Below are 92,236 nucleotides of genomic sequence, written 5' to 3'. Positions count from 1 at the left end.
GGGGGTTCTGGGGGCGGAGCCCCCAGGTACAGGATGGGACGGGTAGGGGCGGCGGGGGCGAAAGAACCCGAGGCCCCCTCCCCTCCTCCGACTCCTCCGTCTCCTCCGACGAGCTGACGAAAACCCGGCGCACAGCCCATAAACCGCCACTACCCTGCCCCCATGCACACCGTGGCCGTCCTGGCACTGGACCAGGTCATCCCCTTCGACCTCTCCGCCCCGATCGACACCTTCACCTGGGCCCGCCTACCGGACGGCCGCACCCCCTACCGCATCAGGGTCTGCTCCCCGACCCCCGAGGTCACCGCAGGCCACTTCGCCCTGCGCGCCCCACACGGCCTGGACGCCCTCGCCGACGCCGACACGATCATCCTCCCGGGCACGGCCGACCCCACGGTCCCGCTCCCCCCGGGCGTCGCCCAGGCCGTGTGCGAGGCGGCAGCCACCGGCACACGCATCGCCTCGATCTGCGTCGGCGCGTTCATCTTCGCCGCCACCGGCCTGCTGGACGGTCAGCGCGCCACCACGCACTGGATCGCCGCCGCCGACCTGTCGGCCATGTACCCGAAGGTGACCGTCGACCCGAACGTCCTCTACGTCGACAACGGCCAGTTCCTCACCTCGGCCGGCGCCTCCGCGGCGATGGACATGTGCCTGCACATGATCCGCAACGACTACGGTTCGGCGGTCGCCGCCCACGCGGCCCGCATGTCGGTCATGCCGCTGGAACGGGAGGGCGGCCAGGCCCAGTTCATCCTCCACCCCCAGCCCCCCGCCCCGGCCGGCGCGACGCTGGAGCCCCTGCTGCACTGGATGGAGGAGAACGCCGAGCGGGACCTCACGCTCGACGACATCGCGGCCCACGCGGGCACGAGTGCCCGTACTCTCAACCGCCGTTTCCGCGAACAGACGGGCACGACCCCGCTGCAGTGGCTGCACAGGGCCCGCGTCCGCCGCGCCCAGCACCTCCTAGAGAACACCGACCGCGCCGTCGAGCACATCGCGCACCAGGCGGGCTTCGGCTCCTCGACAGCGTTCCGCGACCGTTTCAAGCGCGTGGTGGGGATCAGCCCGCAGGCGTACCGGCGGGCGTTCCGGACCCGGGGGGCGGCGGACAGGGGCGGGGCCACGCGGACGAGCCGGAAGACAGTCGATCAGTGACGACAGCCGGTCAGCGACGACAGCCGGTCAGTGACGACAGCCGGTCAGCGACGACAGCCGGTCAGTGACCACAGCCGATCAGTGACCACAGCCGATCAGGAACCCTCACCCCGCCGGTCGGCCACCGCCCAGGACGCCAGCGCCACCGCACCCGCGACCCCGAACACGGCGGGCCAGGCGCCCACCTTCTTGGCCAGCGGATGCGACCCGGCGAACGCGGCGACGTACGCGGCGGTCAGCGCCCCGGCGGCCCTGCCCCCGGCCTCCCGCCGCCACTGCTGCGCCGCCGCGGCCCCGGCGACGGCCAGTACGGCCCCGCCGAGCTGCCGCTTCCTGGTCCAGCGGGCCACGCCGTAGCCCCCGATGAGCCCGCCCGCGGCCACCGCCGCCGTGGGAACCCTCGCCATCGTTGCCTCCCGTACCTGATCCATGACCGAAGTGAACCGAGTGTCCCGAGGTTAACCGCCCGCCCCACAGACTTCCGGGGCGAAACCGGTACACGCACCGAAGACCTGGGAACTCGGAACCGGAACCGGAACCGGAATCTCATGCACCGGTACTGGACCGGAGGAGCCCCGACGATGACTGCCATCACGAGACCTCAGAGCACCACGCCCACCACCACGCCCACCACGACGCCCACCACGACGCCCCGTGACCCGTTGGACACCCCAAGCACACGCCCGACCTGGGACGAACTGGTCGAGGCCGTACGGAACACGGGTCAGTACACGACCACGGCGGAGGCGGCCCGTGTCACCCGCATCGTCCTCCCCGCCCTGGGCGTCCACGTCACCGGCGAGACACGTGCCGAACTCGCGCGGAGCCTGCCGGAGGAAGCGGCACGCCTCGTCACGTCCCGAACCCCGGTGACCCGCCCCGTGGCAGCCACCGAGTTCGTGGACGACGTCGCGACCCGTATCAAGTCCGCCACCCCCGCCAGGGCCCGCTGGGACGTCAGCTCGGTCCTCGCCACCCTTCCGCACATGGTGGACACCCCGCTGATCGACCGCATGCTGGCCCAACTCCCGCAGGGCTACGCCCTCTTGTTCGGGCTCCCGGAACTGACACACGCCACCTGACACCCCACACCCCCACACCCCCGCCCACCAAGCCGACAGGCGCCGGGCCGGGGCGGAAACCCTGTGCCCGGCGTCAGCGACGGCCGTACGGTGACCACTCGTGACGACCCCCACCCCAGTCCCCACGACGGGCCACCTCACCACCCCGGACGGCACCCGCCTCGCGTACCGCGACCAAGCAGGCCAAGGAGGCCAAGCAGGCCAAGGAGACCAGGGCAGCCGAAGCAGTGGCCCAAGCAGGGGCGCGCCGCTCCTCCTCCTGCATGGCCTCGCGGGACACATGGGCGAGTGGGAAGCCCTCCTGCCCCCGCTCCTCTCGGACGGACACAGGATCGTGGCGTACGACGCCCGAGGCCACGGCTCCAGCACCCGCAAGCCCAAGGACATGAGCCGAGCCGCCGCCGTACAGGACGCCCTGACGGTGATACGCGCCCTGGATCTGGCCCCGGTGACCCTCATCGGTCAGTCCCTGGGCGGCCACACTGCCCTGCTCACCGCCGCGTCCCACCCGGCCCTGATCCACTCCCTCGTCCTGATCGAAGCGGGCCCGGGCGGCCCCAACCCCACGCTCCCCACCGAGATCGCCGCATGGCTGGACAAGGGAGAGCACCCCGCCTTCGACGGCGTCGACCATGTCGACCGTGTCGACCGCGCCACGATGCTCGCCGCGATCGTGGAACTGGCCACCACCGCGTACTGGCCCGCCTGGGAGCGCGTCACCTGCTCCACTCTCCTCGTGCGCGGCGCGCAGGGCACCATGCCGGACCAGGAGGTCGGCGAGATGCTCGCCCGGAGCGTCCGGAGCCCGTCCGCAGGCCCGTCCGCGGGCCCGTCCACGGAACTCACGACCATCGAAGGGGCCGGTCACGACGTACACCTCGACCAGCCGGAACGCCTGTACGCCGCCCTGCGTGCCTTCCTCATGCCGTGACTTCATGCTTTGACAGAACTTTGGCAGCTACATGCCTATGTGTGGGCTGTGCACCCATAAGGTCCGGTCGGTCAGACCCGTTGATTGCCTGAGTTCCCCGAAGGATGCAGATGCGTCTCCTGTCCTCCGCTGCCGCGGTCCTCGCCGCGGCGGCGCTCCCGCTGGCCCTGACGGCCTGTTCCTCCGGCTCGTCGGAATCGTCGGGTTCGTCCGGCTCCTCAGGTTCCTCGGGTTCGGCGACGCACTCGGCGGCCACGACCACCAAGGACCCCGACGCCGGTCTGAAGACGGGCACGCAGCTCAAGAAGGCCCTGGCGCCGGCGTCCTTCTTCACCTCCGGCTTCGCTGTCGACCCGAGCGGTGTCCGGGACTCCGGCACCGCGTACACCTCGCCGTCCTCCGCCGAAGCCTCCAAGCCGGACTGCGCGAAGCTCAACGGCACCGGTTGGATCGACGTCACCGGAGTCACGGGGGTCTCGTTCGCGCAGAACGACTACGTGAACAAGGAGACGTCCGCGGACATTGCCCAGGAGATCGACGCCTTCCGCGGGACGACCGCGGCGGGCGTGGTGAAGAGCCTGGAGAAGGTCGTCGCCCAGTGCCCCGCGATCACGGACTCGCAGACCCACAGCAAGGTGAAGATCTCCGGGGCCGCCACACCCGGACTCGGTGACTCCGCCTACACGATCACTCTCACGGACAGCGCCTGGGAGAACGGCACGACGCTGATCGCCGCCCGCGTGGGGACCGACGTCGTGAGCGTCATGTCCACCGACGGCCACGACAACGGCGCCGGCACGGCGAAGAAGCTGACGAACCGGATCGTCACGACCCTGCGAAGCACGGGATGACATGGAGCGACCTGGGGCGGTGAGCCGCGACTACACCGTCACCGGCAGTCCGTGAAGGAGGTCCACCAGGGGAGCGGGATCCGAAGGACCCAGATGTCCGGCCCCGGGAAAGTCATGGACGGTGAAGCGGTTGTCCGGCGTGAGTGCGTCGGCCTCCGCGATCATCCGGTCCTGGAGCTCCGGGGACACGGTCCTGTCCTTGCCCATCCGCAGATACGTACGCGGAATCCGCCCCCACGTACCCGCCCGCCCCACGGCCCGCCCCGCGTACGCCGCCAGCGACTCGTCGGTCTGCATGCCCTCCAGCACCCGCAGGAACGCCGCGTCCGTGTAGTTCGCGCAGATCATCTCCTTGAACAGGGCGAGGTCACGGCGGTTGGACGTACGCCAGTTGAGGCGCAGCACACCCAGTTTCTCCGGGTCCCCGATGACCTGCTCCACCGGATTGATGGCGCGCTGCCCCTCGGGTGAGGCCGCGCAGTCGTTCAGGGACGGCATGGTCCGGCTGGGGCAGAAGGCGGCCATGTAGCAGATGTGCGCGAGCAGTTCGGGAACGGCGTCGGCGACCCTGCTGACCGAGACCCCGCCCATGCTGTGCCCGACCAGCACCACGGGCCCGCCCAGCCGCGCGGCGCGTCGCACGGTGTTCGTGACGCGCCGCGCGAAGTCGTCCAGCGTGAGGGCGGCGAGCGGCGAGGGCTCCGTCGCCAGAGCCCGAAGATCCTGCGCCTGGTACGCCTCCGGCACGAACCTCTCGGTACCGTGCAGCGGTTGGTCCACCGCGACGACCCGGTGCCCGCGCAGCGCCAGCTCCCTGCCGATCGCGGCCCAGAACGTGCCGGCGCTGTGGGTGCCGTGCACGAGGACGTACGTACGCACGCCCCTGCGCCCCCGTCCCTGACCCTGTGCTTGTGCTTGTCCTTGTCCCCGGGCCCCGCCGTGGTCAGTGGCCCGCCCCACCCCCGTACCGAGGCCGACGGCGACCGCCGCCCCGCCGGCCACCGCCGTGAGCCGCCGTAACGCGTGCCGCCGCGAGGGCGCCGCCGCGCTCGATGTGCCCGTGTCCGTGCTCGTGTCCCTGCCCGTGCCCGTGTTCTTCGCGTCATCAGCCATGCCCACGAGGCTATGAACGCCCTGCACACCCCACCATGGCCTTGAACACCGGACCGCCGGTGCACGTGGCAACACCCGGGTGGGGAGGGCCCGCGGTGAGGTCAGGACTGCGGCGACCCCGTCGGACCGGGCCCGAGGGCGGCGGCCACGGCGGTCAGCCGGCCCATCGTGTGGGCGACGCGCAGGCCGTCCATGTAGTCGCGAGCGTGCACGATCAGACCGTCCCGGACCCGGAGCACCAGGAGCCCGGGGAAGCTGAACGCCTGCCCGGCCTGCCCCGCCTGCCCCGCCTCCCCGACCTGCCCGGCCTGCCTGGTCGTGGTCACCGTCCCGGAGACGACCTGCTCGACGGTGATCACCTCGGGGTCGGTGCTCCGATGGACGACGACGTCGTGAATCTCCTGCGGCCGCGCCGGGCTCGCACCCCATGCCGCCCGATAGCCCGCACGGATCTCCTCCCGCCCCCGAAGGCGCTCCGGCATGCCAGGGAAGAGGAACGGAAACTCATGGACGGCGTCGGCCGCGTACAGATCGGCCAGATCGTCCGCGGACTTGTCGAGCATGGCGCGGTGATAGCGGGCCAGTACGTCGCGTACGTCATCCACGCCATGTGCGTCGCGTACGTCGCGTACGTCGCGTACGTCGTGTACATCGCGTATGTCGTGAGGGTCGCGGTCGGCCGAAGTGGTGTCCGGCATGGTGGGCTCCAATTCCTGCTGATGACGCCCGACTTGGAGATCTTCTCGCCCTCGAACCTACGGTCGGAAGTGGGTACGGAGCGAGCCGGTTTCGCCACATGGTGACGTGTAGTGTTCCGTGGCGTGCTGGCTGAGCGACGACACCAACTCATCCTGCGGGCCCTGCGTTCCGGCGGCACCGCCTCCGTGACCGACCTCTCCGAGCAACTCGATGTCAGCGCGGCCACCATCCGCCGTGACCTCCTCAAGCTGGAGGAGGACGGACTGCTCACCCGTGTCCACGGCGGAGCGGTCGCGGAGGTGGACCAGCGGCCGTTCGCCGAGGCCGCCGAGGCGAGCGTGGCCGAGAAGGACGCGATAGCCGCCCGGGCCGCCGCGATGATCGAGGACGGCCAGTCGGTCATCCTCGACAGCGGCACCACCGTCCACCGGCTGGCACGCCACCTGCACGGGCGGCGGCTCACCGTGATCACCAACAGCCTCGCGGTGTACGACGAACTCACCGAGGACGACACCATCGACCTGATGCTGCTCGGCGGCATGGTGATCCGCGAGTCACGCATGCTGGACGGCTTCATGGCCGAGGACAACCTCCGCCAGGTGCACGCCGATTGGCTCTTCATGGGAGCCTGTGGCGTCCGCCCGGGTGGCCAGGTCATGGACACCTCTGTCGCCGAGGTGCCCGCCCGCCGCGCCATGATCGCCGCCGGCGACCAGGTGGTGCTCCTGGCCGACAGGAGCAAGTTCCCCGGCGCGGGCATGGTGAAGATCTGCGGGCCTGAGGACCTGGACGTGCTCGTCACCGACGCTTCGGTGGACGAGGCGACCCGCACGGCTCTCGGCGAGGCGGGCGTGAGGGTGGTGGTGGCGGAGGCTCCCGCCATGAGGGAGCGGTGACCGGGCCCTGCACGTCAGATGGTCTGGTGTGCGCGGGCGTCGGGAAGCTCGGCCACCTCCGGGGCGGTAGGGGCGCACACGGAACGGCGCCGTGATCAGTGAGATCACGGCGCCGATCTGTTCCAGCCGTCATGGTCCTCAGGGCTGCTCGGGCCCCCGTGCACCGCTGAGGAAGATCGCCTGGGCGGTCTCGGCGGCTTCCTCGGGGGTCATCGCGTCGTCGACCGTCAACCAGAGCGCACGTTCCACGATCGCGGAGAACATCGCGAACACCGCGTCACCGCGCAGGTCGTCGCGCAGCACCTGGTCGTGGATGCCGCGGTCGATGACCTTGCGCACGGGCGTGACCGTGCGTTCCATGTCGGCAGGCTCGCAGTACTCGTCGGCCTGCCTGATCACCGCCGCATACTTGGCGCCTTCCCGCAGGAAGATGGCGATGATCCGGGCGATCGCCCGGTCGGCCGGAAGATCGTCGAGGTGCGCGGCGTCGAACGCCTCCACGAGCTCGGTGATCCCGGTCTGCGCCACGGCTCGCAGCAGCGACTCCCGTGACGGGAAGTGCCGGTACAGCGTCGCGCGTCCCACCCCGGCCTCGTCGGCGATCTCCGCCATCCCCGCGTCCGTTCGCCGGCCCAGTACCCGGGCGGCGGCGTCGAGGATCGCCGCCCGGGTCCGCTGCATCCCCACATCTGATTTGACCACCCCGTTATGTTAACGCCTCATGACGAGACATTCATGTCTCGTCATGAGGTACGCTCTCCTCATGGCTACCCGAGAGCTCGGGCGCACCGGCGTCCGCATCTCACTAGGTCTTGGCTCCGCGCAGTTCACCGACGTGCCTGGAGCACCGCGACCATCGATCTGGGAGAACTCAACATGGGCGAACGCAATGAGATGCCGCGCACCGCACTGGTGACGGGCGGCAGCAGCGGAATCGGTCTGGCCGTGGCGGAAGCCCTCGGCAAGAAGGGTTACAGAGTCTGGATCGCGGGCCGCAGCGCCGAAAAGGGCGCGGCTGCCGTCGCACGGCTTCGTCCTCATTGCTCTGCGGGGGTGGAATTCCTGCCGTTGGACGTCACGCTGTTCGCGGAGATCGAACAGTTTGTGCGCGTCCTCAAGCCGCAGCTGGGCGGACGGCTGGATGCGCTCGTTCACTCTGTCGGAGTGGTCAACGTCAAGCGGGTGGTGAGCGCCGACGGCCTGGAAGAGGGCTGGGCGACGCAGTTCCTGGTCCGCTACCTCCTCACCGAGGCTTTCACGCCCGAGCTCTCGAACGCTGATGACGGCCGGGTGGTCTTTGTCAGCGCGCAGGCGCCGAAGAATCCGCGCCTTTTCGAGGACGACCCATCTCTTGAAAAGAATTTCACGGTCATGCGCGCGATCGGACAGAATCAGTCGGCTTGCGTGCTGTATGAACAGATGTACGCCGCGGAACACCCGAACGGCCCCGCCATCAACGGCGCGACAGCGGGTTTGGTGAGGAATACCGGCATCAACCGCTCGCTGCCGGGTTTTGTCAGGGTGATCTCCAGGGGGCTGTTTTCCGTCCTCGGGATTACCGTCGAGCAGTCGGCTACGAATGTGGTGGCGCTTGCCGGCGACCCAGCGCTCAAGGGAATCTCCGGGTACTACTTTTCAAAGCCCCAGAACCTCGAAAAGCGCCAGAAGCTGGACTTCGACGAGGAGCACGTGGCGTCTTTGCGTCGCGTGCTTGCCACGTATGCGGCGGTCAGAAGCGCCTTGCTCACGGCTTGACCCCTCGCTCGCCGACCCGCTCCTTGCGAAGTCGCCCGCCGACCGGTGATCCGAGTGGCACTAGTGTGGTGCTCCTGAACGGCCGTGTGAAACAGGTGACTTGGGAAGGTTGACCGGCGATGCCGCTGAGCACCGGGGAATCGGAGTCCATGGGCTCCATAGGCGGCTACGTGCTCGTCGACCGGCTCGGCAGCGGTGGCATGGGTGTGGTCCACCTGGGACGCTCGTCCTCCGGGCGACAGGTCGCGGTCAAGGTCATCCACGCCCAGTACGCGCAGGACGAGGAGTTCCGGGCCCGTTTCCGGCAGGAGGTGACGGCGGCCCGCCGGGTGAGCGGGGCGTTCACCGCGCCGGTCGTGGACGCCGACCCGGACGCCGAACAGCCGTGGATGGCCACGCTGTACGTGCCCGGCCGCACGCTCTCGGAGACGGTGGCCAAGGAAGGGCCGTTGGGCGGGCGGGAGTTGCGCACGCTGGCGCTGGGGCTCGTCGAGGCGTTGCGGGACATCCACCAGGCGGGCCTGGTGCACCGGGACCTGAAGCCGAGCAACGTGCTGATGGCCGAGGACGGGCCGCGCGTCATCGACTTCGGCATCTCCCGCGCCGCCGACAACCAGGCCCTCACCGTGACCGGACGGCTGATCGGCACCCCGCCCTTCATGTCCCCGGAGCAGTTCGCCACACCCAAGGACGTCACCGCCGCCTCGGACGTGTTCTCGCTCGGCTCGCTGCTGGTGTTCGCGGCCACCGGCAACGGTCCCTTCGACGCCGACAGCCCGTACATGACGGGCTACCAGGTCATGCACGAGGCACCCGCCCTGGAACGGGTGCCTGAGCCCCTGCGGAGCATCACCGAACGCTGCCTGGACAAGGACCCCTACGCCCGCCCCGAACTCACCGAGCTGCAGTGGCTGTTCGAAGGCCTGCCGGCCACACCCGCCGCTTACTCCGCCGTCCCCGCCACACCACCCACACCCGCCACACCACTCACACCCGCCACACCCGCCACACCCGCCACACCCGCCACACCCGCCACGCCATCCCGGACCCGAGTCGCCGCCGCCCCGTCCCCGACCCGAGGCGGCGGGCCCGGTGACACGACGGCCCCGGCCGGCTCGGGCGGCGGCCGAGGTCCAGGCCGCCGCATACGGAACGTGCTCATCGGCGTCGGCGCGACCCTCGCTGTCACCGCGGCCGGTTCGTACGTCGCCTACCAGCTGTCGAACGGGCTGAACGACAGGAACACCTCCGCCACCGGCAGCCCCGCCACCGGCACCCCCGCCACCGGCACCCCGGCGCTCCCCGCCGGCTGGCAGCCCTGGCAGACGAACCTCACCCGCCCCGTGAAGGACTCCTCGGCCATCAACGTGGACACCGTGGAGTCCGGCTGCGTGGCCGACACCTCCGACACCTCCGCCGACACCTCCGACACCTCCGACACCTCCGCCGGCTCCTCCGCAGCCGCCGGTTCCTCCCTGTACTGCGCCGGAACCGGCTTCACGGTCGCCCGGATCGCAGCCGCGTCGGGCCGTGTCGAGTGGCAGTTCGGCAGCACCTCGCAGGCCGCCGAACGGCCCCTCGGCGTACGGGACGGGCTCGTGTTCGTGCACGTGCAGCCGAACGAGGACTCGGTGTACTCGACCCAGCAGCTGGTCGCCGTCGACACCGAGACCGGGAAACGGGCCTGGACCAGCACGATCGACGCGGGCAGCCCCGCGGCCCTGTTCAACGGCGGCCTCCTGGCGATGTCGAACGGAGGCACGGAGTTCGTCGCCTTCGACACGAAGACGGGCAAGGAGCTGTGGCGGACCCCGGCGAAGTCGTCGGCCGGCACCTCCTGCGCCCCGTCTGCCCTGGGCGGTGCCCCCTACGGCATCTGCGTCAACGCCGACGACCCCTTCAAGAACCCGGCGGGCCTCCTGCGCCTGGACCCGGCCGACGGCACGGCGCGCGAACTCGGCAGGCTGCCCCTGACGGCGGAACCACTCGGCGCGGTCGGCGGACAGCCGCTGTTCGCGGTACGGCAGAGCCAGGACTCCGAGTCGAGCGACGGGCGCGACGAGCCGTACAGGACCCTGCTGCGGGTGAACCCGGACACCGGCACCGTCACCGACGTCCCCCTGAAGGGCACCCCGCGCGGCATGCCCACCGCCGTCGGCGGCGTCGTGTACTTCGTCCGCCCCGACGGGACCGTCACCGCGACGAGCGCCTCCAACGGCACCAGGATCTGGACGCGGAACACACAGATCGAGAACCTGTCGGCGCCGGTCCTGTCGAAGAAGTACGACGACCTCTACTTCGTCAACCGTTACGGCCGTCTCCTCGCCCTCGACCGCGTCTCCGGTGACAAACAGTGGAGCAGCGGCAAGCTGGACGACCCTGGGGCCTCAGCGGAGAACAGGCTCCCCAGCGTGACGCTGGCGAAGGACGCGATCGTGGCGGTGGCGGGCGACATGGCCTTCTCCGTGAGCCCGGACCACCCCGAGGCACGCCCGTCGCCGGCCGCCACCGACTCATAAGGGACGACGCGACGACGCGACGACGCGACGACGCGACGAGGCGACGACGCGACGACGCGACGAGGCGGCGAGTGGTGGGGTCGTGTGTGAGGATCCCGACGGAGCCAGACGGATCCGACGGAGCCCAGACGGATCCCGACGGAGCCCCGACGGACCCGAGGGAGACCCGACGGACCCGACGGAGACCCGATGGAACGACGCCAGCTGGAGTATTTCCTCGCCGTGGTCGAGCACGGCGGATTCACGGCCGCGGCCACCGCGCTCCATGTCGCGCAGCCCTCGCTGTCGCATGCGATCCGGTCCCTGGAACGCGAATTCGGCGGAAAGCTCTTTCACCGTCTCCCGCAGGGTGTCGCCCTCACCGCGGCCGGTGAGGCGCTGGTCCGGCCGGCCCAGCAGGTCCTGCGCGACCTGTCCACGGCCGGCTCCCTGGTCCGGGAGGTCCTCGGGCTCAGCGGCGGCCGGCTCGACATCGTTTCGCAGACGACCCTTTCGGTCGACCCCCTGGCCGACATGCTGGGGCGCTTCCATCGGGCACATCCGAAGGTCTCCGTGCGCGTGGTCGACCCGGAGCACGGGCCCGCCGTGGCGCACATGGTCGCGGCCGGGCGGTGCGAACTCGGTCTGGTGGACGCCTCGGTGAGCACGGCGGACCTCCGCGGGATCGACCTGCCGGAGCAGGAGATGCACGTCGTTCTGCCCGCGGACCACCCGCATCCGGCGGGCGACACCATCACCTCGCGTGAACTGGCCGCGCTGGACCTGATCGTGACACCGCCGGGCACCGAGACCCGGGCGGCGGTGGACGACCTGTGCACCGCGCTGGGCGTCGCACCGCGGATCGCGGTGGAGACCGCGCACCGCGCGATGATCGTGCCGCTGGTCCTCTCCGGCGTCGGTGCCTCCCTGCTGCCCGCTTCCATGGCCCGGGACGCCGCGCTGCGCGGGGCCCGGATGCTGTCCCATCGGCCGCGGCTGCTGCGCCACGGCCGGCTGGTGTGGCGGTCGGGTCCGCTGTCGCCCGCCGCCCAGGCGTTCGTGGACCTGGCGTCCTCACCTGCCCAGCACTGACATCCCCCAGCAGGTATAGAAGATTTCTATTGCCCTCATTCAAAAACGGTTCGCGCAAATTCGAGACGTCTTGTTGACCGACTCGGCAACGACTGACACGTTGACTGCGTCGCAGGCCAGGGGCGCTCCCAGGGCCGCTGACGTCCAGCTGCATTAAACCCACAATTCGGCCGCGACAAGAGGGCGTGACATTTCCCGCCGGGCACCGAATCGGAGAAATACATGACTGAGTTCGACGCCGGACGGCACATACTTCCGCGGCCCGACACCCGTCGGCCCCTGACGACCGCGATGGACGTCCACGACCAGGAGACCGCCTTCACGCCCATCGGCCCGGTCCCTCCCCCCGAGGGCGCGCCGAACGTGGTGATCGTGCTGGTCGACGACCTCGGATTCGGCACCTCCAGCGCCTTCGGCGGACCGTGCGAGATGCCGGCCGCGGACCGGCTCGCCGACAACGGGCTGCGCTACACCCGCTTCCACGTGACCGCCCTGTGCTCGCCGACCCGGCAGGCCCTGCTGACCGGGCGCAACCATCACTCGGTCGGCATGGGCGGCACCACCGAGATGACCACCGCGGCCCCCGGGTACAACGGGTTCCGGCCGCGCAGCGCGGCGACCCTGGCCCAGATCCTCCAGGGCAACGGCTACAGCACGGCCGCCTTCGGTAAATGGCACCAGACCCCGCCGCGGGAGATCAGCGCGGTCGGGCCGTTCGACCGCTGGCCCACCGGCGAGGGATTCGACACCTTCTACGGGTTCATGGGCGCCGAGATGAACCACTGGTACCCGCTGCTGTACCAGGGCACCACCCCCATCGAGCCGGACCGCCGGCCCGAGGACGGCTACCACCTGTCCGAGGACCTCGTCGACCACGCCATCGACTGGGTGCGCGTCCAGCGCACGCTGACCCCCGACCGGCCGTTCCTCACCTACCTCGCGCTGGGTGCCGCGCACGCGCCGCTGCACGTCGGTCCAGAATGGCAGGAGAAGTACCGCGGCCGGTTCGACCACGGGTGGGACCGGCAGCGCGAGGTGACCCTCGGGCGGCAGAAGGAACTCGGCGTCGTACCCCCGGAGACGGAACTCGCGCCCTGGGCCGAAGGCGTTCCCCACTGGGACGAACTCACCGACAGCCGGCGCCGGCTGGCGGCCAGGTTCATGGAGACGTTCGCAGGGTTCACCGAACACGCCGATGCACAGGTCGGCAGGTTCGTCGACGCACTGGAGGAACTCGGCGAGCTGGACAACACCCTCTTCCTCTACATCCTGGGCGACAACGGAGCCTCGGGCGAGGGCGGCATCGAAGGGACGATCGTCGAGCACCGGCTGGGCCACGGCGTCGTGGACGACCCGGACGACATGATCGACCACATCGACGAGATCGGCGGCCCGCTCAGCTACCCGATCGCCCCGGCCGGGTGGGCACTGGCGCTGAACACCCCCTACCAGTGGACCAAGCAGGTCGCCTCGCACTTCGGCGGCACCCGGGACGGCATGATCCTGCACTGGCCGCGCGGGATCGCCGAACGCGGCGGACTCCGTCACCAGTTCTCGCACGTGATCGACGTCCTGCCGACGATCCTGGACTGCGTGGGAGTCCCGGCCCCGTTCAGCGTGGACGGGGTGCCGCAGCAGTCCATCGAGGGCACGAGCATGCAGCCGACGCTCGCGGACCCCCACGCGCCCGAGCACCGCCGCACCCAGTACTTCGAGATGTGCGGCAACCGGGGCATCTACCACGACGGCTGGATGGCGGTCACCCGGCACGGCGTCCCCTGGGAGATGGTGCCGGAGGGGGACCGGAGGTTCGCCGACGACGTCTGGGAGCTCTACGACCTGAGCCGCGACTGGAGCCAGGCACACGACCTCGCCGCCGAACACCCCCAGAAATTGCGCCAGTTGCAGGACCTGTTCCTGATCGAGGCGGCGAAGTACCAGGTCTTCCCCCTGGACGACCGGGTCACCGAGCGGGAGAACCCGGCCATGGCCGGCCGCATCGACCTGCTCGGTGACCGCACCTCCGTCACCTACCGCGCGGGCATGCGGCGGTTCACCGAGGAGACCACACCCAACGTCAAGAACCGCTCGCACAGCATCACGGCCGACATCGACCTGCCGGAGACGGGGTCGGAGACGGAGACGGGGACGGGGACGGGGACGGGGACGGAGACGAGGACGGGGACGGAGACGGAGGGGGAGAGGGAGTCGACGGCCGAGGGCGTGATCATCTCGCAGGGCGGCCGATTCGGCGGCTGGACCCTGTACTTCACCGAGGGCAGGCCGGCTTATGCCTACAACTACTTCGGCATGAGCCTGTACACCCTGCGCGGCGGCGAGCCCCTGCCGCCTGGACGGCACGAGATCCGGCTCGAGTTCGCCTACGACGGCGGAGGACTCGGCAAGGGCGGGACCGCCGTGCTCCTTGTGGACGGGGAAAAGCACGCGACCGGACGGATCGAGCGGACCATCCCGTACTACTTCTCCTTCGACGAGACACTCGACGTCGGGGTGGACCTGAGTACACCGGTGACCGACGACTATCCGGTCCTGGACAACGAGTTCACCGGAACGATCCACACGGTGCGCGTCGATCTGGACACCGGAACCACCGAGCCGCCCGAGTTCGACGGCGGACTGCACCGGCGGGTCATGGGGGCACAGTGAACTGCTGCGCACCGACCGGCGGCCGAGGCGCGGACGCGGACGCGCGCCGATCGGAGCCCCCGCCGACCGCCCTCCACCGGGCGACCGAGGGGACATCCGAAGGCATGGTGGCCGTCCCCGCCGGCGAGTTCCTCATGGGCAGCGCGGACGCGCTCGCCTACCCCGCCGACGGGGAAGGCCCGGTGCGCACGGTGTCTCTCGACGCCTTCTGGATCGACGCGTGCACGGTGTCCAACGCACAGTTCGCCCGCTTCGCCGCCGACACCGGACACCGCACCTCGGCCGAGCGAATCGGCTGGTCGTTCGTCTTCGCCGGACTGCTCCCGGACGACTTTCCGCCGACCAGGGCCGTGGCGGCCGCGCCCTGGTGGCGACAGGTCGAGGGCGCCGACTGGCGCCGTCCCGACGGACCGCACTCCACCTGGCAGGACCGCCCTGACCACCCCGTCCTCCACGTCGACTGGGACGACGCCCGCGCCTACTGCGCCTGGGCCGGCAAACGCCTGCCCACCGAGGCGGAATGGGAACGCGCCGCCCGAGGAGGGCTGCACGCGAAGGTGTTCCCCTGGGGCGACGAGTTCGAGCCGGGCGGCCGTCCCCGGATGAACGTGTGGCAGGGCGACTTCCCGAACCGGCACCCGACGGCCGACGGCTGGTACGGCACCTGTCCGGTCGACGCCTACGAGCCCAACGCCTTCGGCCTGTACAACGCCACCGGCAACGTCTGGGAATGGTGCGAGGACCCGTTCCTCCCCTCCCTCGACGGAGGGCAGCGCATCGCCAAGGGCGGCTCGTACCTCTGCCACGCGTCCTACTGCCGCCGCTACCGGGTCGCCGCGCGGCAGGGCCTCCTCCCCGACTCGGCAACCGGCAACGTGGGGTTCCGGTGCGCCCTGGACATGACCTGACCCGTATAAGGAGCAAGACCATGGCAAGACGAGCAAGGCAGTGGCGTTCCGGCGCGGCGGGGATGGCCGTACTCGGTCTCACCCTGACCGCCTGCGGCGGGGCGAAGGTCGGTGACGACCCCGCCGCGGCGGACGGCGGCCCGGGCAAGTGCGGCACCTTCAACCTCGCGGTCAACCCGTGGGTGGGCTACGAGGCCGACGCGGCGGTCGTCGCCCACGTCGCGGAGAAGGAACTCGGCTGCAAGGTCGTGAAGAAGGACCTCAAGGCGGAGATCGGCTGGCAGGGGTTCGAGACGGGCGAGGTCGACGCCATCCTGGAGAACTGGGGCCACGACGACCTGAAGAAGAAGTACATCACCGAGCAGAAGACCGCCGTCAACCTCGGCCCGACCGGCAACAAGGGAATCATCGGCTGGTACGTCCCCCCGTGGATCGCGAAGAAGTACCCGGACATCACCGACTGGAAGAACCTCAACAAGTACGCCTCGAAGTTCAGGACCTCCGAGTCGGGCAGCAAGGGCCAGCTCCTGGACGGCGACCCGTCGTACCAGACCAACGACGAGTCCCTGGTGAAGAACCTGAAGCTGGACTTCAAGGTGGTGTACGCGGGCAGCGAGACCGCGCTGATCCAGGCATTCCGGGACGCCGAGAAGAACAAGAAGTGGGTGATCGGCTACTTCTACGAGCCGCAGTGGTTCTTCTCGGAGGTGCCGCTGGTCCACGTCAAGCTGCCTCAGCACACGGAGGGCTGCGACAAGGACCCGGCGAAGGTCGCCTGCGACTATCCCGTGTTCGACCTCGACAAGATCGTCAGCACCCGGTTCGCGAAGTCCGGCAGCCCGGCCTACGACCTGGTGAAGAACTTCGAGTGGACCAACGCCGACCAGAACACCGTCGCCAAGTACATCGCGCTCGACAAGATGTCCCCGGAGGCAGCGGCGAAGAAGTGGGTCGCGGCGAACCCCGACAAGGTCAAGGCGTGGCTGGGCTGAGGTCTTTCGCCATGAGCTCCGGCCGCGTGCCCCGAGCGGCCGTGTCGAACTCCGGTGCGGTACGGCGCCCCGTAGGGGGCGCGGGGCTGTGTCAATGTGCGGCTCCGCCGCGTGGGCGCGACCAGCCACAACGAACCCGCGTCCGCCCACCGCGAAGCGCTCAGCCCTAACCCTGCCCCCGGCCCCGGCCCCGGCCCCGGCCCCGGCCCCGGCCCCGGCCCCGGCCCCGGCCCTGTCGCCGGCCCTGGCTCGGCCCTGGCCCTGTCGCCGGCCCTGGCTCGGCCCTGGCCCTGGCCCGGCCCTGGCTCGGCCCTGGCCCTGGCCCGGCCCTGGCCCTGGCCCGGCCCTGGCCCTTGCCCCGTCGCCGGCCCTATCCCTGGCCCTGGCCGGCCAGCGCCGTCAGCGTCCGCTCCCCGCCCGGGTCGGCCGCCGTGGCCGGGACCAGGGCGATCTCGTCCAGCCCGGCCGCGGCGTACGCGTCGATACGCGCGCGCACCGTGGCGACGTCACCCACCAGCCCGACCGTGCTCGCGGCCTCGGGCGGGAGCACGGCGAGCAGGGCGTCCGGGTCGGCTCCGGAAGCCGCCAGTTCCACGGCCTCGCCGTAACCGGCGTCGGCGAAAACGTCGCTGTACCCCGGCACGGTCAGATAGCCGACGATGCTCCGCAGGATCTGGGTGAGGGACTCCGGCTCCGGATCCACGGCCACGGGCAGCCAGGCGGCCAGCGGCGGCGTCGTCCGCCCCGCCCGTTCGGCGGCCGCGTCCAACTTGCCCCGCAGTTCCCGCACTTGAGCGGGCGAGACGACGTCGAGCAGCATGCGGTCGGAGTGCTCGGCGGCCGTGGCGATGGCCCGGTCACCGAACGCCGCCACGGTCACCGCCCCGCCCGGCGGCCGATGCCGCCGCCGGAAGGAACTCCCGGGCACGATCGCCTCACCGGGCTCACCGTGCATGAGCCGGCGCACCGCCTCGGCGCTCTCCGCGAGCGCGGCCGCGGGGCGGGTACGCGGCCGGCCGTGGACGCCCTCGACCACCCTCTTGCTGGAGGTCCCCAGAGCCACCCCCACCGGTCGGCCGGTGACGGCGGCGACCGACGCGGCCCCTCGGGCGATCGTCAACGGATCCCGCACGGACACCGGCACTGGCCCGGCCGTCAGCGCCACGCGCTCGGTGGCACCGCCGATCGCCGTGGCGAGCACGAACGCGTCCCACGTCGGCCCCTCACCCACCCACACCTCGGGATACCCGAGCCGGTCGGCGACCACGGCGACCCGCAACGGCTCATCGACCGGGCTGTCGTCCTCACGTGCTGCGGCAACCACACTGAAGTCCATGGAGGGCACGGTAGTTGACCTCTCGGGACCGGTGCGGTGCTTGCGGATTCAAAAGGTTTTGTAGGATCAACTCGACCAATGCAAGCCCTATTTGGGGGAAACAGCTCATGAGCAAGAAATTTTCCGTCCTGGCCGTCACCGCGGCCATGGTCGGAGGCTTCTTCGTCACGTCGATGCCCGCGCACGCAGCCACGACGGCGGGGCAGGGCGACGTGGCCGTCACCGCCGCCGTCAAGTGCAACGAGCGGCAGATGCGCCAGCAGATCGCGGACCTCAAGGCGAAGGCCGGGAAGCTGAAGCATCTGGGGGAGACCGCGGCGGCAAGGAAGGCGCTCAGCGACGCGGCCGCTCTCCAGAAGAGGCTCGACGCCTGCATCAAGGCCGACGACGACGCGAGCAAGCCGTTCCCCGGGTAACGTCCCGGCCGGTTTGCACGCGTGGCGCCGCCCGTCCCGTTCAGCGGGATCGGCGGCGCCACACGCGTGTCGGGAGCGTTCGCCGCGCCCAAGCCGCGGAAACCACATCACCCTTGACCTCAAGCTTGCTTGAGGTCACAGAGTGATCCGCATGAACACCGAAACCACGGACACCACGGCCGACGCCACCACGGACATCTCCACAGACACCACGGCGGACGCGACCGAGGACATCAAGGCCCTCGAAGAGATCGTGGCCACCGTCGAACGCACCCAACGCGCCAAGGACGCCGAGGGATTCCTCGCGCTCTTCCACCCCGACGCCCTCTGGACCACCGCCCACGGCAAGGTCCTCCTCGGCTTCGACGCGATCGCCGAGTTCACCCGCGCCGTACTGCCCACCGCGACGTGGAGCGGCGAGGTCACCTACGAGGCGGCGCACATCCGGTTCCTGAGACCCGACGTCGCGGCCGTCAAGGTCCGGCAGGTCTACCACTCGGCCGAGGGCGACTCGGAGGGCAGCCCGCTCCACGTCATGACCAAGCGGGACGACGGAACCTGGCTGCTGCACGCCGGCCAGAACACCGAGGTCCGAGCCGGCTGAGTCGGCTGAGTCGGCCCGATACGAACTCGTCACTGCAGCAAAGGAGTTGTTAGCCTGCCGTGGGCCGGTCCTACGCATTCGGGCCGACCCGCGGTGGGACGACGAAGTGAAGACGGGTAGACCCAACAGGGGAGACCGGACATGAGCGTCACCGAGCCACGCACCGACCAGCCACGCACCGACCAGCCAAGCACGGACCAGCCAAGCACCGACCAGCCGAGCATCGCCCGCATGTACGACTACTACCTGGGTGGTCGCGACAACTACGCGGTCGACCGCGCGGCAGCGGGCAAGGCGATCGCCGCCTTCCCGGCCCTCATGGTCATCGCCCGCACCAACCGCGTGTGGATGCACCGCGCCACCCGCTTCCTCGCCGAGCGAGGCGTGCGGCAGTTCCTGGACATCGGCACCGGCATCCCCACCAGCCCCAACCTCCACGAGATCGCCCAGAGCGTCGCCCCGGACTCCCGCGTGGTGTACGTCGACAGGGACCCGATCGTCCTCGCCCAGTCCCAACGCCTCCTGAACGGCAGTCCCGAGGGCCGCACCGCGTTCGTCCAGGCCGACGTGAGCGATCCCGCCTCCGTCCTGGCGGCACCCCAACTCGCCGACACCCTCGACCTCGGACGCCCGGTCGGTCTCAGCCTCAACGCCCTGCTGCACTTCTTCCCCGACGGCCGGCACCCCGACCCGTACGGCGTCGTCAAGCAGCTCCTCGGCGCCCTCGCCCCCGGCTCGTACCTCGCGCTGTCCCACGTCACGACGGACTTCGACCCCGAGGGCATCAGCAGTGCGCTCCAGGTCTACCGCTCGTCCGGCATCCCGGTGCAGGCGCGCGGCAGGGCCGAGCTGCAACGGTTCTTCGCGGGCCTGGACGTCGTCCCGCCCGGCGTCGAGGTTCCGCACCGCTGGGACGCCGACGGCATGGCCGAGGAGAGCCGGATCACCGCCGACGTGACCGACGCGGAGGTCTCGCTGTACGTCGGTGTCGCCCGCAAGCCGTGAGGCGCCCGCACCGGGCGCCACGCATCTGGCCAGAAGTTGATGTTCAGGAGCGTTAAGGGCGTAGGTGGCGGAAGAGGCAGGAAAGTCCGTTTGTGACCGGCGAGAAACGTTTCGCAAGCATCGGTGAAACGGCCTCAGCCGGCCCTTCCTCCCCGCGAGCATTCCTCTGACACCCGATCGACCATCGGGTGCCTCAAGGGGAAGGAATCACTGTGCGCAGAAGTCTCTCGCTGCTTGTCGTGCCCCTGGCGCTCATGGGCTTGTCCTCCGTCCCGGCGACGGCCGCCGAGCAGAACACCCCACCGGGATCGCGGGACGCGACCTCACAGCAGGCCCAGGCGGAGCCCCGGGCTCTGTCGGAGAAGACGACCGGCACGACGGCACAGGCGCGTGAGCACTGGACACCGGAGCGCATGCGCGAGGCCCTGACCAACCCGATGGACCCACCCGCCGCATCACCCGACGTCGGCCGTGCGCAGGAGCCGGGAAGCCCCGACGACGGCGCCGGAGCCGGTGACAGCGGCGGCAGGGACGAGAACGCACGGCTCTCGGCCGACGCCGTTCCACCCAAGAACCGGCGTGCCGAAGGCCCCGAAGAGGGCGTGTCGACGCTGGACCAGCCGCGTTCCGACTTCGTCGAGTACCCGCGCTCGTGGCCGAACGTGGCCACGGGGAAGCTGTTCTTCGAAACACCCCAGGGGTCGAAAGTCTGCAGCGCCTCCGTCATCACGTCGAACACCAAGAACGCCGTATGGACGGCGGCTCACTGCCTGCACGGAGGCAAGGGCGGCGCCTTCTACACGGACTTCATGTTCATCCCGGCGTACGCGAAGGGCGAGGCCCCCTGGGGCGCCTGGTTCGCCGACCGGGTGATCGTGCCCGACACGTGGTCCGAGGACGGGGACCTCCGCACCGACGACATGGGGGCTCTCGTGATGAAGAAGCACCCGACCTACGGCACCCTCCAGGACTCGGTCGGCGCGTACGGCTATGACTTTGGGGACACCGACCACAGCGACGTGTACGTCCTTGGGTACCCGGTCGACGGATACCGCCGCCCGGCCGGCGACTTCGCCGACGGCAAGCGCATGATGCTCTGCCAGGGCGACACCGTCGACGCCAGCGACTGGAACCCCCTCGACGACCGGCTCGCCATCGACTGCGACATGGGCCACGGCGCCAGCGGCGGCCCGTTCCTCACCGGCGTCGACGACGACAACGTCCAGATCGTCGGCACCCACAGCCACCGCGCCGATGGCCTGGAGATCTACTCGTCGGAACACGGGGATCAGGCGGAGGCGGTGATCGACCTGGTCAACAACTGACGCCCGGCCGGGCCGGTTGCGACGGACGATCAACCGTCCGTCGCAACCATGGTCCTCGGACCACGCGCAGCTCATACCGCCCTGGAGGTGGCAGCAGCCCTCCTTCTTGCACGACCACGGGCCGGACACCGCCCGGCGGACGCCGCCGCTCACGCGTACTCCTCCGTGAAGTGGCCACAACGGATGCCTGTGACCGGCTGCGTCACGACGCCGCCGCGTAACAGCGGACGGACACCAGCTGAGACGGGCTCCATCGTTGCTCGACCGTGGCCATCAGTTCCCAGCCCAGCCGCTCGTACAGGGCTGCCGCGGCAGTGTCGGACGCCACGACGTCCAGCACCGGATGCAGACCACGGCGTCGTGCTTCCTCCACGGCTCGGCCGACCAGCAGCGCGCCGATCCCGTGCCCCCTGGCCCGCGGCGCCACGAACAGCCGGCTGACCACCGCGGTCAAGTCCTCACTCGTCCCGCTCCGCAGGCTCCACAGGCCGGGAGCGAGATCCCCTTCACCGCTCCTGGACAAGGCGACATGGCCGACGAGACGACCATCGAGTTCGGCGACCCAGGCCCTCAACACAGAAGCCTGCGACAACCACTCGGCAGGCCGTTCAGGCCAGTTCACCGGATAACCGTCACACCGATGGACCTCCGCGAGAACCCTCACACACCCCTCGACGTCCCCGGTGGCCCGTGACCGGACCAAGGGACCTGACCTTGTCACATCAACTCCCGCGCTCTGGATCCCAACGTCGGCATGCCCCCTCCGGCGATCAGCTGACGCGGGCGGCGATCGTGCGCGCACAGAGCAGGGACTCGGTACGCGTCGTGTCCACCTCCAGGTCGTACGAGACCCCCTCATGCACCACGTCCGCCTGCAACGCGGCCATTCCCCGGACCCGGTCTCCCCGCGCGATCTCACGCCCCGCGGCGACCGCGCTCTCACACCTGACGCCGACCCACAACACGGCCGGCCCGCCCAGAGCCTTCTGCCACCGCTTCTGGGACTCCGCTCCACCGAGGAAGACGTCGTCGATGATGACCCTGGCCCCGGCACGCACCATCGCCACGACGCCCTCCATCCAGGCCGCCTCCAACGCCCGGAAGTCCGCCCCGACGCTCACCCCGCCGTCCGCGGCGAACACGATTCCCCCGTCCGAGTCCCGCATCTTCGCGGGCAGAGCGTCGACGAACGAGTCGCACCCGAACGCCAGCCACGGATCGGGCAGTACGGCCTGCAGGCACCGTACGATCCCCGACTTCCCCGAGCTGGAACCACCGTTGAGAATGATCACCTGAGTCGCCACCGCGCCACGCTCCGGCACTGTGCCCTAGTGCCCTGGCGGCGGGGGCTCGGCACGGAGCCGGAAGACCGTGGAGGAGGCGTCATCCTTGGCGGCGTCGCCGTTCTCGTCCGTGACCGACACCGTCGTCAGCCCGGCCGCCGCGGCGAGCTTCTCGAACCCGGAGCGCGTGTACCAGTGCAGCAGCCAGGGGCGTTCCAGCACGGAGCTGTCATCGTTCCCGTGGCGTTCGTAGCGCAGCAAGGCGGTCTGGGTACGCAGGTTTTCATCGCGTTCCTCGGACACCACGGAGAACCGCAACTCGGCACCGTCGTCGGCCGTGGCCGTGCGTACGCGCCCGATCTGATCGGTGGGGCTGGGGGACGGAACATGCAGCGGGATCAAGGCGGAACCGCCGTCGACAAGGTGGCGGCGGATGCCGCGGAGAGCGTCCTCGGCAGTGCTGTCGTCCGGTAGCAGGTTGAAGGTCGGACCGGCCAGGAAGACCGCACGGTACCGACGCGGCAGACTGAGCGCCTCCATCCGCTGATGGTGGACGGTGACCGCGACACCCGCCTGTTCGGCCCGACGCCGGCAGCGCTCCAGCATGTCCGCGGAGGAGTCGACACCCTCCACGTCCAGCCCGAGCCGACGCAGCGCGAGCAGCGGATCACCGTCTCCACAGCCCAGCTCCAGCGCCGGTGCGCCCGCCTCCCGCACGAAGGCCGCGTACGGGTCGGGGTCCGGAGAGAAGGACTTCAGGGGCGCGTAGGCATCGGCAACGATCCCGGTATAGAAATCAGCTGGCTCCATCTGCGTCCATCCGTCCCTTCCCCGCGCTGTACGACACCGTCAGCGGGTTCTGCTGGTTCTGCTGGTTCTTGTTGGTTCCGCCAGTGATCTCCGTGGCGTCCTCGGCGCACGGTAGTACCGGGTCCATCAGCGTCGCCAGCGAATTATGAGCCGCCCCAATTCACCAGTCCGCGGCGGCAGATGGAGTCATTACCGTTCGAGAGACGTGCGGTCCCCCATCACGATCACCGGGTGCAGCGCCGGGTCGAGCGTGCGCAGCAACTCCTTCATGTGCTGCTGCGCCAGGCTCACACAGCCGTGGGTGGGCCCGCCGTGGTCGACGTGCAGCCAGATGCCGCCGCCGCGGCCCGCGCCGAGCGGACGGGTCCAGTCGAGCGGGGAGGTGCCCGGCTTGCGGTTGTAGTCGATCGCGACCACGTAGTCGAAGGAGCCGGCGAGCGGCTCGCCCTCGAATCCGGTGCCGCCGATGGTGAAGCCGCCGGACCGGTCGTAGGGCAGCTTCGTGCCCGGGTCGGCGAGCAGTCCGCCCGCGTCGCTGAGGGTGAACACGCCGATGGGCGAGCGCAGGTCACCCGCGTGATGGTCGTCGGTCCAGCCCCGGAGCGCGTTGTGGGCGGCCCAGGTCTGCCCGGCGGCCCAGCCGTCGCGGGTGCGTTGGTACAGCACCACCTGCGACTTGGGGGAGTTCCTGTCCTTCCCGGTGACGACGACGACCTGCCGGGCGTTCTCGGGGACCGCGGCGAGCGTCCGGGGGCCGAGGCCCGGGAGGTCGGCCGCTGCGGAAGCGCTCGCGCCCCCACTTGCACCCGCACTCGCACCCGCACTCGCACCCGCACCCGCACTCGCACTCGCACTCGCACTCGCGCCCGCAGCTCCGGCGTCAGCCGTGCTGGGCGTGGCAGCCCGGTCGCCCTGCGCACTGGCAGCGGCCGAGGCGGCGGCCGAGGGAACGCCCTCCGCCGTCCCGGCACCGGGGTCACCGCCGGGGCCGCCGCACCCGGCCAGGGTGAGGGCCAGGGCCAGGACCGCGGCGGGAACCGGCAGACGGGAGCCCACGGAGGAGCTCACGGAGGAGCCCACGGAGGAGCCCACGGAGGAGCCCACGGACGAGAAGAGGTGCCTCACCGGGTGCCTCACAGCGCCGAACCCGCCGTCCACTCGTTCCACGGCATGTTCCAGCCGTTGAGTCCGTTGTCGGGGGCGATCACCTTGTCGTCGGAGTTCTTCACCACGACCACGTCGCCGATGAGGGAGTTGTCGTAGAACCAGGCGGCGTCCTGACCGGAGTCGCCACCGCCCTTGACGTCATTGAGCCCCACGCAGCCGTGGCTGATGTTGGACCGGCCGAAGACGGAGTCGGCCCCCCAGTAGTTGCCGTGGATGAAGGTGCCCGAGGTGGACAGCCGCATGGCGTGCGGGACGTCGGGGATGTCGTACTCGCCGGCGTAACCGACCGTGGCGCCGTTCATCCGCGTCGAGATCAGCTTCTCGGAGATGACCATCTGCCCGTTCCAGGTGGGCGACGAGGCGGCGCCCGCGGTGATCGGTATGTTCCGCACGGTGCTGCCGTCCCGGACGACCTTCATGGTGTGCGCGGCGGCGTCCACGGTGGACACCTGACCGCGCCCGACCTTGAACCGGAGGGTCTGGTCCTGCTCGCCGTACGCGCCGGCGGCCCCCTTCACTCCGGCGAGGCGGATCCTGACGGTGACCGTGGACTGGGGCTTCCAGTACTCCTTCGGACGGAAGTCGAGGCGCTGCCCGCCGAACCAGTGGCCCACGACGGTCTGTCCGCTGTCGGCACTGACCTCGACGGCGGACTCGACGGCCTTCTTGTCGGTGATCGGCTTGTCGAAGGTGAACGAGACCGGCATGCCCACACCCACCGTGGAGCCGTTCCGCGGGGTGGAGGTGCCGGTGAACCGGTCGGCCTCGGCAAGCGTCCTGAACGTCACGCTCCTGGTCGTACGGTGGCCGTCGGTGCCGGTGGCCACGGCGGTCAACCGGTAGGCCGTCCCGTGCTTCAGGTCGTCCGAGGGAGCCCAGCTCTTCTTGTCCGGGGACCGTTCGCCCTCCACCGACTCCACCGCCCGACCGTCCGCGGTGGACAGGGACACCTCGGCGAGCGTGCCCCCTTCGACCGTGACCCGGCCGCCGACGGTGACCGGGACATGTTCCTGCCCGTCGGTGGCGTGCAGGTCCAGCCGGGGCCCCGTCGCCGCCCCGGCGGCCTGCACGGGTCTCTTCGCCGGGTCCCCTGCGGGGTCCTTCGCGTCCGACGCCCCGGTGCCGCAGCCGGCCAACAGGCACACCGAGACGGACAGCAGCGCCAGGACGGACCGGGCCGGGACGGGGCGGGCGGCTGGGACGCGGCGCGCCGGGCCCGCCGCGGACGCCGCTGCCGGAGCCGGAGCCGGAGCCGGGCCCGGGCCCGGGCAGGTGTGATGGGTGGATTCTCCGTCGTGCATGGGGCCAGCGTGGAGCGCGGATATCAGGAAGTGGTCAGGGTGTGGGAAGAACCGCAAGGGGACCGTGCACCGTACTGACGACGCCGCAGCAGACATAAGGTCAGCGGCGTGTGCGCACATATTCTGGTCGCCGAGGACGACGGCATGCAGGCCGAGCTCATCCGCCGGCTCCTCGTCAGGGAAGGCCATACGGCCGTCGTCGTCTCCGACGGACGCGACGCTCTCGACGAGGCCCGCAACCACCGGCCCGACCTGGTGATCCTCGATGTCATGCTGCCGGGCCTCGACGGTTTCGGCGTCTGCCGTGTGCTGCGCCGGGACGCGGACGTACCGGTGCTGATGCTCACGGCCTGCTCCGCCGAGGACGATCTGCTGCTCGGGCTCGACCTGGGCGCGGACGACTACATGACGAAGCCGTACAGCCCCCGGGAGCTGCTGGCACGCATCCGCACCGTGTTGCGCCGCACCCTGCCTCCCGTCGAGAACTCCCCCGTACTGCGTGTCGGGGGCATCACCGTCGACCCGGTACGGCACGAGGTCACCTGTGACGGCGCGGCGGTCGACTGCACCCCGGGCGAGTTCGCCATCCTGAGCGCCATGGCCGCCGAGCCCGAACGGGTCTTCTCGCGCCGCCAGTTGCTGGAGCACACCCGCGGTCACGACCGGGCGTCCACCGAGCGCGCCATCACCATGCACATCATGAACCTGCGCAAGAAGATCGAGCCCGACCCGCACGCCCCCGCACGGCTGCTGACGGTGTTCGGAGTCGGCTACAAACTCGTCGACTACAGGCTCGTCGACACCAAACTCGTCGACGGCCGGGACCCCTCATGACCGTGCCCGGCCCCGACGGCGCGATACCCGCTCCCCGCATCCCCTGGCACAAGAGTCTGCTGGTACGGCTGCTGATCACCACCGTGGCGATCGCGGTGCTGTCCGTGGGCGCCACCGCGTGGCTGGCCGTGCAGCTCACCACACGGGCCATCCAGGAGGAAAGCGGGCAGGTGCTCTCCGACGACTCCGACATCCTGCGCCGGCTCAGCGGCTATGCCGCGGGCCATGCCGACTGGGACGGCGTCGGCACCACCGTACGCACGCTGTCGCGCACCCTGGACCGGCGCATCGCCCTGACCACCGAGGGCGGACGGCTCATCGCCGACTCCGCCGCACCCGGCACCGCGCTGCCCGCCCGCGCCTCGGCCACCGTCGACCCGCTGCGTACGGACACCTACACCGAGCCCGGCGCCCAGCTCACCGGCATCGACCCGCGGGCGGTGGGACCGTATCGGCTGTCCCGTACCGAGGCGGAGAAGGTGAGCGAAGTGGCGCGGCGGCGTGTGAAGTGCATGGCCAAGTTCGGCAACGGCGCCCGCACCAGACAGATGCCCAGCGGCCGTACGGTGGTCATCGCCGACGATGGCCAGTCGGCCGCGCTCGCGCGGTGCGCCGTCGCGACGGACACCCCGGGGATGCCCACCGAGCGCAAGGCGCTGACGGCCCTCGCGAAACTGATGACCGGCTGCCTCCCCGACGACTGGAAGCGGATGGCCGAGGCAGACCCCTATCTGCGGGAACTGTTCGGCACCGATGTCATTCCAGGAATGCCCGGCCCGGTGTCCGGCAACGTCCGCGGCGATCAGCAGGTGCAGAACTGTCTCGACACATCACGCCGCACCCAGCTCGACCCCTACGTCGCCCCACCGGCGACCCTCTACCTCGGCAACCGCGACCAACAGCAGTCGGGCTTCGACCTCTCACCCGCCAACAAGACCAAGGTCATCGGAGTCACCGGCCTCGTCCTGGCCGTCACGATCACACTGACCGCCCTCGTCGCCGTCCGTCTCGTCCGCCCCCTGCGCGCCCTGACCGCCGCCGCCCGGCAGCCGCCCGAGCACCACGCACGGGTCGCCGTCACCACCAAGGACGAGACGGGCTTCCTGGCCGCCGCCTTCAACGACCTGACCGCGCGCCGGGAACAGATGGAGGCCCAGCGCAAGGCCATGGTCAGCGACATCGCCCACGAACTGCGCACCCCGCTGACCAATATCCGCGGGTGGCTGGAGGTCACCCGCGACGGACTGCTCGACCCCGACCCCGACCTCATCGCCTCCCTGCACGACGAGGCGCTGCAACTGCAGCACATCATCGACGACCTGCGCGACCTCGCCGCGGGCGACGCCGGCACCCTGCGGCTGCACCGGGAACCCCTGGCCGCGGACGAGTTGATCGGCCAGGTCGCCGCCGCCCACCGCAGCCGCGCCGAAGCCGCGGACATACACCTGCGAGCGGATGCCGACCCCGGCCTCTGGATGGACGCCGACCCGGTGCGCATGCGACAGGTCCTGGGCAACCTCGTCTCCAACGCCCTGCGGCACACTCCCGCGCAGGGCACGGTCACCCTCAGCGCCCGGCAGACACCGGACGAGGCCGTCCTGACCGTGCGCGACACCGGCGACGGCATCGCCCCCGAAGACCTGCCCCACGTCTTCGACCGGTTCTGGCGCGCCGAGAAATCCCGCAGCAGACGCACCGGCGGCAGCGGTCTCGGCCTGCCCATCGTCCGCCAGTTCGTCGAGGCCCACGGCGGAACGGTCACCGCCGGGGGCGCCCCCGGCAACGGAGCGGTGTTCACGGTCCGGCTTCCTCGTGTGCCGGGACCGGGACCGGAGGAACCTCACCTGTGAAAGGGCCTCACATCGCCCGTAAGCGTGCCGAGCCCTCGCAGCGGCTGGGCCGTCACCGCCGGGTGATCGAGCGAACCGTGCGTGTCCTGGCCGGCCGAGTGCCGAAGGCTCCACCGCCGCTACGAACGCAAGGCCGAACATCCCCTCGCCTTCGTCGGCCAAGCCGCAGCCCTCTCGCCTATCGCCGTCTTACAGCGCGTTGAGGCAGTTCAGTACGCGCTCAGCCCGCTGCGATCACGGCCTGGATCAGACCCGGGAACCGGCGGTCCAAGTCCTCTTTGCGGAGGCGCATATACAGACCGTTCCCGGCGTCGCGCTGATACACCAAGCCTGCCTCGCGCAGTACGCGCCAGTGACGGGTGCGACTGGACTTGCCCACCGGAAGGTCGAAGGAAGCGCACAGCCGCTCTTCGTCCGGCCGATCGGCCAGCTCAGCCACGACCCGACGCCGGTTCGCGTCAGCCAGCGCCAAAAGGATGGACCCCACCTCCAACTCTTCAACGCGAGGGTGCGTCAACTCGCCTACCGCCATCACTTCACCCCTCGACAAGGTACGCCCGGTTGCGTACCTTCCTGGAGGTACGCAATCAGGCGTACCTTACCGCTGCTGGGGGAGCCATGTCTGTACCCGCATCGCCGCGTCGCCGAGTCCTGTCACGCATCCGCACGTCACTGTGCAAGCTCCTGCTCATCGAGCACTCGCCCTTCATGACGCTCTGACCCGGGGCAAGGTCCTTGCCGTTCGCGTGCAGACCCGAGCGGCGGGCAAGCCGCCAAACCAACCCGGCGTGCGTGACCAGAGATCCGCGCTCCGAACCCCCGCCTCCCGCCCGGCGACGGCGAAGCACCCCACGGTCAAACCCTCAACTCGTCGTTGGCTCCAGTGGGCCGGTGGCCGCGACTCGGCCCAGCGGCGTCAGAGTTTGGGCTCGACGGGCAAGGGGAGCTTGTCCGCCCAGCTGGAGAGCGCCAGGGCCGCGACCTCACGGGTCTCACCGCCGACCGAGGTCTCTGCCAGGAGGGTCCGCTCGGCGTTGGGGAGGGCGAGTTGGCGGTAGAACTGGAGGTCCTCGAACCCGTTGACGGCGACGTCACGGCTCGTGGCGGCGTAGACGAGGCGAGGAACGCGGGCCCAGTAGCAGGCGACCAGGCACATGGGGCAGGGCTCGCTGCTGGAGTACATCACCGTGTCCTCCATGAGGTGGCGCCCCAGTTTGGCACCGGCGTTGCGAAGGGCCATGACTTCGGCGTGGGCGGTGGGATCGCGGAGTTCGACGACTGAACTGGTGCCGGTGGCGATGACTTCCCCGTCGATGACGACAAGGGCGCCGAAGGGGGTCTTGCCCTCGTCCTCCAGCGCGTGCCGGGACAGGCTGATGGCCTGAGAGAGGAAGGCGTGGTCCTGGGCGGTCTCGGGGGCGTAGGGCACCTTGTCTCCAAGTATCCGGTCGAGCCGATCGCGGGCGCACTTACATGTAGATGGAGGGGTCAGCGTCGCCGAACGGGCCATCCAGGTCCATGTCGTAGCCGGTGAGGGGCGTGGTGGCGCCATCCGTGTCGATGGTGCGCAGCGCCAACCCGGCTTGGTGGGGGTCGGTCCAGTCGCCGTTTTTCAGTAGTTCGACCATATCTGGGACAGCAGCGCTGTGCTGGTCCCCGCGAAGGATGAGGCGATGGATGCGGGGAGCGGATGCGTTGGCGGAGCAGAGCAGAACTCTGGTCGCGGACAACCGGTGGTGCCATTCCTCGAAGGCCTGGTCGACGGCAGCCGGCCGATGGGCGGCGTCGGGGGTCAGGGGGAGGTTGTGCAGGACGATCCTGGTGATGGCTAGACGATCGCCACGACGTAACTGGGCAGTCATGAGAGCTTGGTCGACTTCATTGCGGAAGGCCGTGAACTCGGGCTGGAGCCAGGCGTGGCCGCATTGCACGACCACTGCGTCGGTCACCTCTGCGGCACCGAGGTCCGCCAGGCGCTCGCGCCAGGCGGACACGTCTATATCGGGGTCGGTCATGATCCCTCTCGCGTATGGGCACCGACGAGCTGGACAACCTTCAGGCCGGTGGTGACGGCCTCGACTGGTTCAGCTTCCGCGGCGGCCCCGGGCAGGACGCGGGCGGCAAGACGAGCAACAGCGGTCAGGGCAGTGGAAGGCAGCGTGGTCAGGAAGTCACGCAACTCCCCGTCGCTGTCGCCGGGGGTGAGCGGAGCCAGACGACAGGCGATGGCGAGGATCATCGCGGCCGGCCGCTGGTGAGGGTCGACGAACGGGACGGGCACGAGGTAGACGCGGCCACCCCGTGAGTTCCGTATACGAGCCGCCGGTGAACCGGGAAGGTCGGCCCGACCGGCGAGGCTCAGGAGCGCTTCGCGGGCCTGCGCGGCGGTGGAGAAGTAGCGGTGGGTGGCGAACGTACGCAGGTACGCCCCCAACAGCTGGTGATCGGGCGTGAACTCAGGGCGGAGCAGCTCCGGCGGGTGAGGAACGCGAGTGTCGCGCAGAGTGGCGAGCGCGGTCACGGAGACCAGCGCCCAGAAGTGGTCGTACTCCTCCACGGAACTGAAGACGTTCCGGGCGGCGTCGGCTTCCACTGTGGGCACGGCATCCACGTCGCCGTACAGGGCGTGACGGAGCTGGCTGAGGATGGAGGCGCCGTCCCAGTAGTTGCCCATGAACTTGGTGCCGGTGAGGATCTCGTACACCCCGTACAGGGCGCTGGCCTGATGAGCGCCGTGGAATTCGGTGAAGTCACCGATCCACGACAGGACCTGGAGCGGGTCGGTGAGGATGCTGCCGAGTTCCTCGCGGTTGCTGGCCGACTTGGGATCAGGATCCACAGAGCGCAGGACCTTGAGACGGGTGTCGGTCGTCAGGGCAACCAGCTCACGGGCCGCCCGGTTGGAGGCCACGCCGCGTACCGACATCAGCAGCGCGGTGTTGGCGAGCCAGGCCAGGTAGCGGCTGAGGGCGCCGAGCGGCGGCGCCGGGTCGGGCAGGCGGCGGCAGTGGCGAATCGTCGAGTCGATCAGTTCATGGGCGCACGCGGTGATCTGGATCGGATCGGCGCCGCTGACCAGGGTGGCGCGCAAGAGACGATGCAGAACATCCAGGTGGACGGTGATGGCGTCCTCACCGGCCTCCGCCGGTAAGTCAGCCTCGACCAACTGGTCGACGAGATGCCGGATCGCGGTGGGATCGTTGCTGGTGGCGGCCTGGCTGATGGCGCCGAGGTAGGAGTTGACGACGGGGTCGTTCTTGACCTCGTGAGTGAGGGAGCCGAAGTCGGTGCCCTGACGGGCCACACCGTGTGCCAGCGCCTCCGCAAGAGTGCGACGCAGCAGCCGGTTACGGCCCCCGATGCTGGCCAGGCCGAAGAGGCGGACGAAGGAGAAGATCCCGAAGATGTTGGCCAGCAGGAACAGCAGCGCGCCGTAAGTGGCGGTCTCCGCATTGTCGGCGAGCAGCCCACAGCCGGTGAACAGGGCTGCGGCCCAGCCGATGAGCACCCACTCCCGGAAGGCGATGTGGCTGTCGATCGACCGTAACGAGGGCCAGGAGCTGGCCGCGGAGAACGTCAGCGCGAAGATGACCGCCTCGCCGGTCAGCAGCGTCGCGAAGAAGGCGATGCTGAACTGGGTGGCGTCCACGACGTCGTCATGCGCGCGGGGGTAGTCGAGCGCGACGAGACCGAGTGCGGCGGCACACAGGAAGAGCGCGATCTGTCTCCAGGTCTGCACTTTCGCCCCGCCCGCCTCCTGAGCCCCCAGCAGTGCCTGCAACTGTTTCAGGGATCAATGGCGTTGCCAACAGGGTGATCGGTTGGGGCCCGAAGGTGAGCGGCGAAGCCGTCCCCCCGATTGGCAGATTTGGGCCACTCGTGGACTCCTGCGACCTGCGGGCCTTGTCCCGTCAGGCTGTCCCAAACCTGCCAATCGCCGACCAGCGGACGAGGGCCGGCGCGGCTCTGCTCCAGTGCATGAGGGCGAGATCCTTGGCCTGCACCACCCCCTGCGATGGACGAGCGAGAGATGGCGCTCACTTCACCGACGTAGCCAAGAACTCGCACCACGCCTCGGCCGACACCGTCACATGAGGCCCCTGCGGCCGCTTGGAGTCCCGTATCAGCACGCCGGCCGATACGAAGGCGGCCTCGACGCACTCGCCGCCGGCGCCGTTGCTGTACGACGACGAGAACCACACCCGAGGGCCACCGCCCCTGGACTCTTCGATGCTCACCTTGCGTATTCCTTCAGAACGGACTTGATCAGCTGGACCGAGCGTTGAGGGCTCAGGGCCGCGGCACGTAGACCGTCGAACGCCCTGGTGTACTCACGAACATGATGCTCGCCTTCCAGGTACACAGCATCGGTGATGCCGTCCCGATACACGAGGTCCGGGTCTTCCTGGGCAGGGAAGCCGAGCATCGTGAACGAGCCCGTGACCGGGTAGGTGCCTGAATCGAAGGAAAGCACCTGCAGGGTCACACTCGCCAACTCGGCAGAACTCACGATGCGTTCGAGCTGCTCCCGCATCAGCGCCCGATCCCCGATGACGTTGCGCAGGGCGGCTTCGTTCACGATGAACCAGGAGTCGGGAGCATCGGGACGCGTCAACATCTCCTGGCGCTCCATGCGCACACGTACAGCCCTGTCGATGTCCTCGGCGGACATGTGCGCGCCGGTCTTGTGGAGTTCGCCGGCGTACGCCTCGGTCTGCATGAGGCCGGGCAGCAACTCGCACTGGTATTGGCGGAGCGTGGAAGCGTCCTGCTCCAAGCCGATGTAGATGTTGAACCACTCGGGAACGCCCGCGCCGTGAACCTGCCACCAACCGCGCGTCTTGGCCTGGCGAGCCAGCGATTTGAGGAACTCTCGCAACTCGTCACTCGTGCCGTAGAACCGGCACAGTGCGTCGATGTCGGACGGTTGAACTCTGCCGCTACCCGTCTCCATCCGGTTGACCTTGGAGCCGCTCCAGTCCAGCGCCTCGCCGACCTGCGCGCAGGTGAGCGCGCTCTTCTCGCGGAGCTTCTTCAGCTCGATCGAGAGACGACGACGGCGTGCCGTCGGTGAACCGGCCATCTCAACCCTTTCAACCATTCGTCGAATAGCGGGCGTTCAGTCTCACGCCAAGAGGCGTGCTTGCCAATCACTCGGAAGTGGGATTCCCGCCGTGCACATTGCATGGCGGGATGGTCGGGCGTCATCCTGGCGTGCAAGCACCACTCACCGTGAGTGTGCGTAACGCTCCGCTGATCACGTGAGGTCAGGGGAGGCACCATGCGACGAGAGAGGTCCTCGTGATCCAGGAAGCGTGTATGTCACGAAAGCCGTGGGACCTGGCCTTCTCGGCCGACGCCGAAGAAGTGGCCGCCTTGCGGCGCCTCATGCGACTCCATCTGGGCCTCTGGGGACTGCACGAAGTCACCGACGAAGCCCAACTCTGCGTCAGCGAACTCGTGTCCAACGTCATCACGCACGTCGGCCCGGGCACGCCGGCCACACTCGCGGTGTCCATGAACGGCACGTATCTGCGCATCGAGGTCCACGACCCCGACACACGCGCCCTCCCCACCCTCGTGGCTGCGAACACCGAGTCGGAGGGCGGACGCGGCATGGCTCTCGTCGATGCTCTGGCTGACCGATGGGGTGTTCAGCTCCGTGAGGACCGGAAGGTGACCTGGTGTGAGTTGGCAACAGGGCTTGCCTCATCAACCAGCCATGTCGAAGGTCCCGGTGTGAAGCGGGCCGAGGCGTTGCTCGGCCTCTACACGGCGACGAAGCTGCCGCGCGATGCGAACTTGGGCAGGCTGAGCACGGCCGTGGCCGAGGAAGCGGTGATCGACGCCATCACAGACTTCCTGCACTGGCTTCGAGCACATGGCTGCGACGTTGACGAGGTCCTCGACCGTGCTCAGACGCACTTCGAGGCCGAGCTGTCCGGCAGTGACTTGTGAAACCGGGTCCTCGAAACTTGAGTGAGGCGATCGGTATCCGGACTGACCACGGATGGCGACTCGCCACCAAGAACCGCTACACCACACCGTGGTACGCCAGCCGTGCCTGCCGATGAACGAGTCGGAACGCCGTGTGCGAGAACCCAGCCGGCACGGCTGAAGGGGCGGGCTGGAAGGGAGCGTCAGCTACCCCACCAGTCCCCACGGCTACCGAGGCATCGGTCGGTGCAAGCCTGCCAATCCGTGTCGGGGTCACACGCCCGGCGGGTTGCTAGTGGTCCACGATGTTCGCGAAGAATCCCAGGTGGGGATCCTGCGGGGTACCTACGAGCAGCGCCCGGTCGAGCAGGATGTTGTTGTGCTCGCAGCTCGTCTCAGGGAGCATCACGCAGGCGTGGCAGGCGGACAGGTTCGTCCCGCCTGTGCCGGACACCTCGGTCTCCATACAGAGCGGGTCGGAGGAACACCACTCGGCGCGGTGGACGGCTGAACGCACCGTGCGGTCCAGGAGCTCCGGTTCGCCTTGAGCGACGAGACCACCGAGGCTGCCCGCCGAGTCGCTTGTCGCTGTGTATATGAGCAGCCCGGACATGTCATCGGCGGCGTACAGGCGCTCGCGCAGGGAAGCGGCCGGGTAGCCGGCTTCCAGACTCCACTCGTTGATGAGGACGTGGGCCAGGGTATGCAACAGCACCATGCGAGGAGTGGCCGGGGAAGGGACGGCACGGCTCGGGTCGTCGGCCCGCAGCTCCAGCACCCGCTGGTGGGCGGTACGCATCCGCTCGACCCGGGCTGCCACGGCCTCGGCCTTCTCCCAGGTGCCGAGTCGGTCGTCGTCCAGGCGGAGGAAGGCTCCCTCACCATGCACCTCCATGGCCGGGAGCCAGCGCAGGGAACGTTCGGAGAGCGGCATCTCCTTGGAATCGGTCGTCGACTCGGCGTCGATGAGTCGGGTGAACGCCTTCAGGGCGCGCACCTCGCGGAGCTTCTTGACCAGCATCGGGCCGGTGACACCGAGCGGGTCGAGCACACTCTGGTCGCCCAGTGGGGTCTCGCAGACGAACTGCTCGTCGCGGGAGTGCTCGCTGGCGTCGTTGCCCGAACTGAGACGCTCGTACTCCTTGTTGCGCAGGGCGCGGTAGCGGTGATCAAAGGTGGGGGCCGCCTCACTGTCGGGGTCCTCTTCGCGCTCCGCGGCGAGCAGTGTCATCACCTCATCAAGCGGCACGGGACACTCGCCACCCTTGAAAGCTCCCTTGAGGTAGATCTCGACGTGCTCCCGACTGTCGTACTGGCGGAGCGCGTCCCAGTGCTCGGCGAGAGGATCCGCCCGGCTGCTGCTCCACGGCGGGATGGAGAGCGCCGACTTCAGCACCGGCTGCCACACCGACGAAGAACCGCGCTGGAGCGTGCGCAGGGGGAGTCCGCATTCCCCGGTCGGGGCGGACGTGCCGAGCCACGGGCGAGGGCCTTGGCACTTGAGGCCCAGATCCCCCAGTGCCTTTCTGCGGAAGGAGCCCTCCATCGAGACCTCGGGCGCTTGTCCGCAGGTACAGGAAACGAGGATCGAGCGGAGCGAGGACGTACGCCCGGACGAGCGCAGATTGAGCCTTCCCTCGCACTTTTTGATCGTTGCGGAACCACGGTCGGGCGAGCGATGCACCCACTGCCAGTAGGGGAATTCGCCGAGGTGTCCGGCCTCGCATGCGGTGACGAAGCGGGAGGGGACGAGGTCGACCTCGCAGGTGCCGCAGATGCTTCGACCGGCGGGCGGGTTGAAGTCGCCGTGTCGCTGCAGTTCGGTGCACTCGGGGCACGAGTGCATCAAGGGGAAGCGTCGGACCCGGAGACCGTCCTTGCTGGTGTCGTCGGATGCGGGCGGCAGACGGAAGTAGTCGACGCCGAGCACTCGGGCCAGGCGGCGTTCGTGGATCTTCGGGGACTCGTCGCCGTCCCAGCTCTGCTCGGCCTCGTCCAGTCCGGAGACGATGAAGGACTCCTGGTCCACGGCGATGAGCGATCCGACTCCGTACGTGGTGATCGCCTGGGCGCGGCGGACCGCACCCCGCCGTGGAAGGTTGTGGGCGGGCTTACCGCCGGCGGCGGTACGGCGACGGCGTGCGGGGGGCGGGGTCATCGGGTTCCCTCCATGAACAGGGCGGTCTCAGCGTCGACATCGCGCAGACTCCACAGCGTGGAGTACGCCTCGCGCTCGGACTCGTCGTCGTACGGCTTCAGGAGCGAGGGTGCACGATTGCCCCGCTTCGGTTCGAAGAGCAAGCCACTGTGATTGCTGGCTTCCTTGCGCCACCACTCGACGAACTCGTCGAAGTCCCGGGACACGTCCTCGGTCTCCTCCGGGGTGACCGCGCTCACGCGGTCCATGAGTACGGACCTGATACGGCCCTCAAGGATGTCTGCGTAGGACTCGACCTTGCCGGCGCCCTCGTTGGGCCGGGCGGCCGGGATCAGGATGCGGGCGAGGGCGACGATTACCGCGTGCAGGCCCCGTTCGCTGGCGCGGGCGGAGAAGGGGGTGACGGAGGTTGACTCGACCTCGCGGTAGAGAGCCGAGTGGAAGTGCTGGAAGCTCTCGTAATGGGAACGGTCGCGGGGACGCGACGAGTTGAGCATGATCGCGACCAGGCCGGGGTGTGCGCGGCCGACCCGGCTGGTGGCCTGGATGTACTCGGCGGTCGTCTGCGGCTGACCCATCACGGCCATGAGACCGAGGCGATCCACGTCCACGCCCACCGCGATCATGTTGGTCGCGAGCAGGACGTCCACGGCGTCCTCGTCGGGGTGCTTCTTCTCGATGCCCTTGAGTCGTGTGGGGATCTCGCTGGCATCGATCCGGCTCGTCAGCTCCGAATAGTTGGCGACCGAGCGTACTTCCACGCCCTCACGCTCTGCGAGCAGTTCCAGGTAGGCCACCACGTCGTCATGGACCTGGAGTTCGGCTGCGGAGAGCAGCCTGAGACTGTTGAAGTAGCCGACGAGACTCCAGTACGCGTCGCGCACCTTGTCCTCGGTGTCTGCGTGCTTGGCCCGGTGCAGCAACGTGGCGTACGTGCGGATGAGCAGCGTGGACTGGCTGGTGCCGGGGGCCAGGAGGCCGACATAGCGGCGGCTCGCCTTCTCCTCCCGCGGAGTCTCCACGGCGAACCACGAGTCGCGGGAGTCCAGACCGGCGGGCGGGAACTGCCGTACGCCACGGGCGAAGAGGCGAAGCCCCTGATCGGCGGCGCGACGGATGGTCGCCGTGGAGGCGATCACCTTGGGACGGTCGGCGAGCGCGTCCACGGCGGTCTCGTAGAGGCCGGTGAGGGTCCCCAGCGGACCCGAGATCAGATGAAGCTCGTCCTGGACGATCAGCTCCGGGGCAGGGGTGCCGTCGTCCGGGTCGTCGAGGTTGAAGAGAGCGGAGGTCGCCGGACGCCAAGGCATCGAGGCGAACTTGTCGACGGTGGCGATCACCAGCGTCGGTCGGGCGTCGTACACAGCCTCGTCGATCAGGTGGACGGGCAGGCCGTCGGCGAAGTCGCAGCCCGCGCCGGGACAGCGGACGTGCATCCGCTTGGCGTCCTCATCCACCTCGTAGTTCCGGGCGTCGAGGCGGGTTCCGCACCAGGGGCAGGCATGCAACTGGACGGGGTTCTCGGTGGCGAGGCGTTTGCCAGGGGTCGCGCGCAGCTCTTCGAGCTTGGAATCGGCCTCGGCCAGCGTGTTGGGGGTGGCGGAGCGTCCGACCCACATGCCGACGGAGAATTCCTCGTGACCGAGTTCAGGAGTGTGGCGCCGCAGTTCCTCCATGGCACAGAGCAGGGTCGCTGCCCGCTCGAACTGCTGAAGGGTGAGCAGCCGCAGCGTGTAGCGCATGAGGACGGTGACACCGCCACCGTCAGCGCCCTTGCGGATACGGCGAAGGAAGGACGTCAGGGCGATCAGCCCGAGGTAGGCCTCCGTCTTTCCACCACCGGTGGGGAACCACAGCAGGTCGGAGATCTTCCGGTCGGGGTGCTCGTGGTCGTCGATGCCGGCCGTGCAGAGCAGTACGAAGGCGATCTGGAACGGGCGCCATTCGCCAGCCGCGGGGTCGGGAGCGCCTGTGCGTCCGTCCTTCACCCACTTGCTGCGGGCGCGCTGGTCGGCCATGGAACGGTTGGCCAGCCGGAACGCCAGCATCAGGTCGGGCTTGTCCCGCAGCAGCTCGATGCCCTTACGGATCCGGCCGAGTGCCTCGCCGCAGGCCTTCACCTGCTCCCGCGCGGGCTTCTCGTGGGGGCCCCGCGTCAGAGCGTCCGCCTCGGCCGACTTCCGGTCGATCCAGCGTTCGTAACCCGTGGCGAGCCCTTCCAGAGCGGCCAGAACCTCGGCGTCGGAGTTATTGGCCAGCCCCAGCATGGACAGCGTCGAGCTGTCGATCTCCGGGTTGGAGTCGGTGAGCAGCACCTCCACGCTGGGCACGAACTCACTCCGCACCTCGGGCACGGCGGCCTTGACGGTGTCGGTCACGCCTATCGGCGACGGGTTCCAGTCCCACGCGGCGGAGCAGCCGTGTCCGACGGCGAAAGTCGGGGCGTGACGGTGCAGCAGCCGACTCGTGGCGATCTCCAGGTCGTGAGCGGAGGACGGGGCAGGGCGTTCGACGAACGCGCTGGAGCCGTCGGCGGCCCGGACGGTCAGCCCGCACTGGAACAGGGAGAAGGCGTCCTGGAGGTCCCACTCGCCGACCTTCTGAATGTTGATCAAAGTGACTGTGACCGTGATCGTGCGGGTGTCCCGGTCGCGGCGTCGGACGACGACGTGCAGTGCGACCTTCCCGGGAACGAGCACGAGCGGTTCGGTCGGGGTGGGCGCGGTCACGTCGATGTGCTGGTCCGGGAGTTGGAGTTCCTTGCGCCGCCACTGCTCCCGCTGCTCGGTGGTGGTGCGGGCCTCGGCACGGCGGGCCGCGATCGGGTTGCCGTCGACGTCGGTGGGTTCGTAGATGGCTGCGCGGGACGAGACGACGATCGACTCGCTTTCACCCGGGTCGACGGCGAAGGTCAGGCCCATGGAGGAGGGACGCCTGTCCCCGGCCGCCCCGACGTCCAGCGCGGTGCCGGACTCCTCGGCGTCGTTGCGCGAAGGCACGGGTGTGGTGTCCGGGCCATCCTGTTCGGCGGCGTTCTCGACCTTTCGCTCCTTGGAGGCGCGCGGGTACAGCACGCCGGTCAGGTATCGGTCGATCGGTGCGTCCTGGGTGAGGACCTCGTCCCGATCGTGGGGCGCGGCGTCCTCGGCGGGGCCGAGTAGTTCACGGCGGAGCCCGACCAGGAGTTCTTCGTCGCGAACCCGGTAGTGCTCGGAGTGTCGGCCTGCCACGTACGTCATGCGCACTGCTCCTCGTCTTCGTCGGCTCTCCGGTACCGGCCGATGCCGGTGATCCGCGGGGCGATCCACACGCCTCGCTCACCCAGTCCGGCGTTGGCGCCGGCGGCGGTGCTGCCCATCACGGTCTCCAGGGTGTCGATCCGCAGGCCGCGGATCTCGTCGGGCCACCAGGGGTCCCACGTACGGTTCACCTTCTGCACCTGGAACAGCTCCTCGCGGAACCGCCGCGACGCCTCGCCGATCTCCCGCCCGTCGTGCAGCAGGGCGTACGGCGGGCTCTGTGTCTCGCCCATCGGCAGGTCGTGGCGCCTGCGCAGCACCACCTCCTGGCCGGAGCGGACCTGTTCCAAGAGGTACCTCTGGGTGGCCACGGCGTCCGTCTCGTGGCCGGGCGGATTGTCGCGGCACACGTCGCCGGCCTCGGCGACGATCCCGTACCTGTCGTACGACCGCCACGACCCGACATAACGGCGGCCGTCGCGCCGATGCCCCGCCCTTCTGATGTGCGGTAGCTCGGGAGGGTTCACGTGGTACAGGTCGTGGCGGGCGCGTGTCATCGCGACATAGAGGGCGCGGGCCTCGGCGGGGAGGTCCAGTTCGTCCTTGTATCGCTTGTGGAGGTCCGCGACGGTCGGCGGGGACAGGACGATCACCCGGTCGAACTCCAGGCCCTTGGCCCGGTGCACGGTCGAGACGACGATCCGGGCGGTCTCCGGATCGGCCGCATCGTCGGGGAACCTGCCGTCGGCGACCGCGCGGCGCAGCTGGTCCACATCGAGCACACCGCGTGCGGGCCCGCGCGCTACCCGACGCAGCACTGTGTGAAGAGCAGCGGCGTTCGGTTCGTAAGGCAGAGGGATCCTCGCGAGGAGGGAGCGGAACCGGTCCTCGGTCAGGCCGGTCGCCTCCGTGCTACGGAGTAACTCGGCCACCCAGTACGGCACCGGACGCTCTTCGAGCGGGCGCCGCAGCCGGTGCTCGACGCCCTGTGCGTGCAGTAGGCCGGAGACCACGAGGGCCTCCTGGTTGTCGCGGGTGAGGATGGCACACGTGTCGGTCAGGTCCCGCAAGCCGTCCAGGATGAACTCGTCGCCGAGATCGCCCATGCCGTTCGCCGGGTCCAGGAGGAGGTGGCGCAGTTCGTCGTAGAGTGTCCCGGCCTCGTCCGGGTCGGTGAGCTGCTGGAGACGGGGGCCGTGCGCCAGTGCTACCCGGGCCTCGGCGGTGGTGGCCCGGAAGTTCCCGGTGAGGCGCAGCTCCACCAGGTCGTCGGGGTAGGAACCGCGCAGCCAGTCGAAGAACCGGCCGGTTTCGTCGGCACGTTCGCCGGGATCCGCGATCTGGAAGCCGTAGACGGACTGGGCGGCGTCCCCGACGACGGTGAAGCCGCAGCTGTCCTGGTACCGGTCGAGCAGCGTCTCCACCAGCTCGCGGCGCCCGCCCAGCAGGTCCTGAACCTCGTCGATCACAACATGAGCGGGCGGGACGGCGTCGCCGATCTCCAGCGCGCCCTTCTCGACCGCGCGGGTCGCGGCGGCTATCCGCTCGTCGAAGGCGACCGCTCCCCACTCGCCGTCGGGATGCGCTTGGAGGAGCACCTCGTAGGCCCACGCGTCGAAGGTCCGGGCGCGTACCCGGCGGGCTCGTTCTCCGTGCCGGGAGATCCGTTCGCGCAGTTCGCGGGCGGCCACCCGCGAGAAGGTGAGCACCAGGATCTCAGCGGCCTCCAGCGCCTCCTCCGGGTCCTCGTGCCCGCACAGCGCATCGAGCCGGCGCACCAGCGTGTGGGTCTTGCCGGCCCCCGCGCCGGCGGTCACCAGGACGCGGGCGTCCCAGGGCTGCTCCACCACGGCCCGCTGCTCCTCGGTGAGCGGAGGACTGTCGAGGTAGACGTCGGTCACGAACGGCTCCAGAGGTGCTCGAACTGGGTGAAGGCGAGCTGGGTGTCGAAGTTCTCGATGTTGTCGCTGACGTTGAGGATCAGGCAGCTGTCCTTGCCGCCGTTCCGGGGTCCGCGCAGGCCGCGACCGATCATCTGCTGGTACACGTTGGTGCTGTAGACCGGCCTGGCCACGACGACGGCACGCGTGGCCGGCGCGTCGAAGCCCTGGGTGAGAACACCGTAGTTGGTGAGCACACGAATGCGGCTGTTTCGGAAATTCTCGATACGGCTGCGACGGTCCTGGGCGCTGGTGGTCGAGTCGACGGCGGCGGATCGGATACCGCGGTCGTTGAGCATCGCCGCCAGGTACTTGGCGTGGTCCACGGAAGTGGCGAAGAGCAGTGTCGGCCAGTCCTCCGGGAGAGCGGCCACCTCGTCGACGATGCGACGGCTTCGCTCGTGGTCGTCAGCGAGCCGCTGCTCGGCGGAGCGAGAGAGCATCGCCATGCGGTCGGCGTGGGTCTTCTCGTCCCGGGTCAGCTCGATACTGCCGCCCTCCAGGGTGCGGTGCTCGACTTGGGCGAGCATCTCCCAGTCCTGCAAATCCCGGTAGGGGTCCCCGGACGGGAAGACACCCTCGTCGAGACGCCGGTTGCCGAAGCGGCTGACCAGACGGCGGGTCTCCTCCTCGTTGGTGTTACGGAACGGCGTAGCCGTCAGGCCGAGCAGATGGCGTCCGGTTTCGTACTGGGTGAGGCCCAACTGGCCCAGGATCTCGGTGTACCGCTTGGAGATGGCGGTGTGCGCCTCGTCCACGACCACCAGCGCGGCCTGTCGTAGCCAGGCGTACTGGTCGGTGCCTAGGCAACGCTCCAGCTTGGCATCGGTGGCGACCACCAGGTGAGGGTGGTCGACAACATTCCCGACCTCGTTACTGCTCCACAGCCGGCTGATGGTGAGCGGGCGCTCCGCTCCGACTTTGCTCCAGACGAACTTCCAGCTCTGGACGGCCTGTTCGCACAATTCCTCGGTCTGCGCGATCCACAGCAGTGGCCCCTTGAGGTCGCCGAGCCGCGTGACCCAGCGGATCACAGCCTCGGCGGTGACACGGGTCTTGCCGGCACCGGTGGGCAGAGACAGCATGCCGCGCTGAGGGGCCAGCCGGTCGAGCATGGTGGAGATGTTCCGAACCAGATCCTCCTGGTAGTCGTGGAGGCTCGGGAAGTCCCGAGGACCCTCGACGGTCTCGAAGGGAGGCGGGGAAGGAGTCCTCGAACCGGCGAACGCGACAGGCAGCTTCAGCTCCGAGACGAAGGCAATGGCGGCCGACGAGCCCGTGTAACCGACCGGCGCGTTGGGGAAACGTGCCTGGATATCCCGGGCGTGCTGCTGGAGTACCCCGTCGCCGTGCGAGTTGAACGCCATTTGCGCGATCCGCCGCCCAGAAGGCTCCACGCCGTCGGTTGCGTGCAGCTCGGCCTCCATCAATCCTTCAGGGAGCCCGGCGCGTAGCGCCTCCGCTCCGATCAGCAGCTCGATCTTGGTGACCACGTCCTCGGCCTCGCGCACGGCCTTCCGTGCTGCCTGCATCGCGCTGTCCCGCGCCATGCGGTCCTGGTGTTGCAGGACGGCCCGGCATCCGGCCGCTCCGAGACCGAGCCCGAGTTCGTGGTCAATCAGGATCAGCATCGGCTCGGGGGCCAGCGGGACGCGGACCTTGACAATGCCGTTCTGACTGACCGCCTTGAGTTGGGTGGCGTGTGTGCCTTTGGGCGTGCGGGTGATCTCCTCCAGCTCGGTGCAGCGCTGCACCAGGCTGTTGCGGTTTCCGCTGTTCAGACGCTGGCGCAGGGCTGGGTACAGCTCGACGAGCGGCACCGGGTCCCCCTCGGCCACCTCGCGGGTCTCCCGGCTGATCACGTCGGCATAGCGGAGCATGCCCCACTTCTCGACCATCAGCTCGGCGTCCTCGACGGTCGGCACGAGCAGCGCGGGCAGCTGCTCGGCACGGAGCGCCCGGTACTCGGCGGCATTGACAGCGAGGGTGATCTCGTCGTCGGGGCGGGTGTCCCAGGTGTCGCCGATCCGGCAACGGGTAAGGGAGTCCTCGGGGAAGTCAGCACCGAAGCGGGTCAACATCACGTAGGTGGCGCCGACGAAGGAGTCGTCCTCGTTACGGGACACCTCGTCGATGAGCGCGTCCCAGCGGTCGGCGGGAACCTCGTCGACGGTGGTCGGCAGCCGCAGCTTGCGGGCCTTCTCGGGGGAGAGGTCGGCGACCGGCAGCACGTCGCGGTAGGCGGCGAGCTGGGGGCCGACCGCTTCGCCCAGCGATTTGACGCCCTGGGAGGTGGAGACGGTTCCGTACTTCCTGAGCATCCAGCGGATCGGCGACATAACGGCCTGCCGGGTGCTCGACTGCGCGCCGATCTGGCGGGTCCAGTTGTCCACCACGGCGTCGTCCGGCAGCGCCTTCAAGAAGGCCGCTCGGGACTCCTCGGAGAGCGACCGGAAGAGGTGCAGCGGACCGCCGATCGCGGAACCCTCCACCTTCATGCGGTTGAGGGCCGGGCGCGGAGCCAGCTGATCCAGGCTCCGCAGATAGGCGGCGTGGACCGCTTCCCGATACTCCTCGAACCAGCTCTCGCCCTCCGGACGCACCGAGGTCGACGGTCGTTCCCGCAGGCCGATCTCGCGGAAGAAGGCGAGGTCGTCGGAGTGGAACTTCGTGTCGACGGCGATGCTCGGGTCGCGCTCCGCGTCGACCACCGCACCCGGCAGCATGCAGTCATGCACTGGGCGGAACTTCCCGTCCGCCGTCCGCACGCGCAGGGTTTCCCGGGCGTTCGGCACGTGCCGGAGCACGGTGTGGGTCAGGCGGCGCCCGCCGGCTTGGCGGAACAGATCCCAGAAACGCCCCCATTCGGCACTTCCATAGCCGTCGAAGCCCTGGTCGAGGACGCTGATGAACCTGCCTTCGACGTCCGCCTCGCGGATGCCGAGGAGGTTGAGCGCGGAGGCGAGCTTCTGGTCCCGCGCGATCTCGCCGACCACGTACACCAGGGACTCCCGCAGCCCGTCCTCGTCGGCGCGGCGGAACACCTGACCCGGAACAGGGGGGACGAGTCCGTGCTCCTCGGTGAGCACGATCTTCGCCTTGCGGGCCTCCTCGGCATAAGACGACCGGGCCTCGACCATGTCGGCGAGGATGCGGATCGCGGTCGCGGACGCCTCGGCGGTGCCGCACTCGACGAGAGCCTCCAGCCACGCGCGCACGTCGGACCGCTTGTGCCCGGCTGCACCGAGGACGTGCTCGACCTTTCCCGAACGCAGCCCGTCGGCCTCGGCGTTGGGGTGCAGCCAGTCGGAAGGGCGGCCGGGCGTCTCGTGCCACATCCGCAGCCAGGCGGCGTGCCGGTCCTTGTCGAGACGCGGCGGGATGCGCAGCTCGGTCGGGACGCGCAGTACTCCCTCCTGGTCGGGTAGCGATGGACGGACCGCCGCCCGCTCCCAGATCTCCCGAGTCAGGAACTCGTCGGCCCAGCTGATCGACTCCTTCACACGGCCGGGCAGCAGCGGGAGGTACGCGGCGGGGTCCTCAGCGGGGGCCAGACCGGGGAGGGACTCGACCACCAACGCCGCCGAGACCCTGATCATCTCCTCGTTGAACGCGGAGGAGTCGAGCAGGTTCTGTCGGTCCTCGTTCGTCTTCCAGGCCCCGTTGAGGATGCCGCTCAGGGACATCTCGTACTTGGTCGGGAAGAAGGACCAGAAACGGCCCCGTCCCCGCGACTGCGGGCTGACGTGCAGCCCACTCTTCTCGTCCTTTTCCAGAGCGGGCACCGCCCACGCGAGATCCAGAGTGAGACGGTCGTGCAGTTCGCCGGCATCGGCTCGGGCAGCGGGACCAGGATCGTGCGTCTTGGAGAAGACCCTCCAGCGGGCACTGACGGTCGACCTGTCCGTCCGCTCCTCGGTCACGGTGTGAAGGTCCCCGGACTGCTCGGCGGTCAGCACGCGACGAACGGCCGGACGGGGCCTGCGGTCCTCGAGGACGACCTTCGCCACGTGCGGGGAGAGCAGTTGGAACCCCAGTGGGAACTCCTCGCGGGCCGATCCGGCGGTCGTCCGCCCGCCGTGCATGTCCAGCGCCAGCCTGCCGGCGGCGCCGTCGAGCAGCGGCAGGCGGACGACGGTCGTGGCCCAGCGCAGCAACTCGTCGAGAACAGAGTCCTGGGCACGCTCGGCATCGGCGTCGAGGGGACGGGCCATGCGCAGTACTGGAGCCTCGAACAGATCGCCCAGGCGCTCCCGCACACCTGGTACCGAACGGATCTTCGCGAATGCCCATTCACGGTCGAACCCGAAGGAGCCAGAACTGCTGAAGAACTGCGGGGTGTCGGTGACGACCAGGACGGATTTCACGCCCACGCCGAAACGGCCGATCTGGCCACCTCGCTTGCGCGACATGCTCATTCGGAGAATGGTTTCGGCTCCCTCGGCCGTCACCGGCTCGCCCTCGTTGGCGCAGTAGAGATGCCTGTCGGTGAGGACGACCTGGACGGAACCCCCGGGCTCGGCGGCGATCTCGTCGGCTGCGTTCTGTACGAGTTCGAAGAGTTGACGGTCGCCGTATCCGCCTTGGGTGATGCGGCGCTCTCCGTTGGCGTGTTCCGGGACGAGACCGGGATCGACCTCGTAGGTCTGCAGGACGCGAGAGGACTGCTCGATGACGGTGGAAATGACCGGCGGCAGGGAAGTGGACATTGCTTCTTCACGGCTCCTGCGATGGATAGCTGACGTGATACTGACGACGAAGTTCGGCGCGGAGCGGTTCCTGGCTTGTTTGACCTGGGGAGATATGGTTCGGCGACCCCGTGATCCCGCTGATCCGGCGCCGAGGGGACACCGGGCTACCCAGGGTCAGTCGTCGTCGAGACCGGTGGGTCCGGAACGGTGTTCGAAGAGATCGCTGAATTCCTCGATCGTCATGTCGAACGAGTCAAGAATCTGCTTTTTTTCCACGTCGGACCTGGCCAAAGAAAGCTGCAGATGCACAGAGTGAATTTCGCGCTGTGAATGAGGGGAGCAGGCATACGGAGATTCCGTCTCCTCCTCCCCGGGAGGGTCTTCCATGAGTTTCCGCTTCCTCCGATTCTTGTCGAGGATCCCCGTATCGCGGGCTCGTTCGGGGTCGTGCAAAGGCAAGTGGGCACAACTCACCCGTTGTCACACGGGAGTTCCCGAGTGAGGCGGACACCTCCGCTGTTGACGATCCTAGAGTGCTTCACCCGTTCGTGTCACTCCCAATTCCCGGACTACTTACTGGAGTTGACGCATCCACTTTGCGGTGATGTTTGCGTCCGGGATTCTCGGGTCGGTCCTTGCGTAGCCTTCTCGCTCACCCGACACTCCTGGGCGGAGTGCCTGAATCGGGCAAATAGGGCGAACTGGATGGATGGTTGTCACTGCTGCCGAACGAGGTGACGTCAAGCATCAGTTGACGTTCCTCCTGGCGTCAAATTAGCCTGTCCGTGACCGGAGGTACAACGGCATAACAGCGGGGAGTGGGAGGCCACATGGAGGCCGGTGAGGAGTTCGGGCCATGGTTGGCGCGTCAGCTCAAGCTCGCGAACAAGACGCAGGCGGAGCTGGCGGAGGAGCTGGGGCTGACCCGGGCCGCGGTCTCGGCGTGGATCACCAAGCGTTCGGTCCCGCGTCCCACAGTCATGGGGGAGATCGCCAAGGCGCTCGGCACGGACCTCGGCACGGTGCACACCCGCACCACCGACACGCTGGCAGGTCTTCCTGTCACTTGGTACCACCGGCCCGGCTATCAGGACGGCGGGCGCGACGGCGGTAACGCGGCGGCCTTTGCCTTCGACGCCGACGTCCAGGTGCTCGCGCGGGAGACCTGCCAGAACAGCCTCGACGAGCGCCTTGTGAAGAACGGCCGTCCGGTCCGGGTGCGATACACCATCCACGAAATCACCGGTGAGGCGTTGGAGGCGTTCCGTGCCGCCATCCTCTGGGACGATCTCCAGCCCCACTACCAGGCGGTTTCCGAGTCCGCATCAGATCAAAAGGTCGGACGTGTCGTGGACGCCGGCGTGCGGGACATGTTCGAGAAGGGCCGCCTGATCCTTCTGCGGATCGACGATTACAATGCCTCCGGACTCACCGGTGACGACTACGACGACGGCAAGTTCGCGGCCGTCGTCCGCCGACAGTTGGAGAGTCTCAAGTCGGGCCGAGGCGCGGGCGGTTCGTACGGGCTCGGCAAGGCGACGCTCTGGGCGGCCAGCGCGCTCGGCATGGTGTTGATCAATTCCACGCTTTCCGACCCTCATGAGGGACGCACCGAGCGCCGTGTCATCGGACGACTGGAGCTGCCGTGGCGTTCCGTCGACGGCAGCCCGTATGCGGGCCCCGCCTGGCTCGGTCGCCCCGACCCGGAGACACCCGGCGCGGAGGTGGTCCGTTCCTGGTGGGCGGACGAGGAGACGGCCGAACGCCTTCACCTCACCCGCGACAGCGAGGAGCCCGGCACGTCCTTCCTCATCGTCGGAGCCCATGACGTGGCGAGCCTTGAACAGGCCGAGTCGGACTTGGCCGACGACGAGGAGAAGGGGAGCGACGACGGGACCCGCGACATCCGCGCCATGCACCGACGCTTGGTCGAGGCGCTGGGCCGGGACTTCTGGGCGGCCATGACCGGCGGCGGCAGCAGGCTCCCGCTGCTGGAGACCTCGGTCCGCACGCTGCGCAACGGCGAGGTCGTCATCGAGGAGGAGAAGGTCGACCCCTCCGAAAAGCAACCGTCGCGCACCCGGGCGCTGCGCGCCTTCTTCGAGGGGACGACCGTGGACCGGCTCACTGAGGCCGGGCAGGTGGCGCTCCGCACGGTGCCGTTGCGGCTGCCCCTGTCCGGAGGAGCCCGTGGCACGCTGGGCATCCACCCGGGAGTGCTCCTGGTCACAGCGGCGGAGGACGACGACGGCGTGCCCAACCAGGTCCACTCGTTGCGCGGAAGCCGGATGACCATAAAGAAGTCCGGCGTCTCCGGGCTGCCGCTGGGCGTCAATCCGTTTCAGGCGGTTCTTCTGGTCGGCCGCGCAGCGGGAGAGTCCGCGCCCTTCGCGGAGGAGGCCGAGGAGTTCCTACGTGCCGCCGAACCGCCCGAACACGACCGCTGGGGGCAGACCGAGGAGCTGACCCTCCGCTGGTCGCACACCGCGCACCACCGCATTTCCAGGTTGACCACGGAGGTCAACGCCGCGGTGAAGGGTCTGGTCGTCCGGCCGAGGAGTGCCGGCTCGCAGGAGAGTGCCAAGCTGCGCAAGAAGCTCACCGTCCCACGCAAGGGCGCCGCACCGAAGCGTGGCTCCGGGTCGGCCCTGCCGGAACTGGACGGGCTGGACGCCGAGATCGGCGCCGGAGGGGAGTGGCGGATCACCGCCGAGGTGAAGCTGCCACGCGTCGACGAACTGCCGGCGATGACCCCGGTGGTCCTCTTGGACGTTCGGTCGGGCAGCCGACCCAGGCTCGACTGGGCTGAACTCGTCGCCGTGGAGGGCTGTGAGGTCGCGGACGGAGTGCTCCGCTTCACGCCACGAGCGCGCCGAGCCGTCTTCCGAGGTTCCACCGACGCCGCGAGCCATACGGTCCGTACCGAACTCACGCGACTCGTACTCGAACTCCGTGCCGGCGCGGGGGAGTGAGGCATGAAGTTCTATCCGTACAAGCGACTCAACCGCCCGATCACCTTGAGGGTGACCTCGGCGTCCCTGAGGCTGCCGGAAGGCACTCGTGATCATCTGGACACCTCGGCGTACTCCACCCCCCAGCGGACCGTGGCCCTGGGTGTGGCGCAGCACGAGGAATGGATCTCGGCCAGGATCGGCCTGTCCGCGACACTGCCGCCAGGCGCCACCGATCCTGACGCCCCCTGGAGCGATCTGAGGGTCCTGGCGGTCCTGACCGACGGTGACACGAACGTGCGCACCACCGTTGACCTTCGGCAGGACGCGCCGGGGAGCAAGGAGTGGTCCGGTGAGATCGAGGTGCTCCGTGACGACCATGTGGGTCGCGCCGACCTCGCGGTCCACGCCGTGGCAACGATCGACGGCGTACAGGGCCGGTCGATCACCGAGACCGACGGCGACTGGACCGTCGACCTGGCGGCCGAGGAGCCGCTCGGCGGTCTGCGCCTCGACGTGAAGCAGGCGAGCTTCTCCAAGAGCGCGCGGGAATGGCTGCGGCCTTACGCCGATGCGCCGTGGGTCGTTGACGCCTCAGGCCGACTGCCTCTGGTGATGATCAACACTGACGTCGAGGGATTCTCCGATCTCCTCGGTGGCGAGAGCGGGGGGATCGAGAACAAGGTCCACGAGCTGTTGCTCTCTCAGATGGCCACCGACGTTTGGACCGCGGTGTTCCACAGCTCCGTGGGCGACCTGGAGGTCGAACCCGACGGCTCGCCCGTCTTCCCCACCGACTGGCGGGGGGAAGTCCTGCGGGAGATGCTTCCCGACGTCGTGCCGGGCCTTGGCGCCGAGGAAGCGCTCCGCCAGGTGCACCGCCGGCGGATCAGCGATTCGGGATGGGTGGAGCTCCAGACTCGCGTCCACTACGCCGCCGTACGCCGCGCCGGTGCGAGCAAGGCACTCGCCAACGTCCTGCGCGCCTTGCAGCAGATGAACCGAGAGGACAGCGCGTGATCGAGAAGCCGCACCACCTTCCCCAGCGGCTGGGCCTGCTCTCTGCGACGGCTGCCGATCCCTTCCTTACCGAGGACCTCCTCAGAGGAGTCCAGGGGCACGGAGGCGTGGATCTGGCCAAGGTCGTCGAACCCCTGCCGGAGGACGATGCCCGGTGGGCCGTCGAACCTCTGAGGGATCTCGTCGACGACGCTTTGCACCAATTCAGGGACAACCGGACGGATGCGGACGGGTGGCTGGCGCCCCGGTTGCACGCGGCTCTCCGTCTCACCCGGAGGGAGGCCGCGGACAAGGGGATTTGGAACCATCTCGCGCTCGGCGTCGCGCCGGACTACGTGGCGTGGCGACACGCTCCTGGGCCCGCGCAGGGTCGGAACGAGCCCCGCATCAACTCGGCCCGCTTCAAGGGAGCGCCCGACCGTCAGTGTTTCTCCCGCCTGTGGTGGGCGGCGGAGATGTTCCGCAACGGCCGGGACTACGCACCGGTGGTGGCAGCCTGCTCCAACCAAGACCTCATCCACAACGCGCTACGCATGGACTTGGTCGACCACCGCCCGACGGCCCAGGCCCTGGTGCGGATCATGGAACGAGGGGTGGCAGGCACCGGTCGCGAGATCAACGGCCTCATTGCGGCCATCAACACCGCCGGTGCCACCCTGGTTTACGACGCGCTCGCCTCGGACGAGCCACGTGACCCCGAGGCGCTCCGCAGCTGGATCGCGGAGGCCGAGTCCGCGCCCCCGGTACAGCGACACCATCTGCCGACCGGACCCGACGAGGAACCGGTCCCGGAGGAGTCAGTGGCCGCTCTCACCGCGTACTTCACGGAACTCTTCGAGACGGCCCCCATCAGGGGACGGGCACCTCAGGGCTGAAAGGGAAGGGGCGCCTGCCGGTGAACGGGTGCCCTTCCTATTGCCTGTACTCGGGTGCCTCCACAGACTCGCCGGACTGTCAGGCCTCCAGATCCGCGATGGCCTGTTCCAGGGCCGGCCGCGGCGGTACGCGTTGCCGCCGACACGTGGGAAGGAGGAGAGCGAGGAGGGTGCGGACTGGCCTGTGGGCACATCCCTACCGGCAGGCGGTACAGGCCGTGTTCGTAGGGGTGTTGGGGGCGGTGACCGCAGAATCTGTTTCTGTCGTCCCGTCAAGTGCTCTATCTCACCGCGCACTTCGTCTCTACTCGCTGGTGTCGAGGAGAAAGGGTTCTGCGGGCTGGATCAAGGACTGTAGGGTGTAGCCCAACTCGACTACGCCCGGCCCCACTCGTCTCGGCTGGGTACCGAGGCGTCGGCCCTGCCAGCAGGCGGGTTGGCACCAACCCGGGTAAGGAGTTGAGCCGCGATGAGCAGTAGTCGCAAGGGGCGCAAGAGGCAGAGGCGGGATCCCGACTGGTGGATTCCGGTTCTCCTCGCGGTCCTGTCGACGATTACGGCAGTCGCAGGATGCGTTAGTCAGGTAGCTGCCCGCTAATGGGCCAGCGCTCGGCCGTAGTGCTCGTCAAGTGAGTACGACCGGTTGTTGGACGGCCGAACCCACCTGACGTAGAACGCTCCGAACGTGGCCCGGTGCGGATGCCAGTCCGTGCCGGGCCTTCGTTCTTGAAGCGTGAGCACTTTTCCTTGCGGTAATCCATGGCACCACAAGTCAACTGAGCTTGGATCTTAAGTAATCGAGAACCTGCATTGCAAGCCTTAAGAGTCATCGGAATGGATTGATCCGATTGTAAAGTTGCAGGTCAGGAGCAGGGCGGCAAATTGCATATCAAATTAAATTTGACGTCGAGTAAGCTGTCAAATTCTGCTGAGGTGTGCCTTTTGCGGTAATTCGTTCAGATTTCAGCGTCCCCGCCTCGGCGAGGCGGGCGCCAGTTCTTGAGCGCTTCGATGGCTCGCTGCTCTCGTTCTTCGTCCAGCCCCAGTGCAGTGCACAGAACGTGGAGGGCGAGGAGCGGCGGGATCGCGTTGCCGATCTGCTGTGCGACGTCGGTGCCTCGCCAGGGGTACGCGGCAGGGAAGGTCTGCAGCAGGCCGGCCTCGCGGAGCGTGAAACGCTCCTGCTCCGGGCCGAGTTCGGGTTCGCCGTTCGCGTCGAAGCCCTTGAGGTCGTACACCTTGTTGCGTCTCACCTTGCCGGTGACGGTGGCGGCCGGCTGGTCGGACGTGCGGAGTCCTCGTTTCTTGGGGTCGCCACCCGATCCGTAGTTCGAGCGTACGACGAAGTCCGTGGATCGCGTGTCCTTGAGGACGTCGCTCATCGAGACCCATGGTTCCCGCCTCCGGGGCCGGCGTGGAGGGTCGAAGAGCGAGTTTTGTTGCAGGGCGTTGTTCGGCGTCTCTGGTTCCTGGGCGGTGAGTCGCTTCGCTCCCTTGCGATAGCGCTGATGCGTCAGCCGAGGGAAGTCGAGGCCTTGTCCTGTGCTCCCCCGGTAGCGGGCGATCAGTACCGCCCGGCGACGCGTCTGTGGCACCCCATACTCCTCCGTATGCAGGATGTCGCAGTCGGCGTCGTAGTCCAGCGCGCGAAGGATGTCACGGTACTTTTCCCAGACGGGTAGCACGGTGGGCACCTGCTCCAGTACGACCACCTCGTAGGGCTCGGCCTTGAGCTTCTTCTCGACGATCCACCGCAGGGGTTGCAAAACCAGTCCCGTGCGCTCGTCGGCCCACGACAGTTCCTCGGCTCGGCGATTCACCTCTGACCAGGCGTCTTCCAGAGCCTTGACGCTCTGACTCGCTCCCACATGCTCGGCAAGGTCTTTCACCTCTTCCAAAGCCTTGTGCCCCTCTCGGTTGCCCGCCACTGAGTAGGTCTGGCAGGGCGGGCCGCCGGTGAGGACGCGAGCCGAAACGACCTCGGGGTCAAGCGGGTTCACCTTCGCCACGTCACGGACTTCGGTGGTGCGCAGACCTGCGGCCTTGCGGGTGGCCCGGGTTGATTTCTCCCATTCCACGCCGATAGTGGGAACTTTGAGCACTTCAGCCGCGATGTCCAACCCGCCCGGTCCCGCGAAGAGGTCCACGATAAAGGGGGGATTGTTCTGGTTTGCGTCCGGTTGAGGTGCTGGGGTCATGAGGTGGAAGTGTAGCCGGCCGGAGTGGCCTGATAATTCCTCGTTCAGGAACGCAGCGCCTCGGCGATCGCCCTACCGAGTGCCTCGCCCACCGGTGGCGGTGAGGCGTGGCCGATCTGCCGGTATCGGGCGGTCTTCCTACCGGTGATCTCCCAGTCCGGAGGGAAGCCCTGGAGCATGGCCGTCTGGTCCACCGTGAGCCGCACCAGGCCCTCTCTGCCCAGGTCGGGCGCCCAGACGAAGTCCGGCCCCGGGATCTCGTCGCCCAGCGAGTGGGCGTTCACCCCGAGTTTCTCCCACTTCCGTTTGCTGCCGGCCGGACCCAGATCCGCACCCCCGCGGTTCTTGGAACCACCGACCAGTGTGGGAGCCACGGTGGTCGCCTGGGCCGCCCACCGCTCGGCGTCCTTCCAGCCACGCGACCGCATGGAGGATTCCAGGGCCTCACCGACCGACACATGGTCCGTCACGGTGGGGACCGGCGGGTGGAACGCCGGGAACCACCGCTTCTTGATCGCAACGAGCAGCCCCTGCTGCCGGTCCTGCGGCACCCCGAAGTCGGCGGCGTTCAGGACGAACCAGCTGAACTGGTAACCGAGATGGTCCAGTTCTGCGCGGGCGAACTCCCGGAAGTCTCGGAACTTGTCGCTGTGGGCCAGAGTGGGCACGTTCTCGACGAGTAGCGCCCGAGGACCAATCGCGTGGGCGAGGTATACGGCGGCCTTCAGCAGCCGCTCCTCGTTCCCGGACTCGGACCGAACGGCCGTTGCGTTGGACTTGACCCGGGGCAGCCCCGCGGACAACAGATCCACGTCGTAGCTGTGGGGATGTTCGCTCGGGTCGAAGTCCATAAGATCCGCCTGAAGCACGTTCCACTGCGGCCGGTTGGTTCGGAGTGTCAGGCAGGCGTCATCGTCCTCGTCGAGCAGCAGCCTCGGCTCGAAGCCGGCACGCTCCAGTCCCAGGGCGAGCCCACCGGCCCCCGAGCACACGTCGACAAAGGTCAGTCCGCTCAACGATTCCTCTCCCGCCCGTGTTGGGCCTTCCGCCGCTCCACCGCCGCCGTGACGCGCAACGCCACATCCTCCGGCGCCTCATGCTCCCAGAAGCGCAGCACCTCCCACCCGGCGGCCGTGAGGTGTTCGGTCGTCTCCGTGTCACGGGCCATGTTGCGGTCCAACTTCTGCCGCCACCAGTGGGCGTTCGCCTTCGGATGTGTGGCGTGTTCGGGGCAGCCGTGCCAGAAGCAGCCGTCGATCAGGACGGCCACCTTGACCGAGGTGAAGGCCACGTCGATGCGGCGGCGGGCCATCCCGGGCACCGGGTACTCGACGCGATAGCGCAGGCCAGCCGCGTGAAGCAGGCGTCGGACGGCCAGCTCGCAGGCCGTGTCCTTGCTGACCTGTCGGCTCATGCGGGCGGAAACGGCGGGGGAGGAGGGGATGGCGTCGGACACGGGACAATTCTGCCGGCGCAGGGCGGGTGATGTAGAGGCCCAGAGGCAGGTCGCAGCCGGGCAAGGGTAGGCCAGGTGCCGTTGGGCCGCACGCTTCCCAGCCAGTGTCGTCCCTCCGCGGCCCGCATCAAGGGCGCTGCGCGTCGCCTTCGGCGATGGCCCTGCGGGCCACCCTTGACCCGGGCCGCTCCAAGCACGAGGGAGAAGCGAGCGGGCGGCCTGGGGAAAGCGGGGGCCGGGTGGGGCGGCGTGGGCGTGGGCTTGTTTGTTGGGCGGAGTTGGGGGCGCGGCGGCATCTTGGGGGCACGCCGGGATGGCTTAGCGGCTGGCCGGCGGTGGGTGGCCAGGCCTCAACCCCTGAAACGACGTTGCTGATCAGTCGTCTGTGACACTGGCCCGCGTCGACTGTGCAGGGGGCGGACATGAACCGACTGATCGGCGGCCTTGTGGGGGCACTGGTTCTGGCTGCAGCCTCGACCATGGCAGGGTGCTCCGCCCAGTATTCACCTTGCCCAGGGGAGGGCCGACGGCCACCCGGACTGGCCAGTCAGGATCTGGTCGGCACCTACCGAGATGCAGAAGGCCGCTCGGTGATCCTCAAAGGTGATGGGACATTCACGACCACGGGGTTGCCGGTGGGCCTTGAGGAGGCCAGGGGCCCCTCAGAGCAGAGAAAGGGCAGCGGGACGTGGGAACTGGGCAGCGCTGACGGTGCCGACTACCCCGTCTCGCTGAGGTTCCAGAGGATCAGTGACTACTGGGACAGCGCCGAAGAGGGTGACTCCTACGGCGCGGGGCTGTACGTCGATGGAAGCCGGCAGGCTCCTCGCCTCTTTGAGTACTGGGGCGACCCAGACCTCTGCGACCTCAACTGGTTCAAGCGAAACAACTGAGACGACTACGTATCGGCCCCACTCCGCATAGAGAGCAGCCAGTGCCTGGGAGTGGGGCCGTGGGCCTGCCTACGCCCCGTGGCACCCCTCGTAAGCCCGCCCCGACCCGCACCAGCACACCGTCCCCCTCTGCGGAGGCCACGCCACGGCCCGGCCCCGCGCCGCCAGTGTCGTCGCGTACTGGGGGAGGAGGGACGAGTCGTTCGGTGACGTGCCCTCCGAGGCCGCGAAGGCCTCGTAGGACGGGACCGTGCCCGTCACGATGCCCAGGTTCGGTGTGCCCGAGGCGGAGAGTTCGCGTAGGGAGCCCTCTATCGTCGTGAGGTGCTCCGGGTGTGAGGGGTACTCCTCGGACAGTGTCGGGTACGCCTCCAGCAGTTCCTGGAGTTCGCTCGTCGGCCAGTGGAGGACCGCTACCGGGAACGGACGGGAGAGGGCCTCCCTGTAGGCGCCCAGTTCGGCCTGGAGGCGGGAGATCTCCGCTTCCAGTTCCGCCGGGTTGTCCGAGCCCAGGGACCAGACGCGCTTGGGGTCGTGGAGTTCGTCCAGGGACACCGAGGACGAGTGGAGGGTGTCCGCGAGGGCGTCCCAGTCGTCGTGCGGGGCGCCCAGCATGCGGCGTACTCGGTGGCGGCCGAAGAGGAGGGCGTGGGTCGCGTACGGGGGGTCCGTCACGTCCGAGAGGAGGAGGGTCGCCCCTTCGGTGAAGGTGTCCTGTGACGCTTGCAGCTCGTCGTGGGCCTCCAGGGACTCCGCCGCGATCACCCAGGGGGCCGCGTCGCGGGGAGCGGCCGCACGGAGGCCCTCGATGATCGCCCTCGCTTCCGCCTCGTGGCCGTACTCCCAGAGGTTGGACGCCTTGAGAGCGCGTACGAGGTGGGGGTTCTCCAGGGGGGTGGAGGACGACAGCAGGCGGTCGTAGAGTGCCGTCGCCTCGGGGCGGGCGCCGGCCAGTTCCAGGTGGGCCGCGGCCTGCACGAGCAGGTGTTCGGCGTCCTCGGGGTGGATTCCGGCGGTCCGCTCCAGGCGGGCCGCTTCGGCGTGGTGGTCGACGTTCTCGGCGGAGGTGTCGGGGCGCATGGGGGACACCGTACTGCCGTTGGTTGACAAGCATCAGATATTCGCAGGCCAGTAGGTGTGCGTACGTGGCCTTCTTACGATCGCGAGTTCCCCGGGTCGGCTCGTGGAGTTGGTGGAGAGGGTGTGGTGGGCGGCGGGGAGGGCGGCAGGTCGCCCTCCGGGCGGTGCGCGTCCGTCAGGTCCGCTTCGTCCAGGTGTTCGGCGTCCAGGGCGGCCTCGGCGAGGTTCGCTCCGACCAGATACGTCCCGCTGAGGTCCGCGTCCGTCAGGTCTGCCCGACGTAAGTTCGCATTGCTGAGGTAGGCGTTGCGCAGGTCCGCCTGCGTCAGGGCGCTGGAGGACAGGTTGGCCGAGCCCAGCAGGGCGTCCGTCAGGGTCGCCTCGAAGAGCTTGGCGTCGGTCAGGACGGCTGCGGTCAGGTCGGCTCCGGCGAGAGTGGCGCCCTCCAGGTCAGCCTGTTTCAGCGAGGCGCGGCGCAGCTTCGCCCCCGACAAGTCCGCCTCCTTCAGATCGGCGTTCGTGAGCACCGCTCCCGTGAGGTTCGCCTCGGTCAGGTCGGCGCCCTGGAGGCTCGCGCCGGTCAGGTGCACGCCCCTGAGGTCGAGGGGCGCCGCGCCGTCGTGGGCCGGGTCGCGGTGGGCCAGTACGGAGAGTGCCGCCTGGACGTCGGGGGCTTTCTCGGGCGCCGACAGCTTCTTGGTGGCGTGGGCGCGGATGTACGCGGACAGCGTGTCGATCACCGCCGGCTGTCGGCGCGGGGAGTCCTCCATGATGCCCTGGAGCGAGAAGACAGCGCCGCGGCGGATGGTCGCGGAGTCGTTGGTGAGGCGTTCCAGGGCCCTGTCGTAGCGATCCGCAAGCTGTCCCTGCTCCGAGATGGCCAGTTCCTCGGACACCTGGGTCACGGACACCCAGGTGAAGAGCAGGGCGGCGACCGCGGCCAGGCCCGGCAGCATCGCCGCTGTCACGGCGAGGCGGTTGCCCCAGCCGGCTGTTTGCGGGGGTGGGGCGATCGGTTGCCGGGTGCCGTCGGCGCCGCCCGTCCGCCGCGGTGCTCCGTGTCGGTGTCCCGGGCGCCGTGCTCCGAGCGGCGCCCGGGTGCCTTGTCCTGTCGTACGGGTTCGGCGTTCTGCGATCCGCCGGAGCTGCCCGCTCCGTGCCCCCGCCCGCGGTATGCCTCTGGTCATGATTGCTATGTGAGCAGAGGGGGGCCCGTGGGCATAAGCGGGGCGACCGGGGTTCACAGAATCCGCGCCGCCCCGCCCCGCGTCCTCCGGGCACCGGGGCGACGGCTGCCCACCGGGCCGACGGCTGCCCACCGGGGCGACGGCCGCACCGCCACCCCTCCGGCCCGCCGGGTGACGCCTGATCCTCGACGGACACCCGGTAGTACGCCCTACTCCGGTGCCTGGAAGCCGCCGATCCTCTGCTCGAGCAGTTCGGCCAGCCGCATCGGGGTGCGGTCCTCGAACATCGGACCGATGAGTTGCACTCCCACCGGCAGTCCCTCGGAGGACCGGTCCGCCGGTATGGCGGTGGCGGGCAGGCCGGGCATGGTGGCCAGACCGGCCCAGACGAGCTGGTCGAGGTACGGGTACTCGACGCCGTCGATGTCGATCCGGCGTTCCAGCAGATCGGGGTCGTGGTCGTGCGGGAACGCGGGAGTCGGCGTGATCGGGCACACCACGGCGTCGAACTCGGCGAAGAGCTGCCGCCAGCCGTGACGGTGGAGCTCGCGACGGTCGTTCGCCTCGATCCAGTCGCGGTGGCTGAACACCATCCCGCGCAGCCGCGCCGCGCCGAGGCTCTGGTCGTCCGCGCTCAGTCCGGCGACGCGGGTCCGGAGCTGCTCGTACGCCTCGACGGGAAAACGCGCAACGGCGCCCGAGAACAGCAACCGCATGTAGAGCGTCGCGGCTTCGGCCAGGTCGGGCAGCAGCGGAGTGTGCCGTTCGACGTGGGCGCCGCCGTCGACAAGCGCGTCGGCCACCCGGTTCACGCCGGCCCGCACAGCGGACCCGGTCGGAATGAACGGATGCTCGTCGAGGACCAGGACCCGGAAGTCGCGTAGCCGCTCGTGACGTGCGGGCGGCAGGGTCAAGTCGTGCGCCACGCCCAGCGTCAGCGGGTCCGGCCCGGCCATGACGTCGAGCAGGAGTGTGAGGTCGCGGGCGGTGCGCGCCATCGGGCCGACGACGGCGAGGTCGAGGTCGACCGGCAATGCCGGCGTGGTGGGCGGGACCATACCGCGGTTCGCCACCAGCCCGAGCGTCGGCTTGTGCGCGTAGACACCGCAGAAATGCGCGGGGGTGCGCAAGGAACCGCCGATGTCGGAGCCGATGGACAGCGAGCCGAATCCGGACGCCAGGGCCGCCGCCGATCCACCGGACGATCCGCCCGACGTGCGAGCATGATCCCACGGGTTGTTGGTGGTGCCGTAGATCTCGTTGAAGGTCTGGATATCTTGCAGCCCCAAGGGCACATTGGTCTTACCGAGCACCACCGCGCCGGCGGCCCGGAGCCGCGACACCTGTACCGCGTCCTCGGCCGGCACGAAGTCCCGGTGCATCGGCATACCCCAGGTCGTGGGCAGCCCGGCGATGTCGTAGGACTCCTTGACCGTCACCGGAATACCGAGCAGTGGCCGGTCCTCGCCTCGGGCACGCGCCTGGTCGGCGCCGCGCGCGGCGGCCCGCGCACGGTCGAAGTCCGGCACGCAGATCGCGTTGATCACCTTGTCGTCCCGCTCGATACGAGCGATCGCCTCGTCGGTCAGCTCCACCGATGTCACTTCACCGGCGCGTAAGGCGGCCGCGAGTTCTTCTGCAGTCCGTAAGTTCCAGTCCATGAATGCGACCGTACTGACCTCTGGAAGAGGCCATAAAATGCCGATTCGCACAACGGGATAGAGGTCCCAACTCATCATGTTGCTCTCTGGCCACAGCAATTCGCCCGGAGAGGAGAGGAGATACGGGGAAGCAGGGGAAGTGCGCGTGCGTTGTGCTGTCGCATGAGCCTGCGCTTCTCACTGATGGGTCCGGTACGAGCCTGGCGCGACGAGGAGGAGGTCGAACTGGGGCCACGCCAACAGCGGGCGGTGCTGGCGGCGTTGCTGCTGAACAACGGCATCCGGCTGAGCAACGACCAGCTGATCGGCATGGTCTGGGACGACCCGACGCCGAGCGCGGTGATGGCGTTGCGGACGTACATGTACAAGATCCGCAAGGCGCTTCCGGAGCTGCACCTGAAGTCCAGGGACGGCGGGTACACGGTCCGCGCGGAGATCGTCGACGAATGCCGCGGCGAGCCCTTGGAGGGCCTCCGGAGCGCCTACTTCGACGCGCAACGGGTACGGCTCGGCGACTACCGGCTCAAGGCGCGCGAGGACTGCCTCGAACGCGAGCTCGACGTGCTGGAGCTGCAGAAGCACGTCGCCGCCTTCCCGCTCAGGGAACGACCGCGCGCCGTCCTGATGCGCGCGCTCTACCTGGAGGGCAGGCAGGGCGAAGCACTTGACCACTTCCACCAGGCGCGCGCACACCTCAACGAGGAACTCGGCCTTGAACCAGGGCCGGAGCTGCGCAAGGTCCACGCGCAGATCCTCAACGGCGACCTCATCCCGCCGCGCAGGCCGGAGCAACTGCTGCCGGACCTGATCGACTTCACCGGCCGCGCCGAGGAGATCGAGCAGGCTCTGCGGACGTTGCCGGGCACCGTGGGCATCACCGGCATGCGGGGCAGCGGCAAGACCGCGCTGGCCACCCGCATCGGCCACCTCGTCAAGGATCGCTTCCCGGACGGGCAGATCTTCGTCAGGGGCAGCGACGTCGCGGGCGAGCTGTTGCGCGCGGTCGGCGTGGAGAACCCCGTCGGCGACAAAGCCGCGCTGTGGCGGGAGAAGGCGCGCGGCAAGCGGTTCCTGGTCGTGGTCGACGACGTGCGGGACGCGGCGACCGTACGCGATCTCGCCACGCCCGGCACGGCGATGATCCTCACGAGCGTAAGCCGGTTGAACGAGCTGCCGGGGGTGACCTGGGTGAAGATCGCCGGGCTGACCGAGCCGGAGGCGCGGGAGTTCTTCCGCAGGACCCTCGGCCCGGTGCGCGCGGACGCGGAGCCCGAGCAGGCCGAGGTGCTGCTGGAACGCCTTTCGCGACTGCCGAGCCCGATCAGGGTGATCGGCGGCAGGCTCAGCTCGCGTCCTCACTGGACGATCGGGATGTTTCTGCTGCAGATGGAGCGGGAGAGCAGGCTCGCCGACGCCATCCCGTCCGACTGCGCCGCGATGCTGGGCCCGATGATCGCGGCCGAGAAGGAGCTGAGCGATCCGGAACGGCACATGCTCATGTGCTTCGCGCGCCAGGACGTCGAGGTGATCGACAGCCACAAGGCGGCGGAGATGTCCGGGTCCGACCTCGGTGAGATCGAGCTGGTGCTGGAGTCGCTCGCGGGCGTGCACCTGATCGAGCCGCTCGTACTCGGCCGCTACCGGCTGCCGCGGTACGTGCGCCTTTACTTCGGGCTGCGCACACCGGCGCTGACCAGCTGATGCTGCGCGAAGCACTTGACCTGGCCCGACCAGGCGCTATATGCGGAATTTATGTGCTGACGATCTGGCGCGGCCAAGCTGGCTGACATGTCAACCAACGAACTTCAGGACAAGAAGGCACTCGTCACCGGCGCCACCTCGGGCATCGGCCGCGCGATCGCGGTCAAGCTCGCGGAGGCGGGTGCCACCGTCTACGTGACCGGGCGCAGGGCCGAGCTCGGCAAGGAGACCGTCGAGCTGATCGAGCAGGCGGGCGGGACGGGCCACTTCGTCGTCGCGGACGTCGCCAACATCGACGACGTCCGCAGGCTCGCCGAGGAGGTCGGCGAGGTGGACGTGCTCGTGAACAACGCGGGCATCTTCCCGTTCTCGACGACCCCCGAGCAGTCGCTCGACGGATACGAGCAGGTGTTCGACATCAACGTCCGTGCGTCCTACTTCCTGACGGCCGCGCTCGCGCCGGCCATGGTGGCCAAGAAGAAGGGCGCGATCGTCAACGTGTCGTCGGCCGCCGGGCAGATCGGCACCCCGGTCGGCTCCGTCTACAACGCCTCCAAGGCCGCGATGGACTCGCTGACCCGGTCGTGGGCCGTCGAGTTCGGCGCGGCGGGCGTTCGCGTCAACTCCGTGGCGCCCGGCCCGATCCGGACCGACACGGCCGTCGACACGGTGGGCGAGATGTTCGATGAGTTCAGCCAGAACACACCGCTCACCCGCGCCGGCGAACCCGAGGAGATCGCCGAGGCCGTGGTGTTCCTGGCCTCCGAGAAGGCCAGCTACATCACCGGCACGGTGCTCCTCGCCGACGGCGGCTACGTCGCGACCTGAGCCGGCACGGTGCACAGGGAGACGAGGTCGACTCGACGTGCACCGCATCGCGGGGGCGGAGGGCCGCATGGTCATGGAGACGCGGGCGCCTGGGCCCTCCGCCGCGTACGAACCGGGACCGGGCCAGGGCCGTGAAGACGGCCTCTGGCCACGTCGGTGACGCCTACATCACCACCCCGTCCACCTGCAGAGTCTGCACCGCGCCCGCCGCGAACGGCACCGCCACCGTCTTGCCGCTCAGGTGGATGTCGGAGTAGGAGCGGTAGCGGTCGCTGCCGCTGGAGGTGTGGGTGTTCCAGCGGGGGACCAGGCCGCCCGAGCCGCCGGTCACCGTGCCGAAGCGGGAGAGGTCGAAGGTCAGGGTCTGGGCCGAGGTCGACTTGTTCACCGCCACGATCACCAGGCGGCGGGACGAGGCGCTGTAGGCCGCCGCCGCGTAGTCCACGCCCGTGTCCAGGATCGTCATCCCGGGGCGGATGTGGCGGCTGAACTGGGCCATCACGTAGTACTTGGTCTGGATCGTGGTCGGCTGGAGCGTGCCCGCGTCGTAGGCGATCATCGCCCAGCCCGCCGTCGGGTCCATCACCTGCCAGTAGACCCACGCCGTGGGGTGCAGCCAGCGGAAGTCCAGGCAGAGGTTCGACGCGAGGGTGAGGCCCGTGCCGTCGCCGTCGCCCGTCTCGGAGTTCCAGAGCTTCTTGCCCGACGTCGTCACCACGTCCGTGTAGAGCAGGTCGCGTCGGCCGCCCGAGCCCTGGTAGCCGTGCACGTTGACCTGGTTGACCAGGGACTTCGTGGTCGAGTTGAAGGAGCTCCAGGTCGAGCGGGCCGTGTCGTAGTTCGTCTCGTCCGAGGCCGAGACGCGGACGCCCGTCAGCCCGCGCTTGTCCAGCTCGCTGCGCATGGAGGGGAGGACCTGGGCCTGGACCGCCGGGTCCATGTGGCAGCCCTCCTGGGTGCCCGTGGCGGTCCACCAGGTGGAGGCCGGCTCGTTGAACGGGTCGACCGTCGCGAAGTTCACGCCCCAGTTGTTCTTGGCGTAGAGGGCGACGGCGGCGAGGTGCGAGGCGTGCTGGCGGTAGTTCCAGGACTGGAGGTTGTTGCCGCCGCCGGAGGCGCCCGACGGGTTGTGGTTCAGGCACATCCACCACATGGGGGAGTTGGCGAAGAGCTCGGTCGTCGCGCCCCGGGCCACCGCCTTGGTCAGCATGGAGCGTTGCGTCGCGTCCGCCGTCCATTTCCAGGCCGAGGACGTCGGGTCCTCGTTGTTCCAGTCCTGCCAGTAGCCCTCGATCTGCTTGAAGGCGGGGATGTTGGGCGACGCGGCCATGGTGGTGCCGCCCACGCTGTTCCAGCTGCTCGCGCCGAGGTTGTAGCGGGCGATGTTCAGGCCCAGGCCCGGCAGGCTCGTGCCGTTGTACGTCACCGAGTTGGTGGTGAAGAAGATGTCGGCGAAGTCGGTCCGGGTGCCGAAGACGTTCGCCCACCAGGCGAGCGAGGTGCCCCAGCCTTCCCATGTGCCGTACGTCGTACCGGGGTTGACCGCGATCGTCGCGTCGGCGCGCGCGACGCCCGTGCCCAGGGTGCCGCCGAGGAACGCGCCGCCCGCGGCGGCCAGCAGCGCCCTGCGGCGGAAGGCGGACGGTCGACGTTCCGGGTCAGGGGTGGTGCCGGGGGTGGGGTTCGCCTGGTGTGTCTGGTCCTGACCTTCGGGACCGGGTCCGGGTCTGTGTGATGCGGTCATGTCAGCTCCGAGGGGGCGCGGCGCGGGTGCCGGGGCGACGGTGAGGTGACGCGGCGGAGCGCCCGGGGAGAGCGCACCTGCCGTCATCCGGAAGAGTCAGGGGTGGCAGGTGGTGTTGTCGAGAGGTGCGACAGCGCTTTCTCGGGTTTCTTCCAGGGTTTTTTCCAATGGTTGTGAGAAGGGGGATTGGAAGGGGGGTTGGAAGGCCCGTCAGAAGGAGGTGAAAAGCGGTCGGGCGCTGTTCGGTGTCCCGTCGCTCTGGTGAGTTGCGGGCAGGCGCCCTATCGTGCGGCCCCCGGCAAAGGAGGCGTACGCATGCGGGCTCCCGCCGTCGTCCACCACGGCACCCGGCGCCGCCGTGCCGCGTACCGCCGCCTGCTGTGGACCTCCGCCGAACTCGCCGTCACCCTAGGGGTCGTCCTGCTGCTCCTGGTCGCCCACCAGCTGTGGTGGACCAACCGGCAGGCCCGCGAGGGCGCCGAGCGCAAGGTCGAGGCGCTGGAACGGGAGTGGGGGCGGGGGGCGGGTGAGGAGAGTGGCGGTGGTGATGACGGTGGTGGCGGGTCGGGCACCGGCGCGCAGGCCACCCCCGAGCCCGAGAGCCGTGCCGACTCCGGCGGCGCCCAGGGCGGCACCGACGACGGCACCCGTACCCGGCGTTTGACCACCGGCAGCACCTCCGCCCGCCCCGACCTCAGCCAGGCCTACGCCGTCCTCACCATCCCCCGCCTCGGCCTCCGCGTCCCCGTCGCCGAGGGCGTCGGCAAGCAGAACGTGCTCAACAAGGGCTACGTCGGCCACTACCCGCGTACGGCCCAGCCGGGCCAGGCCGGGAACTTCGCCCTCGCCGGGCACCGCAACACCCACGGCGAGCCCTTCCGGTACATCAACCGGCTCCGGCGCGGGGACGAGGTACGCGTCGAGACCGGGGCGGCCGTCTACACGTACGTCGTCGACCGCACCCTGGCGCGCACCACGCCCGGCGACGGCGGTGTCCTACGGCCCGTCCCGCGCAGCGGCGTGAAGCCGTCGTACGGGTACCGCGACCCCGGCTACTACCTCACGCTCACCACCTGCACGCCCGAGTACACGTCCAAGTACCGCCTCGTCGTGTGGGGGAAGTTGCGCTCCATGCGCGTGAGATGACGGCGTCCCGCACGGACGTCCCGCAACGGCGTCCTGTATATGTGTAGGTACGTACGCGCACATGGGTACGAGTAGGGCGACCGGAGGAAGGAGCGAGCGGTGATCCGCACCTGGACCACTCTGCGTCCTGACGCTGTCCTCCTGCTCCTCCTCTTCGAGGTAGCCGTCCTCGACGCGGGCAGCCTCTCCGCCGCCGTCGCCTTCGCCGCGACCGCCGCGGCCGGTTCCGCCCTCGTCGCCTGCGCGCTGATCGCCTCGCGGTGCGCGCCCGCCGTGGCACCCACGCGGGTACGGACGGCCATCCGCGACCGTGAGCGCCGTACGGCGTTCCTGCCCCAGCGAGATCCCGACGCCCCGGGGCGTACGCGGCCCAGGGCGCCCGGACGGGTCCTCCTGACGGCCGCGTAGGGCACGCACGCCTCTTTTCCCCACTCCGGGTCCGGCACCGCCGGTCCGGTTCCCGCGTGCTCCCGCGCGGCTCGTCATGCCGAAACCCGCAGGCCGTACTGGTCATGCAGGCCGTACCGGCCACATCCGGCACGACGAGACCCACGGAGGGCTCACCCACCCATGTCCGCTGTCATCGCACTCTTCGCCGACCTGGTCGGCCGGCTCGCCGACCTGCTCCAGCCGCTCTTCCACGCCTCGGCGGCCGCTGCCGCCATCGTCCTGTTCACCGCGCTCGTACGACTCCTCGTCCACCCCCTGTCCCGGGCGGCGGCGCGCGGGCAGCGGGCGCGGGCCGCGCTCCAGCCGCAGATCGCCGAGCTGCGGAAGAAGCACGGGAAGAACCCGGAGAGGTTCCAGAAGGCACTGATGGAACTGCACGCCAAGGAGAAGGTGTCCCCGCTCTCCGGCTGCCTGCCCAGCCTGTGCCAGGCGCCGGCGTTCTTCCTGCTCTACCACCTGTTCTCGAACACGTCGATCGGCGGCGAGGCGAACGAGTTGCTCACCCACGCCCTGTTCGCCGCGCCCCTCGGTGACCGGTGGGCGGACGCGCTCCAGGGCGGCGGGGTCTTCGGGGCGGCGGGGCTCGTGTACGTGGGGCTGTTCGTGATCGTCACGGCGGTCGCCGTGTTCAACTTCCGTCGGTCGAAGCGGATGATGGCGGGCGCGTCCGCCCCGGCGGTGGGGGCCTCCGGGGAGCAGGTGCCCGGGATGGCCTCGGTCATGAAGGTCATGCCGTTCATCTCCTTCCTGACCCTCGTCAGCGTGGCGGTGGTGCCGCTGGCCGCCGCGCTGTACGTGGTGACCAGTACGACGTGGAGCGCGGTGGAGCGGGCGGTGCTGTACCGGGACATGCCGGCGCCCGCCACGGCGATGCTGTAGGGCTCCCGGAGGGCGAGGCCGGTCCAGTCCGTGAACCGGGTATTGCGGACCCAACGCCGACCTTGGAGGATCGACCAGTCCTCCGATGGCTGCACCCAGGAGATAGTGATCATGAAGCTGCTGCGAGTCGGTACGGCGGGGTCGGAGCGGCCCGCGCTGCTCGATGCCGAGGGGACCCTGCGGGATCTGTCGGGGGTGGTTCAGGACATCGACGGGGCGCTGCTCGCCGACGAGGAGGCGCTCGGCCGGATCCGTACGGCGGCCGAGTCCGGCGACCTGCCCGTGCTGGACGCCTCCGGGCTGCGCGTGGGCCCGCCGCTCGCCCGGATCGGCAAGATCGTCTGCATCGGGCTGAACTACCACGACCACGCCCGCGAGACCGGGGCCGAGCCGCCCGCCGAGCCGGTGATCTTCTTCAAGGCGGCGGACACGGTGGTCGGGCCGTACGACACGGTGCTCGTGCCGCGCGCGTCCACCAAGACCGACTGGGAGGTCGAGCTCGCGGTCGTCATCGGGCGCACCGCCCGCTACGTGGGCTCGGCCCAGGAGGCGCTCGCGCACGTCGCCGGGTACGCGGTGGCGCACGACGTCTCCGAGCGCGAGTTCCAGATCGAGCGCGGCGGCACGTGGGACAAGGGCAAGAACTGCGAGACGTTCAACCCGCTGGGGCCCTGGCTGGTGACCGCCGACGAGGTGCCCGACCCGCAGAACCTGTCGCTGAAGCTGTGGGTGAACGGCGACCTGAAGCAGAACGGCACGACCGCCGAGCAGATCTTCCCGGTCGCTGAAGTCGTCCGGTACGTCAGCCAGTTCATGACGCTGTACCCGGGTGACGTGATCAACACGGGGACGCCGGCGGGGGTGGCGATGGGCGAGCCAGAGCCCAAGCCGTATCTGCGGGCCGGGGATGTGGTGGAGCTGGAGATCGAGGGACTCGGACGGCAGCGGCAGGAGTTCAAAGACGCCTGAGGGGGTGGGGGGCTGCGGTTGTCGAGCGGCTGCGGGTTGTTCGTGGCTGGTCGCGCAGTTCCCCGCGCCCCTTACGGGGCGCTCTCCAGTATTGCCAGGAGCCTTTCCAGGGCCTCCACCACCATGGCGTGGTCCTCCAGTTGGGGCAGGCCGGACACGACCACCGTGCCGATCACTCCCGCGCCCGTGACGCGGATCGGGAAGGCGCCGCCGTGGGCCGCGTGCGTGGTCGGGTCGAGGCGGGAGGAGTCCTCGAACGTCGTGCCCCTGTCGCGGTAGCGGGTGCCGACCAGCAGTGAGGAGTGGCCGTAGTGCTCGACGACGCGGCGCTTGCGGTCGATCCACGCGTCGTTCTCCGGGGTGGAGCCGTCGAGCGCCGCGTGGAAGAGCTGCTGGTGGCCGCGTCGGATGTCGATGGCCACGGGTGCGTTGCGCGCCTGGGCCACCTCCACCAGGCGCGTGCCCAGCGTCCAGGCGTCCTCGTAGGTGAAGCGGGGAAGCGTCAGACGGCGCTCCTGCTTCTCCAGTTCGGCGACGGTCGGGGCCGTTGCCGGGGCCGTTGCCGGGGCCGTTGCCGGAGTCGTTGCCGGAGTCGTGTCGCGCTCGCTCACAGCGACACCACCACACCCTCCGCGGCCGAACGGCGGGCTCCTTCCAGCACGTCGAGCGCGGCCGCCGCCTCGTACGCCGTCACCGGATTCGGCGCGCCCTCGCGCAACGCCGCCGCCACCGCCCGGTAGTACGCCGGATAATCACCCGGCAGCGTCGCCACCGGCCGTCCGCCGCCCGTCACCGGAGACTCGCCGGAGCCGATCCGGCCCCACGCCGACTCGGGCTCCACACCCCACTCCGCCTCGGCTGTCGGGCGCTCGCCCTCGCGCAGGGCCGCCTCCTGGGGGTCGAGGCCGTACTTCACGTAACCCGCCTTCGAGCCCAGCACCCGGAAGCGCGGGCCGAGTTGGGCCGCCGTCGCGGAGGCGTACAGATGGGTGCGGACGCCGCTCGCGTGGGTGACGGCGATGAACGTGTCGTCGTCCGCCTCGGCACCGTCACGGCGGACGTCCGACTCCGCGTACACCTGGGTGGCCGGGCCGAAGAGGACCAGCGCCTGGTCGACCACGTGACTGCCCAGGTCGTACAGCAGACCTCCGATCTCTTCCGGAGCGCCGGACTCGCGCCAGCCGCCCTTGAGTTGCGGGCGCCAGCGCTCGAAACGGGACTCGAAGCGCCATACGTCACCCAGCTCGCCGTCGGCGACGAGCCCCCGGAGGGTCAGGAAGTCGTTGTCCCAGCGGCGGTTCTGGAAGACGGAGAGGAACAGGCCGCGCTCGTCGGCGAGGGTGGCCAGCGCGCGGGCCTCGTCCGCCGTGCCCGCGAGGGGCTTGTCGACCACGACCGCGAGGCCCGCTTCGAGGGCGGCTGTCGCCACGGGGACGTGCGTCTTGTTCGGGGACGCGACAACGACCAGGTCCAGCTCGCCGGCCCGGTCCCACAGCTCGTCGGGCGAGTCCGCGAACCGTACGTCCGGGAGCTCGGCGCGCGCCTGCTCCCGCCGCTCGGGACTCCTGGTGACCACCGTGTCGAGGACCAGGCCCTCGGTGGCGGCGATCAGCGGGGCGTGGAAGACGGAGCCCGCGAGGCCGTAACCGACCAGGGCCACGCGGAGGGGAGCGCCGGGGGCGGAGGCTGTGCCAGTCGTCATGCCTTCCACTTAAGCAACGCTGTTGCCAAAGTGCAAGCGGTGAGGAGAATGGGGGCGTGAGCAGGGCTGAGGGTGTGCCGGGCGAGGGTGGCGGCGTAGGTGTGAGTGCGGGCTTGGGCGCGGGTGTGAGCGTCAAGTCGCGGGGCGGGTCGTACGGCGGGTCGTACGGCGGGTCGTACGGCGGCGCCAATCTCGTCGCGCTGCGCGGTCACAACGCCGCGTTGGTGCTCGATCTGCTCCGTACGGCCGGGGAGTCCGGGATCAGCCGGCTGGAGCTCGCCGAGCGGACCGGGCTCACCCCACAGGCCGTCAGCAAGATCACCGCCCGGCTCCGTACCGACGGTCTCGCGGCGGAGGCGGGACGGCGGGCCTCCACCGGCGGCAAGCCGCGCACGGTGCTGCGCCTGGTGCCGGACGCCGGCCACGCGGTGGGCCTGCACCTCGACCGGGACGCGCTCACCGCGGTGCTCTGCGATCTGGCGGGGACCGTGGTGGCGGAGCGGCGGGCGCCGCTGGACCTGGGCGCCGGGGCGCAGACGGTCGTCGAGTCGGCGGCCCGGCAGGTGGAGGCCCTGGAGGGAGGGGGCGGTGGCGGTGGCGGGCGACTGTCCGTGCTCGGTGTCGGTGTCGCGTTGCCCGGGCCGCTCGATCACGCGCGGGGAGTGCTGCGCCGGGTCACCGGCTTCCCGGAGTGGGACGGGTTTCCGCTGCGTGACGTCCTGGCGCGGCGGCTGGGGACGACGGTCGTCGTGGACAAGGACACCAACGCGGCCGCGCTCGGCATGGCGGTCGGGGGCGTGGCCGGAAGCGGGGCGGGAAGCGGGGAGGGGGCCGTGACTGGCGCCAGGGCCCGGTCCTTCGCGTACCTGCACTTCGGTGCGGGGCTCGGCGGTGGGCTGGTGATCGGCGGTGCCGTCCACCGGGGGGCCCGCACCGGTGCGGGGGAGTTCGGGCACCAGGTCATCCAAATGGACGGACCGCCCTGCGACTGCGGCAGCCGCGGCTGCGTCGAGGCGCTGTGCCTGGCCGCCGTGGCGCGCGGCGACATCGAGGAGGCGGCGCGCGTGCTCGGCACCGGAGCCGCCAACCTGGCCGCACTGCTCGACGTCGACCTCGTCCTGCTCGGCGGCCGCACCGTGGCCGCCGACCCGGAGCGTTTCGTGCACGGGGTCACGGCCGTCCTCGACGAACGGGCCCGGCGTGTGGGTGACGACACGGTGCCGGTGCGGATCGCTCCCGGCGGGGGGCGCGAGGTCGCCGAGGGAGCCGCCCAGTTGCTGCTGGCGCCGCTGTTCGGGCGGGCGGACGGCTGAGGCCTGAGGTCCGCTCCGCTGATCGGGGGGAATCGCGGTGCCGTTCGGGGGCGGGTACGGCGCGGCGGGGTTCGTGGCGGCGGGTGGGTGGCAGGGCCATGTGATGATGCGACCTTTTATGCGACCACTTACGGGGCTGACCCTCACCTTCGTCACCGCGGCCGCCCTCACCGGCGGCTCCATACGGCACGCCACCGCCGCGTCCGCCGCCATGACGACGGCGCCCGCCGATCCACCCCGCCCCACCTGTACCACCACCGACCCCGGCTCCTTCCCCGTCCGCACCCGCATCCACGGCGGCCCGGACAGCTACGACGCGGGCGGCGGGTACGGCACGTGGTCCCTGGAGCTCACCAACACCACCTCCCGCACCTGCGGGAACATCCACCCCGTGATCGTCCTCGTCGACGAGAAACGCGTGCTGCGCCCGGCCCAGCCGCGCCTTGAGTTCTACGCCGGCGCCCAGCCCCACCCCGTCACCTTCGAGCGGACCGACGCGGACGAACTCGTCGGCGTCCTCGACCACGACGGCTTCCCCGGATTCACCGTCCGCCCGGGCCGCACCCTCACTGTGAGACTCCGCCTCTCCGTCACCTCCGAGGCCAGGCCCAACGACGTCGTGGCGAACGCGGCCGTCGTCCAGCGGAGGGGCGACGACGGCGAGTGGGTGGGCGAGTCGAACGACTACCCCTTCCAGATCGTCGACAGCGGCGGGGGCGCCAGCCGGAGGGGAGAGCGCAAGGGGGACCGTAAGGGGGATCGCAAAGGGGACGAGGGCGGCGGTGGAAAGGAAGAAGCCAACGGGCACGACACCGCCCGCGATCAAGCCACCGGCACCGGCACCGGCACTGACCCCGGCACCGACCCCGCTCCCGATCAGGGCCAAGGCGACGGCACCGGCACCGACGGGAACCAAAGCGACGGCACCGGCACCGACGGGAATCAGAGCGACGGGAATCAGAGCGACGGGAATCAGAGCGACGGGAATCAGAGCGACAGCACCGGCACCACCGTACGCAAGGAGCCCCCGACGCTCGCTGACGAGCTCGCGCGCACCGGGGCGAGCCAAATGCCGTACGTCATCGTGGGGTTGCTGCTCGCCACCGGCACCCTGCTGGTCACCCTCGCCCGCCGGAGGTCCCGCTGAGTCCCGGTCGCCGATCCAGTCGCTGATCCACCAGGCAAGATCGCCTCTCCTGTTTTCGGCCACCGCGTCCTAGGGTGGGGGCCGTCGGTACAGAGACGTCCGGCGCCCCAGCACGCATCGCGGACGTACGGCAGGAGATCGCACATGCCAGAGCGCAAGCCCATCGAGTCGTGGCTCACCGACATGGACGGTGTGTTGATTCACGAGGGCGTGCCGATCCCGGGCGCCGACGCCTTCATCAAGAAGCTGCGGGAGTCCGGCAAGCCGTTCCTCGTGCTCACCAACAACTCCATCTACACGCCCCGCGACCTGCACGCGAGGCTGTCCCGCATGGGCCTGGACGTCCCCGTGGCGAACATCTGGACCTCGGCCCTCGCCACCGCGCAGTTCCTCGACGACCAGCGCCCCGGCGGCACGGCCTACGTGATCGGCGAGGCGGGCCTGACCACCGCGCTGCACGACATCGGGTACGTGCTGACGGACCACGAACCCGACTACGTCGTCCTCGGGGAGACCCGCACGTACTCCTTCGAGGCCATGACCAAGGCCGTGCGGCTGATCAAGGCCGGGGCGCGCTTCATCGCGACCAACCCCGACGAGACCGGCCCGTCCACCGAGGGCCCGCTGCCCGCCACCGGAGCGATCGCCGCGCTCATCACCAAGGCCACCGGCAGCAAGCCCTACTTCGCGGGCAAGCCGAACCCGCTGATGATGCGGACCGGGCTCAACACGATCGGTGCGCACTCCGAGACCAGCGCGATGATCGGCGACCGCATGGACACCGACGTCCTGGCCGGCATGGAGGCGGGGATGCAGACCTTCCTGGTGCTGACCGGTCTGACGCGGCCGGACGAGGTGGAGGACTTCCCCTACCGCCCCTCCAAGGTCGTCGACTCGATCGCGGACCTGGTCGACCGCGTCTGACACCCTCCCGGCCCCCGGCACACACCGACACCCTCCGGCACCGACGGAAGGGAACCCCTGGCCCACACCGAAAGGAACCCTCACACCGAAAGGAACCCCTGCCACCGCCGCAAACCTCCCTCCACCCGAACGCACCAGCCGCGCCCCTGCCCGGATGCGCGTGAGGGGCCGGAGAGAGACTCTCCAGATGTCTGGAGGTTCACGATGGGTTCAGTGCGACTCACATTCTGTTGCGGGGCGGTGGTCGCGGCCGCGCTGACGCCGACGGCATCTCCGCCGGCGCACGCGGCCGGGGGCGGATTCTCGGTGACGCCGTCGCGCCCGGTACCCGGCAGCGACGTCCAGCTGCGCGCCCAGGGGTGCTCGGGGCGGACCGGCACCGCCTCGTCGCGGGCGTTCGTCGCGGAGGCCGTGCTCACCGGCAAGGGTGGCGCGCTCGTCGGCGAGACCCGCGTCCGTTCCTCGATCGGGCCGGGAACGTACCGCGTCGGGGTCAGCTGCGACGGCGTCGAGGACAAGGTCAGGGCCGTGCTCACGGTCGACTCGAAGGCGGGCGGGCGCGAGCCGTCCGCCGCCACGACGACGCCCACGACGCCCACGACGCCCCCGGCTCCCGCTGCCCCGGTGGCCCCCGTCTCCCCGTTTGTCTCCCCCTTCGCCCCCGTGCGCGCCGGTGGCGGCGGGACCGCGCGCACCATGGCCGGTGAGGGCGAGGAGCCGAACGCCCGGGACGAGGGCCCGGGCACCCGTCAGGCCCTGGTCGGCCTCGTCCTGGCGGGTGTCGCCGGGCTGGTCGTCGTCCTCCGCGGCCTCCGCGGAGGACGCGGCACGGAGTGACGGGGATGTCCGAAGGGGACCGCGACCACTCCACCGGCAGCGGCCGCCTCGTCACCGGTGCCGCCTGGGCCGCGCTGCTGCTCGGCCTGTGGCTGTGGGGCACGGAGGTGACCGACGTACGGCACGGGCTCTCGGTACCGGCCACGGGGGACATGGCGGCGGTCGGGCGGCCCGCCGCAGCCGAACTGCCGCCCGCGGCCGCCCCGTTGAAGGACGCCCGGCCGCGGCGCATCGACATCCCGTCCCTGCGCGTACAGGCGCCGGTCATGCCCCGCGGGCTGGACGACCGGGGCGGGATCGACCCACCGCCCTATGCCCGCTCGGGCGTTGTCGGCTGGTACGCGGCCGGCGCGCGCCCCGGTGCCGCCGGAGCCGCGCTGTTCGTGGGCCACGTCGACACCGAGGACCGGCCCGCCGTCTTCCACGGGCTCGGCGCGATGCGGACCGGCGAGACGGTCCGGGTGTTCCGCGACGACGGGACGGTCGCCGAGTTCACCGTGGACGACGTCCAGGTCGTCGGCCGGGACCGGTTCGACGCCCGACAGGCGTACGGCGTACGGCAGTCGGGGCGGGCCGAGTTGCGGCTGATCACCTGCGGCGGCACCTTCGACCGCGCCAGCGGCACCTACACGGCGAACGTGATCGTGTCCGCGTACCTCACCGGCACGGGACCGTGAGCAGACCACCTGGAACCACCTGGATCCTGAACCACCTTGGCCCGGTCGGCGGCCCGCTCCCCCCGGGGAGCCGCCGACCGGGCCGGTCCTCGACCGCGTGCGCCCGGGCTGCGGGAGTAACCCGGCACAGACGCGGGAGGCCTCTGGGTCGATCCGGACATCGCACGGCAACTCTAGAACGGATGGAAGCCCGGGCCTAGAGGTCGTTTGACGCCAAGTCGCCCACCGGTGGCTCTCGGTGATGCGCGCAGGTGGCACGCAGGTGGCGGGTCCCGCCCGCAGTTCGGGGAAGGTCTCAGGAAAGGCCCGACGGTCTGTCGCGCAGAGGCGCCGCCTCCGGCCGGTCCTCGATCACCGCCGTCGCGACGAGGTCCAGCGGCAGCCGATGGCGGCGCGCGTACTGGCGCAACGCCGCGAACGCCTCGTCCACACCGGTCCGCCAGCGCTCGGCGAGCATGCCCTTCGCCTGCTCGACACGGACCCGGCTGGACAGGGCCGTCTGTAACTGGGCGGCCAGGGTGCGGTACTGGGAGTGGGCGCGGTGGTTGGCGAGCCCGACCGCCGCCGCGTCCGCGATGAGCTGCGCCAGCTGCACGGCGAACTCGGCCTGCGGGGAAGGCGGTTCGGGGAGGGCGGGAACGAAGACGTTGAGCGCGCCGAGCGTTCTCTCGCCCCGGCGCAGGGGCACCGCGAAGGTGGCCGTCACGTTGTGGGACAGCGCCCGCTCGGTGAACTCCGGCCAGCGGGCGGCGGCGTGGGCGCCGAGGAGGGAGACCGGCGCCACCGGTTTGCCGCTGCCGTGGGTGTCGAGGCAGGGGCCGCTGTGGCTCTGCGCGCGCAGCAGGTCGAGCGCCACGTCCTCGTGGAGGGTGCTCGCGGCGAACGACACCGTCTCGTCGCCCTCGACCAGCATGATGCCGGCCGCGCGGGCGCCTGACAGGGCGACGCAGTGGTCGGAGAGACGCCGCAGATAGAGCCCGGTGTCGAAGCCGTCGGAGAGGGTGTCGGCCGCCTCCAGCAGGGCCGCCGCCAGCCGGATCTCGCGGATCCCCTCATGGCTTTCCCCGTTGCTCCGGTACTCCTCCAGGCCGTCGTGATGCATGACTGAGCTGCCCCCTCGTGCGTGTTCCACCCCACCCCTGAACCTCGCGCCTACCCACCGGAGAGGGGAGGTAACAGGTGTCCGACAAGGCGCGGACGATCGTGTGGGCGAGGCGGGACGTATGCCAGGATTGGGAACTTACGACAGTGCACCCAGGGGGGAGTTGGATGTACGGCAAGAGGGGGGCACGGGCGTCCGTGGCCGTCGCGGGGGCGGCTTTGCTCGTCGCCGGCTGTTTCGGGGGAGACGGCGGCGACAAGGAGGAGGACAAGGGCTCGGGAGCCAGGATCAGCCAGCAGCCCAAGGGCTCGGACCCGTTCTGGGTCAACCCCGAGGGGAACGCGGCGGAGCAGGTGGCCGCGTACGAGAAGTCCGGCAAGAAGGACGACGCGGAGCAGATCCGCAAGATCGCCGAGCAGCCGACGGCGGAGTGGCTGACGCCGGAGAGTGCGGAGCAGGAGGCCAAGGGGTTCACGGCGGCGGCGCAGCAGGCCGACCGGGACGCGATCCTCGTCCTCTACAACATCCCGCACCGCGACTGCGGCCAGTACTCGGGTGGCGGCGCGGCGGACGGAAACGCGTACCGGGCCTTCATCGACAAGGTCGCCAGCGGCATCGGTGACCGGCCGACCACGGTGATCCTGGAGCCGGACGCGGTGCTGCACCTCGTGGACGGGTGCACGCCGGACGAGTTCCACGAGGAGCGCTACGACCTCCTCAAGGGCGCCATCGGCAAGCTCAAGTCCCTGAAGAACACGAAGGTCTACCTGGACGCGGGCAACGCCGGCTGGGGCAAGCCCGACCAGATCTTCGAGCCGCTGAAGTGGGCGGGCGTGGACCAGGCCGACGGGTTCTCGGTCAACGTCTCGAACTTCTACACCACCGAGGAGTCCATCAAGTACGGCAAGGAGCTCTCCGCGAAGGTGGGGAACAAGCCGTTCGTCATCGACACCAGCCGCAACGGCAAGGGGCCGTACACCGGGGGCAAGGCCGACGAGCGCTGGTGCAATCCTCCGGGGCGCGCGCTGGGGGAGTCCCCGACCACGAAGACGGCTGATCCCCTTGTCGACGCGTATCTGTGGGTCAAGCGGCCTGGTGAGTCGGATGGTGAGTGCAAGGGTGGGCCCAAGGCGGGGGAGTGGTGGCCGGAGTACGCCTTGAAGCTTGCGAAGGCCTCGGGCTGATCGGCGCTTCGTAGGGGGCCTGTAGGTCGGTTCTGCGCGTGCGGGTCCGTTGTGGCTTGTCGCGCCCACGCGGCGGAGCCGCATATTCAACACAGCCCCGCGCCCCTAAAAACAACAGCCCCCGCGCCGTCGCGCGGGGGCTGTTGTTACGAACCCTACGGAACCCTCACCCACTGCGCCTTGCTCGGCGTTCCCTGGTCGTCCGTCACGAACAGCATGTACCAGCCCGACTGGACCAGGTTGCGGTTCTTGGGGACGGTGACCGTGAGTTTGTCGCCGGAGGTCTTCAGGTCCAGGGCGATGGACTTCTGGTCGACGTCGGTGACGTGGGTGGAGGCGCTGGGGCGGATCAGGCGGGCCGCCTTGATGGACGCGGCGTGCTTCGTGGAGAAGGTCGCCGAGCCACCCCGCTTGACCGTCTTCGGGCCTCCGGAGAGGGACGGCTGCGCGTCCCCGTACAGGTACGGCGGCGTGTAGATCTCGATGCGCTGCTCGAACTCGCCCGGCTTGGTGTTGGCCGCGTCCTCGTAGAGCGAGTCGGAGCCGAAGAACATCACCCGGCCGTCGGGGAGCAGGAGCGACCCCGAGTGGTAGTTGCGGCCCACCAGCGGGTCGGCGACCCGGCGCATGTCGCCGCTCTTCGCGTCGTAGAGCCGCGACTGGAGGATGTTGGAGGCGCCACGGCCTCGGTAGTCCTCCGAACCACCGGAGATGAGGACCGTGTCGTCCGGCAGGATCGAGGCCTGCGGATAGCGCGTGCCCTTCTCCATCGACGGGCCGTCCACGAACTTCGGGTCGTCCTTGAGCAGGTCGACGATGCGGGTCTTCTCGCTGGACTTCTCCGACTCGCCGACCCCACCGCCGCCGATCACCATGTACTTCTCGTCCTGCGCGGGCGGCAGCAGCACCGTGCCGGCGGTCTCCAGCAGCTTCTGGTCGCTCATGCCAGGGATCTTGGTGAACTTGTTCGTCTCCAGGTCCCAGACGCCCGGGTCGCGGCCCACGTCGTCCGGCCCGTATCCGGCGTTGGCGCCCGAGTAGAACAGCTTGCCGTTCTGCATCAGGGAGATCGCCGGGTACGTCGGGAACTGGCGGATCTTCTTGGTGTACCGCCACTTCCTGGTCGCCGGGTTGTAGATCTCGTTCTTGCCCGGCACCAGCTGGCCGATCTCGTCCAGTCCGGACAGGGAGAGGATCTCGCCGTCCGAGAGCGTGGTCAGCGTCGGGTACCAGCGCGCCTCGTTCATCGGGTCGACCTTGATGTACTTCTCGGCGACCGGGTCGAACTCGAAGGCGTCCCTGATGCCCTGGAAGTCCTTCTTGTCGAGGGCGAGCTTCTGCGCGATGCCGTACGTGTTGCGCGCGTCGGCGCCCGTGAGGGCCTGGATCCGGTAGTTGTCCTCGGTGCCGGTCTCGTACTTCTTGCCGCTCCTTGCGGCCTCGACGTAGATACGGCCGAGTCCCGGGTCGTTGCGCAGGAACGCGCCGGTCGCCGGGTCGAACACCTTCTTCGCGCGCGGGACGAGCACCGGGTCCTTGGAGATGAACGTCTTGCCGTTCTCCTTGCCCGTGAACTTGGTGCCCGCGGGAAGGGTGATCGGCTTGTCCGGGTTCTCGTTGTGGACGACCATCAGGCCGCCGGCCTTGGTGATGTCGCCCTTGAGCTTCTCGTACCGCTTGGTGCCGCCCGCGATCAGCAGGTTGCCGTTCGCCAGCTGGGTGTGGCCCGTGCAGAACAGGTCCTTGGGCGTCGGGATCTTCTTGATGGTGCCCTTGACCGGGTCCCAGATCCGGGTGTCGAACTTCTTCGCGTCGAAGTTGTCCTGGTCGTTGCCCGACCCCGCGATCAGCAGCACCTTGCCCGTGTGCAGCAGGGCCGCGTGGATCGTGTTCTGCCGGTACTCCTCGGGGAACTGGACGATGTCCCACTTGCCGTTCGCGGCCTTGTACTCGGGTCTGTTGATCTTGTAGTCGTGGTACTTCTCGGTCCCGACGCGGTACAGCCACGGCCCGTTCATCCCGGCCAGCGCGAGGACCACCGCCGCGCCTATCGCCAGACGACGAGCGCGACGGCGGCCTGCACGGTCTGTCATTTCTTACGTCCCCCAAGGGCGATCTGCATGGTCTGGTCGTTGCCCCCGTTCGTGGCCGCCCAACTCGGTTTGTGCTGCGGCGCGTGGCCCGCGTGGGGTCCCTGCGGGCCCTGCTGGACCGGCAACTGCTGGGTCGGTGTCACGGCGCCCTGCGCCGGCTCCGCGGCCGGTGCCGTGCCCTTGGGCTTCTTCGCGTCCTGCCGCATCTGCCAGCGCCAGGCGAACATCGGCGAGGCGGTGATCAGGAGCGCGAACGTCGCCCAGATGATCATCGCGGGGTGCGAGTGGCCGAAGTAGAAGCCGGCCCCGATCGAGCCGCCGAAGATCGCGATGAAGTACCAGTGGTAGCGGAAGGTCCCGAACCAGGTGTCGGGGCTCGCCGAGTCGCCCTTGGGGGTGACGACGAACTTGCTCTTGCGGCGCAGTACGGAGTCGATCAGCGCCTTGGCGTAGAGCGGCGCCGACAGCGCGGACATGATCATGCCGGCCACACCGCCGGAGCCCTCCGGCTCGTGCGGCGAGACGTTGTGACGGCGGTTCCAGATGTACAGGCCGATCTGCAGTGCCGAGGCGTTGCCGTACAGCATCAGCCAGACCGTCGGGTCGATGTTCACACCCGAGGCGCCCAGGCCCAGGAACAGCGCACAACTGAGCGCCGCCAGGATCCAGTTCAGGGCCGACATCGGGTAGAAGATGATCATCATCGTGTAGTTGAAGAGCTTGCTCGGCGGCAGCGAGTACCAGCCCTTCCAGTACTGCTTGAGGATCGTCTCGTACGTCCCTCGCGACCAGCGCATCTGCTGGGTGAAGAAGTCCGTCCAGGCGTTGGGGCCCTCACCGACGGCGAGCACGTCCGGGGTGTAGACCGAGCGCCACTTGTGGCCCGTCGCCGGGTTCTTGTGGCGGTGGATCTCGAAGCCCGTCGCCATGTCCTCGGTGATCGAGTCGTACAGACCGCCGATCTGCTTGAGCGTCTTGATGCGTACGGCATTTGACGTGCCGACGAACATCGGGGAGCCGTACCTGTTTCCCGCGCGCTGGATCAGCGCGTGGAAGAGGAACTGCTGCGACTCGGCGGACTTGGTGATGGGGTTGTCGTAGTTGCCGTACACCTGCGGGCCGATGACGAAGCCGACGTCCGGGTCGCGGAAGAAACCGAGCATCCGCTCCAGGTAGTTGGGCAGCGGCACGTGGTCGGTGTCGACCGAGGCGAAGTAGTCGTAGTCGTCGCCGTGCGCGTCCAGCCAGGCGTTGTAGTTGCCGTGCTTGGTCTTGGCGCGGTGCGGGCCCTTGGCCTGGTTCCACTTCGCGACGCCCTTGCGGGAGAAGTGGTGCACGCCGAGGCGCTCGCAGACCGCCTTCACCTCGGGGTCGTCGCCCTCGTCCAGGAGCCAGACGTGCATGAGCCCGCGGTGGCGGATCCTCACCGCGGCCTCCAGTGTCTTCGTCACCATCTCCAGCGGCTCCTTGCCGGGCACGAAGGAGGTGAGGAAGGCGACTCTGGTGCCGACCTCGGGCACGACCGGGATCGGGTCGCGGGCGACCAGGGTGGCGTGCGCGTTCGACAGCACGTTCATGCAGCGGAAGAACTCGATCAGACCGATCGAGACCAGCATCACGATGTCGAGCGCCGGCAGGAAGTCGTAGGCCGGATAGTCCCGTTCGGTCCAGTGCTCCGGCTGCAGCAGCCAGAACAGCAGGACCAGGGAGAGCACCGGGGCCGCGCCCAGCATGAGGGCGGCGCGGACGCGGTGGGGCTCCTGCGAGAGCAGTGAGCGGTACTGCACCTTGTACGGCTTGGTCGGATCGGGTTGAGTGAGGGGGCCCGCAAGCCGGCTGTAGTGCTCGTAGTCGTATCTGGGCAGGGTTTTCTTGATCCTGCGGAAGCTGCCCGTCCGATGCGACGGCACCCTGAGCTGGGTGGTTTCGGACGGGTCGAAGTTCTGCCGGGCGCCCGTCGGCGTCGACGTCATGAGTCATTCCCCCCGCACACACGTCAGAGTGTGTGTTCGTCGGTCCTTCCGCCCGGTTCGGGTCCCCCTCGACCGTTCCCGGACGCATCAGTGGTAGGCCTGCGTCCCCACGTCATCTACACCTTATAGACACGGGACGAAGACCTTCCGGTTGCATGATGCCCCCCTCGGACATCTGTTCAAGAGCGGGGCCCGCTCCCCACCAGGGCCGAACCCGGCAAAGCCCCCCAGCTGCCGTGTATCCGCAGTCTCTTACGGCCCAGGGTTCTACGGCGTTCATCATGATCGCAAGATGGGAAACACGGTGTTTACCGGTCATACGGGCACATTGGGTTGCGGTAACGCGCATATGACAAAGAGGCCCCTCGCCGCGCGAGGGGCCTCTCCGGTCGGTGCGCCGCCAGGGACTCGAACCCCGGACCCGCTGATTAAGAGTCAGCTGCTCTAACCAACTGAGCTAGCGGCGCCTGCTGACCCGGAAAACTCTACCCGATCGCAAGGGGTGCTCCTGACCCGCGGCCCCACAAGGCCGGTTCTCCGGCGGGGCGCCGCCGCGGTCGGCTTCACCCCTGGTGCGCATACGGGCGTGTCCCCCATTTGATGGCGTGCGTACATCGTTTGGACCGTCAACATGCGACATCGGGCGACAGTTGTGAAACTGACGATCATGCGGAAACGCGGAAATATCCAGTCGGCGGCCGGAAGGGAAGTACATGGAGACCCCGGTATTCGAGGAATTCGATCCCGCGAAGGACTGCGAATGCCCCGGATGTGTGCACTGGCGGCGGGTCCTGCCGCGTTCCCGGGCGCACGGCGGCGTCGGCCGTCCGACGACCCGCCATGCCCTCGTCCTGGCCGCCGCGGCGGGCACGGCACTCTGCGCGGGGCACGCCGTGCCGGCGGTCGCGGCCGCCCACGGGCCTGTCGTTCCGGGCATCCCCGCAGATGACGGGCCCGACACCCCTCAGGGGCCGGAGGCTCCGCTGCACGGCGCGACGGGCCAGCCGACACCCGACGGCCCCGACTCGGATACCGCCGAACTTCCCTCGATCACCCGCGCGGAGATCATCAACCGGGCCAAACGGTGGGTCGCGGCCCAAGTCCCGTACAGCATGACCTCGTACTGGTCGGACGGCTACCGGCAGGACTGTTCGGGATTTGTCTCGATGGCCTGGAACCTGGGCCGGAACGAATGGACGGGCAGCCTCGGCACATACGGCGTACGGATTTCCAAGGATGAACTGCAACCGGGTGACATGCTCCTCTTCCATAATCCGGCCGACCCTCAGAACGGCTCGCACGTGGTCATTTTCGGCGGCTGGACGGACTCCACGCGCGCCTATTACGTCGCGTACGAGTCGACCCGTCCGTACGCCCGCCGACAGGTGACGCCGTACGCCTACTGGAAGAACTCCAGCCGCTATGTGCCGTACCGCTACAAGGGAGTGGCGGCGGGGAACGCGGGGGCGGAACCGGAGGAGCCCAGGGAGGCCGACGAGTTCCCCGGAACGGTCTACTTCGGACCGGGCGCGAACAACGCGTACGTCACCCGATTGGGGCGCATGCTCGTGCAACGGGGCGCGTCGAGCTTCTACACCACCGGTCCCGGGCCGGTCTGGACGGAGGCCGACCGCAGGGCCACGAAGGCGTTCCAGGAGGCGCAGGGCTGGACCGGGGCGGCCGCGGACGGGCTGCCGGGCCCGACGACGTGGGAGTACCTGGTCGAGGGGGTGGGGCGGGACATTCCGGCGGCGGGGAGTCCGGGGGCGCCGGGCCGGACCGGCTCGCACGGAGTCGACGGCTATCCGGGGCGCGGGATGTTCCGGCCCGGGATGAACAACCCGCACGTCACCGAGCTGGGGCGGCAGTTGGTCCGCAAGGGGTTCGGCAAGCACTACGCCGTGGGCCCGGGGCCGCGCTGGACGGAGGCGGACCGGCGGAACGTGGAGGCGTTCCAGCGGGCCCAGGGGTGGCGCGGCAGGGCGGCCGACGGCTATCCGGGGCCGGAGACGTGGCGGCGCCTGTTCTCCTGACGGGCTCCTCATTGTCCTCGTAGTCCTTCTTCACGGTTCTACGTTCGGTTCTACGTTCGGTTCCACCTGCGGTTCTTCCTGCGCGGAGGCATGGAGGCGCATATGAGTACGACGATTTCGCCGACGCCGGAGCCGGCGCCCGAGAGGGTCGCTCGCCCGGTCCGGCTCATCCAGAACGAGGCCACCACCGAGATCCCCGTGCACCTGCTGTTCCGGGACGACGTCGACCCGGTGGCCGTGCCGCTGGCACCCACCGTCGTGGGGCGGCGCCGGGGGACGGGCGAGCAGCCGAGGGTGCGGCAGGGGCTGCCCGGACAGGTGCGGCCACGGCCCGCGCCCGAGGTCGACCCCGAACTCGTCGAGCGGGGCGCACGGGTGCTGCCCGGAGTGGCCGGGGTGCTGGCCGGGACGTGTGGGGTGGCCGGATGTGTGCTCACCTCGTGGTGGGCCGGGGTGCTGCCGAAGGCCGTACTGGCCGCGGCGGGGCTGCCCGAGTCACCGGGCGCGGGGCTCGGTCCGGCGCTGTGGGCCGCGTACACCGGGGCCGGCGCGCTCGGCCTGTTCGGGTTCGGCGGGCTCGCACGGGGCCGGACCGGGCGGGCCTGGGTGCTCGGGCTGTTCGGGCGGTACCGCGGGACCGTACGGCGCACGGGGCTCATGTGGGTCAACCCGCTGGTGCTGCGCCGCCGGGTCGACGTACGGCTGCGGCACTGGCGCAGCGAGCCGATGCCGGCCGTGGACGCGAACGGGGTCGCGCTCCGGGTCGTCGTGCTCGTCGCCTGGCGGGTCAAGGACACCGCGCGGGCGGTGCTCGGGATCGAGGACCACGAGCAGTACCTGCGCGAGTGCGTGGAGGCCGCGCTGTCCCGGGTGCTCTCCCGGCTCCCGGCCGACGTGCCGCCCTCGGCCCTCGTCAAGGACGCGACCCTGCGCAACACCGACGCGGTGAGCGAGTCGCTGACCCGGCTGGTGGCGGCGGAGGCGGCGCCGGTGGGCCTGGAGGTGTTCTCCGCCCAGCCGACCCGGATCGAGTACGCGCCCGAGGTGGCCGCCGTCATGCAGCGCCGCCGGATCGCCGCGCTCGACGCCCAGCACCGCGACACGGTGCTCTCCTCGGTCGTCGACTCGGTCGAGGACACCGTGACCCGGCTGACCATGCGCGGCCTGGTCGAACTGGACGACTACGAGCGCAAGGCGCTGGTGAAGGACCTGACGGTGGCGTTCTACACGGGGCGAAGCGAAGTGGCCCCCTGATTGGTATGGACATGCTCAAATGCCGGTCATAATCTGGGACTTGGTCTAGACCTGAAATCCGTACCTGACATCCGTACGCGTCCCACACGCGTACGCGCACTCCCCACCGCATCGCGATGCGCACGCACGGCTCACGGAACTCCCCACGTCTCCAGGAGCACAGCATGCGTCAGAAGACCAAGTGGTACGCGGCCGCGGTCGGTCTCGCCACGACGGGAGCCCTCGTGCTCTCCAGCGGCGGCGCCTCCGGCCACGGCTACACCGACCTCCCCATCAGCCGGCAGAAGCTCTGCCAGAACGGCACGGTCACGGGCTGCGGCGACATCCAGTACGAGCCGCAGAGCGTCGAGGGGCCGAAGGGCTTCCCGGGCTCCGGGCCGTCCGACGGTCAGCTCTGCTCCGGCGGGGTCGGCCGGTTCGGCCAGCTCAACTCGGCCACCAAGCCGGGTGGCGGCGCCTGGCCCACGACCAGGGTGACGGGCGGTCAGAACTACACGTTCCGCTGGCAGTTCACCGCCATGCACGCCACGACCGACTTCAAGTACTACGTCACCAAGCAGGGCTGGAACCAGAACCACGCCCTGGCACGTTCGGACCTCAACCTCACCCCGTTCTTCACGGTCCCGTACAACGGCCAGCGCCCGCCGTCCACGCTCTCCCACACCGGAAGGCTGCCGTCCGGCCTGAGCGGCCACCACGTCATCCTCGCCGTGTGGACCATCGCGGACACGGGCAACGCGTTCTACGCCTGCTCGGACGTCACGTTCTGATCCGGCGCGGGTAGGACTCGCGTGCGCCGGGACCACGAGCTCCGGCGCACGCGACCAGTTCTGAGCATCTCTTGAGGAGATCGCGCGCCGGGCGCGGGTACGTTCCCCCACACGCCGCCGATCATGGCGGCGCACGGAACACCGGGGGACGCGCATGGAGCTCTTTCTTCTGTTGGTACCGGCGTTCATGATCGCCATCGTCGTGTTCGCGGCGGTCAAGGTGATCGGCCGTTCCCGCGAGATGAGGCGGGCCTGGAGCAGCGGCCTGACGGCCGAGGCGCGCTGCCTGCGGTCGTACGCGACGACCAGCGGCGGGGGTCAGGCCGCCGTGCGGACGACGCTGCACCACGTCTACGAGTTCAGGACGTGGGACGGTCGCGTCATCCGGTTCGACGAGACGAACGGGCCGTCGACGCGGGTCGAGGGCGACATCGTGATCGTGCGCTACACGCCGGACCGACCCGAGCGGGCCACCGCCCACCCGCCGAACCGTTCCGGGAACGCGGTGGCCACCGGGTGCACCCTGGGCTGTCTGGGTTTTGTGCTCCTCTGCGCCCTCGGCTTCACCATGGTCGTCCTCTCCCTCCCCAACTGACGTAGCGTCAGCTACCGTGCGCCCTCATGGAGTCCACGAGGCGTACGATCGCGGAACTCGTCGCCGCCCGCTGGGGCGACCACCGGCCGGGACTGTGGTTCGAGGACCGGGTGCTGAGCCACCACGAGATGGCCGCCGGGGCCGCGGCCCGGGCGGCCCTGCTGGCCGATCTGCTGCCGGCGGGGGCCGAGCCGCACGTGGGCGTGCTGCTCGACAACACCCCCGAGTACCCGCTGTGGATCGCCGCGGCCGCGCTGTCCGGTGGAGCCGTCGCGGGGATCAACCCCACCCGCCGGGGCCCGGAGCTGGCCCGCGACATCCTGCACACCGACTGCCGGGTCCTCGTCACCGAGCGGGCCCACCTCCCGCTGCTCGACGGCCTCGCCCTGCCGGGCATCCGGCTCCTGGTGACCGGCACGGCCGCGTACGAGGACCTGCTCGCGCCCTACGCCGACGCCGAGCCGGACCCGACTCGCGCCGGTCCCGACGACCGTCTCCTGCTCTACTTCACCTCCGGCTCGACCGGCGCGCCCAAGGCCGCGATCTGCTCCCAGGGGAGGCTCGCGGCGGCCGGACGGTCGCTGGTCGAGCACTTCGGGGTGCGGGCGGACGACGTGCACTACGTCTGCATGCCGATGTTCCACGGCAACGCGGTGATGGCCGACTGGGCACCCGCGCTCGCGGCGGGCGCCGGGGTCGCGCTGCGGCGGCGGTTCTCGGCGTCGGGGTTCCTGACGGACGTACGGAAGTACGGGGCGACGTACTTCACCTATGTGGGCCGGGCCGTGAGTTACGTCCTCGCGACCGAGGAACGGGACGACGACCGGGACAATCCGCTCCGGCTCGGCTTCGGCACGGAGGCAGGGGTGGTGGACGCGGCGGCCTTCGAGCGCCGGTTCGGGGTGCGGCTGGTGGAGGGGTACGGGTCCTCGGAGGGCGGGGCGGCCGTGCAGTGGTCGCCGGGGACGCCGGCCGGGGCGGTGGGGAAGGCGGCGCCCGGCCTGGCCGTCCTCGACCAGGAGACGGGCGCGGAATGCCCGCCGGCCGTCTTCGACCCGTCCGGCCGGCTGCTGAACGGTGAGGCGGCGATAGGCGAGCTGGTCAACCGTGGCCCGAACCCCTTCGAGGGGTACTGGCGCAACCCGGAGGCGGAGTCCGAGCGGCGCCGGGGCGGCGCCTACTGGACCGGTGACCTCTTCTACCGGGACACCGACGGCTACCTCTACTTCGCCGGCCGCACCGACGACCGCATCCGCGTCGACAGCGAGAACCTGGCCGCCGCGATGATCGAGAACATCCTCGCGCGGTACGAGGGTGCGGACGCGGTCGCCGTGTACGCGGTACCGGATCCGGTGACCGGGGACCAGGTGATGGTGACGGTCGCCGGGAGCTTCGAGCCGGAGGGGTTCGCCCGCTTCCTGGCCGCCCAGCCCGATCTCGGTACGAAGATGGCGCCCCGGTTCGTGCGGGTCGTACAGCGGATGCCGGTCACGGCCACGAACAAGATTCACCGGGCGTTGCTCAGGAGGGAGGGGCTGCGTTGCGCCGATCCGGTGTGGTGGCGGCCGCCGGGGGAGCGGGCGTACCGGAGGCTGGCCAGGGAGGACGCCGAAGGGCCCCTCGCTCCCACGAGAGGCCCTTCCTGAGGGGGTGTGGGTGGCGGAGCCCCCACAACGCGCGGCGAAGCCGCGCAAGAACGACGATGGCGAGGAGGTTCGCGCTTTCCGCGAACACGCCTCGCCATCGTCATCGTGCGCCGCCAGGGACTCGAACCCCGGACCCGCTGATTAAGAGTCAGCTGCTCTAACCAACTGAGCTAGCGGCGCAGACTCCGTCGCTTTCCGCTCTCGCGGGCGGCGACAAGAGAAATACTACCTGGCCTGATGGGGTGCTCCTGACCGTTCCCAAACGTGACCTGGGTCTCTCTGGCTCCCGGCGGGCACCGCCTAGATCGCCAGTGACAGCAGCACCGGCGCCGCGCCCCGGTTCAGCGTGTCCGCCGCGTGCCTCAGTCGGTGCGCGTGCTCCACGGGCAGCGACAGCGCCAGGCAGCCGACGGAGGAGCCCGCGGTGATCGGGACGGCCGCGCAGACCGTGCCCACCGCGTACTCCTGGAGGTCGAGCACCGGCACCGTGGGCGTCTGGGCGTCCAGCGTGCTCAGCAGCACCCTCTCGTTGGTGATCGTGCGCGAGGTGAGGCGGGCCGGTCGGTGCCGGGAGAGGTGGTCCCGGCGGCCGTTCAGGTCGAGCTGTCCCAGCAGGCTCTTGCCGATCGCGCTGGCGTGACCGGAGGAGCGGAAGTCCACCCACTCGTGGACGGCCGGGGTCGTCGGGCTCTGGGCGCAGCCGGTGACGTCGATCTCGCCGTCGACGTACCGGCTGATGTAGACGGCGGCGCCCAGTGAGTCGCGCAGCCGGTCGAGGGTGTGCTGGAGCCTCTCGCGCACGGCCAGGTCACGGTCGCGGGCGGAGCCGAGGCGGCTCAGGGTCTCCCCGGTCACGTAAGCGCCGTCGGTGATCTGCTCGACGTATCCCTCACGCCGCAGCATCCGCAGGAGGGAGGTCAGCCGCTCCCTGCCGAGGCCGGTCTGGCGTGCGAGTTCGGCGTCGGTGACGCCGGCGGCGCGTCGTGCCACGGTCTCCAGGACGCGCAGGGCGTCCTGGGCCGAGTGGTACGGCGCGGTCGGCTCGTGCTTGAGCGCCACGGTTCCCCCTGCGCTTCTCGGGCCGGTTTTTGGACAGCGAAGCAACGCTTGCCGTTGTCCACGATACGGCCCAAGAGGCGTAGGGGGAGGGGTTGTTCGCGAGAAAGTTGGCGCACCACCGGGGCTCCCAACAGGGGTGCCAGCACTCTGGCATATGCCAAAGTCATGACCCATCGGGTGTGACCTGGGGTGTTGAACCGCTTACCTCCCGTAATCAGAGAACCGCGCCGAGAAACTCCCGCGTTCGCGCGTGCTCGGGATCGCCGAAGATCTTCTCCGGCGGCCCGGACTCGATCACATGGCCGGAATCGAACATGAGAACCTGATCCGAGATGTCGCGGGCGAAGTTCATCTCGTGGGTCACGCACAGCATCGTGATGTCGGTGGTGCGGGCGATGTCACGGAGGAGGTCGAGCACGCCCGCGACCAGCTCGGGGTCGAGCGCCGAGGTCACCTCGTCGAGCAGCAGCACCTGCGGCCGCATCGCCAGCGCCCGTGCGATCGCCACCCGCTGCTGCTGCCCACCGGACAGCTGCGTCGGATAGGCGTCGCACTTGTCCCCGAGGCCCACCATCTCCAGCAGCTCGCGGGCCCGCTGCTCCGCCTCGTCCTTGGACATGCCGAGGACGGTGACCGGGGCCTCGGTGATGTTGCGCAGGACCTTCATGTTCGGGAACAGGTTGAACTGCTGGAAGACCATCCCGATCTTCTTGCGGACCTCACGGACCTGCTTCTCGCTCGCCGGGAACAGCTGGTCCCCGGCGACGGTGATCGTGCCCTCGTCGGGCTTGAGCAGGGTCATGAGCAGCCGCAGGATCGTGGTCTTGCCCGAGCCCGACGGTCCGATCAGCGTGACGTGCTTGCCCGCGTCCACGGAGAAGTCGAGGTTGTCGAGGACCGTGTTGCTCCCGAACCGCTTGGTCACGTGGTCGAAGCGGATCAGCTCGCTGCCGTCCACCGGCGGATTGGCGCCTGCGTCGGGTTGCTTCATCAGAGGGGTGTCAGCGGACAAGGCGTCGCTCCATGGCTCGTACGAGAAGGGAGGCCGGGTAGGCGATGAAGATGAAGGCCACACCGATCACCGTCAGGGGCTCGGTGAACTGGAAGTCCTGCTGGGCGAACAGCCGCGCCTCGCCGAGCATCTCCAGAACGGTGATCGTCATCAGGATCGGCGTGTCCTTGAGCATCGCGATGACGTAGTTGCCGAGGGCGGGCACGACACGGCGGATCGCCTGCGGCAGGATCACCGCGGTCCAGGTGCGCCGCAGCGGAAGGTTCAGCGCGATGGCCGCCTCCCACTGCCCGGCGGGCACCGCCTCGATGCCGGCCCGGTAGACCTGCATCGTGTACGTCGAGTAGTGCAGCCCGATGGCGAGGATGCCCGTGGTCAGCGCCGAGAACGTCACGCCCCACTCGGGCAGCACGTAGAAGAAGAAGAACAGCTGCACCAGCAGCGGGGTGTTGCGGATGAACTCCGTGACCGCCCCGACCGGCCAGCGCACCCAGCGCGACGGCGTCCGCATCAGCAGCGCCCACACCAGGCCCAGCGCGAACGAGATCAGCGAGCCCAGGGCGAGGATCTGCAGGGTGAGCAGCAGTCCGTCCCAGAAGCGTGGCATGAAGTCGGCGACAGCGCCCCAGTCCCATGTCATCCGACAGCACCTCCCGCGCCCACGCCGGTCGTCTCAGGACGCCGCAGCTCCTGCTGGGGCGTGTTCCCGACCGGCTTGCCGAGCCCGGCCTTGAGTTTGCGCTCCAGTCCGCGCATCAACCTCGTGAGCAGGAAGGCGATGACGAAGTAGATCAGCAGGACGTACGTGTAGATCTCCGTGCTCTCCTGGAGGGCGAGCCGCACCAGGTTGGCGCTGAACGCCAGATCGCCCATGCCCATGACGGACACCAGCGCGGTGCCCTTGAGCAGCTCGATCAGCAGGTTCGAGAACGGCGGGATCATCTCCGGCACCGCCTGCGGCAACAGGATCAGCCGCATGCGCTGCCACGGCGTGAAGCTCAGCGCGATGCCGCCCTCGCGCTGCGCCGGGTCCACCGAGTTCAGGGCGCCGCGCACGATCTCCGTGCCGTACGCCCCGTAGGTCAGTCCGAGTGCCAGCGTGCCCGCCCACAGGGGCACCAGCTGCCAGCCGAAGGCCAGCGGCAGCACGAAGAACACCCAGAAGATCATGATCAGCGCCGACGTACCGCGGAACACCTCGGTGTAGAGGCCCGCGAGGAAGCGGACGATCCACAGCCGGTGGGTACGGGCGATACCGACGGCGAAGGACACGACCGTGGCCACCAGAGTGCTGAGGACCAGCAGTTGGACCGTGACCCAGATGCCCTTGAGTACGAGTTCCCAGAGTCCCGATGTCATCCGCGACAGAGCTCCTTCGCGGTCATGTCGGTCATCTCTTCCTTGGTGAAGCCGAAGGGCTTGAGGATGCGGAACAACTCGCCGCTCTCCTTGAGCTTCCGCAGCTCCGCGTTGAAGGCGTCACGCAGCTTCGTCTCGGTCGGCCGGAAGGCGAACCCCCCGCCGTCCACATGCGGCTTTCCCTTGACGAGCGGCGCGAAGGGCTCGGTGGCCTCGGTCTTGCGGGACTTCTTGACCACCTCGCGGACGGTGAGCGCCGTCCCCGCGAACACGTCGACCCGCCCCGCCTCGACGGCGTTCAGGCCGGCGACCTGGTCGGGCACGATCAGGATGTCGCTCTCCTTGTAGCCCGCCTCCACGGCGTACCCGATCTCGGCGTACCCCGTCCCGGTGGCGAACTTCGCCTTCTTCTCGACGATGTCCTTGTAGTCGCGCAGCCCCTTGGGATTCCCCTTCCGCACGATGAAGGAGTCCTTCATCTGGTAGTCCGGATCGGAGAAGATCACCTGCTCGCAGCGCTCCGGGTTGATGTACATCCCGGCCGACACGACGTCGAACTGCTGCGAGTTGAGCCCGGGTATGAGCGAGCCGAACTCGGTGGGCACCGGCTGGACGCGATCCACGCCGAGCCGCTTGAAGATGACCCTGGCCAACTCGGGCGCCTCGCCCGTCAGCTGACCGTCCGTGTCGATGTAGCCGAAGGGGATCTCGCCCGCGATGCCGAGCTTGGCGACGCCCTGTGCCCGGAGCCGGTCGAGCAGCTCGCCGCCCTCGACACCGGCTGCCGCGGTCGGGACCCGGCTGCATCCGGCGGCACCCAGCGCGCCGAACGCCGCGACGCCGGCGAGCAGCGACCTCCGGCTCGTCCCTCTTATCCCCGCCCGTTCCTTTGCGCGTTCCCTCGCGCGTCCGCTTGCGTCGTTTTCACGTCGTGGAGCCATGGGCGCGCGGCTACCCGAGACCATGCGAATTATGCAGTCCGCTTTCGGCCCCGTCCCTGGGAGAGGCCCTCTTGACGACGAGCAGCGCACGGCTTGCCATGGAGTGCATGGCCGACCGCTACATCGAAGTCTCGCTGGTCAAACGGCAAGTGCACTGCACGGCGAAGCTCCTGGACGATCGGGCGCCGATCACCTGCGCCGCGGTCTGGGACGCGCTGCCACTCGCCAACGACGTCTACCATGCCAAATACGCACGAAACGAGATCTACGCCCTCTTCCCGGCGTTCGCCTCGTCGGAGCCACCGCTGGAGAATCCGACGGTGACTCCGATCCCCGGGGATCTGTGCTACTTCGCCTTCTCGGGCACCGAACTGGGCACCCAGGCGTACGGCTACGACCGCGACGTCCGTCCCGGCACGACGGTCGTGGACCTGGCCCTGTTCTACGAGCGCAACAACCTGCTCCTCAACGGGGACGTGGGGTGGGTGCCCGGGATCGTGTGGGGGCAGGTGGTGGAGGGGCTGGACGCTATGGCTGAGGCGTGCAACGACCTGTGGAGGGCGGGGGCGCTGGGGGAGAGCCTGAGCTTCCGCCGCATGGAGTAACCCCCGGGTTTCCTCGCCCCCGCCGCCCCTACCCGTCCCATCTCCAGGGGCGCTGCCCCTCCGACCCCGCACGGGGCTCCGCCCCGGACCCCGTTCCGGGGGCCGGCCCCCGGACCCCCGCTCCTCAAACGCCGGAGGGGCTGAGTGGTGCGGGGCTGCGCTGGATAGATCGGGCGGCGCTGGAGGGTGCCGGGGGGCGCTGGATGGTGCGGGGCTGCGCTGGATAGGTCGGGCGGCGCTGGAGGGTGCCGGGGGGGCGCTGGAGGGTGCGGGGCGGCGCTGAGTTTTCCCGGCCGGGCCGGCTTTCAGGGCCGCCGGGAGCCGCACGGTTTTTAGGGGCGCGGGGAACTGCGCGACCAGCCCCCACCCACCCGCACCCAACCCACCCACCCCAGACGCCCCTCACCTCACGGGGGTCTGGGGGCGCAGCC

The 92,236-nt window shown here is 69.4% G+C and carries 79 protein-coding genes, 2 tRNA genes and 1 pseudogene; 41 read left to right on the top strand and 41 right to left on the bottom strand.

Annotation, left to right across the window (positions count from 1 at the left end; genetic code table 11):
* Positions 1 to 162 precede the first annotated feature (162 nt).
* Positions 163 to 1,161, top strand: coding sequence for a helix-turn-helix domain-containing protein (locus AB0959_RS41265; RefSeq protein WP_366831961.1), 999 nt, complete (start codon positions 163 to 165; stop codon positions 1,159 to 1,161).
* Positions 1,162 to 1,256: 95 nt separating this feature from the next.
* Here AB0959_RS41265 and AB0959_RS41260 read toward each other — a convergent pair whose 3' ends face one another.
* Positions 1,257 to 1,568, bottom strand: a complete 312-nt coding sequence (locus AB0959_RS41260) for a hypothetical protein (protein WP_366831960.1) — start codon at positions 1,566 to 1,568, stop codon at positions 1,257 to 1,259.
* 174 nt (positions 1,569 to 1,742) lie between these two features.
* Between AB0959_RS41260 and AB0959_RS41255 the strand changes: the two genes are divergently transcribed.
* The 3 genes from AB0959_RS41255 to AB0959_RS41245 all read left to right on the top strand — a co-directional run bounded on the left by AB0959_RS41255 (position 1,743) and on the right by AB0959_RS41245 (position 4,025).
* Positions 1,743 to 2,243 carry a DUF2267 domain-containing protein gene (locus AB0959_RS41255; RefSeq protein ID WP_366831959.1) on the top strand — a complete coding sequence of 167 codons (501 nt, stop codon included), beginning with the start codon at positions 1,743 to 1,745 and terminating at the stop codon, positions 2,241 to 2,243.
* Positions 2,244 to 2,343: 100 nt separating this feature from the next.
* Positions 2,344 to 3,174: an alpha/beta hydrolase gene (locus AB0959_RS41250; RefSeq protein WP_366831958.1), complete on the top strand. Its 831-nt coding sequence runs from the start codon at positions 2,344 to 2,346 to the stop codon at positions 3,172 to 3,174.
* A gap of 110 nt (positions 3,175 to 3,284) precedes the next feature.
* Positions 3,285 to 4,025 carry a hypothetical protein gene (locus AB0959_RS41245; RefSeq protein WP_366831957.1) on the top strand — a complete coding sequence of 247 codons (741 nt, stop codon included), beginning with the start codon at positions 3,285 to 3,287 and terminating at the stop codon, positions 4,023 to 4,025.
* A gap of 30 nt (positions 4,026 to 4,055) precedes the next feature.
* Here the strand turns inward: AB0959_RS41245 and AB0959_RS41240 are convergent, their stop codons facing one another.
* Together AB0959_RS41240 and AB0959_RS41235 are read right to left on the bottom strand one after the other, a co-directional pair.
* Positions 4,056 to 5,138: an alpha/beta fold hydrolase gene (locus AB0959_RS41240; protein WP_366831956.1), complete on the bottom strand. Its 1,083-nt coding sequence runs from the start codon at positions 5,136 to 5,138 to the stop codon at positions 4,056 to 4,058.
* Positions 5,139 to 5,239: 101 nt separating this feature from the next.
* Positions 5,240 to 5,836 (bottom strand): nuclear transport factor 2 family protein, encoded by a 597-nt coding sequence (locus AB0959_RS41235; protein WP_366831955.1) that lies wholly within the window; start codon positions 5,834 to 5,836, stop codon positions 5,240 to 5,242.
* 123 nt (positions 5,837 to 5,959) lie between these two features.
* Between AB0959_RS41235 and AB0959_RS41230 the strand changes: the two genes are divergently transcribed.
* Positions 5,960 to 6,733, top strand: coding sequence for a DeoR/GlpR family DNA-binding transcription regulator (locus AB0959_RS41230; RefSeq protein ID WP_366831954.1), 774 nt, complete (start codon positions 5,960 to 5,962; stop codon positions 6,731 to 6,733).
* A 138-nt stretch (positions 6,734 to 6,871) separates the two neighbouring features.
* Here AB0959_RS41230 and AB0959_RS41225 read toward each other — a convergent pair whose 3' ends face one another.
* Positions 6,872 to 7,414, bottom strand: a complete 543-nt coding sequence (locus AB0959_RS41225; protein WP_366831953.1) for a TetR/AcrR family transcriptional regulator — start codon at positions 7,412 to 7,414, stop codon at positions 6,872 to 6,874.
* A gap of 195 nt (positions 7,415 to 7,609) precedes the next feature.
* Between AB0959_RS41225 and AB0959_RS41220 the strand changes: the two genes are divergently transcribed.
* From AB0959_RS41220 to AB0959_RS41195, 6 genes are all read left to right on the top strand, one after another.
* Positions 7,610 to 8,488 (top strand): SDR family NAD(P)-dependent oxidoreductase, encoded by an 879-nt coding sequence (locus tag AB0959_RS41220; RefSeq protein ID WP_366831952.1) that lies wholly within the window; start codon positions 7,610 to 7,612, stop codon positions 8,486 to 8,488.
* Positions 8,489 to 8,607: 119 nt separating this feature from the next.
* Positions 8,608 to 11,007, top strand: coding sequence for a serine/threonine-protein kinase (locus tag AB0959_RS41215; RefSeq protein WP_366831951.1), 2,400 nt, complete (start codon positions 8,608 to 8,610; stop codon positions 11,005 to 11,007).
* 189 nt (positions 11,008 to 11,196) lie between these two features.
* Positions 11,197 to 12,078: a LysR substrate-binding domain-containing protein gene (locus tag AB0959_RS41210; RefSeq protein ID WP_366831950.1), complete on the top strand. Its 882-nt coding sequence runs from the start codon at positions 11,197 to 11,199 to the stop codon at positions 12,076 to 12,078.
* A 222-nt stretch (positions 12,079 to 12,300) separates the two neighbouring features.
* Entirely contained in the window at positions 12,301 to 14,745 is a 2,445-nt protein-coding gene (locus AB0959_RS41205) for an arylsulfatase (protein WP_366831949.1), read from the top strand.
* Between the two features lie 104 nt (positions 14,746 to 14,849).
* Positions 14,850 to 15,653 carry a formylglycine-generating enzyme family protein gene (locus AB0959_RS41200; protein WP_366831948.1) on the top strand — a complete coding sequence of 268 codons (804 nt, stop codon included), beginning with the start codon at positions 14,850 to 14,852 and terminating at the stop codon, positions 15,651 to 15,653.
* A 20-nt stretch (positions 15,654 to 15,673) separates the two neighbouring features.
* Positions 15,674 to 16,645, top strand: coding sequence for an ABC transporter substrate-binding protein (locus AB0959_RS41195; RefSeq protein ID WP_366831947.1), 972 nt, complete (start codon positions 15,674 to 15,676; stop codon positions 16,643 to 16,645).
* Positions 16,646 to 17,015: 370 nt separating this feature from the next.
* Here the strand turns inward: AB0959_RS41195 and AB0959_RS41190 are convergent, their stop codons facing one another.
* Positions 17,016 to 17,981 (bottom strand): LLM class F420-dependent oxidoreductase, encoded by a 966-nt coding sequence (locus AB0959_RS41190; protein WP_366831946.1) that lies wholly within the window; start codon positions 17,979 to 17,981, stop codon positions 17,016 to 17,018.
* A 107-nt stretch (positions 17,982 to 18,088) separates the two neighbouring features.
* Here AB0959_RS41190 and AB0959_RS41185 point away from each other — a divergent pair, with 107 nt between their 5' ends.
* The 4 genes from AB0959_RS41185 to AB0959_RS41170 all read left to right on the top strand — a co-directional run bounded on the left by AB0959_RS41185 (position 18,089) and on the right by AB0959_RS41170 (position 21,331).
* A complete protein-coding gene (locus tag AB0959_RS41185; protein WP_366831945.1) occupies positions 18,089 to 18,397 on the top strand; it encodes a hypothetical protein in 309 nt (102 codons plus the stop codon).
* A 151-nt stretch (positions 18,398 to 18,548) separates the two neighbouring features.
* Positions 18,549 to 19,001: an SgcJ/EcaC family oxidoreductase gene (locus AB0959_RS41180; protein WP_366831944.1), complete on the top strand. Its 453-nt coding sequence runs from the start codon at positions 18,549 to 18,551 to the stop codon at positions 18,999 to 19,001.
* A 141-nt stretch (positions 19,002 to 19,142) separates the two neighbouring features.
* Complete coding sequence (locus tag AB0959_RS41175) at positions 19,143 to 20,006, top strand: SAM-dependent methyltransferase (protein ID WP_366831943.1); 864 nt, start codon at positions 19,143 to 19,145, stop codon at positions 20,004 to 20,006.
* Between the two features lie 212 nt (positions 20,007 to 20,218).
* Positions 20,219 to 21,331: a hypothetical protein gene (locus AB0959_RS41170; protein WP_366831942.1), complete on the top strand. Its 1,113-nt coding sequence runs from the start codon at positions 20,219 to 20,221 to the stop codon at positions 21,329 to 21,331.
* Between the two features lie 202 nt (positions 21,332 to 21,533).
* Here the strand turns inward: AB0959_RS41170 and AB0959_RS41165 are convergent, their stop codons facing one another.
* The 6 genes from AB0959_RS41165 to AB0959_RS41140 all read right to left on the bottom strand — a co-directional run bounded on the left by AB0959_RS41165 (position 21,534) and on the right by AB0959_RS41140 (position 25,892).
* Positions 21,534 to 21,995 (bottom strand): GNAT family N-acetyltransferase, encoded by a 462-nt coding sequence (locus AB0959_RS41165; protein ID WP_366831941.1) that lies wholly within the window; start codon positions 21,993 to 21,995, stop codon positions 21,534 to 21,536.
* Between the two features lie 106 nt (positions 21,996 to 22,101).
* Positions 22,102 to 22,635, bottom strand: coding sequence for a chloramphenicol phosphotransferase CPT (gene cpt / locus AB0959_RS41160; RefSeq protein ID WP_366831940.1), 534 nt, complete (start codon positions 22,633 to 22,635; stop codon positions 22,102 to 22,104).
* Between the two features lie 24 nt (positions 22,636 to 22,659).
* Entirely contained in the window at positions 22,660 to 23,424 is a 765-nt protein-coding gene (locus AB0959_RS41155) for a class I SAM-dependent methyltransferase (RefSeq protein WP_366831939.1), read from the bottom strand.
* Complete coding sequence (locus tag AB0959_RS41150; RefSeq protein ID WP_366831938.1) at positions 23,411 to 23,551, bottom strand: hypothetical protein; 141 nt, start codon at positions 23,549 to 23,551, stop codon at positions 23,411 to 23,413. Before AB0959_RS41150 ends, AB0959_RS41155 begins: the two co-directional genes overlap by 14 nt.
* 62 nt (positions 23,552 to 23,613) lie before the next feature.
* Positions 23,614 to 24,516 carry a L,D-transpeptidase family protein gene (locus tag AB0959_RS41145; protein WP_366831967.1) on the bottom strand — a complete coding sequence of 301 codons (903 nt, stop codon included), beginning with the start codon at positions 24,514 to 24,516 and terminating at the stop codon, positions 23,614 to 23,616.
* Between the two features lie 41 nt (positions 24,517 to 24,557).
* Positions 24,558 to 25,892 (bottom strand): Ig-like domain-containing protein, encoded by a 1,335-nt coding sequence (locus AB0959_RS41140; protein WP_366831937.1) that lies wholly within the window; start codon positions 25,890 to 25,892, stop codon positions 24,558 to 24,560.
* 108 nt (positions 25,893 to 26,000) lie between these two features.
* Between AB0959_RS41140 and AB0959_RS41135 the strand changes: the two genes are divergently transcribed.
* The 3 genes and pseudogenes from AB0959_RS41135 to AB0959_RS41125 all read left to right on the top strand — a co-directional run.
* Positions 26,001 to 26,726, top strand: a complete 726-nt coding sequence (locus AB0959_RS41135; RefSeq protein ID WP_366831936.1) for a response regulator transcription factor — start codon at positions 26,001 to 26,003, stop codon at positions 26,724 to 26,726.
* Positions 26,723 to 28,576: a HAMP domain-containing sensor histidine kinase gene (locus tag AB0959_RS41130; RefSeq protein ID WP_366831935.1), complete on the top strand. Its 1,854-nt coding sequence runs from the start codon at positions 26,723 to 26,725 to the stop codon at positions 28,574 to 28,576. The genes AB0959_RS41135 and AB0959_RS41130 overlap by 4 nt, the downstream gene beginning before the upstream one ends.
* 11 nt (positions 28,577 to 28,587) lie before the next feature.
* Positions 28,588 to 28,729 (top strand): annotated as a pseudogene (locus AB0959_RS41125) (IS5/IS1182 family transposase); the annotation flags it as partial.
* Positions 28,730 to 28,796: 67 nt separating this feature from the next.
* On the opposite strand, the gene AB0959_RS41120 reads toward AB0959_RS41125, so the two are convergent.
* The 6 genes from AB0959_RS41120 to AB0959_RS41095 all read right to left on the bottom strand — a co-directional run bounded on the left by AB0959_RS41120 (position 28,797) and on the right by AB0959_RS41095 (position 33,659).
* Complete coding sequence (locus tag AB0959_RS41120) at positions 28,797 to 29,108, bottom strand: helix-turn-helix transcriptional regulator (RefSeq protein ID WP_366831934.1); 312 nt, start codon at positions 29,106 to 29,108, stop codon at positions 28,797 to 28,799.
* Positions 29,109 to 29,492: 384 nt separating this feature from the next.
* Positions 29,493 to 30,005 (bottom strand): nucleoside deaminase, encoded by a 513-nt coding sequence (locus tag AB0959_RS41115; protein WP_366831933.1) that lies wholly within the window; start codon positions 30,003 to 30,005, stop codon positions 29,493 to 29,495.
* A gap of 40 nt (positions 30,006 to 30,045) precedes the next feature.
* The gene (locus AB0959_RS41110; RefSeq protein WP_366831932.1) at positions 30,046 to 30,591 is read right to left on the bottom strand and encodes a hypothetical protein; all 546 of its coding nucleotides are present in this window, start codon (positions 30,589 to 30,591) and stop codon (positions 30,046 to 30,048) included.
* On the bottom strand, positions 30,588 to 32,315 hold the full coding sequence (locus AB0959_RS41105; RefSeq protein ID WP_366831930.1) for a hypothetical protein: 1,728 nt from the start codon (positions 32,313 to 32,315) through the stop codon (positions 30,588 to 30,590). Before AB0959_RS41105 ends, AB0959_RS41110 begins: the two co-directional genes overlap by 4 nt.
* Before the next feature lie 298 nt (positions 32,316 to 32,613).
* A complete protein-coding gene (locus tag AB0959_RS41100; protein WP_366831929.1) occupies positions 32,614 to 32,814 on the bottom strand; it encodes a DUF397 domain-containing protein in 201 nt (66 codons plus the stop codon).
* Positions 32,811 to 33,659, bottom strand: a complete 849-nt coding sequence (locus AB0959_RS41095) for a helix-turn-helix transcriptional regulator (RefSeq protein ID WP_366831928.1) — start codon at positions 33,657 to 33,659, stop codon at positions 32,811 to 32,813. The genes AB0959_RS41100 and AB0959_RS41095 overlap by 4 nt, the downstream gene beginning before the upstream one ends.
* Positions 33,660 to 33,895: 236 nt before the next feature.
* Between AB0959_RS41095 and AB0959_RS41090 the strand changes: the two genes are divergently transcribed.
* A complete protein-coding gene (locus AB0959_RS41090; RefSeq protein WP_366831966.1) occupies positions 33,896 to 34,534 on the top strand; it encodes an ATP-binding protein in 639 nt (212 codons plus the stop codon).
* A gap of 271 nt (positions 34,535 to 34,805) precedes the next feature.
* Here the strand turns inward: AB0959_RS41090 and AB0959_RS41085 are convergent, their stop codons facing one another.
* The 5 genes from AB0959_RS41085 to AB0959_RS41065 all read right to left on the bottom strand — a co-directional run bounded on the left by AB0959_RS41085 (position 34,806) and on the right by AB0959_RS41065 (position 46,928).
* Positions 34,806 to 36,671: a DUF1998 domain-containing protein gene (locus AB0959_RS41085; RefSeq protein WP_366831927.1), complete on the bottom strand. Its 1,866-nt coding sequence runs from the start codon at positions 36,669 to 36,671 to the stop codon at positions 34,806 to 34,808.
* Entirely contained in the window at positions 36,668 to 39,910 is a 3,243-nt protein-coding gene (locus tag AB0959_RS41080; protein ID WP_366831926.1) for a helicase-related protein, read from the bottom strand. The genes AB0959_RS41085 and AB0959_RS41080 overlap by 4 nt, the downstream gene beginning before the upstream one ends.
* Positions 39,907 to 41,811 carry a UvrD-helicase domain-containing protein gene (locus AB0959_RS41075; RefSeq protein WP_366831925.1) on the bottom strand — a complete coding sequence of 635 codons (1,905 nt, stop codon included), beginning with the start codon at positions 41,809 to 41,811 and terminating at the stop codon, positions 39,907 to 39,909. Before AB0959_RS41075 ends, AB0959_RS41080 begins: the two co-directional genes overlap by 4 nt.
* Positions 41,808 to 46,559: a DEAD/DEAH box helicase gene (locus tag AB0959_RS41070; RefSeq protein WP_366831924.1), complete on the bottom strand. Its 4,752-nt coding sequence runs from the start codon at positions 46,557 to 46,559 to the stop codon at positions 41,808 to 41,810. The genes AB0959_RS41075 and AB0959_RS41070 overlap by 4 nt, the downstream gene beginning before the upstream one ends.
* Before the next feature lie 156 nt (positions 46,560 to 46,715).
* Positions 46,716 to 46,928, bottom strand: a complete 213-nt coding sequence (locus AB0959_RS41065; RefSeq protein ID WP_366831923.1) for a hypothetical protein — start codon at positions 46,926 to 46,928, stop codon at positions 46,716 to 46,718.
* A gap of 443 nt (positions 46,929 to 47,371) precedes the next feature.
* Here AB0959_RS41065 and AB0959_RS41060 point away from each other — a divergent pair, with 443 nt between their 5' ends.
* The 3 genes from AB0959_RS41060 to AB0959_RS41050 are packed head-to-tail and all read left to right on the top strand — an operon-like array spanning position 47,372 to position 51,387.
* Positions 47,372 to 49,513: a helix-turn-helix transcriptional regulator gene (locus AB0959_RS41060; protein ID WP_366831922.1), complete on the top strand. Its 2,142-nt coding sequence runs from the start codon at positions 47,372 to 47,374 to the stop codon at positions 49,511 to 49,513.
* A gap of 3 nt (positions 49,514 to 49,516) precedes the next feature.
* Positions 49,517 to 50,512, top strand: coding sequence for a hypothetical protein (locus AB0959_RS41055; protein ID WP_366831921.1), 996 nt, complete (start codon positions 49,517 to 49,519; stop codon positions 50,510 to 50,512).
* A complete protein-coding gene (locus AB0959_RS41050; RefSeq protein ID WP_366831920.1) occupies positions 50,509 to 51,387 on the top strand; it encodes a DUF6339 family protein in 879 nt (292 codons plus the stop codon). Before AB0959_RS41055 ends, AB0959_RS41050 begins: the two co-directional genes overlap by 4 nt.
* A 956-nt stretch (positions 51,388 to 52,343) precedes the next feature.
* Here the strand turns inward: AB0959_RS41050 and AB0959_RS41045 are convergent.
* Genes AB0959_RS41045 through AB0959_RS41035 form a run of 3 tightly spaced genes read right to left on the bottom strand, consistent with a single transcriptional unit; the run spans position 52,344 to position 54,999 of the window.
* Complete coding sequence (locus AB0959_RS41045; RefSeq protein ID WP_366831919.1) at positions 52,344 to 53,585, bottom strand: DNA cytosine methyltransferase; 1,242 nt, start codon at positions 53,583 to 53,585, stop codon at positions 52,344 to 52,346.
* A 44-nt stretch (positions 53,586 to 53,629) separates the two neighbouring features.
* Positions 53,630 to 54,601, bottom strand: coding sequence for a DNA cytosine methyltransferase (locus tag AB0959_RS41040; RefSeq protein ID WP_366831918.1), 972 nt, complete (start codon positions 54,599 to 54,601; stop codon positions 53,630 to 53,632).
* Positions 54,598 to 54,999 carry a very short patch repair endonuclease gene (locus AB0959_RS41035; RefSeq protein ID WP_366831965.1) on the bottom strand — a complete coding sequence of 134 codons (402 nt, stop codon included), beginning with the start codon at positions 54,997 to 54,999 and terminating at the stop codon, positions 54,598 to 54,600. The genes AB0959_RS41040 and AB0959_RS41035 overlap by 4 nt, the downstream gene beginning before the upstream one ends.
* A 632-nt stretch (positions 55,000 to 55,631) precedes the next feature.
* Here AB0959_RS41035 and AB0959_RS41030 point away from each other — a divergent pair.
* The gene (locus AB0959_RS41030) at positions 55,632 to 55,934 is read left to right on the top strand and encodes a hypothetical protein (protein WP_366831917.1); all 303 of its coding nucleotides are present in this window, start codon (positions 55,632 to 55,634) and stop codon (positions 55,932 to 55,934) included.
* Positions 55,935 to 56,003: 69 nt separating this feature from the next.
* Here the strand turns inward: AB0959_RS41030 and AB0959_RS41025 are convergent, their stop codons facing one another.
* From AB0959_RS41025 to AB0959_RS41015, 3 genes are all read right to left on the bottom strand, one after another.
* Positions 56,004 to 57,014 carry a hypothetical protein gene (locus tag AB0959_RS41025; RefSeq protein WP_366831916.1) on the bottom strand — a complete coding sequence of 337 codons (1,011 nt, stop codon included), beginning with the start codon at positions 57,012 to 57,014 and terminating at the stop codon, positions 56,004 to 56,006.
* Between the two features lie 74 nt (positions 57,015 to 57,088).
* Entirely contained in the window at positions 57,089 to 57,982 is an 894-nt protein-coding gene (locus AB0959_RS41020; RefSeq protein ID WP_366831915.1) for a pentapeptide repeat-containing protein, read from the bottom strand.
* Between the two features lie 428 nt (positions 57,983 to 58,410).
* On the bottom strand, positions 58,411 to 59,862 hold the full coding sequence (locus tag AB0959_RS41015) for an amidase (protein ID WP_366831914.1): 1,452 nt from the start codon (positions 59,860 to 59,862) through the stop codon (positions 58,411 to 58,413).
* Between the two features lie 162 nt (positions 59,863 to 60,024).
* Here AB0959_RS41015 and AB0959_RS41010 point away from each other — a divergent pair, with 162 nt between their 5' ends.
* Both AB0959_RS41010 and AB0959_RS41005 read left to right on the top strand, forming a co-directional pair.
* Positions 60,025 to 61,563, top strand: coding sequence for a BTAD domain-containing putative transcriptional regulator (locus tag AB0959_RS41010; RefSeq protein ID WP_366831913.1), 1,539 nt, complete (start codon positions 60,025 to 60,027; stop codon positions 61,561 to 61,563).
* A gap of 87 nt (positions 61,564 to 61,650) precedes the next feature.
* Positions 61,651 to 62,391 carry an SDR family oxidoreductase gene (locus AB0959_RS41005; RefSeq protein ID WP_366831912.1) on the top strand — a complete coding sequence of 247 codons (741 nt, stop codon included), beginning with the start codon at positions 61,651 to 61,653 and terminating at the stop codon, positions 62,389 to 62,391.
* A 163-nt stretch (positions 62,392 to 62,554) separates the two neighbouring features.
* Here the strand turns inward: AB0959_RS41005 and AB0959_RS41000 are convergent, their stop codons facing one another.
* Positions 62,555 to 64,135 (bottom strand): glycoside hydrolase, encoded by a 1,581-nt coding sequence (locus AB0959_RS41000; RefSeq protein WP_366831911.1) that lies wholly within the window; start codon positions 64,133 to 64,135, stop codon positions 62,555 to 62,557.
* Between the two features lie 315 nt (positions 64,136 to 64,450).
* On the opposite strand from AB0959_RS41000, the gene AB0959_RS40995 reads away from it, so the two are divergent.
* The 4 genes from AB0959_RS40995 to AB0959_RS40980 all read left to right on the top strand — a co-directional run bounded on the left by AB0959_RS40995 (position 64,451) and on the right by AB0959_RS40980 (position 67,579).
* Entirely contained in the window at positions 64,451 to 65,281 is an 831-nt protein-coding gene (locus tag AB0959_RS40995) for a class E sortase (RefSeq protein WP_366831910.1), read from the top strand.
* 99 nt (positions 65,282 to 65,380) lie between these two features.
* Complete coding sequence (locus AB0959_RS40990; RefSeq protein WP_366831909.1) at positions 65,381 to 65,689, top strand: DUF6412 domain-containing protein; 309 nt, start codon at positions 65,381 to 65,383, stop codon at positions 65,687 to 65,689.
* A 162-nt stretch (positions 65,690 to 65,851) separates the two neighbouring features.
* Complete coding sequence (gene yidC, locus AB0959_RS40985) at positions 65,852 to 66,610, top strand: membrane protein insertase YidC (RefSeq protein WP_366831908.1); 759 nt, start codon at positions 65,852 to 65,854, stop codon at positions 66,608 to 66,610.
* A 111-nt stretch (positions 66,611 to 66,721) separates the two neighbouring features.
* Positions 66,722 to 67,579 carry a fumarylacetoacetate hydrolase family protein gene (locus tag AB0959_RS40980; RefSeq protein ID WP_366831907.1) on the top strand — a complete coding sequence of 286 codons (858 nt, stop codon included), beginning with the start codon at positions 66,722 to 66,724 and terminating at the stop codon, positions 67,577 to 67,579.
* 71 nt (positions 67,580 to 67,650) lie between these two features.
* Here the strand turns inward: AB0959_RS40980 and AB0959_RS40975 are convergent, their stop codons facing one another.
* Positions 67,651 to 68,106 (bottom strand): heme-degrading domain-containing protein, encoded by a 456-nt coding sequence (locus AB0959_RS40975; protein WP_366831964.1) that lies wholly within the window; start codon positions 68,104 to 68,106, stop codon positions 67,651 to 67,653.
* A gap of 80 nt (positions 68,107 to 68,186) precedes the next feature.
* The gene (locus AB0959_RS40970; protein ID WP_366831906.1) at positions 68,187 to 69,281 is read right to left on the bottom strand and encodes a Gfo/Idh/MocA family oxidoreductase; all 1,095 of its coding nucleotides are present in this window, start codon (positions 69,279 to 69,281) and stop codon (positions 68,187 to 68,189) included.
* Positions 69,282 to 69,406: 125 nt separating this feature from the next.
* Here AB0959_RS40970 and AB0959_RS40965 point away from each other — a divergent pair, with 125 nt between their 5' ends.
* The 5 genes from AB0959_RS40965 to AB0959_RS40945 all read left to right on the top strand — a co-directional run bounded on the left by AB0959_RS40965 (position 69,407) and on the right by AB0959_RS40945 (position 74,179).
* On the top strand, positions 69,407 to 70,594 hold the full coding sequence (locus AB0959_RS40965) for an ROK family transcriptional regulator (RefSeq protein WP_366831963.1): 1,188 nt from the start codon (positions 69,407 to 69,409) through the stop codon (positions 70,592 to 70,594).
* Between the two features lie 118 nt (positions 70,595 to 70,712).
* Positions 70,713 to 71,741, top strand: a complete 1,029-nt coding sequence (locus tag AB0959_RS40960; RefSeq protein ID WP_366831905.1) for an LPXTG cell wall anchor domain-containing protein — start codon at positions 70,713 to 70,715, stop codon at positions 71,739 to 71,741.
* 144 nt (positions 71,742 to 71,885) lie between these two features.
* Positions 71,886 to 72,665, top strand: coding sequence for an HAD-IIA family hydrolase (locus AB0959_RS40955; RefSeq protein ID WP_366831904.1), 780 nt, complete (start codon positions 71,886 to 71,888; stop codon positions 72,663 to 72,665).
* Positions 72,666 to 72,869: 204 nt separating this feature from the next.
* Positions 72,870 to 73,502: a hypothetical protein gene (locus AB0959_RS40950; RefSeq protein WP_366831903.1), complete on the top strand. Its 633-nt coding sequence runs from the start codon at positions 72,870 to 72,872 to the stop codon at positions 73,500 to 73,502.
* Positions 73,503 to 73,507: 5 nt separating this feature from the next.
* Complete coding sequence (locus AB0959_RS40945; protein ID WP_366831902.1) at positions 73,508 to 74,179, top strand: class F sortase; 672 nt, start codon at positions 73,508 to 73,510, stop codon at positions 74,177 to 74,179.
* 295 nt (positions 74,180 to 74,474) lie between these two features.
* Here the strand turns inward: AB0959_RS40945 and AB0959_RS40940 are convergent, their stop codons facing one another.
* Positions 74,475 to 75,281 carry a GAF and ANTAR domain-containing protein gene (locus AB0959_RS40940; RefSeq protein ID WP_366831901.1) on the bottom strand — a complete coding sequence of 269 codons (807 nt, stop codon included), beginning with the start codon at positions 75,279 to 75,281 and terminating at the stop codon, positions 74,475 to 74,477.
* Positions 75,282 to 75,448: 167 nt separating this feature from the next.
* Here AB0959_RS40940 and AB0959_RS40935 point away from each other — a divergent pair, with 167 nt between their 5' ends.
* Positions 75,449 to 76,465 (top strand): glycoside hydrolase family 6 protein, encoded by a 1,017-nt coding sequence (locus tag AB0959_RS40935; protein ID WP_366831900.1) that lies wholly within the window; start codon positions 75,449 to 75,451, stop codon positions 76,463 to 76,465.
* Between the two features lie 155 nt (positions 76,466 to 76,620).
* On the opposite strand, the gene AB0959_RS40930 is transcribed toward AB0959_RS40935, so the two are convergent.
* From AB0959_RS40930 to AB0959_RS40920, 3 genes are all read right to left on the bottom strand, one after another.
* The gene (locus tag AB0959_RS40930; protein WP_366831899.1) at positions 76,621 to 78,558 is read right to left on the bottom strand and encodes a kelch motif-containing protein; all 1,938 of its coding nucleotides are present in this window, start codon (positions 78,556 to 78,558) and stop codon (positions 76,621 to 76,623) included.
* Entirely contained in the window at positions 78,555 to 80,531 is a 1,977-nt protein-coding gene (locus tag AB0959_RS40925) for a glycosyltransferase family 2 protein (protein ID WP_366831898.1), read from the bottom strand. Before AB0959_RS40925 ends, AB0959_RS40930 begins: the two co-directional genes overlap by 4 nt.
* A 393-nt stretch (positions 80,532 to 80,924) precedes the next feature.
* Positions 80,925 to 80,998, bottom strand: a tRNA-Lys gene (locus tag AB0959_RS40920).
* Between the two features lie 246 nt (positions 80,999 to 81,244).
* Here AB0959_RS40920 and AB0959_RS40915 point away from each other — a divergent pair.
* The 5 genes from AB0959_RS40915 (at position 81,245) to AB0959_RS40895 (ending at position 86,829) form a co-directional block, all read left to right on the top strand.
* Entirely contained in the window at positions 81,245 to 82,564 is a 1,320-nt protein-coding gene (locus AB0959_RS40915) for a peptidoglycan-binding protein (RefSeq protein ID WP_366831897.1), read from the top strand.
* Between the two features lie 102 nt (positions 82,565 to 82,666).
* A complete protein-coding gene (locus AB0959_RS40910) occupies positions 82,667 to 83,818 on the top strand; it encodes an SPFH domain-containing protein (RefSeq protein WP_366831896.1) in 1,152 nt (383 codons plus the stop codon).
* Positions 83,819 to 83,982: 164 nt separating this feature from the next.
* Positions 83,983 to 84,588: a lytic polysaccharide monooxygenase gene (locus AB0959_RS40905; RefSeq protein WP_366831895.1), complete on the top strand. Its 606-nt coding sequence runs from the start codon at positions 83,983 to 83,985 to the stop codon at positions 84,586 to 84,588.
* Between the two features lie 154 nt (positions 84,589 to 84,742).
* On the top strand, positions 84,743 to 85,183 hold the full coding sequence (locus tag AB0959_RS40900; protein WP_366831894.1) for a DUF3592 domain-containing protein: 441 nt from the start codon (positions 84,743 to 84,745) through the stop codon (positions 85,181 to 85,183).
* A 26-nt stretch (positions 85,184 to 85,209) separates the two neighbouring features.
* On the top strand, positions 85,210 to 86,829 hold the full coding sequence (locus AB0959_RS40895; RefSeq protein WP_366831893.1) for a long-chain-fatty-acid--CoA ligase: 1,620 nt from the start codon (positions 85,210 to 85,212) through the stop codon (positions 86,827 to 86,829).
* 106 nt (positions 86,830 to 86,935) lie between these two features.
* Here AB0959_RS40895 and AB0959_RS40890 read toward each other — a convergent pair.
* The 6 genes from AB0959_RS40890 to ehuB form a co-directional block, all read right to left on the bottom strand.
* Positions 86,936 to 87,009, bottom strand: a tRNA-Lys gene (locus tag AB0959_RS40890).
* A 120-nt stretch (positions 87,010 to 87,129) separates the two neighbouring features.
* Complete coding sequence (locus AB0959_RS40885; RefSeq protein WP_366831892.1) at positions 87,130 to 87,888, bottom strand: IclR family transcriptional regulator C-terminal domain-containing protein; 759 nt, start codon at positions 87,886 to 87,888, stop codon at positions 87,130 to 87,132.
* Between the two features lie 214 nt (positions 87,889 to 88,102).
* Entirely contained in the window at positions 88,103 to 88,879 is a 777-nt protein-coding gene (gene ehuA, locus AB0959_RS40880) for an ectoine/hydroxyectoine ABC transporter ATP-binding protein EhuA (protein ID WP_366831891.1), read from the bottom strand.
* A 10-nt stretch (positions 88,880 to 88,889) separates the two neighbouring features.
* Complete coding sequence (ehuD, locus tag AB0959_RS40875; protein WP_366831890.1) at positions 88,890 to 89,540, bottom strand: ectoine/hydroxyectoine ABC transporter permease subunit EhuD; 651 nt, start codon at positions 89,538 to 89,540, stop codon at positions 88,890 to 88,892.
* The gene (gene ehuC / locus AB0959_RS40870; protein WP_366831889.1) at positions 89,537 to 90,259 is read right to left on the bottom strand and encodes an ectoine/hydroxyectoine ABC transporter permease subunit EhuC; all 723 of its coding nucleotides are present in this window, start codon (positions 90,257 to 90,259) and stop codon (positions 89,537 to 89,539) included. The genes ehuD and ehuC overlap by 4 nt, the downstream gene beginning before the upstream one ends.
* Positions 90,256 to 91,224, bottom strand: a complete 969-nt coding sequence (ehuB, locus tag AB0959_RS40865) for an ectoine/hydroxyectoine ABC transporter substrate-binding protein EhuB (RefSeq protein WP_366831888.1) — start codon at positions 91,222 to 91,224, stop codon at positions 90,256 to 90,258. The genes ehuC and ehuB overlap by 4 nt, the downstream gene beginning before the upstream one ends.
* Before the next feature lie 83 nt (positions 91,225 to 91,307).
* Between ehuB and AB0959_RS40860 the strand changes: the two genes are divergently transcribed.
* The gene (locus AB0959_RS40860) at positions 91,308 to 91,805 is read left to right on the top strand and encodes a DUF3830 family protein (protein ID WP_366831962.1); all 498 of its coding nucleotides are present in this window, start codon (positions 91,308 to 91,310) and stop codon (positions 91,803 to 91,805) included.
* Positions 91,806 to 92,236 lie beyond the last annotated feature (431 nt).

It is taken from the genome of Streptomyces sp. NPDC046862 (assembly GCF_040704615.1).
GTDB lineage: Bacteria > Actinomycetota > Actinomycetes > Streptomycetales > Streptomycetaceae > Streptomyces.
Note: the sequence above shows the minus strand (reverse complement) of the source record. Positions and strands in the feature narration are given on the sequence as shown.

What these genes read in the sequence shown, in the direction of transcription:
- AB0959_RS41155 (WP_366831939.1), bottom strand. Translation starts at nt 23,424, where the DNA reads ATGGAGCCAGCTGATTTCTATACCGGGATCGTTGCCGATGCCTACGCG.
- AB0959_RS40895 (WP_366831893.1), top strand. Translation starts at nt 85,210, where the DNA reads ATGGAGTCCACGAGGCGTACGATCGCGGAACTCGTCGCCGCCCGCTGG.
- AB0959_RS41010 (WP_366831913.1), top strand. Translation starts at nt 60,025, where the DNA reads ATGAGCCTGCGCTTCTCACTGATGGGTCCGGTACGAGCCTGGCGCGAC.
- AB0959_RS40905 (WP_366831895.1), top strand. Translation starts at nt 83,983, where the DNA reads ATGCGTCAGAAGACCAAGTGGTACGCGGCCGCGGTCGGTCTCGCCACG.
- AB0959_RS41255 (WP_366831959.1), top strand. Translation starts at nt 1,743, where the DNA reads ATGACTGCCATCACGAGACCTCAGAGCACCACGCCCACCACCACGCCC.
- ehuA (WP_366831891.1), bottom strand. Translation starts at nt 88,879, where the DNA reads ATGAAGCAACCCGACGCAGGCGCCAATCCGCCGGTGGACGGCAGCGAG.
- ehuD (WP_366831890.1), bottom strand. Translation starts at nt 89,540, where the DNA reads ATGACATGGGACTGGGGCGCTGTCGCCGACTTCATGCCACGCTTCTGG.
- AB0959_RS40940 (WP_366831901.1), bottom strand. Translation starts at nt 75,281, where the DNA reads ATGCATCACGACGGCCTGGAGGAGTACCGGAGCAACGGGGAAAGCCAT.
- AB0959_RS41055 (WP_366831921.1), top strand. Translation starts at nt 49,517, where the DNA reads ATGAAGTTCTATCCGTACAAGCGACTCAACCGCCCGATCACCTTGAGG.
- AB0959_RS41110 (WP_366831932.1), bottom strand. Translation starts at nt 30,591, where the DNA reads ATGACCGACCCCGATATAGACGTGTCCGCCTGGCGCGAGCGCCTGGCG.
- AB0959_RS41085 (WP_366831927.1), bottom strand. Translation starts at nt 36,671, where the DNA reads ATGACCCCGCCCCCCGCACGCCGTCGCCGTACCGCCGCCGGCGGTAAG.
- AB0959_RS41080 (WP_366831926.1), bottom strand. Translation starts at nt 39,910, where the DNA reads ATGACGTACGTGGCAGGCCGACACTCCGAGCACTACCGGGTTCGCGAC.
- AB0959_RS40950 (WP_366831903.1), top strand. Translation starts at nt 72,870, where the DNA reads ATGGGTTCAGTGCGACTCACATTCTGTTGCGGGGCGGTGGTCGCGGCC.
- ehuC (WP_366831889.1), bottom strand. Translation starts at nt 90,259, where the DNA reads ATGACATCGGGACTCTGGGAACTCGTACTCAAGGGCATCTGGGTCACG.
- AB0959_RS41060 (WP_366831922.1), top strand. Translation starts at nt 47,372, where the DNA reads ATGGAGGCCGGTGAGGAGTTCGGGCCATGGTTGGCGCGTCAGCTCAAG.
- AB0959_RS40970 (WP_366831906.1), bottom strand. Translation starts at nt 69,281, where the DNA reads ATGACGACTGGCACAGCCTCCGCCCCCGGCGCTCCCCTCCGCGTGGCC.
- AB0959_RS40930 (WP_366831899.1), bottom strand. Translation starts at nt 78,558, where the DNA reads ATGACAGACCGTGCAGGCCGCCGTCGCGCTCGTCGTCTGGCGATAGGC.
- AB0959_RS41260 (WP_366831960.1), bottom strand. Translation starts at nt 1,568, where the DNA reads ATGGCGAGGGTTCCCACGGCGGCGGTGGCCGCGGGCGGGCTCATCGGG.
- AB0959_RS40915 (WP_366831897.1), top strand. Translation starts at nt 81,245, where the DNA reads ATGGAGACCCCGGTATTCGAGGAATTCGATCCCGCGAAGGACTGCGAA.
- AB0959_RS41190 (WP_366831946.1), bottom strand. Translation starts at nt 17,981, where the DNA reads ATGGACTTCAGTGTGGTTGCCGCAGCACGTGAGGACGACAGCCCGGTC.
- AB0959_RS41120 (WP_366831934.1), bottom strand. Translation starts at nt 29,108, where the DNA reads ATGGCGGTAGGCGAGTTGACGCACCCTCGCGTTGAAGAGTTGGAGGTG.
- AB0959_RS40960 (WP_366831905.1), top strand. Translation starts at nt 70,713, where the DNA reads ATGCGACCACTTACGGGGCTGACCCTCACCTTCGTCACCGCGGCCGCC.
- AB0959_RS41215 (WP_366831951.1), top strand. Translation starts at nt 8,608, where the DNA reads ATGCCGCTGAGCACCGGGGAATCGGAGTCCATGGGCTCCATAGGCGGC.
- AB0959_RS41175 (WP_366831943.1), top strand. Translation starts at nt 19,143, where the DNA reads ATGAGCGTCACCGAGCCACGCACCGACCAGCCACGCACCGACCAGCCA.
- AB0959_RS40910 (WP_366831896.1), top strand. Translation starts at nt 82,667, where the DNA reads ATGAGTACGACGATTTCGCCGACGCCGGAGCCGGCGCCCGAGAGGGTC.
- AB0959_RS41035 (WP_366831965.1), bottom strand. Translation starts at nt 54,999, where the DNA reads ATGAGCCGACAGGTCAGCAAGGACACGGCCTGCGAGCTGGCCGTCCGA.
- AB0959_RS40995 (WP_366831910.1), top strand. Translation starts at nt 64,451, where the DNA reads ATGCGGGCTCCCGCCGTCGTCCACCACGGCACCCGGCGCCGCCGTGCC.
- AB0959_RS40935 (WP_366831900.1), top strand. Translation starts at nt 75,449, where the DNA reads ATGTACGGCAAGAGGGGGGCACGGGCGTCCGTGGCCGTCGCGGGGGCG.
- ehuB (WP_366831888.1), bottom strand. Translation starts at nt 91,224, where the DNA reads ATGGTCTCGGGTAGCCGCGCGCCCATGGCTCCACGACGTGAAAACGAC.
- yidC (WP_366831908.1), top strand. Translation starts at nt 65,852, where the DNA reads ATGTCCGCTGTCATCGCACTCTTCGCCGACCTGGTCGGCCGGCTCGCC.
- AB0959_RS41095 (WP_366831928.1), bottom strand. Translation starts at nt 33,659, where the DNA reads ATGGCCGGTTCACCGACGGCACGCCGTCGTCGTCTCTCGATCGAGCTG.
- AB0959_RS41025 (WP_366831916.1), bottom strand. Translation starts at nt 57,014, where the DNA reads ATGCGCCCCGACACCTCCGCCGAGAACGTCGACCACCACGCCGAAGCG.
- AB0959_RS41015 (WP_366831914.1), bottom strand. Translation starts at nt 59,862, where the DNA reads ATGGACTGGAACTTACGGACTGCAGAAGAACTCGCGGCCGCCTTACGC.
- AB0959_RS41070 (WP_366831924.1), bottom strand. Translation starts at nt 46,559, where the DNA reads ATGTCCACTTCCCTGCCGCCGGTCATTTCCACCGTCATCGAGCAGTCC.
- AB0959_RS40980 (WP_366831907.1), top strand. Translation starts at nt 66,722, where the DNA reads ATGAAGCTGCTGCGAGTCGGTACGGCGGGGTCGGAGCGGCCCGCGCTG.
- AB0959_RS40900 (WP_366831894.1), top strand. Translation starts at nt 84,743, where the DNA reads ATGGAGCTCTTTCTTCTGTTGGTACCGGCGTTCATGATCGCCATCGTC.
- AB0959_RS41180 (WP_366831944.1), top strand. Translation starts at nt 18,549, where the DNA reads ATGAACACCGAAACCACGGACACCACGGCCGACGCCACCACGGACATC.
- AB0959_RS41265 (WP_366831961.1), top strand. Translation starts at nt 163, where the DNA reads ATGCACACCGTGGCCGTCCTGGCACTGGACCAGGTCATCCCCTTCGAC.
- AB0959_RS41005 (WP_366831912.1), top strand. Translation starts at nt 61,651, where the DNA reads ATGTCAACCAACGAACTTCAGGACAAGAAGGCACTCGTCACCGGCGCC.
- AB0959_RS41195 (WP_366831947.1), top strand. Translation starts at nt 15,674, where the DNA reads ATGGCAAGACGAGCAAGGCAGTGGCGTTCCGGCGCGGCGGGGATGGCC.
- AB0959_RS41065 (WP_366831923.1), bottom strand. Translation starts at nt 46,928, where the DNA reads ATGGAAGACCCTCCCGGGGAGGAGGAGACGGAATCTCCGTATGCCTGC.
- AB0959_RS41200 (WP_366831948.1), top strand. Translation starts at nt 14,850, where the DNA reads ATGGTGGCCGTCCCCGCCGGCGAGTTCCTCATGGGCAGCGCGGACGCG.
- AB0959_RS40860 (WP_366831962.1), top strand. Translation starts at nt 91,308, where the DNA reads ATGGCCGACCGCTACATCGAAGTCTCGCTGGTCAAACGGCAAGTGCAC.
- AB0959_RS41210 (WP_366831950.1), top strand. Translation starts at nt 11,197, where the DNA reads ATGGAACGACGCCAGCTGGAGTATTTCCTCGCCGTGGTCGAGCACGGC.
- AB0959_RS41185 (WP_366831945.1), top strand. Translation starts at nt 18,089, where the DNA reads ATGAGCAAGAAATTTTCCGTCCTGGCCGTCACCGCGGCCATGGTCGGA.
- AB0959_RS40925 (WP_366831898.1), bottom strand. Translation starts at nt 80,531, where the DNA reads ATGACGTCGACGCCGACGGGCGCCCGGCAGAACTTCGACCCGTCCGAA.
- AB0959_RS41245 (WP_366831957.1), top strand. Translation starts at nt 3,285, where the DNA reads ATGCGTCTCCTGTCCTCCGCTGCCGCGGTCCTCGCCGCGGCGGCGCTC.
- AB0959_RS41235 (WP_366831955.1), bottom strand. Translation starts at nt 5,836, where the DNA reads ATGCCGGACACCACTTCGGCCGACCGCGACCCTCACGACATACGCGAT.
- AB0959_RS41000 (WP_366831911.1), bottom strand. Translation starts at nt 64,135, where the DNA reads ATGACCGCATCACACAGACCCGGACCCGGTCCCGAAGGTCAGGACCAG.
- AB0959_RS40955 (WP_366831904.1), top strand. Translation starts at nt 71,886, where the DNA reads ATGCCAGAGCGCAAGCCCATCGAGTCGTGGCTCACCGACATGGACGGT.
- AB0959_RS41045 (WP_366831919.1), bottom strand. Translation starts at nt 53,585, where the DNA reads ATGACCCCAGCACCTCAACCGGACGCAAACCAGAACAATCCCCCCTTT.
- AB0959_RS41220 (WP_366831952.1), top strand. Translation starts at nt 7,610, where the DNA reads ATGGGCGAACGCAATGAGATGCCGCGCACCGCACTGGTGACGGGCGGC.
- AB0959_RS40945 (WP_366831902.1), top strand. Translation starts at nt 73,508, where the DNA reads ATGTCCGAAGGGGACCGCGACCACTCCACCGGCAGCGGCCGCCTCGTC.
- AB0959_RS41090 (WP_366831966.1), top strand. Translation starts at nt 33,896, where the DNA reads ATGTCACGAAAGCCGTGGGACCTGGCCTTCTCGGCCGACGCCGAAGAA.
- AB0959_RS41130 (WP_366831935.1), top strand. Translation starts at nt 26,723, where the DNA reads ATGACCGTGCCCGGCCCCGACGGCGCGATACCCGCTCCCCGCATCCCC.
- AB0959_RS41240 (WP_366831956.1), bottom strand. Translation starts at nt 5,138, where the DNA reads ATGGCTGATGACGCGAAGAACACGGGCACGGGCAGGGACACGAGCACG.
- AB0959_RS41225 (WP_366831953.1), bottom strand. Translation starts at nt 7,414, where the DNA reads ATGCAGCGGACCCGGGCGGCGATCCTCGACGCCGCCGCCCGGGTACTG.
- AB0959_RS41205 (WP_366831949.1), top strand. Translation starts at nt 12,301, where the DNA reads ATGACTGAGTTCGACGCCGGACGGCACATACTTCCGCGGCCCGACACC.
- AB0959_RS41150 (WP_366831938.1), bottom strand. Translation starts at nt 23,551, where the DNA reads ATGGACCCGGTACTACCGTGCGCCGAGGACGCCACGGAGATCACTGGC.
- AB0959_RS41140 (WP_366831937.1), bottom strand. Translation starts at nt 25,892, where the DNA reads ATGCACGACGGAGAATCCACCCATCACACCTGCCCGGGCCCGGGCCCG.